Here is a 112633-nt window from a genome sequence, read left to right on the forward strand (position 1 = left end):
GAGCCTTCGGCCTGCCCAGTCACCATCCATTTTCGGATTAGGGGCTCTGGGTCGTGTTCGGTGACCCGGGGTCACAAAAGTTCGGGCAGTGTGAGAAGTGTGACAAAGGGGGGAGCTGAGACCTCAGATCACTGGCGCGCCGGGGCCGGAGCGGAACTCGCGGATGAGATGCTGCACGACCTCTCCGAGGTCGGAATCGGTCGCCTCGGCGACTGTCAGCTGACGCTCATAGCTCGCACCGCCGTCGAGGATCGTCCCGATTCCGGCGAATTCGGCTTCGCATCCCAGGTCCGCTGCGATCGGAGCGAGCGCGGACATCGTCTCCGCGAGGTGCTCGCGAACCTGCCGCTGCGTGCCGGCGGCGTCCACGATCAATCGGGCGTCCAATCCGTAGCGCGCCGCCCTCCACTTGTTCTCGCGGTGGAACCAGGAGGGCATCGTGGGCAGCGTCTCGCCGGCATCCAGCATCCGTGACAGATGCTCGACGAGCACCTGCACGAGCGCGGCGACCGAGGCGAGTTCAGCGAGCGTGGACAGTCCGTCGCAGGCGCGCACCTCGATCGTGCCCCATCGAGGAGCGGGACGGATGTCCCAGCGCACCTCCGTGGCGTCCGCCATCACACCGGTGCGGACCATGTCATCGAGATAGCCTTCGAACTCTTCCCAGGAGTGCAGCGCCCAGGGCAGTCCGGCAGTGGGAAGCTGCTGGAACACCAGAGCACGGTTGGATGCGTAGCCGGTTCGTTCGCCGGCCCAGAACGGACTCGACGCCGAGAGCGACTGAAGATGCGGCAGATACGCGGTCAGTGCGTTGATGATCGGGAAGACCTTGTCGCGGTCCTCGACGCCGATGTGGACATGGATGCCCCAGATCATCATGTTGCGGCCCCACCACTGGGTGCGCTCGATGAGGTCGTGGTACCGCGTCTTGTCGGTGACGCGCTGGTCGAACCACTGCGCGAAGGGATGGCTGCCGGCTGAGAGCAGTTCGATGCCCGCCGGATCCGTGGCCGCCCGCACCGCGGTGATCGCGTTGCCGATGTCGCCGATGGCATGGGCCACCGATTCGCCGATCCCGCTGGTGACCTCGATCGTGTTCGTGAGGAGTTCGCCGGTGACGGTGTGGCGCTCTGGCGCGCTTTCATCCTCCAGCGCGGCCAGCAGTTCGGGCGCACGGCCGACAAGGTCCCCGGTCTCAGGATCGGCGAGCATGATCTCCCACTCGAGACCGACCGTGGACCGCGGGGAATCGGTGAATTCTTGCGTCACGTGCACAGTCTGACACGCACCGTCCACGACACGGATGACCGCGTGTCGCGTCGTTTCGCTACTCGCCTCCGAATCTGGCAGAATAGAAGGTCGGACGACGTTCTCGACCCTCTATCCAGAATGCGTCCACTCATTTGAGCTTCCGCCGGGTGTGCACCCCACTCTCCAGGCGACCGGTTCGTTTCCTTCCACACAATTCAGGAGAATCGTGGCTGTCAAGATTCGTCTCAAGCGCATGGGCAAGATCCGCGCACCTTACTACCGCATCGTCGTCGCCGACTCGCGCACCAAGCGCGACGGTCGAGTGATCGAGGAGATCGGCAAGTACCACCCCACCGAGCAGCCCTCGTTCATCGAGGTCGACTCCGAGCGTGCACAGTACTGGCTGTCGGTCGGCGCACAGCCGTCCGAGCAGGTCACTGCGCTCCTCAAGCTCACAGGCGACTGGGGCAAGTTCAAGGGCGACAAGGACGCGGTCTCGACCGTTCAGGTCAAGGCCCCCAAGGTGCCGTTCGAGATCGACGGTGCCAAGAAGTCTGTCGTCAAGCCGAAGGCGGAGAAGAAGGCTGAGCCGGTTGCTGAGCCTGTCGAAGCACCCGCCGCTGCCGACGCGGAGGCCGCTGAGGCTCCCGCAGCAGACGCCGAATAATCGCCGTGCTCGCCGCCGCGCTCGAACACATCGTCAAGGGGATCGTCGATCACCCCGAAGATGTTCAGATCAACGCCTCCACGTCGCCGCGAGGCGACCTGCTCGAGGTGCGCGTGCACCCCGACGACCGGGGGCGCGTGATCGGGCGCGGCGGCCGCACCGCAAAGGCACTGCGCACGCTCATCACCGCTCTGGCGGACGGGCGTCGCGTTCGCGTCGATGTCGCGGACGACTGACGTGGTGTCGAAAGACCGGAACCAGGGCAAGAACCAGCTGCGCGTCGGGCGCCTCGTCAAGGCCCATGGTCTCAAGGGCGCCCTCAAGCTGGAGTTGTACACCGACAACCCCGAGCGTCGATTCGTCATGGGTGCCGAGTTCACGTTGCAGGTGCCAGAGGCATCTCCGTGGCACGGTAAGAGCGTCAAGGTACGCGAGTACCGGGTCATGAACGGCAACCCCGTCGTGTTCTTCGAAGACATCGAGGACCGCGAAGGTGCCGAAGGCCTCGTGCGGGCGATCCTGTGGATAGATCAGGATGCCGATGAGGACGAGGACGACGCCTGGTACGACCATCAGCTCGTCGGACTCGACGTCGTGCGCGACGAGACCGTCATCGGCAAGGTGGCTCGCGTCGAACACATGCCGGCGCAGGACCTGTTGATCGTCCGTCCCACCGGCGCCGGTGCGGACGGCGACGTGATGGTCCCGTTCGTGAAGGCCATCGTCCCTGCGGTCGACATCGCCGCAGGGCGCGTCATCGTCACGCCTCCCGCCGGACTGTTCGAAGAGCTTCCGGATGCAGCGACCGAAGCCGCGGATGAGTCGAAGCCGGACGCCGAGGACGACGCGGCCGTCGATTGATCGATCGCTACGATCAACGCATGCGCACTTCGACTCGCTCCGCTCGCTCAGCACACCGGATAGACGTCGTCTCCATTTTCCCGTCGTACTTCGACGGGCTGACGCTGTCGTTGCTGGGCAAGGCACGCGAGAGCGGCATCCTCGATCTGCGCATCCATGACCTGCGCGATTGGACCAGCGACCGTCATCGAACCGTCGATGACACCCCGTACGGCGGGGGAGCAGGAATGGTCATGAAGCCAGAGCCCTGGGCGCTGGCGCTCGACGACCTCGCTGCGGGCTCAGACCGTCCGACCATCATCTTCCCTTCGCCTGCGGGCGAAGTGTTCCATCAGAAGACCGCGAGAGAGTTCTCCGAGCGCGAGCACCTGATCATCGGCTGCGGGCGGTACGAAGGCATAGATGAGCGCGTCTTCGAGTACGCGGCCACGCTGGGCGAGGTGCGCCTCGTCAGCCTCGGCGACTACGTGCTCAATGGCGGTGAGGTCGCCGCGATGGCGATGATCGAGGCGGTCGGCCGCCTGATTCCAGGTGTCGTCGGGAACCCGGACAGCCTGGTCGAGGAATCGCATGAGGACGGGCTGCTGGAGTATCCCTCGTACACGAAGCCCTCGAGCTGGCGTGATCGTGCTGTGCCGGACATACTGCTCAGCGGAAATCATGCGGCGATCGCCGCATGGCGTCACGAGCAGCAGCTCGCACGCACAGAGAGTCGGCGTCCGGACCTGCTGAGCGACTGAGTCAGACGCGGGCGTCGACCTTGTCGAGCAGCTCGTCCTCGGCATCCGCGTCATGATCGCGGCGCCGAGGGTTCCTGGTCGGCGCGGGTCGCCCTTCGACCTCTTCGCGGTGTTTCTGGATCTCTGTGCGGATCATGTACCCGATGAAGATGAAACCCATCAGGGCGAACAGGATCCACTGGATCGCATACGACAGGTAAGGACCAGGATCTTCAGTGGGGGAGTCGAACGTCCCAGGCGCCGTGTCAGGTGACGGATCCTCACTCACCAGCAGACCGTATGCACTGGTGACGACGTCGCCAGTTGTCGTCGCCGCGATGCTCGGCAGGTGGATCGTCGGCACCTGTCCCTCGGGGGCGCCGCGACCCGATGCCGGCAACCGCTCGCCGGGCCGAAGCCGCACGATCACTTCCACCGTGCCGGTCGGAGGAGCGGGAACGACATCGGGGTTCGCCTCCTCACCGGGCGGCACCCAGCCGCGGTCGACGATGAACACGCGCCCGTCCACGTCCTGGAAGGGGACGAGCACCTCGAACGCGCTCGTCCCGCCGTGCGGACGATTGCGTACGAGGACCTGCTGATCGGCGAGATACTCGCCCTCGAGCTTCACGGGATGCCATTCGTCCTCGGCATCGAGAGAGCCGTCAGCGGCGATCGCCTCGGAGAGCGGGATCGGCGTGGCGTCGTAATTGCGCTCGACGAGAGCGAGCTGTGCAGACCTGCCCTCATTCCTCTCGAACTGCCAGTTCGAGAGGAAAGCGCAGGCCACAGCGAATGCGATCGCGATGAGGACATAGACGCCCCAGCGCACGAGACGATTGCTCATGCGGGCACTCCTTCCCGAACCGTCACCGGGAAGTCCCGCGCGACCAGGTAGTCACGCAGATACTCGACATGCTCATCGCACGCCAACCAGATCTTCTCGCGTTCGGCGGAGTGGATGCGCGGGTTGCGCCACACGACGTGGTGGGTCGCCGGTGCACGGCATGCCGCTCGTGAGCATTCGAACTCGTCCGTCACGCCTCGCCGCTCCCGTCGTCCTGGTTCTTGGTTCGGTTCGCCCGGTCGTCGTCGGGCTTCACGTCGTGGGTGCTCTCACCGCGTGGCGTCTCATGAATGGTGATCGTCCTCGCATCCGATGGCTCGGCGGGTGGGGTGCTCGCCGTCGTCGGCAGCTCCTGCGTCGCGGATTCAGGAGCCGGGCTCGCCGTGGGGCTGATCGCGTTCGCGAAGACGACGGCGATGTACGGCAGCACTGCCGTGGCGATCGCGAAGACCCAGGTGTACCAGCCGTACGGCGTCACGAAGATCGTCAGCGCGAAGCAGACCATCCGGATCACCATCGTGAGCACGTAGCGGCGCACGCGACCGGTGGCCTCGTCCTGCGGCGACTGCGGCAGCGAGGTCACGGCGGGTGCATGACGGGAGCGGTTCACGGTACCTCCAGCCTACGCCGCGCGGGGACATGCGTTCGTCGCCCGATAGGATTGCTCGGGCCTCGACAGAACGCCAATGGGAGTGAGAGATCATGAGTTCAGAACGCGTCGTCCTCGTCACCGGAGGCAACCGCGGTATCGGCCGCTCGATCGCCGAGCGCTTCATCCGCGACGGTCATCGTGTCGCGGTCACCGCCCGCAGCGGTGAAGGTCCGGAAGGCGCGCTCACTGTTCGCGCCGACGTGACGGATGCCGCATCCATCGATGCGGCATTCAGCGAGGTCGAGGAGAAGCTCGGCCCGGTCGCGGTGGTCGTGGCGAACGCGGGGATCACCAAGGACACACTGCTGATGCGCATGAGCGAGGACGATTTCGACAGCGTCGTCGCGACGAACCTCGGCGGCGCGTTCCGCGTCGTCAAGCGTGCGTCGAAGGGAATGCTGCGCGCACGATTCGGACGCGTCATCCTGATCTCCAGTGTCGTCGGTCTGTACGGTTCAGCCGGCCAGGTGAACTATTCCGCATCCAAGAGCGGCCTGGTCGGATTCGCCCGGTCGCTGACCCGCGAACTCGGGGCCCGCGGCATCACGGCGAACGTCGTCGCGCCCGGATTCATCGAAACCGACATGACCGCCGAGCTCCCCGAAGACACCCAGAAGCAGTACAAGGCGAGCATCCCGGCAGGCCGCTTCGCGACGCCTGACGAGGTGGCCGGCGTCGTGACCTGGCTCGCCGGTGATGACGCGGCCTACATCTCAGGCGCCGTGATCCCCGTCGACGGTGGACTGGGGATGGGTCACTGACTCGTTGATCAGCGACGCGAGTCGATCAGGCGTCGCGGCGGGTCGGTGGGCACCTGCGACTCGATCGGAACGCGCATCCGCAGCGTCCCACACCACGTTTCCTCCACCGCTGTGCCCGACGAGCACGACATGGTCGTCCACGGCGCTGAGAACGTCGAGACGTGGTCGGCGTCAACTGATCAGGGAAGCAGCGGGATGACCGCGCTGAGGTCGTGCGATCCGATCACCAAGCTTGCCGCGTCGCGGACGGCGGGTTTCGCGTTGAACGCGAGCCCGAGCCCGGCGACCGACATCATCTGCAGGTCGTTCGCTCCATCTCCGATGGCGATCGTGGCATGCATGGGAACTTCGAGCTCCTGCGCCCACTCGGTGAGCGCATGGGCCTTCGCCGCGGCATCCACGATCTCGCCGTCGACGAGTCCGGTCAGCATCCCGTCCGCGACGTCGAGACGATTGGCCCGCCAGCGATCGACGCCCAGTTCGGGAGCGATGTGGTCGAGGATCTCGTGGAATCCGCCGGACACGACACCGACCACGCCGCCGCGCCCGTGCACGGCAGCAGTCAGTTCGCGCACGCCCTGCGTCGGCTCGATGCGTGCCCGCACCCGTGCGAACGCCGCGGTGGGAACGCCCTTGAGCTCCATGACCCTGGAGCGCAGGCTCGCCGCGAAGTCGACTTCGCCGCGCATGGCCGCCTCGGTCGCTCGCTGCACCTCTTCGCGTCGGCCTGCTTCATCTGCGAGGAGTTCGATCACCTCATTGCGGATGAGAGTGGAATCGGCATCGAGGACGACGAGGAAACGCGCAGAGGTCACACGGTCGAGCGTAGCGCGCCGGTCAGCGTTCGATCTGCACGCCCTTGCCGACCACGGTGATGCCTGACTCGGTCACCGTGAAACCGCGTTCGATGTCACGCTCGCGGTCCACACCCACGGTGGCGCCGTCGAGCAGCACCACGTTCTTGTCGAGGACGGCCCGATGGATCCGGGCTCCCTGGCCCACGTGCACGTGATCGAACAGCACCGAATCCGTGATCGTCGAACCGCCACCGGCGAGGGTGCCCGGCCCGACGACGCTGCGCTCCAGATGCGTGCCGGAGAGTACGGACCCGAGCGACACGATGGAGTCGATCGCGTTGCCGATCCTGCCGACCGCATCCCGCACGAACTTGGCCGGCGGCGCGTTCACACTCTGCGTGCGGATGGGCCACAGCGTGTTGTACAGGTTGAACACCGGAAGCGTGGAGATCAGATCCATGTGCGCGTCGAAGAACGAATCGATCGTGCCGACATCACGCCAGTACGCACGATCGCGCGGAGACGAACCGGGCACGTCGTTCTGCTTCATGTCGTAATAGCCGGCCTCGCCGCGATCGACGAAGTAGGGGATGATGTCGCCACCCATGTCATGGGCAGACGTGGCGAGTTCGCCGTCCGACTCCACCGCTTCGACGAGTGCGTCGGTGTCGAAGATGTAGTTGCCCATCGAGGCGAGCACTTCGTGGGGAGAGTCGATGAGGCCTTCGGCATCCGTCGGCTTCTCCAGGAAGGCCCGAATGCGCCCTGAGCCGTCCGGGTCGGCGTCGATGACGCCGAACTGGTTCGCGAGTGCGAGGGGCTGCCGGATGCCGGCGACGGTGGCCTTCGCGCCGGACGCGATGTGCGCCTTGACCATCTGACGGAAGTCCATGCGGTACACGTGGTCGGCGCCGATCACCACCACGATGTCGGGCTTCTCGTCGTTGATGAGGTTGAGGCTCTGCAGGATCGCATCTGCGGAACCCGAGAACCAGCGCTTCCCGAGCCGCTGCTGTGCGGGCACCGAGGTGACGTACGAGTCGAGCAGCGCCGACATCCGCCACGTCTGCGAGATGTGGCGGTCGAGGCTGTGCGACTTGTACTGCGTCAGCACGACGACCTGTCTCAGCCCCGAATTGATCAGGTTCGAGATCGCGAAGTCGATGAGGCGGTACTGGCCGCCGAAGGGCACCGCCGGTTTCGCGCGGTCTGCCGTCAGGGGCATGAGACGCTTGCCTTCGCCGCCGGCGAGGATGATGCCGAAAACCTTCTTGGGGACCGCCATGGCTCCACCATAGATGCGGATCGCGTTGCTGTACTAGCGTTCAGACATGCGCGTCGACATGATCACGAAGGAATACCCGCCGGAGATCTACGGCGGGGCCGGTGTCCACGTCGCTGAACTCGTCTCCGCACTGCGTCAGAGCATCGATGTCGAAGTCCGCGCCTTCGGCGCGCCGCGTGACGAGCGGTCGACGACGGCGTACCGCAGTCCTGCCGAGCTGGCCGGCGCGAACCCCGCTGTGCAGACCCTCGGCACCGACCTGGCGATGGTCTGTGACATCGCCGGGGCCGACCTCGTGCACAGTCACACGTGGTACGCGAACTTCGCCGGACACATCGCGTCCCAGCTGCACGGGATCCCGCACGTGCTCACCGCACACAGCCTGGAACCGCTGCGACCGTGGAAGGCCGAGCAGCTCGGCGGCGGCTACGCCGTCTCAAGCGGTATCGAGAAGCTCGCGTACGAGAACGCCGCGGCCATCGTGGCCGTGTCCGGCGGAATGCGCGCCGACATCCTCCGCAGCTATCCCGCTGTCGATCCGGCGCGCGTCAGGGTCATCCACAACGGGATCGACGTCGAACGTTGGCGGCCGGTTCAGGATGCTGCGTTCCTCTCGAGCATCGGCATGGATCCTGACCGCCCGTCCGTCGTCTTCGTTGGACGCATCACCAGGCAGAAGGGACTGCCGTATCTGCTGCGCGCCGCGGCGGAACTGCCGCCTGAGGTGCAACTCGTGCTGTGTGCCGGAGCGCCCGACACCCCGGAGATCATGGTGGAGGTGCAGGAGGGTGTGCGCCTGCTGCAGCAGACACGCCAGGGCGTGATCTGGATCGAGCGGATGCTGCCACGAGACGAGCTCTCCGCGATCCTCACCGCGGCCACCACATTCGTCTGTCCGTCCGTGTACGAGCCGCTCGGGATCGTGAACCTCGAGGCGATGGCGTGCGGCGCCGCAGTGGTCGGCACGGCGACGGGCGGCATCCCCGAGGTCGTCGATGACGGCGTCACCGGCCGTCTCGTGCCGATCGAACAGGTGACTGACGGCACGGGGACGCCGGTGGACCCTGAGCGTTACGTCGACGATCTCGCGCGCACGCTCACCGAGGTCGCGATGGATCCGGCGCAGGCAGCCGCCTACGGAGAAGCCGGACGTGAGCGCGCCGCCCGCGAGTTCAGCTGGGGTGCGATTGCCGACACCACGCGGGCGCTCTACGCGGAGCTGACGGATTGAGCCGATAGGCTTGAAACATGCCGAGTGCTCTTGATTTCACCGATGTCGTCGTGCGCCGTGACGGGCGCAACATCGTCGATCATGTGACCTGGCAGGTCGCGGAGGATCAACGCTGGGTCGTGCTCGGACCGAACGGTGCGGGCAAGACGACTCTGCTCCAGCTGGCAGACACGCTGATGCATCCCACCGGTGGCACGGTGACGATCCTCGGGGAGACACTGGGCCGCACCGACGTCTTCGAGCTCCGTCCCAGGATCGGCTTCGCCTCATCGGCCATGGCGAGACGCCTGCCGAGCGACGAGACGGTTCTCAACGTCGTGCTCACCGCCGCGTACTCCGTCACCGGCCGCTGGAACGAGCAGTACGAGAACATCGACGAGCGGCGCGCCGTGCGAGTGCTGGGCGAGTGGAAGCTCGATCACCTCGCCGACCGTACCTTCGGAACCCTCAGCGACGGTGAGCAGAAACGGGTGCAGATCGCACGGGCGGTCATGACCGACCCTGAGCTCCTGCTGCTCGACGAGCCGACCGCGTCGCTCGACCTCGGCGCCCGAGAGGAGCTGCTAGGGCTGCTGAGCGGCTACGCATCGTCTCCGACGACTCCTGCCATGGTCATGGTCACCCATCACGTCGAAGAGATCCCGATCGGCTTCACGCACGTGCTGCTGATCCGCGACGGTGGCATCGTCGCGGCGGGTCCGATCGCTGAGACCTTGACGGCGGATGCTCTGACCGAGGCGTTCGGTATGCCGATCGTGCTCAGCGCTGAGGACGGCAGGTACGCGGCGCGCGCCACGTCCTGAACACAGATCTGCTAGACTCGACCCTTGGTGCGTATGCACCCTCTGACTCTCTTTCTATTTCGTATCCGCAAGCCAAGGAATCAGCAATGAAGACTGACATTCACCCCGTCTACAAGGCCGTCGTGTTCCGCGACCTCGGCTCGGGCGAGACGTTCCTCACCCGTTCCACCGTCTCCAGCGACAAGAAGATCGAGCTGGACGGCGTGGAGTACCCCGTCATCGACGTCGAGATCTCGTCGTCTTCGCACCCGTTCTACACGGGCAAGCAGCGCATCATGGACTCGGCCGGTCGCGTCGAGAAGTTCAACCAGCGCTTCAAGGGCTTCGGCGGCAGCAGCAAGTAACTCCTGCCCCACGAGAAAGGCCCCGCCTCGGCGGGGCCTTTCTCGTGCGCGGGGTTGTTCGCCAAGACCCCCGATTCGTGTCCAGACCCCGGGATATTCATGTCATTCAGATGGGGTGTCGCGAACAACACGGGGTCTCAGACGGACGTCGAGTCCGGCTGCCGCACTGGCCACGTGCCGTCGAGCGAATCCTCGGCGTCGAGTCGTCCGATCCGGATGAAGTACTCGGTCAGGCTCTCAGCCTGCGTGCGCGCCCAGCCGATCTGCTGCGTATGCAGCTCTTGTGCCGAGGCTGCGAGCGGGAAGGCGCGCGCGATCGCCTGAGCGACGCGGCCGGCGGCGATGGCATCTGCGGCTGCCTCATGTGCGCCGTCGAGGCGCACCGCGTAGTGCTCAGCGACGACCTCGAGGGTGCGCTTGCCCTTGCGATACCGATCGACGGCCTTGTCGATCACATGCGGGTCGATGATGGGGCCAGGTGATTCGAGGGGCGGGATGCCGTGCCGCAGGCACTCGTGCGTGAGCAGGGAGAAGTCATAGGACGCGTTGTAGGCGACCACCGGCATGCCCTGGGCGAAGAGCGCGCGCAGCGATGCGGTGACCTCGCTGACGACCTCTCGTGCGACTCGTCCGTCACGTCGCGCCTGCTCGGTGCTGATACCGTGCACGGCTGCCGCGCCCTCGGGGATGGGGATGCCGGGATCGGCGAGCCAGGAGCGCGCGGCGATCTCGCGCCCCTTCGCGTCGAGCACGCCGACGTGCGCCGTGACGATGCGATCGGCGGTCACGTCGACACCGGTGGTCTCAAGATCGAAGACGCCGATGCGCCTGAGCCAGCCGGGGAGTTCGAGATCGATTGCCATGACCCCACGCTAGGGAGGGCTTCGGACAATGCTGTGCAGGCTCGCCCGTAGACTGGATCCATGACCGTTGCCTCGCCGTACGCCGACCGGCTGAGCCGTCTGCCGGTCGAACGTCACGAAGTCGAGGTGGGGGGCGCGAAGACCGCCTATTGGGTGTACGGCCCTTCGACAGGCTCAGGGACCGAGGGGGGTTCAGGGACCGAGGGGGGTTCAGGGACCGAGGCGGGTTCAGGGACCGAGGCGGGTTCAGGGACAGAGGCAGGCTCAGGGACAGAGAGCGACCCGACCACGGTGATCGCGGTGCACGGTTTCCGCGGCGAGCATCACGGGCTGGAGCCCGTGCTCGCGTATTTCCCCGAGGTGCGGGTGATCGCGCCCGACCTGCCCGGTTTCGGTGAGACGCCGCCGCTGCCCGGTCGCACACACGATCTCACCGCATACGCCGAATGGCTTCGGAGCTTCTCCGCCGCGGTCGCGCCCGGCGCCGTCATCCTGGGCCATTCGTTCGGCTCGATCGTGGCATCCGCCGCGGTCGCCGGTGGGCTCGAGACACCGAGACTGATCCTGATCAACCCCATCGGTGCGCCGGCACTGGAAGGGCCCAAGGGTGTGATGACGCGTCTCGCCGTCTGGTACTACGACCTCGGAGCGATGCTGCCCTCGAAGGTCGGTACCGCGTTGCTGCGCAACCGGCTGATCGTGCGCGTCATGAGCATCACCATGGCGAAGACGAAGGATCCTGCCCTTCGACGCTTCATCCACGACCAACACGACACCTACTTCTCGGACTTCGCAGATCGCGATGTGCTGCGCGATGCCTTCGTCGCGAGTGTGTCTCACGACGTGAGAGCCTTCGCCCCGCAGATCGACGTGCCGACACTGCTGGTCGCCGCGCAGAAGGACGACATCACCCCCATCGAGGCCGAGCGTCATCTCGCGACGCTGTTCCCCGATGCAGAGCTCGTGGAGATCGCCGACGTCGGACACCTCATCCACTACGAGACCCCTGCCGACGCGGCCGGGGCGATCCGTCGCTTCCTCAGGGTTCCCGTCGCGCGAGGCCGATGAGTCCGGCGACGCGGAACGGTATCACCTCGCCCATCGCGAGCGACGTCTCGGTGCGTTCGACGCCCTCGATCGAGAGGATCCGCGCGTCCGTGTCGAAGAGGTGACGTGCGTCGCGGCAGGCGACTCGCGCCAGCAGATCGATCGCGCCGCTGAGGCCGTGCACCTGCAGCACCTCGGGGATGCGTGCGAGTTCGGCCGTGATGCGGGGCAGCTCGGTCTGCCGCAGCCCGATGCTGATGAACGCCTGCAGAGGGAAGCCGAGCACCTCCGGCGAGAACGATCGCTCATAGGACAGGAACACCCCGGTCTGCTCGAGCCTGGCCATCCGTGCCTGGATCGTGTTGCGGGACAGCCCGAGCGTCTCGGCGAGGGCCACGATCGTCGTGCGGGGATCTTCAGCGAGGACGGCGAGCAGTTCGAGATCGACGCGGTCAAGAGCGGGCATAGTGCCAAACATTAGCAGGGTCGACGTGCCTGTATTGGGCAACATGCTCAGGGCTGCTGTGAATGCTTGAGCGTGCTGATCAGCAGACGTACCCTCGAAGTAGCCGATGATGATGTCGGTGCACGCGTGCAACTCCTCACGAGGGAGACACACGACAGGAGGACGATGATGTCGATGCAGACCACACCGATCGCAGACACCACCCAGGATCTGGAGCTCTCCGAGCGGCTTCTCGCGCCAGACGGCACCCGTCAGAAGAACCCGGAGCTCGACCCGTTCGTCGCCGATGTCGACGCCGCACAGTTGCGCGCTCTGCATCGCGACATGGTGATTCTGCGCCGCATCGATGCGGAGGGCATCGCGCTGCAGCGCCAGGGGCAGTTGGGCCTGTGGGCGCCGTGCAACGGTCAGGAGGCAGCGCAGATCGGCACCGCGCGTGCGCTCGATCCGATCGACTTCGTCTTCCCGAGCTACCGCGAGACCGGCGTCATCTACGCACGCGGCGCGCAGCCGGGTGACTTCGTCCGCGTCTGGCGCGGTGAAGAGGGCGCCCCGTTCGACCCGGCCGAGATGCGGATCGCTCCGTTGCAGATCATCATCGGCGCGCAGACACTGCACGCGGTCGGCTACGCCATGGGCATCAAGCACGAGAAGGCCCCGGAAGTCGCGGTCACCTACTTCGGCGACGGCGCGACCAGCCAGGGCGACGTCAACGAGGCCATGGTGTTCGCGGCCTCGTATCAGGCACCGATCGTGTTCGTCTGCCAGAACAACCACTGGGCGATCTCCGAGCCCGTCGCGGTGCAGTCGCAGTATCCGATCGCCGGCCGTGCTCCTGGTTTCGGCATCCCGAGCCTGCGCGTCGACGGCAACGACGTGCTCGCCTGCATGGCAGCGATGCGCTGGGCGCTCGCGCATGCACGTGCGGGAAAGGGGCCGGCATTCATCGAAGCGGTGACGTACCGGATGGGACCGCACACCACCTCGGATGACCCCACCCGCTACCGTGACCCCGCCGAGCTCGAGGCCTGGCGTACGCGTGACCCGATCGCGCGGCTGGAGGCGCACCTTCGCACTGCCGGCGAACTCGACGACGAGCAGGTCGCCGCTGCACAGGCCGATGCCGATGTCATGGCACGTGAGATGCGAGCCGCATGCCTGGGCATGGTCACGCGCGAGCCACTCGCCGTCTTCGACAACGTCTACGCCGAGCCGCACTGCGGGATCGACCGTCAGCGCGACGAGTACGCCGCGTACATCTCTTCATTCGAGGGGGTCTGAGATGACGGAGATCACTCTGGGCAAGGCCCTGAACGCAGGGCTCCGCAAGGCCATGAGCGACGACGAGAAGGTCGTGCTGATGGGAGAGGACATCGGCAAGCTCGGCGGCGTGTTCCGCATCACCGACGGTCTGCAGCAGGAGTTCGGTGCCGCACGTGTGATCGACACTCCGCTCGCGGAATCCGGCATCGTCGGTACCGCCGTCGGCCTCGCCTTTCGCGGTTACCGTCCGGTCGTCGAGATCCAGTTCGACGGATTCGTCTATCCGGCGTTCGATCAGATCGTCTCCCAGGTCGCGAAACTGCACTACCGCACCCAGGGGCGGGTGAAGATGCCCATCACGATCCGCATCCCATGGGCGGGCGGAATCGGTGCCGCCGAGCACCACTCCGAGTCGCCGGAGGCGTACTTCGTCCACACGGCCGGGCTGCGCGTCATCACGGTCTCGAACCCGCAGGACGCCTATCGCTGTCTTCAGCAGGCCATCGCCTCGGATGATCCGGTCATCTTCTTCGAGCCGAAGCGCCTGTATCACCACAAGGGCGACGTCGATCTGGAGGCCTCTCTCGCCGACGCGCCTCCGGTGGGAGTCGCGCGTGTCCTCCGCGAGGGGACGGATGCCACGATCATCACTTACGGTGCGATGGTGTCGACTGCGCTGGATGCCGCGTCGGCCGCGGAGGACGATGGAGTGTCGCTGGAGGTCATCGACCTTCGCTCGATCTCTCCGATCGACTACGACACCGTGACCGCGTCGGTGCGCCGTACCGGACGAGTCGTCGTCGCGCACGAGGCATCGCGCGAGGCGGGCGTCGCCGCGGAGGTCATCGCGAGCATCACGGAGCAGTGCTTCGAGTACCTCGAAGAGCCGCCGTTGCGCGTCACCGGGCACGACATCCCGTATCCGCCGGCCAAGCTCGAGAAGTTCCACCTTCCGGATCTCGATCGGATACTCGACGCCGTCGATCGGGTGCTAGACCGGCCGAACAGCCTGACGGGAGCAGAGTCATGATCGAGGAGTTCCGCCTTCCGGACCTCGGTGAGGGACTCGCCGAGGCCGAGGTCGTGCAGTGGCTCGTGGCGCCGGGCGACACCGTCACTCTCAACCAGACGCTCGCCGAGGTGGAGACGGCCAAGGCGGTCGTCGAGTTGCCGTCGCCGTTCGACGGGATCGTATCGACCCTGCACGCCGAGGCGGGCGAGACCGTCGCCGTCGGTGCTCCGTTGATCGCCTTCGACGTGGCCGGTGCGGAGCCTTCGGCTTCCTCCGCCGGGGCTTCCTCGGCTGCAGAGGAGAAGACGCCGCCGAACCTGGTGGGATACGGGGCGGCGCCGGCGAAGGGCGGCCGTCCCACACGGCGCGTACGCAGAACCGGGCGTGTCGATGCGGCGTCCGACACCGCTGTGCTGGAGGCTGCGCCGCACGATGTGCTGCCGGCACCGGAAGCCGTGCCCGCAGAGGTCGGTGAGCGCCCGCGTTCGACACCACCCGTGCGCGCATACGCGAAGCGATCGGGAGTCGACATCGTGCTCGTGGCCGCCGACGTAGGAGACCGCGTGATCACGCGCGATGACATCGATGCGTACCTCGAGCGGGTGGGGGGGCATTCGGAGCCTGTCACGGCGCACGTTCCGGACACGGCGCTGGCGGCATCGGTCGGCGAACGGGAGACGCGGATCCCGATCAGAGGTGTCCGCAAGCACACGGCGGCGGCAATGGTGCAGAGCGCCTTCACCGCCCCGCACGTGACGACGTTCCATACGGTCGATGTCACCGCGACGATGGATCTGATCGCGCGTCTGCGCGATGACCGGGCACTGTCCGAGCACCGGATCGGACCGCTCGTGATCGTGGCCAAAGCGGTGTGCCTTGCGCTCACGCGCACGCCAGGGCTCAACTCGCGCTGGGATGACGCGGCCGGCGAGATCGTGCAGCCGCACTACGTGGATCTCGGCATCGCCGCGGCGACGGAGCGCGGACTCATCGTGCCGAACATCCGCGACGCCGATCAGATGACGCTGCCCCAGCTCGCTGACGCGCTGCGCGCTCTCACCGAGACCGCACGGTCGGGGAAGACCACACCGGCAGCACTGGCCGGCGGCACCTTCTCGATCACGAACATCGGCGTCTTCGGCATCGATGCGGGAACCCCGATCCTGCCCCCTGGACAATCCGGCATCCTCGCGGTCGGCGCCGTGCGGCGCATGCCGTGGGAGTACAAGGGCGAGATCGCACTTCGCCAGGTGATGACGCTGAGTCTGTCGTTCGATCACCGCGTGGTCGACGGTGCGGAGGGCGCCCGATTCGTGAAGGACGTCGCCGACATCCTCGAGGAGCCCGGCCGCGCGATGCTGATGCGCTGACTACCCTTCGACAGGCTCAGGGAACGATACTCGGCGCATGAGCCCGTTTCCCGGGCGTTGAGCCTGTTTCCCGGTCGCTGAGCCTGTTTCCCGGTCGCTGAGCCTGTCGAAGCGCCCGCAACTCAGGACGTCAGCGCGGCGCGCGCCATCGCAGTGAGAATGGTCGCCGTCGATCTGTTCGACCTCGCCGCGCTGCGCGTGCTGTGCGGGGTGGAGTTGATGAGACCGAAGCAGGCCTGAACACGCAGTCGCAGTTCATCAGCCGGTACGTCGTGCAGCGGCGCGAGAGCCGAGATCCACAGGTCGATGTAGATGCGCTGCAGTCGGCGCACCTCCGCGCGATCCACGTCGCTCAGATGCGCCAGATCCCGATCCTGCACACGGATGACGTCGGCATGCGTGAGTGCGAAGTCGACGTGGAAGCCGATGAGCGCCAGCATCCGCTCCTCATCGCCCGACGATGACTCGGCGACGCGGGACCCGCCGCTGACGAGATCTTCGCTGACCTTGACGAGGACGGCGCCGAGCAGCGCCTGCTTGCCCGCGAAATGGCGGTACACCGCGGGACCGGAGACCCCGACGGCTGATCCGATGTCCTCCAGGCTCACGCCGGAGTAGCCGCGCTCGGCGAAGAGGCGTGCGGCCTCGTGCAACAGGGAATCCGCGCGCTCTGCTTTCGCGCGATCGCGCGCGGTCGGGGGGCTTGTCATCTCAGTTAATGCTCGCTAACCTAAAATGGCTGGTTAGTGCACAGTAACCGAAAAGCGCTGTTCAACGCCACCGTGAGTCGAGGAGGACGCCCGGATGCCCGTCACCCAGGAGATGCTCGCAGCCGAGCTGCGCGAGCGGCGCGCCACCGCCGCGCTCGGCGGTCCCGAGCCCTCTCGCACCCGACACGTCGCTCGCGGCAAGCTGCTGCCGAGGGAGAGGATCACGAGACTGCTCGACGAGGGCAGTCCGTTTCTCGAGGTGTCGCCGCTCGCCGCGGACGGGATGTACGGGGGAGAGGTGCCGGGGGCGGGAGTGATCGCCGGCATCGGCCTCGTGCACGGAAGACACGTGATGATCGTCTGCAATGACGCGACGGTCAAGGGCGGAAGCTACCTGCCGCTCACCGTGAAGAAGCATCTTCGTGCGCAGGAGATCGCGCTTGAGAACAGGCTTCCCTGCCTCTACCTCGTCGACTCCGGCGGGGCGTTCCTGCCGAAGCAGGATGAGGTCTTCCCCGACCGTGAGCATTTCGGCCGCATCTTCTTCAACCAGGCGCGGATGAGTGCCGAGCGCATCCCGCAGCTGGCGGCAGTGCTCGGATCCTGTACCGCCGGCGGTGCGTATGTTCCCGCGATGAGCGACGAGACCGTGATCGTGCGGAACCAGGGCACTATCTTCCTCGGCGGGCCGCCCCTCGTCAAGGCCGCCATCGGTGAGATCGTCTCGGCGGAGGACCTCGGCGGCGGGGAGCTGCACGCCAGGCGATCCGGTGTGGTCGATCACCTGGCCGAGGACGACGAGCATGCCCTCGAGATCCTCCGCGACATCGTCGCCACGCTGCCCGCCTCGAGCACGCCGGCATGGGAGGTGGCGCCATCCCGCGAGCCCGCCGAGCAGTCCAGCCTGTACGACGTCGTCCCCGTCGACGTGAACGCCGCGTACGACGTGCACGAGGTGATCGACCGGCTCATCGACGCAGACACGTTCCGCGAGTTCAAGTCCGAGTACGCCGCGACGCTGGTCACTGGGTTCGCCAGGCTGCACGGGCATCGGATCGGCATCGTCGCGAACAACGGCGTGCTCTTCAGCGAGTCCGCGCTCAAGGGAGCGCACTTCATCGAACTGTGCGATCAGCGCGGCATCCCGCTGTTGTTCCTGCAGAACATCACGGGATTCATGGTCGGATCGGAGGCCGAAGCCGGTGGCATCGCCAAGGACGGCGCGAAGATGGTCACCGCGGTCGCGACGACTCGGGTGCCGAAGCTCACCGTCATCATCGGCGGATCCTTCGGCGCTGGCAACTACTCGATGTGCGGTCGTGCCTACTCGCCGCGGTTCCTGTGGACCTGGCCGGCCAGCCGCATCTCGGTGATGGGCGGGAATCAGGCGGCGTCGGTGCTGGCGACCGTGAAGGACGACCAGTTGACTGCACGGGGAGAGAGCTGGAGCGCCGAGGAGCGCAGCGCGTTCGAAGAGCCGATCCGCGAGCAGTACGAGACGCAGGGCGAGCCCTACTACGCCACCGCACGGCTGTGGGACGACGGGATCGTCGACCCGGACGAGACCCGCGACCTGCTGGGGCTCGCGCTCGACGTCGTCGCCCGCAGCCCGCTGCCAGAGCCGCGCTTCGGCGTCTTCAGGATGTGATGAGGATGAAAGACATGAACACAGTGCTGGTCGCCAATCGCGGTGAGATCGCCCGCCGCATCATCCGCACTCTGCGGGAGCAGGGACTGCGCAGCGTCGCGGTCTACAGCGAGGCGGATGCCACGGCACCCCACGTCCGTGACGCGGACGACGCCGTCCTGATCGGGCCCGCGCCTGCGTCGGAGTCGTATCTCGATGTCGAAGCAGTGATCGGTGCGGCGAAACGGGTCGGTGCGGAGGCGATCCACCCCGGCTACGGGTTCCTCTCCGAGAGCGTTGCCCTCGCTGAGGCATGCGCGCGAGCGGGCATCATCTTCATCGGACCTTCGACGGAAGCCCTCAAGATCATGGGCGACAAGGCGAAGGCGCGAGACCACGTGGGCGCACGCGGAGTCCCGGTGGTGCCCGGCTTCACAGCAGTGGGACTGACGGATGCCGAGATCACCGCTCATGCGGACGAGATCGGATACCCGCTGCTCGTCAAGCCCAGCGCAGGCGGCGGCGGCAAGGGCATGGAGGCGGTCTCGGATGCCGGCGGACTCGCCGCAGCGCTCGCATCCGCCCGCCGCATCGCCAAGGCGGCGTTCGGAGACGATGCACTCGTGCTGGAGCGGCTCATCCGCCGCCCTCGACACATCGAGGTGCAGGTCTTCGGCGACACCCACGGCACGGTCATCGCCCTGGGTGAGCGCGAGTGCACCTTGCAGCGCCGGCACCAGAAGGTCATCGAGGAAGCACCGTCTGCCGGCCTTCCGGACGGCCTCACCGAGCGACTGTTCGAGGCCGCGGTGCGAGCCGCTGAGAGCGTGTCGTACGTCGGCGCCGGCACGGTCGAGTTCCTCATCGATGCGGACTCGCCGGATGAATTCTTCTTCATCGAGATGAACACGCGGCTGCAGGTCGAGCATCCGGTGACGGAAGCGGTCACTGGCCTCGACCTGGTGGCTCTGCAGCTCGATGTCGCAGCCGGTGGCGTGCTTGCGCCGCCGCCGGTGCTGAGCGGCCATGCTGTCGAGGCCCGTATCTATGCGGAGTCGCCCGAGCACGACTTCCTGCCGTCGACCGGCTCCGTGCTGCGCTTCACCGCGCCGCGCGGCGTGCGGGTGGATGCCGCGATCGAGACCGGCAGCGAGGTCACGGGGTTCTACGACCCGATGATCGCGAAGGTGATCGCCTTCGGCCCCGATCGCGAGACCGCGCTCGCCCGCCTCGACCAGGCACTTGCGGAGACGGTCGTTCTCGGCGTCGAGACGAATATCGCCTTCCTGCGGCAGCTTCTCACGAACGAGCGGGTCGTCGGCGGCGACCTCGACACCGGTCTGATCGAGACACTGCTGCCTGTGCGGCCGGCCGAGCCTTCCGCCGCCATGGTCGCTGCGGCGAAACAGGAGCTGCAGCACGAGACCGAGCGCGCAGAGGGACGTCTCGCGCCGGAGACTCGGTCTCGGCGTTCGGGCGGGGCGTGGGCCGCCCTCACTGATCGCGACGCGCGCGTTGTCGCATTCCTCACGGATGCGGACGAAGTCATCGAAGGGACAGGAACGGGTGCGGACGCGAGGGAAGCCGTCGCGGCGACGGACGCCGACGGTGCGATCTGGGTGAGTGAGAACGGCCGCTCCGCGCGTCTTCGCCCCGTCGATCGCCGTCAGCGGATGCTGCTCCGCCTCGCTGCGCAGCATCCGGTCAGCACGGCGACGCACCCCGAAGCCCGCGCACCGATGCCTGGGAGCATCGTCGCCGTGCACATCGAGGACGGCGCGACCGTGACAGCAGGCCAGCCTCTCGTCTCGATCGAGGCGATGAAGATGGAGCACCCGGTGCCGGCCCCGCACGACGGCGTCGTGCGTCTGCTGATGGCGGTCGGAGACCAGGCGAAGCGCGGCCAGGCCGTCGCAGTGGTGACACCCACCGACGCGACGGCGTCGAACGACAGCCCAGAAGGAGCAATCGCATGACCGAAGATCTCACTGCCGAAGAGGTCGAACTCGCCGCGATGGTGCGCGAGTTCGCCGACACCGTCGTCGCCCCGCAGTCGTATGAGGCCGATCGCACCCATACGCTGCCGATGGATGTCGTCCGCCAGATGGGGGAGCTGGGCCTGTTCGGGCTTCCTTTCCCCGAGGAGCTCGGCGGCCAGGGCGGCGACTACATGGCCCTCGGCCTCGCGATCGAGGCACTCGCCAGGGTCGATCAGTCGATCGCGATCACGCTGGAAGCCGGCGTCAGCCTCGGTGCCATGCCGATCTTCCGTTTCGGCGACGATGCGCAGAAGACCGAGTACCTGCCAGACCTGCTCGCCGGACGGGCTCTTGCGGGCTTCGGTCTCACCGAGCCGGAAGCCGGCAGCGATGCCGGAGCGACGCGCACGACGGCTCGGCGCGAGGGCGATGAGTGGGTCATCGACGGCACCAAGCAGTTCATCACGAACTCCGGCACACCGATCACCCGTTTCGTCACGGTCACGGCGGTCACCGGCATCCGCGAGGGCCGCAAGGAGATCTCCACCATCATCGTGCCGAACGGCACCCAGGGCTTCACAGTGGAGGCGCCGTACGACAAGGTCGGCTGGCGCGCATCCGACACGCATCCGCTGACGTTCGACGGCGCCAGGGTCCCGACGGAGAACCTGCTCGGTGTCGAGGGTCGCGGATTCCGCAACTTCCTCAGCATCCTCGACGAAGGCCGCATTGCGATCGCGGCGCTGTCCACCGGTGCTGCGGAAGGGTGCCTGGAAGCTGCGGTCGAGTATGCGAAGAGCCGCGCCGTGTTCGGCAGCGCTCTGAGCACGAGGCAGAACGCGCAGTTCACCCTGGCGCGGATGCGCGTGCGAGTGCACACGGCTCGTCTCGCGTGGCATCACGCCGCGCGGCTCCGCGATGCGGGCGAGCCCTTCGCCGAGGCATCAGCGATCGCCAAACTCGTCGCCGGAGACGCCGCGATGGACAACGCCAGGGACGCGACGCAGATCTTCGGCGGCAACGGGTTCATGAACGAGTTCCCGGTCGCCCGTCACTACCGCGACTCGAAGATCCTCGAGATCGGCGAGGGGACCACCGAGGTGCAGCTGCTCGTGATCGCGCGGGCGCTGGGTCTCGCCGGGTAGCGTTTCAGCATGACCGACATCCTCCAGCGCGGACTGTACTTCGAGGAGTTCGAGGTCGGCGCCCGGTACCTGCACAGACCGGGTCGCACGGCGACCGAGGCCGACAACGTGCTCTTCACCACGCTGACCATGAACACGCAGGCGCTGCACCTGGACGCCGCCTTCGCTGCCGAGCAGGAGTTCGGGCAGCGCCTGATGAACTCGATGTGGACGCTGTCGACGATGGTCGGCGCGTCGGTCGCCCAATTGACGCAGGGAACGCTCGTCGCGCAGCTCGGGCTGGGTGAGATCGCGTTCCCGCACCCCCTGTTCGCGGGAGACACCCTCTACACCGAGAGCGTCGTGACCGAGAAGAGGCTGTCGTCATCGCGCAAGGGGCAGGGCATCTGCACGATCGCGCACACCGGCCGCAATCAGGACGATGTCGTCGTCGCAAAGGCGGAACGCACAGTGCTCGTGCACTGCATGCCGGAAGGCGAGTCCTATGGTGTTTGAGCTCGGTCCCGCTCTGCTGTTCTGCCCCGCGGATCGGCCCGAGCGCTTCGAGAAGGCCCTCGAACGTGCCGATGCCGTGATCCTCGATCTCGAGGACGCCGTGGCTCCCGCAGACAAGGACGCGGCCCGGCGCAACGTGATCGACGCCGCGGTGGGAGCAGAGCGTGTGATCGTGCGCGTCAATGCTCCTGGCACGAGTGACTTCGCACGAGACCTCGCGGCGCTGGCGGACACGGATTTCCGTACCGTCATGGTTGCGAAGGCGGAGGACCCCGCGGCGTTGGACGCCTTCGATGAACGGTTCTCCCTCATCGCCCTGTGCGAGACCGCAGGCGGCGTCGCCGCAGCCGACCGGCTCGCCGCGCACGATCGGGTCGTGGCGCTCATGTGGGGCGCAGAGGATCTGGTGGCGTCCCTCGGCGGAACGTCGAGCAGATATGCCGGCGGCCGTTATCGTGACGTCGCACGGTACGCGCGTTCGAGGGTCCTCGTGGAAGCCGGCGCGCAGGGCAAGGCGGCGATCGACGCGGTGCACATCGACATCGAAGACGCGGAGGGCCTGGAGCAGGAAGCAGCGGATGCCGTGGCATCCGGATTCCACGCCACGGCGTGCATCCACCCTGGTCAGGTTCCGATCATCCGTCGGGCGTACCTTCCGGATGCCGAGACCTCTGCCTGGGCGGAGGCCGTCATCGCTGCGGCAGAGGGGGAGCGGGGCGTGTTCCGGTTCCGTGGCCAGATGGTCGACGAACCGGTGCTGCGGCACGCACGAGCCGTGATCGCACGCTCCCGTCGCTGACTCCTGGTGATCCGCTCGTCCGCGGCGACGCGGGGTTCAGACGGTGACCGTCTCCAGAAGCCGGAGAATCCCTGGTGCGGCCTCGAACCGGTGCACGGATCCGTTCGCGAGCGGGGCGCCGGCCGGCGGCATCGTTCCGCCCGAGGCGTGGTCGAGCAGTGCGCGGATGACGCCTCCGTGCGCGACCACGATGACGGATTCCGCGGTCGGCGCCGAACGCCGGCGAGATGCCAGGGAGATCACGTCCAGGGCGGCGAGCGCACGCTCGGCGACCTGATCGAAGCTCTCCGCCTTCGGGACATCGGCGTGCCAGTCGCCGTAACGGTCGATGTAGTCCCCGACGAGCATCCCCTCGGCCTCGCCGAACTCCCGTTCGCGAAGGTCGGAGACCAGTTCGGGCTGAGCGAGGCCGATCGCGCCGGCGATGATCTGCGCCGTCTCACGGGCTCGTACGAGCGGACTCGCGTAGATCGCGTGATGCGTGGTGCCTGCGAGCAGCGCCGCTGCGGCGCGCGCGTGACCGCGACCGGTCTCGTTGAGCGGGATGTCCGTCGAGCCCTGGATGCGGCGATCCAGGTTCCAGTCGGTCTGACCATGGCGGACGAGGGTGATGAAGGTCACGTGAGAAGCTCCTGGAATGCGGGGAGGACGTCGCTCGTGCCGCCGGCGAGAGTCACGTCCGCCCACGGGTCGGCACGGGTGGGCTCGCGATTGACGATGATGAGCGGGATGTTGCGGCGACGGGCGCGCTCGATGAGCCGCACGCCCGAATTCACGACGAGCGAGGAGCCGGCGACGATCAGCGCGTCGCTGGCGCGCAGAAGCGACTCGGCCGCACGGAAGCGGTCCGCGGGCACGTACTCGCCGAAGAAGACCACGTCGGGTTTCAGCATCCCGCCGCACACCGTGCACGTCGGTACGACGAAGTCCTCCGTGCTCTCCGGTGCGACGTCGCCGTCGGGGTTGAGCACGATGTTCTCCGGCACGGTGATCCAGGGATTGAGTTCTTCGATCTGCGTGGCGATGTCGCGGCGATCGAAGACCTGACCGCACCGCAGGCAGACGACGCGGCGCATTGTGCCGTGCACCTCGATCACTCGGCTGCTTCCTGCCCGCAGATGGAGTCCGTCGACGTTCTGGGTGATGACGCCTGTGGAGAGACCGTCGCGCTCCATCTCGGCGAGCGCGATGTGCCCGGCGTTCGGCTCGGCCTGTGCGAATGCGCGCCAGCCGAGGTGACCACCCACCCAATAACGTCGACGCGCGGCCTCATCCGAGAGATAGCGCTGACCGGTCATCGGGTCGGCCCTGGTCCGTGCACCCTCGCCGCGGTACGCGGGAATGCCGGAGTCCGTGGATATCCCGGCACCCGTGAGGACGGCGATCCTGCGTCCCCTCAGAAGGTCGACGGCTCTCGCTATGCCGGCAGACAGCTCGGCACTGGTCGTCATGCTCACGAATCCTCCCCGAGGGAGTCTACGGCGTGGCCGACGCATGGTGGACGTCCTTGCTCGGGCCCCTGACGATGGCAGAGTGTTCAACATGCCACTGGAGTACATCGCCGACGGTGCCGATCCTCGCCTTGCCGACTACCGGAACCTCACAGACACCGCGCTTCGGCGTGTCTCGGAACCGCGGGACGGGCTCTACATCGCCGAGTCGGTGAAGGTGATCCGGCGCGCAGTCGACGCGGGTCACATTCCGCGCTCGGTCCTGACGCAGCGCAGGTGGATCGGCCAGGTCGAAGAGGCGCTCGGTGACCGTGACACGGCGATCTACGTCGTACCGGACGAAGTCGCCGAGCAGGTCACCGGCTACGCGGTGCATCGAGGCGCGCTGGCGTCGATGCACCGACCCGCCCTGCCGACGGTGGCGGAGGTGCTCGAAGGCGCAAGGCTCATCCTGGTGCTGGAGGATCTCATCGAGCACACCAACGTCGGCGCCGCGTTCCGCGCAGCCGCCGGACTCGGCGCCGATGCGGTGCTCGTCTCGCCGCGCTGCGCTGATCCGCTCTATCGACGCAGCGTCAAGGTGAGCATGGGCACGGTGTTCCAGGTGCCGTGGGCCCGGATCGGAGACTGGACGTCTGCCGTCGCCGATCTGCATGCGGCCGGGTTCGAGGTGGCAGCGCTCGCGCTCAGCGATGACGCGGTTCCCCTGCGCGAGTACGCGGCAGACCGCCCTGACAGGGTGGCGCTCGTCATGGGCACGGAGGGCGACGGCCTGTCGCGGGACGCTCTGGACGCAGCGGATGCCGTGGTCACGATCCCGATGCGCGCGGGCGTGGACTCGCTGAATGTCGCGTCCGCCGCAGCTGTCGCGCTGTGGGCGCTCGCGGACTGATTACTAGCTGTGCGGGCGGCTACTCGTTCCCGCGCTTCGAGTTGTCCGAGAACAGGATCGGCCCGGGCTCCGGCCGCTTCGCGGTGATGAGGTCGCCGGACGACTGGTGCCGCAGCCTCCGCAGCACCCAGGGCACGAGGTGCTCCCGCGCCCAGCCGAGGTCTTCAGCCCGTGCCGCCCGCCACGTCCGTGCCGGGCGGGGCTCTGGTTGCATCGGCTGCAGGTCGTTCGGCACGTTCAGAGAGCGCAGCACCATGCGGGCCACCTCGTGGTGCCCGAGCGCGTTGAAGTGCAATCGGTCATCGTCGAAGAACCGGGAATCCTGCACGGTCTTCAGTGCCCACTGATCCGCGACGATGCAGTCGTGCCGCTCGGCGATCGCGCGGATGTTCTCGTTGTAGATCGCCACCTTGCCGCGGAAGCGCCGGAAGACAGGTGTGAACCCGGTGTCGATTCCGGTGAAGACGACGATCGCGGCGCCGGTCGATGCAAGCCGGGCGACGGCGTCCTCGAGCTGATCCGCGATGGCATCCGGGTCCGTGCCGGGACGGATGACGTCGTTGCCGCCGGCGCAGATCGAGATGAGGTCGGGGCGCAGGGCGACGGCGGGTTCGATCTGGTCGGCGACGATCTGCGCGATGAGCTTTCCGCGCACGGCGAGGTTCGCATAGGCGAAGCCGTCGACTTGGCGCCCGAGCTCTTCCGCCACGCGGTCCGCCCAGCCGCGGTGCCCGTCGGGGACAGCGGGATCCGGGTCGCCGATGCCCTCTGTGAACGAATCGCCGATCGCGACGAATCGCCGCCAGGGGTGCGAAACCTCGTTCGCGACGTACGGCGTTCTGGGCGATTCCTCGTCGATCATCGATGCTCCTTCACTGCCTCGCGACCGGAACTGCGACCGCGCAGTGATCGAGCCTACTCGGCGATGACCGAACAGGGGAGGGCAGCGCGACAGTCATGATCCCGGCGCGGGGCGAAGTGTCGGCGGCACCGATTATCCTGGAACCGATGCTCTCTCCGTCCTTCCCCCAGCGCGCCCCGTGGGGAACGGCAGACAAGCTCCGTGCATGGCAGCGCGAGGCGCTGGACATCTACTTCCAGCGCGATCAGCGCGATTTCCTCGTCGCCGCGACACCGGGCGCAGGAAAGACGACCTTCGCGCTGACGCTCGCCGTCGAGCTGCTCCGCATGGGCGAGGTGAACCGCATCATCGTTGTGGCACCGACCGAGCACCTCAAGACCCAGTGGGCGGACGCGGCGTCGAAGGTGCACATCCGCCTCGACCCACGTTTCCGGAACAGTCACTGGGCGCCGTCGCGTCAGTATCACGGGGTCGTCGTCACGTACGCACAGGTCGCCGCGAAGTCGTCGGTGCACCGGCACCTCACTGAGGACGCGAAGACCCTTGTGATCCTCGACGAGGTGCATCACGGCGGCGATGCGCTCAGCTGGGGTGACGCGATCCGCGACGCCTACGGTCCGGCGAAGCGCCGTCTCTCGCTCTCCGGCACGCCATTTCGCAGCGACACGGCACCGATCCCGTTCGTGACGTACGCGCCGGACGAGTCCGGCGGCCGAGTGTCGTCGACCGACTACGCCTACGGCTACGGTCGCGCCCTTGCGGACGGCGTCGTGCGTCCGGTGCTGTTCCACATGTACTCGGGCAAGATGCGCTGGCGCACGAGCACCGGCGACGAGCTCGAGGCGCATCTCGGGCAGGACAACACCAAGGACGTCAACTCCCAGGCGTGGCGCACAGCGCTCGACCCGGAGGGCGAGTGGATGCCTGCGGTGCTCTCGGCCGCCGACCGCCGGCTCACCGAGATCCGCCATCATGTGCCGGATGCCGGCGGCCTGGTGATCGCGACCGATCAGACGGTCGCCCGTGCGTACGCCAAGATCCTGCACAGCCTGACGGGTCAGCGACCGACCGTCGTGCTCTCCGACGAGGCAGCCGCTTCAGAGCGCATCGAGAAGTTCAGCGCCGACAACAGTCGCTGGATGGTGGCGGTGCGCATGGTCTCGGAGGGCGTGGACGTACCGCGCCTCGCCGTCGGTGTCTATGCGACGTCGTCATCGACGCCGCTGTTCTTCGCGCAGGCCATCGGGCGCTTCGTGCGAGCAAGACGTCGCGGCGAGGCGGCGAGCGTCTTCCTGCCGAATGTGCCGGTGCTGATGGGGCTCGCGAACGAGCTCGAGAAGCAGCGCGATCATGCCCTGGATCGCCAGACCAAGGATGAGGACGGTCTCGACGACTCGCTGCTGGAGAGCGCGAACCGCGAAGAAGAGGCTTCCGACGCGCTGACGCAGGAGTTCAGCTACCAGGCGATCTCGTCGCTCGCGCACTTCGACCGGGTCGTGTTCGAGGGGCAGGAGTTCGGTCAGCTCGCCGAACCTGGAACGCCGGAGGAGGAGGAGTTCATCGGCATCCCCGGTCTCCTCGAGCCCGAGCACGTGCACGAGCTGCTCATGCAACGTCAGACCCGTCAGTCGAAGCTGCGTGAGGCGCGAGAGGCGGAGGCCGGCCCTGAGACGGTCACGACGCTGCCGGCGCCGCTGCACCGGACGATGCGCGAACAGCGTCAGCTCCTGAACAGTCTCGTCGGGCTGTATGCCAGGCAGGCGGGCGAGCCGCATGGCGCGGTGCACGCCGAGCTGCGCCGCATCTGCGGAGGCCCGGCCGTCGCGCAGGCGACCGTGACGCAGTTGCAGGCCCGCATCGAGGTGCTGCGCAAGCGCGTGCGCAAATAGCCCGCTGCTCCCTGAGCCCGTCGAAGGGTTAGGAACCCCGAAATGCTGGCAATACGGGGATTCCGGCGGTGTCGGCTCTGCCCGCTGGATACCGTTGAGGCTGCCCCGATCACTCACTGGAGGATTCATGACAGCGCCCGCTGCCGCCGAGCCGACCGCGGCCGATCGTCGCCGCTGGGCGAGGCACCTCGTCGAGGAGCGCTCCGAGGGGATGGTCTATCAGAAGCTCGCCGCACGCAAGACGGGCGAGGAACGCGACATCCTGCAGAGCCTGGCCGATGCGGAGCGTCGCCATGAACAGCACTGGCTGGACCTGCTCGGCGGAGAACCGGGCAGGCTGCCCAAGGCCGGCATCCGCTCTCGACTGCTGGCCTGGATGGCCGGGCGGTTCGGCTCCATCTTCGTTCTCGTCCTCGCGCAGAGCGCTGAAGCGCGTTCGCCGTACGACACAGAGCAATACGCGACCGCGGCCATGCGTGCGGACGAGAAGATCCACCACGAGGTCGTCCGCGGCCTTGCGGCGCGCGGGCGGCGACGTCTCTCCGGTTCATTCCGTGCCGCCGTGTTCGGGGCCAACGACGGGCTGGTCAGCAACCTCGCGCTCGTCCTGGGTATCGGTGCGACGGGCGTCGGTTCGAGTTTCGTCCTGTTCAGCGGTGTCGCAGGCCTTCTCGCCGGCGCCTTGTCCATGGGCGCGGGGGAGTTCGTGTCGGTGCGGTCGCAGCGTGAACTGCTCGCCTCGACTGAGGCGAATGACGATGCGGCGCACTCCGCCGGAGACCTCGACATCGATGAGAACGAGCTCGCCCTGGTCTATCGCGCCCGCGGCATGGATCACACCGAGGCCCTCGCGCGGTCTCGTCGCATCATCGCGGCGGCCCAGGAGGGCGTGCGCCGCACCGCGACCGCACCGGTTCGTACGCAAGGCGCAGGCAGCGGTCACGACATCGTCGGAAGCGACTGGACGGCGGCGATCTCCAGCTTCCTCCTCTTCGCCTCCGGAGCGATCATTCCGGTGCTGCCGTGGATCTTCGGCCTCCAGGGCATGATAGCCATCATCGTGGCGCTCGTCCTCGTCGGTATCGCACTCCTCGTGACAGGGGCGATGGTCGGGATCCTTTCCGGCGGTCCGCCGCTGCGCCGAGCGCTGCGCCAGCTGGCGATCGGGTTCGGCACCGCTGCGATCACCTATCTGCTCGGCCTGGTCTTCGGAGTCGGCGCCGTCTGACCGTTTCAGCGGCATCCGTGATCGTGAGACGGGCGTATGCAAAAAGCTCCGGAAGGCTCCTGGCCGAACCAGGATTCTTCCGGAGCTGTTCTGTGCGCGGAGGGGGACTTGAACCCCCACGCCCTTACGGGCACTACGACCTCAACGTAGCGCGTCTACCATTCCGCCACCCGCGCAGGTGGTGAAGAAGTCGTTGCCGACCGAAGAGAAACATTACCAGATGACGCAGGTGCGTTCGAACCGAGGACCGCCCCGGGCGTGCCGTGAGCATCAGCCCGGTTCGGTAGCCTGAGGGCATGTCTGACGCCGAACTGCCCGAGGTCGTTCGCATCGCGCGTGACCTGATCAGGATCGACACCTCGAACTTCGGCGGCGGAAGAGCCGAGGGCGAGCGCGAGGCCGCCGAGTACGTGGGCGGTTATCTGGAGCGTCTCGGCCTCACGCCCGAGTACTACGAGCCCATCCCGCGGCGCACCAACGTCATGGCCCGCGTGAAGGGTCGCGATTCGAGCAGACCGGCACTCGTCGTGCACGGTCACCTCGACGTCGTTCCGGCGATGGCTGAGGACTGGAGCGTGGATCCGTTCGCCGGTGAGGTGCGTGACGGGATGCTGTGGGGCCGCGGTGCGGTCGACATGAAGAACATGGACGCGATGATCCTCACCTCCGTCGCTGACATATTGCGCGCAGGGGAGCAGCCGGCGCGCGATCTCGTGCTGGTGTTCTTCGCCGATGAGGAGAACGGCGGCGTCGAGGGCTCTGCACTCGTCGTGAAGGACCGGCCAGAATGGTTCGCCGGGGCGACTGAGGCGATCAGCGAGGTCGGCGGGTACTCGATCACGGTCGACGAACGTCGTGCCTACCTGCTGCAGGTGGGGGAGAAGGCCCTCATCTGGATCCGCCTCGTCGCGAAGGGGCGTGCGGGGCACGGCAGCCGGCTTCACGAGGACAACGCCGTGGTGAAGCTCTCTGAGGCCGTCGCGGCGATCGGGCGCACACGATGGCCGATCCGGCTCACCGACACGACTCGAGCGCTTCTGCACGGCCTGAGCGATCTCACCGGTCGCTCCGTCGACGACCCTGACGCTCTCGCCGCGGCATCCGGTCCCGCTGAGGCGTTCCTGAGCTCGACGTTCCGTACGACGACCAACCCGACGGTGCTCACCGCGGGATACAAGCACAACGTGATCCCGGAGCGTGCCGAGGCGCTGATCGATGTGCGCGTGCTTCCGGGCACCGAGGACGAGGTGCTCGCCGAGCTGCAGCAGATCGTCGGAGACGACATCGTCATCGAGACGGTCGTGCGCGACATCGGCATGGAGACGCCGTTCGAAGGTGAGCTGGTGGAGGCGATGGTGCAGAGCCTCGCGCGCCACGACCCCGGCGTGCCGGTGATCCCGTATCTGCTCGGCGCGGGAACGGACAACAAGGCGCTCTCGACACTCGGGATCACCGGATACGGGTTCGCGCCGCTCCGCCTGCCTGCGGATCTCGACTTCACCGGGATGTTCCACGGTGTCGACGAACGCGTGCCCGTAGAATCGCTTGTCTTCGGTCAGCAGGTTCTGACCGATCTGCTGCGCTCGTACTGACGCGCTTCCCTGAATCAGAAGGCCCTCCATGCACCTGCTCGAAGCGCTGCTCCTCGGCGTCATCCAGGGACTCACCGAGTTCCTCCCGATCTCGTCCAGCGCCCATCTGCGCATCGTCGGCACCTTCACCGGTTCTGGCGAAGATCCGGGCGCCGCATTCACCGCGATCACCCAGATCGGAACAGAGGCCGCCGTGGTGGTGTTCTTCTGGCGTGACATCACTCGCATCATCGGCCACTGGTTCCGCTCGTTGACCGGGTCCCTCCCTCGCAACGATCCGGACGCCAGGATGGGCTGGTTGATCATCATCGGCAGCATCCCGATCGTCGTGTTGGGACTGCTGTTCCAGGATGAGATAGAGACCGTGCTGCGCTCGATGTGGATCGTTGCGATCATGCTGATCGTGTTCGGCATCCTGCTCGGCATCGCCGACCACGTCGGCGCGAAGCGCCGGAAGCTCGACCAGATCACCTATCCGCACGGCATCCTGTTCGGGTTCGCACAGGCTCTCGCTTTGATCCCCGGTGTCTCGCGCTCGGGCGGGACGATCACGATGGGGCTGTTCCTCGGATATGAGCGCGCCGCTGCTGCACGCTACGCGTTCCTGCTCGCCATCCCCGCTGTCTTCGGAAGCGGTTTCTTCCAGCTGTTCAAGAACTGGGACGCACCTGATCAGTACTTCTCACTCGGCGAGACCGTCGCAGCGACGGGCATCGCGTTCGTCGTCGCACTCGGCGTCATCGCGTTCTTCATGAACTGGATCTCCAAGCGCAGCTTCCTGCCGTTCGTGATCTACCGCATCCTGCTCGGCACGACGCTGCTCATACTGCTGGGCACGGGCGTGATCTCGGGTTAGCGTTTGTGATCGCCGGGGCCGTCGCCCCGGCGGCGCAGGTAGCGTTCGAACGCCTGCGCGATCGCATCTCCTGATGCCTCGGGGGAGTCCCAGGTGTCGCGAGTGCGCTCGAGCTGGTGGATGTACTCCGTCATCTCCTCATCGTCCGCCGCCGCAGCGTCGATCGACGCCTCCCAGGTGGCGGCATCCGTGCGCAGACGATCGCGAGGCATGTCGACGCCGGTCATCTCCTCCAGGCGATCGAGCAGCGCCAGAGTCGCTTTGGGCGACGGCGCTGCCGATGCGACGTAATGCGGCACGCTCGCCCAGAGATTGGCCGTCGGGATGCCTGCACGCTCGGCGAAATGCTCGATCACGCTGAGGATCCCGACAGGGCCCTCGTAGAGCGAACGTTCCAGACCGAGGGAATCGCGCACCTGCTCGTTCGCGCTCGACGCGAAGATCGAGATCGGCCTGGTATGCGGCACATCTGAGAGCATCGCGCCGAGGGTGATGAACCCGGTGACGTCGTCGCGCAGCGCGATGTCGATGAACTCGTTGGCGAAAGCCTGCCAGGTACGAGCGGGCTCAACGCCGGTCAGAAGCCAGAACTCGGGCGCGCCGTCGGCAGACGGTGCGGCAGGACGCCAGAGCGCCGCTTCCGGCCAGCGCAGATCCCGGCGACCGGTGGCGTCCATCCTGGTCGACGGACGTGTGTACTGGTAGTCGAAGTACAGCTCGGGGTCGACCGTGTGCACGAGCTCGTAGTCCGTGCTGTCGCGCAGCATCTCGATCGCGCCGCTCGCTGCTTCGCCGGCGTCGTTCCAGCCATCGAACGCGACGACGACGATGCGGTTTCCCAGTGCATCCATCGAGTTCTCCTCCCATCGCGAACGCAGGTATCCCTCCAGGCTAGCTTCTGGGCGGCGGTATGGGACACCGGCCGGGCTAGCATGGAGAAGTGAGTCAAAAGCCCCGCGCGGTCCTCTGGGACATGGATGGAACACTGGTCGACACCGAGCCTTATTGGATGGCAGCGGAGACCGCGATGGTGCAATCCTTCGGCGGCACCTGGTCGCACGAGCAGGCGCTGCAGCTCGTGGGAAAGGGGCTGCTCGACAGCGCGATGCTGCTCAGGGCCGCCGGCGTCGACATGGAGCCCGAAGCGATCGTCGACCGGCTCACGGACGACGTGCGCACGGCCCTGGCGACGCAGGGTGTGCCCTTCCGCCCCGGCGCGAGAGAACTGCTCCGCGATCTTCATGCCCACGGCATCCGCACCGCTCTCGTGACGATGTCGCTGCGGCGGATGGCGCTCAGCGTCGTCGAGCTCATCGAGTTCGACGCGTTCGAGGAGGTCGTGGCCGGCGACGACGTCGAACAGCCGAAACCGCATCCGGAACCGTACCTGAAGGCGGCCGGCCTGCTCGACATCGACATCGCGGACGCAGTGGTGATCGAGGATTCCCCGACGGGCCTGCGCGCCGGTCTCGCATCGGGCGCCGTGACACTCGGCGTGCCGCACATGGTGCCTCTCGACGAGGTGGGCGCGCACGCGCTCTGGCCCACGCTCGAGGATCGCACGGCTCAGGACATCATCGAACTGTACGCCTCGTCGAAGGCCTCGCAGACAGCGGGAGCGCTGCGATGACGCTCTCATCCTCGCGTCAGAGCGGACCGTTCCGCGACGGCGACCGTGTGCAGCTCACCGGACCCAAGAACCGGCTCCACACTGTCACGCTCAGCGAAGGCGGCGAGCTGCACACTCATCACGGCGTGCTCAGGCACCGCGACCTGATCGGACTGCCAGACGGCTCGGTGGTCGCCAACAGCTCAGGGCACGAGTACCTCGCGCTTCGTCCTCTGCTGCGCGACTTCGCGATGTCGATGCCGCGCGGAGCCGCGATCGTGTACCCGAAGGATGCTGCGCAGATCGTGATGCAGGCCGACATCTTCCCCGGTGCGACCGTCGTCGAAGCGGGTGTCGGATCGGGCGCGCTTTCGCTCTCGCTGCTGCGCGCGGTGGGGCCGGCCGGCACTCTCGTCTCATTCGAGCGACGTGAGGACTTCGCAGAGGTCGCGAAGGCGAACGTCGAGACCTTCTTCGGAGAATCGCCCGACACCTGGCGCGTCGTGGTCGGTGATCTGCTCGAGGCTCTTCCGGTCGAGCTTCCCGCCGGCACCGTCGATCGAGTGGTTCTCGACATGCTCGCACCGTGGGAGGTCATGGACGTCGTCGCCGACGCACTGACCCCTGGCGGAGTAGTGCTCTGTTACGTGGCGACGGCCACCCAGCTCTCGCGCGTCGCGGAGTTCATCCGCGGCACCGGACTGTTCACCGACCCCGATGCCTCCGAGACGATGGTGCGGGGCTGGCACGTGGAGGGCCTCGCCGTGCGTCCCGATCATCGGATGGTCGCGCACACCGGATTCCTGCTCACCGCCCGTCGACTCGCACCCGGAACGATCGCCCCTGAGATCAAGCGGCGCGCGTCGAAGTCCAGCTACGGCGATCACGACGTCGAGCAATGGACGCCTGGGGCGGTCGGAGACCGTGAGATCACGGACAAGAATCTGCGAAAGCGGGTACGCGAGGCCACCAAGGCCGCAGACGGAGCGCGCCGTGCGTCGGCGTCGCGCGATTCCGAAGAGCGTTCGCAATAGACTGGAGAGCGTGCGTAAAACGTCTGCCGCTCTGGCCACACTCAGTCTCGCCCTCGTCGCCCTGACGGGGTGCGCCACTGCGCCCGCATTCAGCGGCGCCGCATGCGATCGTGATGCAGCGACGAGCGGGATCGACGACATCGCGACGATCACCGGGGATGTGGGCGAAACTCCGGATGTCGAGCTGTTCACTCCGGTCGGAGCGCAGAAGAGCTCGTTCAGTGACGTCGTCGTCGGCGACGGCCTGGCGCTCACGAGCCCGACGCAGAGTGCTGTGATCGAGTTCGCGCTCTACTCCGGCAAGACCGGTGAGTCAGTCGCTGGCACCGCATTCGACGAGGAGCAGGCTCAGCTCGTGAGCATCGACTACTGGGCTCAGCGGGTTCCCGCCTTCGGCAAGGCGCTGGAATGCGCGACCGAAGGCAGCCGCGTGCTGTCGGTCATCTCTCCCGAGGACTTCGGTGCCCAGAACCTGGCCGGATTCGGACTGGGCGAGGACGATCCGGTCGTCGCGGTGTTCGACGTCGTCAAGGTATTCCCGTCGAAGGCCCAGGGCGCCCCGCAGTACAACGACGCGTCCGGCATGCCGACCGTCGTTCGCGCGGCAGACGGACGCCCAGGGATCATCGTTCCCGGCAGCGCCGCACCCACCGATCTCGTCGTGCAGACCCTCATCAAGGGCGACGGTGAGAAGGTCGCAGACGACGACACCGTGCTCGTGAACTACACCGGCGTGACATGGGCTGACAAGGCAGTGTTCGACTCGTCGTGGGACGGCGGCGCGACGCCATTCGACCTCACCGCGCTGATCCCCGGCATGACGCAGGGCCTGGCAGGGCAGACCGTCGGGTCGCAGGTGCTCATCGTCGTTCCCCCTGAGCTCGGCTATGGCGAGGCGGGCAGCGGCGCCGTTCCCGCGAACTCCACGCTCGTCTTCGTCGTCGACATCCTCGGCACCGATCCGCCAGCGGCCCCCGCACAGTGATGGCCGCCCGGATCCCGCCCGAAGAGCGTCAGACGAATCTCGTCGTGGCGTTGATGGCCACGGAGATCGGGCTCACCAAGCAGCAGATCCTCGACAACATCTCGGGGTACCGGCAGCGGGCTGATGCCGGCACGCGCGCGGATGCGCTGGAGAAGATGTTCGAGAGGGACAAGGACGAGCTGCGCACGCTCGGTGTCCCGATCGAGACGATCGGCGACCCCGGCGATCCCAACGACCTCCGTGAGGCGAGGTATCGCATTCCGAAGGCCGAGTACGACCTGCCGGCGGACATCGAGTTCAGCGCGGCAGAGCTCGCGGTCCTCACCCTGGCGGGCAGCGTCTGGAGTGCGGAGTCCTCCTCGGCGGATGCGCAGGCAGGAGTGCGGAAGATCCGCGCTCTGGGTATCGACGGCGACGAGCCGATCATCGGCTTCGCGCCTCGCATCACGGTGCGCGACGCGAGCTTCGCGCCGCTGCAGAGTGCGATCGAGGACTGCCGCGTCGTGACCTTCGACTACCTCAAGCCGGGGGAGGAGGCGCCGCGTCGCAGGCGCGTCGAACCGCTCGCGCTGCTCGACTACGAGGCGCGCTGGCACGTCTACGGCATCGACCTCGATGCGGACGACGAGCGCACCTTCCTGCTCAGCCGGATCGTGGGCGATGTCACCGCGACGAAGCAGTCATTCGACGCCGGACTGCGGGAGGGCGCAGGCGAACGCGCGCTGGCGGGCCTCGAGGCCGTCGCAGCCCGCAACTCCGCACTGCTCGAGATCACTCCGGGGACCGAGGCCGCTCTGCGGCTCGGCCGGCGCGCGACCGCGCAGGTGCAGGGCTTCAGCGTGCCGTTCGTCGATGTGCACATCTTCGCCGATGAGCTCGCCTCGTACGGCCCGGAGGTGCGAGTGGTGGAGCCCGCCGTATTGAGAGACGCCGTGATCGCTCGCCTGGAAGCGACGATCGCTGCGCACACCGATGCCGTCGGCGTCGATGCGGTTCGTGCGGAACGAGGGGTGCGCTGATGGCGGACAAACCGAAACCCCTGCTCGCATCCGACCGTGTGCGCGCCTATCTCACGCTGGTGCCGTATCTGCTCGAGCGGGGCCAGGTCTCGCTCGCCGAGGCCTCCGACGAGTTCGGTGTCACGGTCGACGAGATGCGCAGCATGGTGGAGAAGCTCACAGTGATCGGGTTGCCTGGCGACGCGGGGTACTGGCAGCAACCGCATGAGATGTTCGACATCAACTGGGACCTCCTCGACGAAGAGGGCGTCATCGAGATCACGAACGACGTCGGACTCCGCCGAGTGCCGCGATTCACCGCCCGAGAGGCCGCCGCGCTGCTTGCCGGCCTTCAGGTCGTCGCCGCCGTGCCTGCCGTCTCGGATTCGGGTCTGGTCGCCGGGCTCCTCGCGAAGCTCTCACGGGCTTCGGCGAACACACCGGCGGAGGTCGTCATCGCTCCGGACACGGTCGACGCTGTGCGTGACGCCGTGTCGAGCGCGCTGAGTCGCGGAGTCGCGGTGTCGTTCCGCTATCAAGCGCCGGATGCTGCGGCCACGACCCGCACTGTCGACCCTGTGCAGGTGCTCATCACCGGCGGACAGTGGTATCTGCAGGGCTGGTGCCATCTTCGCCAGGCGATGCGCACCTTCCACCTGGATCGCGTCAGCGAGCCTGAACTCACCGACATCCCGATCACGCACGCGGACGAACTCCTCCCCGAAGCCTTCACCGAGATCGGCGACGACGATGAGGTCACGGTGCGACTTCCAGAGCGCCTGGTGCCTCTGCTCGGAGACTACGTGCGCGCAGACAATTCAGAAGTCCACGCCGGTGTCGTCACCGTGCGGATACCGATCGCGGATCCACGGAGCATCAAACGTGTCGCTGGTCGTTTCCAAGGGCGTCTCGAAGTCCAGCATCCCGACTTCGCTCGTGCGGCGACGAGGGACTGGGCAGCGGACGCGCTCGCGCTGTACCGTCACCCATAACGCTTCATCCGCAGGTAGACTGCTCGAAGACTTCGATCCCTGGAGGGAATCATGGCTGGATTGACCGGTTGGCATCTGCTCGTACTCGTGCTCGTCATCCTGTTGTTGTTCGGGGCAGCGAAGCTCCCGGCACTGGCGAAGAGCATGGGACAGTCGGCGCGACTGTTCAAAGGCGAGATGAAGGCGATGAAGGACGACGACGGCAAGACGGATCAGACCTCGGTCGACGTTGCGAAGTCGTCGCCGGCGGTGGATCAGAGCACAGCAGCGCCCCGCTCTGACAGCGGCACCACCACCTGACGATTGTGACCGCGATCGACAAGCAGTCGGCCGCGAGTGACAAGCCACGCAATGAACGCCGAATGTCGCTCGGCGGCCACCTCGTGGAGCTGCGCCGACGGTTGATGATCTCTGCGGCGGCGCTTCTCGTCGCCATGATCCTGGGGTTCTTCCTCTCCGACCCCGTGATCGCATTCATCACCGAGCCCGTGCGGAAGATCGCGGAGGCCAGGGGAGACGACCTCGTCGGTCTCACGTTCTCGTCCGTGACGTCGCCGTTCGATCTTCGGATGCGCATCGCCTTCTCGTTAGGCATCTTCGTCGCCGCCCCCGTGTGGCTGTGGCAGATCTGGGCGTTCATCATGCCCGGCCTCACCCGCAAGGAGGTCAAGTACACGATCGGATTCGTGGCATCCGCCGTGCCGCTCTTCTTCATCGGATGCTATGTCGGCGCGCTCGTGGTGCCGCATGTGATCGAGTTGATGGCGACATTCACCCCGGAAGGCGCGAACAACCTCTTCGAGGCGAAGCAGTTCTACGATTTCAGCCTCAAGCTGATGCTCGTGGTCGGGGTCTCGTTCGTGCTCCCGGTCTTCCTGGTCGCGCTGAACGTGGCCGGCGTCATGTCGGGGCGCGCGATCCTCAAAGGCTGGCGCGTCGCCATCCTCATCGCGACCGTCTTCGCCGCGCTCGCAACACCCGCCGCTGACGTCGTCAGCATGCTGATGCTCGCCGGCATCCTCGTCGTGCTCTTCTTCGCCGCCGCGGGTCTGTCCATGCTGTTCGATCGCCGTAAGAACAAACGGCAGAAGGCTGAAGGACTGCTCCCGGACGTCGGGGTATGACCTCGCCCGCCGAGCGGTACGCGGCCGCCCGCGATGCGGCATCCCACCCGGAGACTGCGGCCTTCGCGCTCAGGCAGAGCTTCGATCTCGATCCCTTCCAGATCGAGGGCTGTCATGCGCTCGAGCGGGGCCACAGCGTGCTCGTCGCGGCGCCGACGGGCGCGGGAAAGACCATCGTCGGAGAGTTCGCGATCCATCTCGCGATGCAGACGCCGAAGGACAAGGCCTTCTACACGACGCCGATGAAGGCGCTGTCGAATCAGAAGTTCCGCGAACTGGTCGAGGTGTACGGCGCCGACCAGGTGGGTCTGCTCACCGGCGACACGAACATCAACGGCAACGCCAGGATCGTCGTGATGACGACCGAGGTGCTGCGGAACATGATCTACGCGGACTCGGCCGCGCTGGCCGACCTGCGCTACGTGATCATGGACGAGGTGCACTACCTGGCCGATCGCTTCCGCGGTGCGGTCTGGGAAGAGGTAATCATCCATCTGCCCTCACAGGTGCGGCTGGTGTCGCTCAGTGCGACGGTCTCCAATGCCGAAGAGTTCGGCGACTGGCTCGACACGGTGCGCGGCGACACCGAGGTGATCGTCTCGGAGATCCGCCCGGTGCCCCTCGAGCAGCACGTGCTGGTGCGCGATGACCTGCTGCCGCTGTTCGACGATCGCGCCGGGGTCGCCACGGCGACCGTTAACCAGGAGCTCATGCGCATCCGCTCGTTCACCGGATCCCGCTACGACAGCAACAAACGGGCGCAGTCTTACAGCAGCGGCACGCACGCGGGCCGTCAGAGTCCCCGCCCGCAGCGAGGCGGACGTCGCCCGGTACGCGCGTCGAACGCGCAGCGGATCGAGCGGATGGATCGGCCGGAGGTGATCCGGCTGCTCGAGCGCACGAATCTGCTCCCCGCGATCTTCTTCATCTTCAGCCGCGTCGGCTGCGATGCCGCGGTCCAGCAGGTTCGCCGATCCGGGCTTCGTCTGACGACCGTCGAAGAGCGCGCCGAGATACGCGAACTCGTCGAGGAGCGCACGCGATCCCTGCAGGACGAGGATCTCGGTGTGCTCGGCTACTTCGAATGGGTCGAGAACCTCGAGCGGGGAATCGCCTCGCACCACGCCGGCCTGCTGCCCGCCTTCAAGGAGGTCGTGGAGGAGCTCTACCGCCGCAAGCTCGTCAAGGTCGTCTTCGCCACAGAGACGCTCGCGCTGGGCATCAACATGCCGGCCAGGACAGTCGTGCTCGAGAAGATGGAGAAGTTCAACGGCGAGGCGCGGGTCGCGATCACATCGGGGGAGTACACGCAGCTCACCGGTCGTGCGGGTCGTCGCGGGATCGACGTCGAAGGCCACGCTGTGGTGCAGTGGACCGAGGGGATGGATCCCCAGGCCGTCGCCGCTCTCGCGTCTCGGCGCACCTATCCGCTCAACTCCAGCTTCCGGCCCACCTACAACATGGCGGTCAACCTGATCGACATGTTCGGGCGTCCCCGTGCCCGCCAGATCCTCGAGTCGTCGTTCGCCCAGTTCCAGGCGGACCGCGCGGTCGTGGGTCTCGCCCGCCAGGTGCGTGAGGCGGAGGAATCGCTCGCCGGCTACGTCACCGCGATGCAGTGCGAACACGGCGACTTCCTCGAGTACGCCGGAATCCGTCGTGAGCTCAGCGACCTGGAGAAGAAGAACCGCCAGGACTCGCACGCACCGCGAGCAGCGCGCGACAAGCGCATGAAGCGCATCCAGTCCCTGCGCACGAAGATGCAGCGACACGGCTGCCACGGATGCCCCGACCGCGAAGCCCATGCCCGCTGGTCGGAGCGCTACTGGAAGCTCAAGCGTCAGACAGACCGCACCCGCGCGCAGATCGAGACCCGCACCGGCACGGTCGCACGTGTCTTCGACCGCGTCGTCGAGGTTCTCGCGAGCCTGGATTACGTCACTGGCACTGGCGACGAGACCGTCCTCACCGAGGCCGGTCGCACGATGCGCCGCATCTACGGCGAACGCGACCTGTTGGTCGCCGAATCGCTGCGCCAGGGGCTCTGGAAGGGCCTGGACGCGCCCTCGCTCGCCGCCATGGCGTGCTGCCTGGTGTACGAGCCACGAAGGGACGAGGCGAACTCGGGGGAGCGCGGGCTGCCGCGAGGGGCATTCCGAGGCGCCTTCGAGAAGACGTCGGCGCTGTGGTCGGAGCTCGACGACCTCGAGCAGGATCATCATCTGCCGGGCTCGGAGCCCCTCGCAGCCGGACTCTCCGGCGCCATGCACGCGTGGGCGCGCGGCGCTCTGCTCGATCGCGTGCTGGTGGACGCCGACATGGCCGCCGGCGATTTCGTGCGCTGGGCGAAGCAGACGATCGATCTGCTCGATCAGCTTTCGATCGTCGCCGAGGACGCCGACGTCGCCCGTACAGCCCGTCAGGCACTGGACGGCGTGCGGCGCGGCATCGTCTCCTACTCGTCGATGTGAGTACGCGCCGGATGCCAACGCCCTCAGCCGAACGAACACGTCGGCCCCGCCCCGTCCTGCAGCGCCCTCTGCTGCCGCTGTGGCTCGCGGTGCTGGCCGCCGCGGCGTCAGGGTTCCTCATGAATCTGGCGTACCCGGGGGCGAGCGTCTGGCCGTTCGCCTTCGTCGGGGTCGCCCTGCTGCTGCTCGCGCTCATCGGCCGCCGGGCAGGGGGAGCACTGCTGGTCGGGCTGATCTACGGCGCCGTGTTCTTCTTCCTCCTCGTGTCGTGGACGTCGCGATACCTGGGCGTCATCCCGTGGGCGGCACTCGCGTCGCTGGAGGCAGTCATCACCGCCGTCGCAGTGATCCCGATCGCGCTGGCCTACAGGTGGCTTCCCCGCGCCTTTCCCGGGCCAGTGGGGCGCCTCGTGGGCCTTCCCGCGGCCATCGGAGCACTGTGGGTGGGTCGCGAGCTCCTGTTGGGCTCCTGGCCGTATACCGGCTTTCCATGGGCGCGGCTCGGGATGACACAGTCGGAGAGCCCACTGGCGACCCTGTCCTCATGGGTCGGCGTCAGCGGTCTGAGCTTCCTGATCGTGTTCGCAGTGGCGATGCTGGTGGAATCCGTGCGCATGCGTCTGTGGCGTTGCCCCGTCGCACTCCTCGTGCCGGCCGCTCTCGTGCTGGTGATGATCATCACCCCTGCGTTCCCGACGACCGCAGTCGGCACGATGCGAATCGGAGCGGTGCAGGGCAACGGGCCCACCGGGTACTTCGATGAACGCGAGCCGTACTCGGTGATCCAGGCGCAGACAGCGGCCACCGAACCGCTGTTCGGCGAGGAGATGGACCTGCTGGTGTGGCCGGAGGGCGGACTGGACTACGACCCGTTCCAGGATCCTGGGTTGGCACGTCGGATGACGCTGATCGCCAACCGCGTCGAGGCGCCGCTGCTGGCGAACGCGGCGACCGGCCGGGGGGACGAGAACTTCAACACGTCGATGCTCTGGACCCAGGACGGCACCGCCGAGCAGACGCATGACAAGCGCTTCCCCGTGCCGTTCGGCGAGTACGTGCCCGACCGGGACTTCTACTACGCGATCGTGCCCGATCTCATCGGCCTGATCGGTCGCGAATACACGCATGGCACCAACCCGCCGCTCGTCGATGTCGACGGCACACCGGTGGGGCTGGCGATCTGCTTCGATGTGATCTACGACGAAGTCATCCGCGAAGGCATCCAAGGCGGGGCCCAGGTGCTGGTGTTCCAGACGAACAATGCGGACTTCCGCGGCACTGACGAGAACCTCCAGCAACTCGCCTTCGCACGTATGCGCGCCATCGAGACCGGTCGCAGTGTCGTGAACATCTCCACGGTCGGACGCAGCCAGATGATCAGCCCAAGCGGGACGACCACGGCGTCCCTGGACGCAGATGAGGCCGGCGCGCTGCTCGAGGATGTCGAGCTTCGCACCGGCCTCACAGCTGGTGTCGTCCTCGGCCCCTGGGTGCAGCAGTTGCTGCTGTGGGGCGGACTGGGTGCGCTCCTGTTCGGGTGGTGGCGCGCGCGTCGTCGGCTCTAGGCGCCGATCTTCTCGCGGGTCGGGTCCTCACCTGCGCCACGGCGGGCACGGATGAATGCGAGGCGCTCCTCGAGGAGCTCTTCGAGCTCGGCGCGCGAGCGGCGCTCGAGCAGCATGTCCCAGTGGGTGCGCGCGACCTTCTCGTCGGTGGCGTCAGGGGTGATGGTCTTGCCATCGACGCGAAGCACGGCCTCGGCGCCGCAGGAGCGGCATTCCCAGGTCTGGGGCGGCTCGGCGTCGGCCGAGAACATCAGCGTGGTCACGTGATCACACGTGTCGCACTTGTACGTGGTTTCGCGGCGTTCCATGAAAACGACGCCCTCTTCGCTCTGTAGGCTCTGGGCGCCGAGTCGGATGCCGCGCAGGCTGCGATCTGCCATTTTGTGGTCCTCTCGTCGTTGTCAGGTATAGCGCTCCAGCCTGTGCGCCTGCTCAACGCAGGCGTGTTCTCCGTCGGATTCACAGCCGAGTCCCAGCCCGTCGTGCAGATGCATCCGGGAGGTCGCGCAGGCGCTTCAGGACCGGTCGTGCGCATTCATCAGGAAAGGGCGCGCAGCGCCACCTCGGCGCGGTCCGTGACGACCGCGTCCACGCCCTGACCGATCAGTCGGCGCATGTCCTCGGAGTCGTTCACCGTCCACACGTGCACTTCGACTCCGTGGCGGTGCGCCGCTCGAAGGAGCGAGCGCGTGACCACGCGGATCGGGCCGTATCGCTCGGGGACCTGGAGTGCATCCATGTCGCGCAGCGCGCGCGCACAGGGAAGGCGCAGCGCACTGAGCAGCCTCACCTTCATCATGCTCGCTCTGCCCGCCGACGTCGCAGGGCGCATCTCCGCGCCTGCGGCCAGGACGGCATCGACGGCACGCCGGCGGCGGGCGTCTGAAAAGCTCGTCAGAAGAACCCGATGGGCGTGAGGTGCGATCAGCGCACCCAGGGGAGTGGTCGCGGCATCCGTCTTCACGTCGATGTTGAAGCGCGTCTCCGGGAACATCTCGAGCATCTCCCCGACTGTGAGCAGGCCGCCGTGCGGTGCGAGCAACTCTGCGAGTTCGCCAGTTCGCACCTGTGCGACGGAGCGGTCATCCGACAGCAATCGGGTCAACGTCTCGTCGTGGAACAGCACGACGTCACCGTCGGCCGTGACCCGGCAGTCGGTCTCGATGTACTCCGCACCGGCGGCGTGCGCGGCGGCGAATGCGGCGGCGGTGTTCTCCCACACGGCGTTCGACGGCGAGGCGCCGACCGGCGCGTTCTCGCCCGTTGCAGGCAGGAGACCACGGTGGGCGAGGACTCGGGGATGCCGTGCCTTGAGGAAGTACGGGTGCGTCACGCGCCGGGAGTGCCCGCAGGCGGCTGACCGGTGCTGGGGCGCGGAGTGAACGCGCTGCCGATGCCCTTAAGCGCCTCGGTGAGCTCGCTCGGGATGAGCCAGAGCTTGCTGGACTCGCTGTCTGCGATCTTCGGCAGCATCTGCAGGTACTGGTACGCGAGGAGCTTGTCATCCGGCGCGCCCTGATGGATGGAGGCGAAGACGTTCTGGATCGCCTCGGCTTCACCCTGTGCGCGCAGGACAGCAGCCTGCTTGTCACCCTCGGCGCGAAGGATCTCTGCCTGACGAGCACCCTCGGCCTCGAGGATCGCCGACTGCTTGGTGCCCTCCGCCGTCAGGATCGCGGCGCGGCGGTCGCGCTCGGCGCGCATCTGCTTCTCCATCGAGTCCTGGATCGACAGGGGCGGGTCGATGGCCTTGAGCTCGACGCGTCCGACGCGGATACCCCACTTGCCGGTGGCCTCATCGAGCACCACGCGCAACTGGCCGTTGATGTTGTCACGGCTGGTGAGCGCCTCTTCGAGATTGAGCCCGCCGACCACGTTGCGCAGAGTCGTGGTGGTGAGCTGTTCGACGGCACCGAGGTAGTTCGCGATCTCGTAGGTCGCGGCGCGGGCGTCGGTGACCTGGAAGTACACGACCGTGTCGATCGAGACCACGAGGTTGTCTTCGGTGATCACCGGCTGCGGCGGGAAGGACACGACCTGCTCGCGCATGTCGATGAGCGGCCGGAGGCGGTCGATGAACGGCACCAGGATGTTGAGGCCCGGCATGAGGGTCTTGTGATAGCGGCCGAGGCGCTCGACCACGCCGGCCGTGGCCTGCGGGATGATGCGGATGGAGCGCGCGACTGTCACCACCACGAAGATGATCACGGCGATCGCGAGGATCCAGCCGATCGCTGTGGGGATGAACGAGGAGTCGTTCACGGTTTCTCCTAGTCGTTGACGGGACGGACGATGGCGGTCGCGCCGTTGATCGCGGTGATCGCGACCGGTGCTCCCTGAGGAATGGGGACGGCGGTTTCGGCGCGAGCAGTCCAGGTGTCGCCGTTGCTGACCTTGACCTGTCCTGAGACCCGCGTGATGTCGGCCAGCGCTGTTCCGCGCAGCCCGATCAGCGCATCGACGTTGGACTTCGTCGGATCCTCACCGCGGTGCAGGCGCCTGAGCAGAGGCGGACGGATGACGAGGATGAACAGCGCTGCCGCGACCGCGGCGACGATGAGCTGCGCCCATACCGGCAGCCCGAACAATCCGGTGACGAGACCGACCGCGCTGCCGAGCGCGAGCATCAGGAAGGTGAAATCGAGGGTCAGCATCTCGATCACGAGGAACACGGCGATCAGCACGAGCCAGCCGATCCACGCCCATTCGGTGACCAGTTCGATGAAGACGGATACGTCGTCCATTGGCCCTCCTTTGCCGTCAACCTACCACGGCGCGACGACATGATTCGGGCGCGGAAAGGGCATTGGTAGGGTGAAGGAGCCGCGCGGTTCGCGGCGTTCCCCGCATCATTAGGAGTCATCGTGACCGACGTTCTGCCCGCAGGTTCTCTCGCCGGAAAGGTCGCCCTGGTCACCGGCTCGTCGCGCGGCATCGGTGCCGACACCGTCCGATACTTCGCCGAGGCCGGCGCGGACGTCGTGGTCAACTTCCGCAACAAGGCTCCGCGCGCCGAGAAGCTTGCGACGCAACTGCGTGAGCTCGGAGGTCGGGCTCTCGTCGTCGGGGCCGACCTCACCGATCCGGCATCCGTCGCCGAGATGTTCGACCAGGTGCGCGCGGAGTACGGGCGGCTCGACGTGCTCGTACTCAACGCCTCCGGCGGCATGGAGTCCGGGATGGCCGAGGACTACGCGCTCACGCTGAATCGCGATGCGCAGCTGAGCGTGCTCCACGCAGCGCTGCCGCTGCTCGGCGAGGGATCGCGCGTCGTCTTCGTGACGAGCCACCAGGCGCACTTCATCCGCACCACGCCGACCATGCCCGAATACGAGCCGGTCGCCAGGTCGAAGCGGGCGGGTGAGGATGCTCTGCGCGAGTTGATCCCGATGCTCGAGGAGAAGGGGATCGGATTCACGGTCGTCTCCGGCGACATGATCGAAGGCACGATCACTGCGACTCTGCTCGAGCGTGCGAATCCTGGCGCGATCGCAGAGCGCCGCGGCTCAGCGGGCAAGCTCTACAACGTCTCGGAGTTCGCCGCCGAGGTGGCACTCGCCGCCGTCGAGCCGGTCCCTGACGACAACACCCGTCTGGTCGGCGACACGAGCGGGTTCGGCGACCAATAGCATCCGCACAATGTGAACGGCCCCGTCCTGCATCGCGCAGGACGGGGCCGTTTCGACGTCCGGCGGCTCTACTCGGCCGGAGCCGCATTCGCCGTGAACTCCGCAGTGGCCGCCTTCTCATCACGCCCGAGCGTGATGGCCCGGACGATCTGGATGATGCCGAGCACGACGAGCGTGATGCCGAGGATCCACCAGAGCGCGACAACGGCGAGCAGCGGGGAGAAGATCACGATGATGCCGGCGATGATGCTGAGGATCGCGTAGATGATCGTCCAGACCCTCGAGCCGTCCTTGTTGAGCAGCGTGAGCGAGACGATGCCGTCGACGATCCAGCTGATGCCGATGAAGATCACGGTGATGAACGCCAACGTGGCCGTGACGGCCGCGAGGTTCGTGAACGCGATGATGCCTGCAGCGATGTAGAGCACACCGAGCACGATGTGACCGACTCGCGCCCAGCCGCCCTTCTGGCCTGAGAAGATCCCGAGTCCGACGTAGACGATGCCGGCGAGGATCAGGTATGCCGCGATGATCCCGGTCACCAGCACAGCCGTCTTCAACGGCCAGACGAGGAGGACGATTCCGGCGATCAGTGCGATGGCTCCGAAGACGGCGAGGGTGATGCGGATCGACTTGAACAGCGACTTCGCTTCGGAGAGCGTTCCAGACATGGGGGACAGCCTTTCTGAGAAGGTCCTGTGAGGATTCGCCCAGCGTAGCGCGCACGGCGATTGAAATGTCGCCGGTCCGTGGGAGTATGAAATGTGGTGACACAGACTGTCGATCAAGATCGATTGCGCGAACTGGTGGCCATGCGCCATGTTCGCGATCGCATCGATCGTGAATATGCGAGTCCTCTCGATGTCGAGGCACTCGCGCGTGGCGTGCACATGTCGGCGGGGCACTTGAGCAGACAGTTCAAGGCGACCTACGGCGAAGCGCCGTACTCGTATCTGATGACTCGAAGGGTGGAACGCGCGATGGCGCTTCTACGGCGCGGCGATCTCAGCGTGACGGAGGTGTGCTTCGAGGTCGGATCGTCATCGCTCGGCACGTTCAGTACACGTTTCACCGAACTCGTCGGTGTGCCGCCGAGTGTGTATCGCGAACGCGCGGCCGATGTCTCCGGCATCCCGAACTTCCAGATCAAGCACGTCACGAGACCGATCAGGAATCAAGAAGCGCCGCGCACCGACGCCAACCTAACCTGGGCATCATGAACATCACCATCCACTACGCGTTCCTTCCTCATACAGATGCCGACGCGGCCCTCGGCTTCTATCGCGATGCGCTCGGATTCGAACTGCGCAAAGACGTCGGCTACGACGGCATGCGCTGGCTGACCGTCGGTCCTGTCGGCCAGCCGCAGACGTCGATCGTCCTGCATCCGCCCGCAACCGATCCGGGTCTCAGCGACGACGAGCGACGCACGATCCTGGAACTCATCGCGAAAGGCAGCTACGGGGCGCTCACGTTGGCGAGCGATGACCTCGACGCACTGTTCGACCAACTCGTCTCCCGCCGCGCCGACATCGTGCAGGAGCCGATGGATCAGCCGTACGGTGAGCGCGACTGCGCCGTGCGCGACCCCGCCGGCAACCTGCTCCGTATCAACCAGGCCGCCTGACGCGTCGCTCACCCGCAGTCCTGACCCACTCGCAGAAAGAACACGATGGCCGACGTTTCGCACACAGCCGACTCCCACGACCTGATCCGCGTACAGGGCGCACGAGAGAACAATCTCAAAGACATCAGCGTCGATATCCCGAAGCGGCGGCTCACGGTATTCACCGGGGTGTCCGGTTCCGGCAAGAGTTCGCTGGTGTTCGACACCATCGCCGCAGAGTCAAGACGCATGATCGATGAGACCTACAGCGCTTTCGTGCAGGGATTCATGCCCTCGGTTCCGCGACCGGATGTCGATGTACTCGAGGGCCTCACGACCTCGATCATCGTCGATCAGGAGCGCCTCGGAGCGAACCCGCGGTCCACAGTCGGCACCGTCACCGATGCGAACGCGATGCTGCGCATCCTGTTCAGCAAGCTCGGGCAGCCGTACATCGGCGGGCCGACGGCGTTCTCTTTCAACATCCCCACCCAGAAGGCCAGTGGCGTGATGACCGGGCCGGGCGGTGAGAAGAAGATCGTGAAGGATGCCATCTACCTCGGTGGCATGTGCCCGAGGTGTGAGGGCAGGGGAGCGGTCTCCGACCTCGATCTCGCGCAGATCGTGGACGAGTCGAAGTCGCTGGATGAGGGCGCCATCATGGTGCCCGGGTACACCGCCGACGGGTGGATGGTGAAGGGGTTCTCGCAATCGGGTTTGTACCCTGCGGACAAACCGATCGCGGACTTCACCGAGAAGCAGCGTCATCTCTTCCTCTACGGCGAGGTCACCAAGGTGAAGATCTCGGGCATCAACATGACCTACGAGGGCCTCATCCCGAAGATCACCAAGGCGATGCTCTCGAAGGACATCGAGGCACTGCAGCCGCACATCCGTGCGTTCGTCGAGCGGGTCGCGACCTTCGCGACGTGTCCCGAGTGCGACGGCACGCGCCTCACCGAGGGTGCACGGTCATCGAAGATAGCCGGAGTGAGCATCGCGGATGCGTGCCGGATGCAGGTCACCGACCTCGCCGGATGGGTGCGCGGACTTGATCTGCCGGAGGCCGGGCCGCTGTTGACGGCGCTCAGCGCGAATCTCGAGGCGTTCGTCACTCTCGGTCTCGGATATCTGAGCCTTGATCGTCCGTCCGGCACGCTGTCCGGGGGAGAGGCGCAGCGCATCAAGATGCTGCGTCACCTCGGCTCATCACTCACCGATGTCACGTACGTGTTCGACGAGCCGACGATCGGTCTTCACCCGCACGACATCCAGCGCATGAACACGCTGCTGCTGCAGTTGCGCGACAAGGGCAACACCGTGCTGGTCGTCGAGCACAAGCCGGAGACGATCGCGATCGCCGACCGTGTCGTCGATCTCGGACCGGGCGCCGGCTCCGCCGGGGGAGAGGTCTGCTTCGAAGGAACTCTCGACGGTCTGCGTGCGAGTGGCACGCTCACCGGGGCTCACCTCGACGACCGTGCGTCCCTGAAGTCGAGCGTGCGCGCGAAGAACGGCGCGATCGAAGTGCGCGGCGCCGACGAGAACAATCTGCAGGACGTGGATGTCGACATCCCGACCGGCGTGCTGACGGTGATCACGGGTGTGGCCGGTTCCGGCAAGAGCTCACTGATCCACGGGTCCGTGTCTGGTCGCGAGGGTGTGGTGGTGATCGATCAGGGCGCGATCAAGGGATCTCGCCGCAGTAATCCTGCGACTTACACCGGAATGCTCGAACCGATCCGCAAGGCGTTCGCGAAGGCGAACGGTGTGAAGCCGGCTCTGTTCAGCGCGAACTCCGAGGGTGCGTGCCCGTCGTGCAAGGGCTCAGGCGTCATCGTCACCCAACTCGGTTTCATGGACACCATTGAGACGCCGTGCGAGGACTGCGGAGGCAAGCGCTTCCAGGCCGGCGTGCTCGAGTACAAGTTGGCCGGCAAGGACATCACCGAGGTGCTGGATCTGCCGGTCTCCGAAGCGCGGCAGTTCTTCTCTGATGGTGAAGCGAAGATTCCTGCGGTCGGTGCGATCCTCGGACGGCTCGAGGATGTCGGACTCGGGTACCTGTCGCTCGGTCAGCCGCTGTCGACGCTGTCGGGTGGAGAACGCCAGCGTGTGAAATTGGCGATCCAGATGGGGGAGAAAGGCGATGTCTACGTGCTCGACGAGCCGACCACGGGCCTGCACCTCGCCGACGTCGACAAGATCCTCGGGCTGCTCGATCGCCTTGTGGATGCCGGCAAGACGGTCATCGTGATCGAACATCATCAGGCTGTGATGACACACGCCGACTGGATCATCGACATCGGCCCCGGCGCCGGTCACGACGGCGGACGCGTGGTGTTCGAGGGCGTGCCTTCCGATCTCGTCGCCGCGAAGTCGACGCTGACAGGGGAGCACCTCGCGCAGTACGTCTGGGCGTGAACTGGGAACAACTGGGTGAGTGCGATGACGCGGTCACGCTCGGCTGAGAGATCCTGGCGTCGGGGGTCGGCGAGGAAGCCGTCGAGTGCACTCTCACTGGGGAAGCGGTAAAGCTGTACTTCGTGCGCGTGTCCATCGGACCCGTCGCTCACGACGCGCTGGATGATCTCGGCCTCGTGAGCGACGAGCAGTGAAATGACGTGGAATGTGGCTATACTGGAGATTATTAAGCGCCACAAATACGGGAGCGGCCATGAACGTCGGAGTCAGAGAACTGAGGGATGGCCTCAGTCGCTATCTCGCTGACGTGCGTGGCGGCGACGAGATCACCGTTACCGATCACGGCAGGCCCGTCGCGCGGCTCGTACCCATTGATCAGGGGAGCCCGCTGGAGCGGTTGATCGCCGAGGGGCGGGTAACACCCCCGACGAACACGTCGGGACGCAGAAAGCTACCAGAGCCGATCAAGTTGCGTCCGGGCGTCACGATCAGCGATCTGGTCATCGAGCAACGTCGGTGATCTTGTATGTCGATGCATCGGCAGTCGTCCCGCTCGTTTTCGACGAACCGACATCCACTCGATGTCGTCACCTGTGGGACAGCGCCAGTGCGTTTGTTTCAGCCCGAGCGACGTATGTCGAGGTCGCGGCGGCGATAGCCTCGGCGGTTCGTGCGTCACGGATAGATCAGACCGAAGCCGACGAGGCACGAGTCTTGCTCGACATCCTGTGGAGCGATGTCAGTGTTGTGGAGTTGGACGAACTGTTGATGCTCAGCGCTGCGGATTGTGCGCGAGAGTTCCGACTTCGTGGGTACGACGCCGTACATTGCGCCAGTGCGATCAGTGCTGCTGGCGTTGACGCCGTATCGGCCAGCGGCGATCGCGCCTTGCTGCGAGCTTGGCTGGAGGCGGGTCTCACTGTGGCGGATGTTGCTGAATGAGCTCGAATCGGAAACGCCGATAATGCACATTATGTCAGCTCGAAGCTGACATGTTCGCATTGGATGCACTCTCCCGCTCTGATCTGCGCGGTCCACCGACACGATCGTTTCCGGCGCGCGAGCGCGCAGTGGCTCTGATCGGCTGCCGGAGTAGTGGTTTCGCGGTGCCTGGACGCATGCGAGGACTCGAATGCCGTCGTCATCATGCAGGCCGACACAGCCGGCGCGAGTACATGCGCACGAGGAATCGAGCTGCTTGCGCTTCACCGGTCCGGGCACTTTCGAATCTGCCGCGAGTCAGCGAACGAGGCGGGCGATCGCCTGAGACGCTTCCCGGACCTTCTCTTCGGCGATGTCGCTGCTGGCGCGAGCTGCATCTGCCACACAGTGGCGCAGGTGGTCTTCGAGGAGCCCGACGGCTACGCTCTGCAAGGCGCTGGTCAGTGCGGAGATCTGAGTGAGGATGTCAATGCAGTACTTCTCGTCCTCGACCATGCGGTGGATGCCGCGTGATTGTCCTTCGATGCGTTTGAGGCGAGCAAGGTAGCGGGCTTTGTCCGTGATGTACTCGTGCTCTGCGTGGTTGCAGGATGTTGTGGGGACGGTGGTATCAGTCATCTGGATCTCCGGCGGTTGTGGTCAGCGGTTCAGGATGACGCGGGTCGTGGTGTCGGGGCGGAGGTCGAGTCGGCGCAGCAGTTGGGCGTTGAGGGCGACGACGATGGTGGATAGTGACATGAGGATCGCTCCGATCGACATCGGGAGCACGAATCCGATGGGGGCGAGGACGCCGGCGGCGAGGGGGACGGAGATGATGTTGTATCCGGCAGCCCACCAGAGATTCTGCTTCATCTTCCGGTACGAAGCCCGTGACAGTTCGATCACGGAGAGTACCGAGCGGGGGTCGTCGCTTGCGAGGATGACACCAGCCGACGCGATCGCAACGTCCGTGCCCGCACCGATCGCCAGCCCAACGTCGGCCTGCGCGAGGGCAGGGGCGTCGTTGACGCCGTCGCCGACCATTGCGACCTTACGTCCCTCGTTCTGGAGTTGTTGGACCTTTGCGGCCTTGTCCTCCGGGCGTACTCCGGCGAAGACGCGGTCGATGCCGAGGTCTTGTGCGACGGCCTGCGCCACGGCTTCCGCGTCGCCGGTGATCATTACGACCTGCACGCCGAGCGCGTGAAGGGCGTCGACGGCTTCCCGGGATTCCGAACGCACCTCGTCGGCGAGCTTCAGGGCTCCGACGACGCGCCCGTCCTGGATGACATGGAGGATGATCGCGCCATCCGCGCGCCAATGATCGGCGACCGGAAGCTCATCGGCGTTCTCCTCGGACAGCAGATGAGGTCCCCCGACTCGGATGATCTTCCCCTCAACGGTCGCTGTGACGCCCACAGCAGGTGACGAGGTGAACTCGACGCTTCGGGGGACGGTGAGCTTCCTGTCGGCGGCCGCGCGGACGATGGCCTTCGCGAGCGGGTGCTCGCTGTCGGCCTCTGCGGCGGCCGCCAGCGCGAGCACCCGGTCAGGGTCGGCGCCATCGGCAACGGAGACCTCTGAGACGACGGGCTCGCCCTTGGTGAGGGTGCCGGTCTTGTCGAACAGCACTGTATCGATGGTGCGCATGCTTTCGAGCGCGAGCCGGTCCTTGACGAGCACGCCGCCCCGGGCGGCGCGCTCGGTGGCGATGGAGACGACCAGCGGGATGGCCAGGCCCAGCGCGTGCGGGCAGGCGATGACGAGGACGGTGATGGTGCGGATGACAGCCGCGTCAGGCAAGCCGACCAACGTCCAGACGATCGCGGTGATCGCCGCAGCACCCAGGGCGAACCAGAACAACCATCCGGCAGCCGTGTCAGCGAGGCGCTGAGCACGAGAAGACGAGCTTTGCGCCTCAGTGACGAGACGTTGGATGCCGGCAAGAGTGGTTTCATCGCCGATCGCGGTGATCTCGACACGAAGCCCGGAGTCGGTGGCAACGGTACCCGCGATGACGGAGTCGCCACTGCTGCGCTCCACGGTGCGGGATTCGCCCGTGACCATGGACTCGTCCATTGATGCGCGTCCCTCGACGATGCGCCCGTCCGCGGGGACGCTGCCACCCGGGCGTACGATGACGACGTCACCGACGACGAGGTCGGACGGTGCGACAACCACGACTTGATCATTCTCGACACGTTCCGCTTCGTCGGGGAGTAGCGCGGCGAGCGAGTCCAGTGCGGAAGTCGTCTGGGCGAGGGAGCGCATCTCGATCCAGTGCCCGAGAAGCATGATGACGATGAGGAGGGCGAGTTCCCACCAGAAGACGAGCTGACGAAGTGCATCCGCACGAACCTGGACTGCGCCGACCTCTGCGAAACCACCGGACGCATTCTGTCCAGGCACACCGGGTACGACGCCAACCTCACCCGCGCAACCCTCGAAGCGTGCCGCACGGCATGCGCGAGCTGCGCCGACGAGTGCGAGAAGCACACGATGCACGAACACTGCACGGTGTGTGCTGCGGCCTGCCGGCGATGCGAAGTCGCCTGCGCCGCGCTCCTCGCAACCCTCTGAATAGCAACCTCGACGGCGTCGTGCAGTTCTTCGCTACCCGCATCAATCCAGTGATGCCCGTTGACCAAGCCGAAGCAGACTAGCGAGCGCTCTTGCCCCGCACGTCGTCATCAAGCCCTACCGCGCAACGAGCCGAGACGAACAGGTGAGGCATATGTCGAAGGACGCGCACGAAACAAATGGACGACAAGCGGGGGCGAAAAAGCACGGATCGCTGACGATGTACTTGCGATTCGCGGCGATGATTCTCACCGGCATGGTCGTGATGTATTGGACGATGTTCGCTGGAGTGTGGGAATGGGGGCACATACGCTTCAGCGAAAGCCGCGTCTTCATGGCGCTCACTATGGGCGGCGCGATGGGGCTGGTCATGCTGGCCTGGATGCTCAACATGTACAAGCACAGGAAAGCGAACATTGCGGTCATCATCGTCAGCGTTCTTCTCCTCGGAGGAGGCATCGCCCTCGACCGCAGCCAGATCACCGTCGACGACACCGCGTACATGCGCGCAATGATTCCGCATCACTCGCTCGCGATCACCCGGTCCGAGCGAGCACAGCTGCAGGATGTCCGCGTCTGCGAACTTGCGGTTGAAATCAGCGAAGCGCAGCGCCGAGAGATCCTCGAAATGGACTGGCTCATCGCCGACATCGAAAGCAACGGACTCGCGCTGACGGCCGAGGACGCGCAAGACCGATCCGTTCCAGACTTCGAACGGGCAGCCGACCGCCAGTGCTCGGACGACGGATGACGATTGGTAGCGATAGTCGGTCGATCATGGCTTGTGATCCGAGAGCCTGCCGGAAACGATCGTTTGTGGTGGCCACGCCGATGATGACCGTCAACACGCGACACGCCGAAGTGTGACCCGCCGAAACTTATCCGCACCGAAACTCGTGTGGTAGGTATCCGGCGGAGCGCCGGACGGGCGTTCTCGACAGCGAATACGCCGGTCACGATCACGCCGGGTCACCAGTAGTAAACGAATTGCCCTCAGAAGTCACGCTCTCCCAGAGCGACCACCGCGGCGCTGCGCCCCGCGTTGGAATCCCGCGACGTTCCGGGCACGATCTATGTCGATAAGGTCATCACGGTGCGTGTGACGATGAGCCCTCTCACGTCTCCGAGCTGGTCGACCAGGGCGGCGAAGGGCGGGATCTCGTTCGTCTTCTCTCCGATGGATTCCTGCCCGATGACTGTCCCCGTGTCGTGATCCAGCGCTGCCATCAGGAACACCGGCGATCCGGTGCCGTTCTTCGCGCCGCGCACTTCTTTCCCATCGATCGCGACAGCCCTCGATGCGATGCGCTCTCCCACCCACGAGGTCACGGCAGCATCGAGGGCTTCCCCATCGATGGTCGTGCAGACCCGGTGGATCGTGGCGAGTGTGGGAACGCTTTGCGATCCGGTCACTGGGCGATATCGGGCCGCGTCCGCCGCCCACTCCACGATCGCCGTGAATGTGCGCGATCCCGCCACGACCGCGCACACCACGAGCGCGAGCACTTCCCACAACGGATACCGTCGGCCCCCGCTTCGGACCCGATGCGGAAATTTCATCTCGGAAAGGGGTCTCCGAACCCGACGTGTGGACGACAACCAGGCGACCAGCCAGACGAAGGGTCAGACCTCGGTGCGCCCGTTCCTCTGATACTCGTGACGGTGCACAACAGCGAGGGACGGGTCAGCTCTGCTGGTAGGCGATGGCAGTCATCATCCCAGCCTCCCCGTGGTAGACGTTGTGGCAGTGGCTGAGCCAGCGGCCGGGGTTGTCGGCGTCGAACTCGGCGCGGAGGGTCTTGCCGGGCAGGACGATCGAGGTGTCCTTGCGGGGCCCGCCGCCGAGGTGCTGGTAGGTGTGCCCATGCAGGTGCATGGGATGCCACATCTCGGTCGAGTTCTTGAACTCCAGCTTCACCCGCTCCCCGGCGATGATGCCGAGGGCGTCGCGCATCGGCTGCTCCATGTCCATGCGCCTGCCGTTGATGGCCCAGTCGTACTTGCTCATGCTCCCGGTCAGCTCGAGCACGATGGTGCGGTCGACGGCGCGCTTGGGCAGGGCGACCGCGCCGGTCGCCTTGAGGTCGGCCGCGGTGGCGGGGGTCGTCGTCTGCGGCAGCTTGACGTCTTTGGCGGGGACGCTGCCGGATCCGGTACGCAGTACGGCGAGGGCCTGGTCCTGCTTGCCGAGGGCTTCGGCGACGACGGCGAACGCGCCGTCGCCGGCGGTGATGACCGCGTCGTAGCGCTCGCCCATGCCGAGCACGACGCTCTCGGCCTCGTACGGCTCCACGGGGAAGCCGTCGGTGTGGGTGATGGTGAGCGGATGGTCGGCGACGCCGAACCGGAAGGCGGTGTCGCCGCCGGCGTTGATGATCCGGAGCCGGATCCGCTCCCCGGGCTTGGCGGTGAAGGTCTGCGGGTCGTTCGCGGGCTTGCCGTTGATGAGGAAGAGGGGGTAGTAAACGTCGCCGGCGTCGCCGCCGAGCAGCGGCGAGGTCGCGCCCATCAGGGTGTTGCCCATCCGCATCGGCCCCGTGCCCATGCCGCCGTGGTCCATCATGCCCTGGCTGAGCTCATTGAGGACTTGGTCAGGCGTCGCGGTGACGCCGTCGAGCCAGTCGTCCAGGACGACGATCCATTCCTTGTCGTAGTCGGCCTTCTCGTTGGGGTCGTCGATGATCAGCGGCGCATACAGGCCGCGGTCCTGCTGCACGCCGACGTGCGGGTGGAACCAGTAGGTGCCGGCATGTGGCAGGACGAACTCGTAGGTGAACGTGTCGCCCGACTGGACCGGCTTCTGCGTGAGGTTCGGCACGCCGTCCATGTCGTTGCGTAGGGCGAGGCCGTGCCAGTGCACGGTGGTCGGGTCGGGGAGGCCGTTGGTGAGGGCGACCTTCAAAGTCTCGCCGACGTTGCCGCGCAGCGGGTCGGCGGCAGAGGCCCCGCGGTAGGCCCAGGTCTCGGCGCTCTTCCCGCCGAGGTCGAGCGTGACCGGCTCGGCGGTCAGAGCGCGCTGCAAGACCGTTCCGGTGCGGCGGCGCTTCGCCTCTGCCGCTGCGACAGCGGGGCTGTCTGGGCCGACGTACGAGCTTGGCCTGTTGGTAGCGTCGCATGCGGAGAGGCCGACGGCGGTGAGGGTCAGTGCGCCGAAAGCGAGGAACTGGCGGCGGTTCAGGTCGGTGTGCATGGTTGAACGATGTCCTTCTGTGTCGATGGTGAGCGGTGCCACGACATCGGCCGGTGCGTTCGACGATCACGGCTGATCGGACGCGCAGGTCTCGTGCGCCCTCAGAAGAGGGTCAGCGCCATGAGGGCGCGATGTCGTAGCAGATGCGGGGCAGGGTCAGACCTGCCCCGAGGGGCAGGAGCGCCGCCGTGGCGCTCCCTACGCCTCACGTTCGAGAGATCGACAGCTCCAGGTGGGACAGCGCGAGCCGGCGAGCGGTCTCGAGCGGCGGCCCCGGCTCTGCCGCGGGGCCGAGATCGGGCAGGACAGCGGCGAGAGGGACCGGGAGGACGGGGATGCTCTTGTCGGTTGGCCCGGGGGTGCAGGTGGAGCCGACGCCGCTGCCCATGGCGGCCGCACACCCGCCGGAGCGGTGGACCATGCCGTGCGGTCCGGTCGCCGTCGATGTGGGGGTGGTGGCCGCATCGTCTGACGTGCCAGGCGTCGTTTGGGATGCGTGCCCCATCGTGGCCATGGGGGCGATCGTTGCCGTCGCTGCGGCTCCGTTGATCAGTGCGTGCATTGCGAGGAGGCCGGCGATGAGCAGTATCGCGAGGACTGTCAGCTGCAGCCAGTGCGGGCGGCGGCAGGGCTCGTCGGTCACGGTCTCCACATTCAAGAGCATACCCCGGTAGAGTATCCCGCCTCCAACGGTGAGTCCGTCGGCGACGCACCCGCCGCGTCGAGGTCAGCGCGCGGACCGGCAGGCTCGTCGTCACCGCCGAGGGAGACATCGATGAAGCGAAGGTCCTGGCCGCTGTCGAGGAGGCCGGCTACTCGGCAGTGCGGGCCCGATGAAGGCCCCGGCGAGGCTCGCGCTCTACGGCGCTGGGCTAGTGGGCTAGCGGTGGCGTTCGGCGGGGCCTTCGGGCTCGCCGGCGGCGCCGTCCCCGACAGCGCCGCGCAGGCTTGGATGAAAGGAACGACCGAGATGGACACGCACGACCAGAGCCCTGCACTTGATCGTGGTGCGCAGCAACGGGGCGCAGTTCCGCCACGCGCACCCCGTCTTGGATGTGTGTGATCGACTGTTTGTAGGCCGGTTGAGCAGGGTTTCCGGCCGACGTAGTGGCTGGTTTCCTGCTGAAAAGCGCGAGATTCCGGCCATGGCGCGTCGCGTGTGAGTGGTGCCTGACGAGGTGCCGGGCGTGACGTGTTTTCGTTCACATCGGCGACGGTTTTTCAATGAGTCAACGTGCGTTGACGACTCGAGCGGAGTGCACCATGCTCAGTGATACCTCCAGGTGGCCCCATGCTCGTGGCAACGAGGTGGTTCCATCCGCTGGCAAGCGGCAACCGTCCTGACGGACCGCCAACGCTCAGCGGACATAAATAGTGATCGCGACGACAACGTCGACCAGCAGAACGGTTGCCGCGGTCGCGAGCGTGATCACTCGACCGTACCGAGTCTTGCTGGACTCGGCACGAAGTGGCAGCAGCAACTGGCGGCCCAGGACGTAGGCCGCTAACGCTCCTATGAAAATGGTGCCGGGGAACTCCGAGAGCCCAGCGATGACCAGCACGCCCAGCGCCGTACCGCCGATGATTGCTGCCAGCGCGGATTCCAGCAATTGCGTGGGGATTCGGCGCACACCTAGTCTCCGGTCCGACGACCACAGACCCCAACGCGATGCAGTCGGCCGGCCAACGCAGCATCCGCTGAGCAAACACCCGAATCGACCGATCGTCATCCCGAACATCAGCGCCGGCGCGGTGATGTCCAGCAGCGAGCCCAAGTCGATGCCAGCCACCAGGGCCCCGACGATCAACCCGACAGCGGCCCCCAGCACGAAACCTTGGATGCACATCCCACCCCCGGACAGTGCCCGTCGTCGGGCAGCCGGATACACCGCCAGGTAGTACAATTTCGCCCCTACCAGCCCGATCAGGCTTGCCACCAGCGACACCAACCCGACCCCGACCACAGACAGGCCGAGAAGAGCAGCCAGCACCCCTTGGACGCCCAGCGCAACCGCCGCGCCCAGAGCGACGAGAGCCGCCCAGGAGCCGAGCAGCACGCCGGGGGCCTTCTGGGCGATCACCGCAGCCCAACCGGTGGAACCCTCGGCGGAGGCTCCGGGCAGACGGGGCAGCACGGCTAGGGCATCGCGGGAGGACTCGCGATCGACTCCGATGTGGTGCGCGGAAGGTCGTGCCACAACCCGCCACGAGCCCGCTTTCACGTTCGGGACTCGAGTGGTGACCGCAATTCGACCACTACCCGGCAGCACTCGCTCCACCGTCGTCGCAACCTTGAAGAGATCCCCAGTGCCGGGTGTGTGCTTCACTCCCATGCGGCGACCCTCGAACTCGATCGCTACCGAATACGGATCGCCGTCAGACGCCGCGCGGAATTCGTACGTCAACCCCAATGCATGCGGCTCCACCTCGGCCAACGCGCTGCAATTGAATGCGGTAACCCGCAGCGGGCCAGCCTGCTCGGCGGCCCTACCGGGGTCGGGTTTCGTCCGCGGTGCCACCTGACCGGCTACCCCACTCTTTGTCGCAGAGGGTGTCGGGGCTGTTGTCGCAGAGGGTGTCGGGGCCTTTTTCGCAGAGGGTGTATGCGCTGTTGGCGCAGAGGGTGTCGGCGCGCGAAAAAATGATGCCCCGGGACGCGATTTAGACCGCTTGTCATCACTGGACACGATCTTCCTTCCTAATTCAGTAATGCGGGTTTGGCCCGCGGGTCGCAAACTCGTCGATGTCGATGCGTCCAGTCACGTAGACCTCTCCGTCGGCACGAACGGCGGCGGTGATGTGCAGAACGTACGCACTTCGAGTCCGGCGGGTCGGACGATCCTGGCCACGCACTGGTTCTCACCCCAACTGCACGGCGTGGGAGCCGCTGCGGTTGCCGGTGGGGGACTACGGCTGATTCATCTCCGAAGCACGCACAGCGCGAGCAAATCCACGGACATCGCACGAGGCAGTTGGCGGAAAGATGCCGTGTCGGGTGCGTTCGCAGGCGCAACGCGCATCCGCATCAATGGAGCGCGGCCACGAATGCGCCAGATGCCGGCGAACACGAATATCGCACAGGCCAAGACCGCCATCCCTACGTCGGTGAGATCGCGCGCTCCGGGGTAAACGTACACCGAGCAGTCGGAATCGGCGGGGCCGTTGGCCTGATCCGAAACCTGTGGCGCGGCCACCGAAACGGCCGACATCTGCGGCTGCGCCTCAGCTCCTTGTTGACTGAGGGCGTGCATCCCGACCAGACCGAAGATCAACAACAGCGCAAACCCGACGATCGCTACGCTACCGGTCGGCCGAGAACGCATGCCGGGCCAATTCACGGTCCAGCCCATAGTCTCCCGCCGTCTCCTTCAGCCGCCTCGACGTGCTGCAACACTACACCCGCCGCACTCCGCGGCAAAGTCCTCGTGCGCGAGCGCACCCAACCGAGCATTGACACGTTCGTGCGACGACAACGACCGCAGTTCCAGGAGTGAACTCGGCACGATTCGAGCACCGACCGTTCTGTTGACGCGACGCCAAAGGCCGCTCTTCGGGCGTCCGCCCGGATCGCGCGCACATGCAGAGCGAGCGAGCAAGCGGCGTGACCCTCCCGTACCGACCGGTGGGGACAAGCTGTCCACTTGTCCGCGAGCGAATGATCGCGTCGAGAAGTTTTGACGGCCGCAGACTACCGCGGCACTCGTCGTGGATTGCCGAGGACCGCAAGTGCCAGTGCTTCAGTCCACAACGCGAGCCAGATGGCGGCACGCTCCGGAAAGGCTCGAGTCGTTCGACGGTGCATTGTGCTCGTCAGGGAATGCTGTGAGAAGACGCCGACGTTGCGCATGAGCTCGCGTGTCGTCGATGAGGTGCTTGACCGCTGCGGAGCCCGCTCCCCTCCCCTGCGCTTCAGGGACGATGAACCACCCTGCTTCGAACACGTCTTGATCGCGCCACGTCGTCTTCCAGCAGTAGATGGCACCCAGTGACTCCGAGCCGTCGGTGACTGGACTTCACTCATGCGACGACGATTGCACGGGTCACCGACATCCGAAGATCGCGATCGACGATCTCAGTCCGACGCTTCCAGGATGCCGCGCATCGCAGCCGCATCGATCCGCGAGGTCTCACCCTCATACTCTTCTTCCACGCGGAAGCTCAGGCCGTTGCGTTCGCAGAACGCCGCGGTCTTCTCCAGCCGCGGAGCGACCTCGACGTGGTCGTTGCCGAAGAGCTCGGCGGCGTACACATTCCTGCCGGCGCTCACGGCCGAACTCAGTTCCACAGTGGAACGCCCGGTGATGCCGTACAACTCCTTGAGCAGAGGCGGAGGCAGTTGGGGACTGCCCTCGATGAAGATCGCGATGGAGGGGGATTCAGCCATGATCCATTTCACCACGCGCCGAGTCCAGTTCGACGCGGCACCCCGCGCGTAAACTGAGGCACGTGCGCACCGCTTCCTCCTCCCCTGGTTCGACGATCGGATGGAGAGCATGGCTGATCTGGTCGGTCGGCGTCGCGGCGTACATGCTGGCCATCACTAACCGCACATCGCTCGGGGCCGTGGGTGTGGATGCGGCGGAGCGATTCCAGGCGGATGCTTCGACCCTGTCGTTGTTCGCGGTGGTGCAGCTCGCGGTGTACGGCGGCATGCAGATTCCGATCGGGGTGCTCCTCGACAAGTACGGCGCACGACCGATCATCACGATCGGCATGATCCTGATGGCCTTCGGGCAGTTGACGATCGCGATCTCCCCCAGCATCGGCATCGCGATCGTCGCCCGCATCCTGCTCGGCGCAGGTGATGCGGCAGTGTTCCCCGCCGTGCTCAGACTCATCGCGATCTGGTTCCCGGCGCAGCGGGGCCCCGTGATGGTGCAGCTCACCGGCGTCCTCGGGCAGGCCGGTCAGCTCGTCGCGCTGATCCCGCTCGCCGCTCTGCTGCACGCCACGAGCTGGACGATCACCTTCGGCAGCATCGCCGGTCTCGGCATCCTCTTCGCCATCCTCGTCTGGCTCGTGATCCGCAATCGACCACCAGAGCTCGACGCCGACATCACCGTCAACACCGATACCGGCGTCGTTCGCGTCGTGACATCAGCGATCGACACCGGCGTGGGCATCCGCGCGGCGTGGGCGCACCCCGGAACCAGGTTGGCGTTCTGGTCGCACTTCACCACTCCGTTCGCTGGAACCGCATTCGTCCTGCTTTGGGGAATGCCGTTCCTCACGGCAGGCGAGGGCGTCACGACGGGACAAGCAGCCACGATCATCTCGACATATGTCGTTGCCGGAATGTTTCTCGGCCCGATCATCGGAAACCTCTCCGGACGCATGCCGAACCGGCGATCACTCGCACTCGTGCTCCCTGCAGTCGGGATCCAGATGATCGCGTGGATCGTCATCCTGCTGCTCCCCGGACCCGCCCCGCTCTGGCTCCTCTACGTTCTTGCGGTCGCGCTGGCCACCGGCGGTCCCGCGTCGATGATCGCCTTCGACCACGCGAGGACGCACAACCCCGCACATCGGCTGAGCACCGCCACGGGGCTCACGAACGGCGGTGGATTCATCTCCGCCCTCATCGCGATCTTCCTCATCGGTCTCGCGCTCGATCTGCAGGGCGCCGGCACGCCGGAGACGTATTCACTCGAGGCGTTCCGCATCGCGTTCCTCGCCCAGGTACCGATCTGGCTGGTGGGATCCGCATTCATCTTGATAGAGCGCAAGCGCACCCGCATCCGTATCGGGCTGGACCCGGAACGAAGGACGAGAAGATAACCGGCCGCGCCTGAGGACTCGCGCGGCTACAGCACGGTGTCGTCTGTCGGCGCATCCCGGCGACGACGAGAAGCAAGCAGGATGAGCCCGAGGACGAACACGACGGCGCCGGCCCCCATCAGGATGTAGCCGATCAGGTCGAGGTTGGCCCATTCGACCTCGACGTTCACCGCGAACGTGAGAATGGCGCCGATGACGAACAATACGATTCCTGTGCCGATGCTCATGCGAGGTCCTTTCCTGGTACCCGTGGCGACACCTGCGTCGACGAGCAAACCACTGCTGTTCGTTCTGACGATGCCAGCAATCTCCACCCGAGGCAAGAGGTTCGTCAGCGCTTTCGCGGCGTCCAGCCGGCCAGCAGCGCATCATCCGACGCCGCACGTTCGAGATCGACGGCCGATGACCACCCCTGTGCGGCATCAACGGCATCGAAACCGCCGCGCGCCACACGCATCCCGACATCCTCATGATGCATGCGCGGCGCTCCGCCTCGCCTCACGGAGGCACGTACGTTCCATGCGTCGTCCGCGTATCCCCCGCCGCGGAACACCCGGTACTCGTCGTAGCGGGCAGGGTCCAGCAGATCCCAGCACCACTCCCATACGTTGCCCAAGGTATCGAACAGCCCGTTCAGATTCGGCATCTTTCCGCCGACATCCTGCGGCGTCGGCATACCGTCTGCCGCAGTCCACGCGACGTCGGCCAGCAGACCGTAATGCGGACCCGTCGAACCCGCGCGGCACGCATGCTCCCACTCCGCCTCGGTGGGAAGCCGGTATCCGTCGCTGTCGACATGCCAGGTGATGTCCTCACCGTCGAACGTGTACGCCGGATCAAGACCTTCCCACTCAGAAGCCGCGTTGCAGAACCGCACCGCGCGCAGCCAGCTCAGGTCCGTCGCCGGACGGCGAGGATGCTGTGCGGCGATTCCGAGGATCTCGGACATCTGCTCCTCGGTGACGGCGAACACGCCCAGCTCGAACGAATCGAGTGTCACAGAGCGCACGAGGTCGCGGCGCGCGTCGTGCAGCGTTACGACACCGCCCGGCACCCGCGCCATCTCCAGATCGCTCACGTGGTGGCACGCTCCTGAACCGGGATCGCGAACAGCCGCATGAAGTACTGGCACAGCGGCCCGACGAGCAGCGCGAATGCGACAGTGCCGAGCCCCACGTTGCCACCGAGCGCCCAGCCGACTGCGACGACGACGATCTCGATGCCGGTTCGCACGATCCAGATCCGCCAGCCGGTCTGCTTGTGCAGACCGGTCATCAGGCCGTCTCGCGGTCCGGGACCGAAATGAGCGCCGATGTACAGCCCGGTCGCAGCGGAGAGGATGAGCAGCCCGACCACGAAGAAGCAGATGCGGAGCCACAACGGCTGATCCGCCGGGATCAACCAGAGACCGACATCGGCGGCCGGCCCGACGAGCAGGGCGTTCAGCACCGTGCCGATCCCGAGCCTCTGCCGCAGCGGGATCCACAGCAGCAGCACGACGACGCTGATCAGGATCGTCACCACTCCGAAGCTCAGCGGCACGTGACGTGTGATGCCCTGCGACAGCACATCCCACGCGGCCGCGCCGATCTGCCCGCGCACCATGAACGCGATCCCGATGCCGTACAGGAACAGCCCGACCAGCAGCTGCACCCAACGGCGCGGGAGCCTGCGGCCGCGCAGTGCGTTCACTGCGGCGCTCGTTCGACCCACGCGCCGTACTTGGCGGCGCGGCCATCACCCGAGGATGTGCGCGTCAGCCGTCGCTTGACCCACGGCCCGACGTGCTCCCGGTAGTAGGCGAGCCCGACCGCTCCCCCGGCCCGCAACTCGCTGGGCGCCCACCACTCTGCCGGCGGTTCATACCCGAGTGCGTCCAGGACCCTGGCCGCGACGCGGTGATGACCTGCCGAATTCATGTGCAGACGATCTTCCGACCAGTAGGCACTGCGGGCGAGTTCACGATCGGGCCAGTTCAGCGCGCGGACGACGTCGGCACGGTTCGCGATGCGGCGCATCACAGCCGCGGAGAGCTCGTCTCCGCGGCGCTGGATCATGGAACCCATCGGCAGTTGTCCTGCAGGGTTCGCGCCGGACAGCACGATGAGAGTCACGCCCTGGTCATCGCATCGACGAAGAACGCGTGAGAACGCGTCGGCGATGTGCTCCAGATCGGTCCGCGGGCGCAGCATGTCGTTGCCTCCCCCGTTGAAGGACAGATGCGTGGGGTTCAGCGCCAGGGCGGGTTCGAGCTGCTCCTCGACGATCGGCCACGCGAGCTTGCCGCGGACCGCCAGGTTCGCGTAATGGATCGGATGACCGGCAGCATCGGCCCACCCCTGCGCCGCGATATCGGCCCAGCCGCGCACACGGCCGTCGGGCAACTCGTCGCCGACGCCCTCGGTGAACGAGTCGCCGATGGCCACGAACCTCACATCACTCACCGAACCAGCCTATGCCCGGCCGCGAGCACGACGGCTCACCGATCGTCGAGTGCCTGGCCTCTTCGATCGACGAGTCCCCAGGTCACGATCGCGGCGAGGACGAAGAAGCCGGCGAAGACGGCGAACAGCACCGGCACTCCGCCGGTCGCCAAGAGCACCGGAACGATCAGTGGTGCGACGATGGACGCGATCCTGCCGACCCCGGCCGCCCACCCCGCACCCGTGCCGCGCAGCGAGGTCGGATAGATCTCCGGGGTCACGGCGTACAGCGCGCCCCACGCGCCGAGATTGAAGAACGACAGCGCCATTCCCGTCGCGATGATCGCCCCGACGCCCGTCGCGGTCCCGAACAGCACAGCCGAGACCGCGGATCCGGCGAGGAACACCGACAGCGTCGTTCGGCGCCCCCACACCTCGATGAGCCACGCGGCCACGGCGTATCCCGGCAGCTGAGCGAGTGTGATGAGCAGCGTGAACCCGAAGGAACGGACGAGATCGTAGCCGGCATCGACGAGGATGCTGGGGATCCAGATGAACGCGCCGTAATAGGCGAAGTTCACGCAGAACCAGATCAGCCAGATGCACAGGGTGCGCAGCCTGAACTCGGGATACCAGAGCGTACCGAGGCGTGTCGCGGCGTCGTCGGCGATGGCGCGAGAGGTCGCCGCTTTGTGGACGAGCGGGCCGCCCGTGATCCCGGCATCCGCCTCGAACGCCGACACGATCCTCTCCGCCTGCGAGATCCTCCCCCGTGACGCCAGCCATCGGGGCGACTCGGGAAGGCCCCAACGCACGATGATCGCGTATGCGGCGGGCACCGCGCCGAGGGCGAACGCCCAGCGCCAGCCCGATTCGGATGTGGGGATCACGAAGTAGCCGATCAGGGCAGCGGCCGTCCAGCCGACGGCCCAGAACGCCTCGAGGATGACGATGAGGCGCCCCCTGATGCGGCGCGGCGCGAACTCGCTGACGTAGGTCGACGCGACCGGAAGCTCCGCACCGAGACCGAGACCGACGAAGAACCGCAGCACGAGCAGCATCGCCAGTCCGCCGACGAGCGCGCTGGCACCGGTGGCGACCCCGTAGATCAGCAGTGTGATCGCGAACACCTGGCGCCGGCCGAGGCGATCCGCCAGCAGACCACCGAGCGTCGCGCCGATCGCCATGCCGATGAACCCGACGGAGGCGATCCACCCGGTCTCCGCCTTCGACAGGTCCCACTGCTGAGCGAGAGCGGCGATGACGAACGAGATGAGGCCGACATCCATCGCGTCCAGCGCCCAGCCAACGCCCGATCCTGACAGGACTCTGAAGTGCCGCCGCGTGAACGGCAGCGCGTCGAGACGCTCTGCCAACGAGGTGCGACTCGAGATGCCGGGGTCGCTCATTTCAGCAGATCTCTGACACGGGGGATCACCTCGGTGCCGTACAGCTCGATGCTGCGCATCATCTGCTCATGTCCCAGCGTGCCGGTGGCGTACTTGAGGTCGAATCTGCCGATCCCCAGTGTGCGCACGGTATCGGCGATCTTCTGGGCGACGCGTTCGGGAGAGCCGGAATAGATCGCCCCGGCGGGCCCCACGTCGTTCTGGAAGCGCGCCCGGCTGTACTCGGGCCAGCCGCGCTCCTTGCCGATCGTGTTGTTCATGGCCTCGAACCCCGAGTACGCGCCGTCCCAGGCCTCATCGTCGGTATCGGCGATGTGCCCGGGCGAGTGGACGGCGATCGGATGCTCCGTCGTGCCGAACGCGGCGATCGAGCGATGGTACAGCTCGACGAACGGCGCGAAACGCCCTGCTGGGCCGCCGATGATCGCGAGCATGAGTCCCACGCCGTGCCTGGCGACGCGCACGACCGATTCCGGACTCCCGCCGACGCCCACCCACGTGCGAAGCCCGTTCTCGGTCTTCGGGAACACATCGGCGTCGGTGAGCGCCGGGCGCATGGTGCCCGACCAGGTGACCGGCTTCTCCTCGGCGAGTTCGACGAAGAGCTCGAGCTTCTCCTCGAACAGGGCTTCGTAGTCGCGCAGGTCGAAGCCGAAGAGCGGAAACGACTCGGTGAACGAACCACGACCGAGCACGACCTCGGCGCGGCCGCTGGAGAGCGCGTCCAACGTCGCGAATCGTTCGTAGACTCTGACCGGGTCATCGGATGACAGCACCGTCACCGCGGTGCCGAGTCTGATCCGCTCGGTACGTGCGGCGATCGCGGCGAGCACCATCTCCGGCGCGGAGACGGCGAACTCCTTGCGGTGATGCTCGCCCACTCCGAAGAAATCGACGCCCACCCGGTCGGCGAGTTCAGCCTGTTCGACGATGTTGCGGATCGTCTGGGCCGCCGTCAACAACTCTCCGTCGGGATCGCGGGTGATGTCGCCGAACGTGTCCAGGCCGAACTCGAGAACCATCTGCTGCCTACCTGTTCACGAGGGCCGTGCGAAGCGTGTCGAGCCCGACACCGCCGAGGTCGAGAGCGCGCTTGTGGAACTGCTTGATGTCGAACGCGTCGCCCTGCTGCACGCGGTAAGCGTCTCGCACCTGCTCCCAGATGCGCTGTCCCACCTTGTACGACGGAGCCTGTCCGGGCCAGCCGAGATACCGGTTGACCTCGAACTGCACGAACTCGTCCGACATGTTGACGTTGCGCCGCATGAAGTCGAGTGCGTAGTCGGCATCCCATGTGCCGGTGCCATCAAGACGAGGCTTTCCCAGGTGCACGCCGATGTCGAGGACGACCCGGGCTGCGCGCATGCGCTGCCCGTCGAGCATGCCCAGCCGGTCGGCAGGATCGTCGAGGTAGCCCAACTGCTGCATGAGCCGTTCGGCGTAGAGCGCCCAGCCCTCTGCGTGTCCTGACGTACCGGCGAGCAGCCGGCGCCAGGAGTTCAGTTCTGCCCTGTTGTAGACCGCCTGCCCGATCTGGAGATGGTGGCCGGGAATGCCCTCGTGGTAGACGGTGGTGAGCTCGCGCCAGGTGTCGAACTCCGTGACGCCCTCCGGCACCGACCACCACATGCGCCCTGGACGGGAGAAATCGTCCGTCGGGCCGGTGTAGTAGATGCCGCCCTCTTGCGTGGGCGCGATCATGCACTCCAGCGTGCGGATCTGCTCGGGGATGTCGAAATGGGTCGCGCCGAGCTCGGCGACCGCGCGGTCGCTGGTCTCCTGCATCCAGCGCTGCAGCGCTTCGGTGCCGTGCAGCTTGCGCGAGGGGTCGGCCTCCAGGTGCGCCACGGCCTCTTCTACGGTCGAGCCGGGGAGGATCTCGTTCGCGATCGCGGTCTGCTCGGCCACCATGCGGGCGAGTTCTTCCCGACCCCACTCATAGGTCTCATCGAGGTCGATCTCGGCGCCGAGGAACCGGCGGGAGTTGAGCGCGTACAGCTCGCGACCCACAGCATCCACCTCACTCGCGGCTGGCGCGAGGGTGCCGTTGAGGAAGCTCCTCAGCTCGTCGTAGGCGACCCGTGCCGCCGATGCGCTGTCGGCGAGTTCGCGGGCGAGGGATGCCGGAAGCTCGCCCTCGTCCGGCGTCGCACCGGCCACGAACGCGGCGAAGAAACCGTCGTCTGCGGTGTACCGCACGATCTGGTCTGCGACCTCGACCACTTGCCGCCGAGCGGGCACGACGCCTTCTGCGATGCCCTCGCGCAGTGTCGCGGTGTAGCCGCGCAGCGCGTGCGGGACTGCGGCCAGACGCTTCACGATGATCGACCAGTCATCGGCCGTCGACGTGGGCATGAGGTCGTAGACCTGGCGGATGTCCTGAGCCGCCGAAGCGATCACATTCAGATCGCGAAGATGCCACCGTGCATCGTGGAATTCGAGATCGAGCTTCAGCTCGCTGCTGAGGTCGGCCTTCGTGACCTCGTCGACGGCATCGGCCGGGACCAGCTCCTCGAGCGCGCTGAGCGTCTTGCGCGCCTCGCTCGCGTATTGCTGCTGCCCGTCAGGGCTGAGGTCGCCGTAGCGGTCGTTGGCGTCGTTGCGCCCGATGTACGTGCCGACGGTTGGTACGAGCTCTACGGTGGTGTCGACCCATTCTTCTGCGACCTTGTCGATCGCTGAGGGTGTGCGAGGGGTAGTCGTCATTGCTTCAGCGTAGCGGCGCCGATCACCGCATCGTTTGCGGATTGGTTCAGTGCGCTGCCTCGTTCCAATCGTGCCCTCGGCCGACCTGCACCTCGAGCGGGACGGAGAGATCGGCGGCATCGGCCATGCGGGCGCGCACGATCTTCTCTGTCGCGTCCCACTCCCCCGGCGCCACCTCCACCACGAGTTCGTCGTGGATCTGCAGGAGCACCCGAGAGCGCAGGTCGGCGGCATGCAGGTCTGCGTGGATCTCGTACAGCGCGATCTTCATGATGTCGGCCGCGCTGCCCTGAATGGGGGCGTTCAGCGCGGCACGCTCGGCGTTCTCGCGCAGCACCCGGTTGGGGCTCGTGAGGTCGGGGAACGGCCGCCGACGGCCGAAGATCGTCTCGGTGTACCCGACCTCCTTCGCCTTCACGACCGACGCACGCAGGTAATCGCGCACGGCGCCGAACCGGGCGAAGTACTCGAGCATCAGCTGCTTCGCCTCGGACTGCTCGATGCGCAACTGCTTCGACAGGCCGAAGGCCGAGAGACCGTAGACGAGGCCGTAGGACATGGCCTTGACCTTCGTGCGCATCGCCGAGGTGACCTCTGAGGGGTCGACGCCGAAGACGCGGGCGCCGACGAACCGGTGCAGATCCTCGCCGCTGTTGAACGCCTCGATCAGGCCCGCATCACCGGAGAGGTGCGCCATGATGCGCATCTCGATCTGCGAGTAGTCGGCGGTCAGCAGAGTCTCGTACCCCTCGCCCACCTGGAAGGCGCTGCGGATACGGCGCGACTCCTCCGTGCGCACCGGGATGTTCTGCAGGTTCGGGTCGGTGCTGGAGAGCCGCCCGGTCTGACTGCCGGTCTGCACGTACGTCGTGTGCACGCGATGATCATCGCGAATGGCGGTGTCCAACGACTCGATGATCTGGCGGAGCTTGGTTGCCTCGCGGTGCTGCAGGAGCAGGTCGAGGAAAGGGTGCGGGTTGCTCTCCTGCAGGTCGGCGAGCACGGCGGCATCCGTCGAGTATCCGGTCTTCGTCTTTCGCGTCTTCGGCAGCTGCAGGTCTTCGAACAGAACCTCCTGAAGCTGCTTCGGCGACCCGAGATTGAACTCTCGTCCGACCAACGCGAAGGCGTCGGTGGCCAGGCCGTCGGTGCGTACTGCCAGCTCACCGGAGAACGTCGAGAGCACGTCATGCGACACCGCGACTCCGGAGATCTCCATGTCGGCGAGAGCGAGCAGCGTCGGCAGTTCGATCTCGGTCAGCACCCGGGCGACCGGCTCGGGAAGGTCATCACGCAGTGCGGCCGCGGCGCGCAGGGTGAACCACGCCTCCTGCGAGGGAGTCGCGCCGTCGGTCTCGGGCACGAGCTGTGTCGGGTCGGCCTCGGGCAGCTTCTCATCGAGGTAGCGGTCGACGAGGTGCGCGAGCGTCTTGTCGGGGAAGCTCGGACGCAGCAGCCAGCCAGCCAGGAGGGTGTCGTAGGTCAGTCCGCCGAGGCGGATCCCCGCGCGGTGCAGCGCCTTGACCTGAGGCTTCGCGTCGTTGAGCACCTTGTCGGCGTCGGACTCGAGCCAGTCCCGAAGCGCATCGGCCGTCGCGTCGCTCCAGTCGGTCTCGCGGAGTTCGGTCAGGCTGGCGACACCGATGCGAGATATGCTGCCGGCTGCGGTCACGAGCGTCACCGCCAACTCGGCGTTCTGCTCGGCGATCCACGTGGCGAGATCGGTGACGGACGCCTCGACAGGGGCGGGCATCGGCACAGCCGGCTCGTCGTGCACGGATTCGTCGCCCGCGCCGACCGCGTCGAAGACTCGCGGCAGCAGGGTGCGGAATTCGAGCCGCGCGAAGATGTCGCGCACGGCCTGCGCATCGATCGGCGCGACGGCGAGCTCTGCAGGGGTGACAGGGAGCTCGACGTCGGTGAGCAGACGGTTCAGCCGGCGGTTGCGCCTGACGGCGTCCATGTGCTCGCGCAGGTTCCCGCCGACCACGCCTTTGATCTCCTCGGCGCGCTCGAGCAGCTCGTCGAGGCCGCCGAACTGGGTCAGCCACTTGACCGCGGTCTTCTCCCCCACCTTCGGCACTCCGGGCAGGTTGTCACTCGTCTCGCCGACGAGTGCGGCGATGTCGGGGTACTGCTCCGGCCGCACGCCGTAGCGCTCCTGCACGGTGGCGGGGTCGTAGCGCTTGAGCTGCGAGACGCCCTGGACGGAGGGATACAGCAGGGTGACCTTGTCATTGACGAGCTGGATCGTGTCACGGTCGCCGGAGACGAGGAGCACGTCGTAGCCCTGCTCTGCACCCTGCACGGACAGGGTGGCGAGGATGTCGTCCGCCTCGATGCCCTCTTTCGTGAGCACGGGGATCGACATGGCGGCCAGAACGTCCTGGAGAAGCGGCACCTGGCCGCGGAACTCCTGCGGGGACTCGGATCTGGTCGCCTTGTACTCGGGGTACTGATCAGTGCGGAACGAATGCCTCGAGGTGTCGAACGCGATCGCCATGTGCGTCGGCTGCTCGGCCTTGATCAGATTCACGAGCATCGAGAGGAACCCGTAGATCGCGTTCGTGTGCTGATTGTCCTTCGTCGTGAAATTCTCGACCGGAAGGGCGAAGAAGGCACGGTAGGCGAGCGAATGGCCGTCGACGACCATGAGGGTAGGCTTTGCGGAGTCCGTCACCCTGTCAGCCTAACGAGGACGACGGACACGCGCTGAGGAGGACACGTGAGCGACACCGCCGAGACGACCGGCCTGGAGTGGGTGACCGCCCGAGGCATGGGAGCGCTTGCCGAGAAGATGGGCATCGAGTTCACCGAGTTCACGATCGAGCGCAGCGTCGCCACGATGCCTGTCGAAGGCAACACTCAGCCGGTCGGTCTGCTGCACGGGGGTGCCTATGTGGTTCTCGGCGAGTCGCTCGGCTCGATGTCGGCGAACCTGCACGCAGGTCCTGGGCGACTGGCGGTCGGAGTCGACATCAACGCCACGCACACGCGTTCCGCCACATCCGGCGTCGTGACCGGTGTGTGCACCCCGATCCACTTAGGACGCAGCGTTGCGGTTCATGAGATCGTCGTGGCGGACGAGCAGGGCCGTCGCTGCTCGACGATCCGCATCACGAACATGATCAAGGACCTGCCCGCTCGCTGACCTGCACTCTCAGTCGTCTCGAGCGGTGGGCTCGCCTGCAGACGGTGCAGACCGGGTTCGTCACCAGTGGGCGAGATGCGCGCGGTTCGCGTCGTACGCGGTGACGTACGCCTCGGCGTCGCCGGACTCGACCAGGCGAAGGCGGATGCCGTCGCCGAGGTCGAGGGTCACTTCTTGGGTGCGAGCTGCTCGATGATCGCCTTGGCGACGTCCTGCATCGTCAGACGACGATCCATCGACGCCTTCTGGATCCAGCGGAACGCCTCGGGCTCGCTCAGGCCCATCTTCTCGTTGAGCAGGCCCTTGGCACGGTCGACGAGCTTACGGGTCTCGAAGCGCTCGACCATGTCGGCGACCTCGGCCTCGAGCGTGATGATCTGCTCGTGGCGGGCGAGTGCGATCTCGATCGCAGGAAGGAGGTCGTTGGGGGTGAAGGGCTTGACCACGTACGCCAGGGCGCCGGCCTCGCTCGCACGCTCGACGAGTTCCTTCTGGCTGAAGGCGGTGAGAAGCACGACGGGGGCGATATTGCCCTTGTGCAGCTTCTCGGCCGCGCTGATGCCGTCGAGCTGCGGCATCTTGACATCCATGATGACCAGATCCGGACGCAGCTCGGTGGCCAGAGCCACGGCGGTCTCTCCGTCACCTGCCTCACCGACGACGTCGAATCCGTTGTCGCGGAGGATCTCGACGATGTCGAGACGGATCAGCGATTCGTCTTCGGCGACGACGACGCGTCGCGGGGCGGATGCCGTGGGCTGCTCAGCCGGTTCTGCCTGTTCTTGCTCGGTCACGATTCCATTCTAGTGGAGAGGAGACCGAGACCTGTCCCAGGAACCCGCCGAACGCACCGGAGTGGTGTTCGTCCTGCGCTAAAGTCGTAGACGCACCACGCGCCGGCGTGGCGGAATGGTAGACGCGGAGCACTCAAAATGCTTTGTTCGAAAGGACGTGCGGGTTCGAGTCCCGCCGCCGGCACGATTGTGACGAAGGCATTCTTCACGTCCGCCTGCCGACACGGATGAAGGAGCCGCCCACATGGATCCTCGCTCGTCTTCGGTATGGCGGCGCTGGGATCTCCTGGCCGCGGTGGCACTGGTCGGCCTCGCATTCGTTCCCGGCGTGGAACGTCAGGGTGTCGACCTCGCTGAGCTTCCGGACAAGGCGATGGATGCGCTGGGCTGGACGCTTCTCGTCGCTCAAGGCGCTCCTGTGGCTTTCCTGCGTCGCCGGCCGGTCATCGCTCTGTCGGTGATCGGCGCCGCATTCAGCGCCTACCAGCTGCTCGGCTACCCGACCACGTTCGCGGCACTGGGTCTTCTGGTCGCGATCGTGGGTGCAGGGGCGCTCGTACGCCGCCGCAGGCGAACAGTCGCCGCCGCAGCGTCAGCCGGCTACATGCTCCTGTGCGTCGCCCTCGGATGGGTCGGTTCACCGACGCGGGTGCTCGATCACATCGTGTTCGGATTGCTACTGGCATCGCTCTGGGTGGTGGGAGCATGGCTCAGCAGCCGTGGGCACGCGCAGCAGCAGCGCAACGCAGAGGCCGAACTGGCCGCGGTCGCCGCCGAGCGCGGACGCATCGCGCGAGAACTGCATGATGTGATCACGCACCACGTGACGGCGATGGTCGTGCAGGCCGAAGCCGCCCAGTAAAGCACAGACGACCGGGTGCGGACCGCGAACTCTCTCACGACGATCGGAGAGACGGGCAGGGCGGCTCTCACCGACCTGCGCGGTCTCCTCGGCGCGCTGGACGCAGCCACAGACGATGCCGGGAGGACGCCGGCCATAACCGCCGTCGAGGAGCTCGTGGAGCGAGCGAGAAGGAGATCGACGTGACGGTCACGACCCGGACTGCGACGGCGCCCGGAATCGGAGTCGGCGCCGGAAAGGGCCTCATCGGCCTGCGCGAGCGCGTAGCGCTCGTCGGCGGGTGGTTCGACGCCGGCCCCTCAGCCGACGGTTTCGTCGTACGTGCTCGGATCCCCGCATGAGCGTGGACTCCCGCCGGGCGGACGGCGGAGACAGAGCGCCGATCCGGGTCGTGGTGTGCGACGACCAGGATCTCGTGCGCTCCGGGTTCGTCACGATCCTCGATGCGCAGTCTGATCTGGAGGTTGTCGGCGAGGCGTTCGACGGCCAGACGGCGATCCGTCGCGTCGAGCAGGAGAAGCCCGATGTGGTGGTCATGGACATCCGGATGCCGCGCATGGACGGCATCGAGGCCACGCGCCGGATCGCCGGACCAGGCGTCGACGATCCGGCCAGAGTGCTGATCGTGACGACGTTCAACCTCGACGCGCTCGTCTTCGACGCACTCCGCGCCGGTGCCAGCGGCTTCCTGCTGAAGGACGCCAGACCGGCCGAACTCCTCGACACGGTCCGCACAGTGGCGTCCGGCGAGTCGCTGCTCTCCCCAGCCGTGACGCGCGCACTCATTGGCCGGTATGCCGAGCGGGTCCGACCGGTGCACAGTGGCGCACCGGCTGGGCATCGTCGGAGATCGTTGAGCCATCCCTCTGCAGAGCTAGCCGAAGTGCCCTCTCGCGCGTGATGCCCCGCCTGGGGCCGTCCGTAGCGTGTTTCTCGACCCCATACGACTATCGAGGAGCACGAACCCCATGACGAACACCCAGAGAGTCCAGAGCACACCGCAGACCGGCATCCTGTCCAGAACATGGGTGCGGGCCACAGCACTGGTGGTCGGCTTCGCGATCGTGATGATCGTGTCGAACTCGATCGCCTCAGCACTCGAGAACCCGCTCGCAGCACTGCTGGTCGGTCCCCTGCTTGCCGTACTGGTGCTGTGGCTGTACGGATTCGCCGTGCGCCGCATCGAACGCCGAACGGTCACTGAACTTGCGCCGAGAAGGGCGACGCGCCTGGTCCTGATCGGCCTGGCGGGCGGCATCGTGCTGTCGGCGGCCACCGTCGGCATCCTCGCGCTGTTCGGCGGCTACCGGATCACCGGCTGGGGCTCCGTCAGCGGTGCTCTCAGTGTCGTCGGAATGATGTGCGCGATCGCCGTCGCCGAGGAGGTGCTCTTCCGCGGCGTGATCTTCGGACTCGTCCAGCGGCGTTGGGGAACGTGGCTCGCCCTCGCCGTCTCTGCCGTTCTCTTCGGCCTCGTGCACCTCGTGAATCCCGGCGCCACCGTATGGGGAGCGATCGCCATCGCCGTCGAGGCCGGGCTGATGCTCGCTGCCGCGTACGTTGCCACAGGGTCACTGTGGCTGTCGATCGGCCTGCATCTCGGGTGGAACATCGCCACTGTCGCGATCTTCGGCACGGTGACATCCGGCAGCGAATCCAGGGGCGCCATCGTCACGGCGACCACCTCCGGGCCCGACTGGCTGACCGGCGGAGCGTTCGGGCCCGAGGCGAGCGTCATCGCTGTGATCGTATGCTCCGCAGCCACGGCGGTCCTGATCCGCATCGCCCGTCGCCGGGGACGCATCGTCTCTCGCGCCTGAAAGCCACCGCGGAGGACCCGAGAGGGGCGGAGCCGAAGCTCCGCCCCTCTCGGACGTGGTGGCACATCGGACGTGGTGGCACATCGGACGTGGTGTCAGACGCCGTCCTTGTAGATCGGCGCCGCGCCGTTGACGGCATCGCCGACCTTGTGCACGCGGATGTCGTTCGTTGAACCGATGATTCCGGGAGGGGAACCGGAGATCACGACGACCTTGTCCCCTTCTTTCGCCAGATTGTTCTTCAGCAGGTAGTCATCGACCTGCAGGAACATCAGGTCGGTGTGCTGCACGGCTTCGACCAGCGTGGAGCGGATGCCCCAGGTCAGCGCCATACGGCGGCGGATGCCGGGCTCCGGTGTGAACGCGATCATCGGGATGCGCGAGCGCAGACGCGACAGGCGACGAGCGGAGTCACCGGACTGCGTGAACACGCACAGGAACTTCGCGTCGACGAAATCGGCGACCTCGAGGGCGGCGAGGGTGATCGCACCACCCTGCGTGCGCGGCTTGGCCGTGAGCGGCGCGATGCGCTCCAGGCCGTGCTCCTCGGTGGACTCGACGATGCGGGCCATGGTCTCGACGACCACGATCGGGTACTCCCCCACGCTGGTCTCACCGGACAGCATGACCGCGTCGGCGCCGTCGAGAACGGCGTTCGCGACATCGGACGTCTCCGCACGGGTCGGCACGGGACTGGAGATCATCGACTCCAGCATCTGCGTGGCGACGATGACGGGCTTCGCCATGCGCCTGGCGATCTCGACCGCACGCTTCTGCACGATCGGCACTGCTTCCAGCGGAAGCTCGACGCCGAGGTCACCGCGGGCGACCATGATGCCGTCGAAGGCATCGACGATCTCCTCGAGAGCATCCACGGCCTGCGGCTTCTCGATCTTGGCGATGACGGGCACCCTGATGCCCTCTTCGGCCATGATCTCGTGCACACGCTCGACATCGGAGGCGTTGCGCACGAACGACAGCGCGATGAGGTCGGCGCCGATCTTCAGGCCCCAGCGGAGGTCTGCTTCGTCCTTCTCGCTCAGCGCGGGGACGTTCACGGCGACGCCGGGCAGGTTGATGCCCTTGTTGTTCGACACTGCGCCGGCGACGATCACGCGGGTGGTGACGACGGTGCCGTCGGTCTCGACGACCTCGACACGCACCTTGCCGTCGTCGATCAGCAGGAAGTCGCCGGGCTTGACGTCCTGCGGCAGTCCCTTGAAGGTGGTGCCGCAGATCTCGCGGTTGCCGATGATGTCTTCCGTGGTGATCTTGAAGATGTCGCCGGCTGCGAGCTCGTACGGACCGTCCTCGAACTTGCCGAGGCGGATCTTCGGGCCCTGAAGATCGACGAGGATGGCGACGGCCTTGCCGGCGTCGTCCGCAGCGCGGCGCACGTTGGCGTAGTTGGCGTCATGGACGGAATAGTCACCGTGGCTGAGGTTCAGTCGGGCGACGTCGACCCCCGCTTCGATGATTGCTCGAACGTTCTCGTAACTCGAGGTGGCCGGGCCCAGCGTGGCGACGATTTTCGCGCGTCTCAACAGATTCTCCAGGGTGAGAGTGGGGGAAACAGAACTGGCGACGATGCCTCCGCCAGCCTACGCGGGCTGGAGGCCGATCGCGACATCGGTGGGACGCACGGGTGAAGGCAGGACGGTCTCCCCCATCAGGAAGCGATCCACGCCTGCAGCTGCTGCGCGGCCCTCTGCGATCGCCCAGACGATGAGCGACTGCCCGCGCCCGGCATCGCCGGCGACGAAGACGCCGGGAACGGTGGTCTCGTACGAGTCGTCGCGCCGGAAGGCGCCGCGGTCGGTGGCCTGCGGACGCAGGTCATCCGTGAAGCCGTCCTGCTCAGGACCGGTGAAGCCCATCGCGATCAGCACGAGGTCGGCCGGGATCTCGCGCTCGGTGCCGCTCTTGGGAACCCGGCGGCCGTCGACGTACTCGGTCTCGGCCACGCGCAGAGCGCGCACCTCGCCGGCCTCGTTCGAGAGGAACTCGACGGTGGAGGCCAGGTAGTGGCGCTCTCCGCCCTCCTCGTGCGCGGAGGAGACCTCGAAGATCGTGGGCATCATCGGCCAGGGCTGGTGCTCCGGTCGATCCGCGCCCGGCTGCGTTCCGATCGCGAGGTTCGTCACGCTCAGTGCACCCTGCCGGTGCGCCGTGCCGATGCAGTCAGCCCCGGTGTCGCCGCCGCCGATGACGATGACGTGCTTGCCCTCAGCGGTGATCTGGTTGTGCACGACATCGCCGGCGACCGCATGGTTCGACTCGACGAGGTACTCCATGGCGAAGTGCACGCCGTCCAGGTCGCGACCGGGAATCGTCAGGTCGCGCGGCACCGTCGAGCCGGTGCAGATCACGACCGCGTCGTAGCGCGCCCTGAGATCGGCCCAGCTGATGTCCTTGCCGATCTCGACGCCGGCGCGGAAGCGGGTGCCCTCTTCCTGCATCTGACGCAGCCGCGACTCGAGGTGCGTCTTCTCCATCTTGAAGTCAGGGATGCCGTAGCGCAGCAGTCCGCCGATGCGGTCGTCGCGCTCGAAGACCGCGACGGTGTGCCCCGCGCGCGTCAGCTGCTGCGCGGCGGCGAGTCCGGCTGGACCGGATCCCACGACCGCGACGGTCTTGCCCGTGAGACGCTCCGGCGGCTCTGGTTCGACCCAGCCCTTGGCGAAGGCCTCGTCGATGATCGACACCTCGACCTGCTTGATCGTCACCGCCGGCTGGTTGATGCCGAGCACGCACGAGCTCTCACAGGGCGCCGGGCACAGTCGTCCGGTGAACTCGGGGAAGTTGTTCGTGGCGTGCAGACGCTCGATCGCCGAGCGGTCCTCGCCGCGCCAGGTGAGGTCGTTCCACTCCGGGATGAGGTTGCCCAGCGGGCAGCCCTGATGGCAGAACGGCACGCCGCAGTCCATGCAGCGTCCGGCCTGGCGGCGCAGCACGGCCTTGTCGCCCGGCTCATAGACCTCTTTCCAGTCCATGATGCGCACTGGTACGGGACGGCGAGCAGGAAGCTCGCGCTCCGTCACCTTCAAGAACCCCTTGGGATCAGCCACCGGTCACCTCCAGGATGCGGGTCCAGACGACGTCGCCATCCGGGTCGAGCCCGTCTGCCTCCGCCTCTTGACGCATGGTCTGCACTGCGGCGAAGTCGCGCGGCAGCACCTTCACGAATTCGGCCGCGACGGTGTCGAAATCTTCGAGCATGGTCGTCGCGAGCGGAGAGGCAGTGCGCTCCACGTGCTCGATGAGCAGGCTGCGCAGCACCTCGAGGTCCGCACGATCCAGTGCCTCCAAACGCAGTTCGCCGCTCTCGCGGGACTGCAGGTTGACCTTCTCGGTCGAGAGCGCGTGCACATATGCGATGCCGCCGGACATGCCTGCACCGAGGTTGCGGCCGGTCGATCCGAGGATCACCGCGAGACCGCCCGTCATGTACTCGAGCGCGTGGTCGCCGACTCCCTCGACGACGGCGGTCGCGCCGGAGTTGCGCACCAGGAATCGCTCGCCGACGACGCCGGAGATGAACATGGTGCCAGAGGTGGCGCCGTAGCCGATCACGTTGCCGGCGATGACGTTCTCATGCGGCGCGATGATCGAGCCGCGCGACGGCCGGATGGTGATGTCACCACCGGAGAGGCCCTTGCCGACGTAGTCGTTCGCATCTCCTTCGAGCCGCAGCACGATTCCGGACGGGAGGAAAGCACCGAGCGACTGGCCGGCGGTGCCGTGCAGCGTGACGTCGATCGTCTCCCGAGCAAGCCCTGCCTCGCCGAAACGTGCCGTCACCTCGTGTCCGAGCATCGTACCGACCGCACGCTCGGTGTTGCGGATGGGCAGCTCGACGATGGTCGGTGCCATGTCGTTGAGCGTCTTCTGCGCCATCTCGATCAGGGGCACGTCGAAGTGCTTGTCGAGCTCGTGCTCCTGCTCGCGGCCGCTGCGACGCGGCTCGGATGCCGGGAACACGGGGCCCTCGAGCACGGGCGAGAGGTCGAGACCATCCGTCTTCCAGTGCTCGATCGCGGCATTCGCCTCGATGAGGTCGGCGCGGCCGATGATCTCGTCCAGCGACCGGAAACCGAGCTCCGCGAGGATCTCCCGTACCTCTTCCGCGATGAACTCCATGAAGTTGACCACGAACTCCGGCTTGCCGGTGAACCGCTCGCGCAGCACGGGGTTCTGAGTCGCGACGCCGACCGGGCAGGTGTCCAGGTGGCAGACGCGCATCATGATGCAGCCGCTGACGACGAGCGGGGCCGTCGCGAAGCCGAACTCCTCGGCACCGAGGAGCGCGCCGATGATGACGTCGCGTCCGGTCTTGAGCTGGCCGTCGACCTGCACCACCACGCGGTCGCGCATGCCGTTGAGCATGAGGGTCTGCTGCGTCTCGGCGAGGCCGAGCTCCCACGGAGTTCCCGCGTGCTTGAGCGAGTTCAACGGGCTCGCGCCGGTGCCGCCGTCGTGTCCGGAGACCAGGATGACATCGCTGAGCGCCTTCGCGACGCCTGCGGAGACCGCGCCGATGCCGGACTGGCTGACGAGCTTCGTGTGGATGCGAGCGGACGGGTTCGCGCGCTTCAGGTCGAAGATGAGCTGCTTGAGATCTTCGATCGAGTAGATGTCGTGGTGCGGCGGCGGCGAGATCAGCCCGACACCGGCCGTCGCATGGCGGGTGCGCGCCACCCACGGGTACACCTTGGTCGGCGGCAGCTGGCCGCCCTCCCCCGGCTTGGCACCCTGGGCGAGCTTGATCTGGATGTCGTCCGACTCGGTGAGGTAGAGACTCGTGACCCCGAAGCGGCCGGAGGCGACCTGCTTGATCGCGCTGCGGCGCTCGGGGTCGAGCAGACGGTCGACGTCTTCGCCGCCCTCGCCCGTGTTCGACTTCGCGCCGATGCTGTTCATCGCGATCGCGAGTGTCTCGTGCGCCTCGCGGGAGATGGACCCGTAGCTCATGGCGCCGGTGGAGAATCGCTTGACGATCGCGCTCACCGGCTCGACCTCGTCGAGTGGCACTGCCGGGCGCGCGCCGGTGCGCAGATTGAAGAGCCCTCGGAGAGTCTTCAGCTCGGCCGCCTGATCGTCGACGAGCTTCGTGTACTCGCGGAAGATGTCGTAGCGACGGTTGCGTGTCGAGTGCTGCAGCCGGAAGACCGTCTCAGGGTTGAACAGGTGCGGGGAGCCATCGCGTCGCCACTGGTACTCGCCGCCCGTCCACAGGCGTTCGTGCGCACGCGCCGCCGCATCTTCCGGGTAGGCGTAATCGTGACGCGCCTGGTTCTCGGCGAAGACGTCTTCGATGTCGATGCCGCCGAGCTTCGTCTCCGTGCCGGTGAAGTACGCGTCGATCAGCTTCTGGCTGAGTCCGACGGCCTCGAACACCTGCGCGCCCGCATACGACGACACGGTCGAGATGCCCATCTTGGACATGATCTTCAGTACGCCCTTGCCGAGCGCGTAGATCAGGTTCTTGACGGCCTTCTCCGGTGCGATGCCGGTGATGAAGCCGGTGCGCACGAGGTGTTCGACGCTCTCCATCGCGAGGTACGGGTTCACAGCCGAGGCGCCGTAGCCGATCAGTGTGGCGACGTGATGCACCTCGCGGACGTCGCCGGCCTCGACGATCAGACCGACCTTCATGCGGTTCTCGCGCCGGATCAGGTGGTGGTGGATCGCCGAGACCATGAGCAGCGAGGGGATCGGAACGAGATCCTTGTTGGAGTCCCGGTCGGAGAGGATGATGAACTCGGCGCCGTCGGCGATGGCCTCGTCGACCTCTGCGCACATCTCCTCGAGGCGCTCCTGCATCGTGTGCGCGCCGGCGTCGAAGTGGTACAGGCCGCGGATCGTCACCGATGAGCGCCCCTCCAGCGCCTTGTCGATGTGACGGATCTTCGCGAGCTCGTCGTTGTCGATCACCGGGAAGTCGAGCGTCACGGTGCGCGTGTGCTCCGGACCCCAACTGAGCAGGTTCCGCTCCGGTCCGAGGCCGGACTTCAGGCTCGTGACGACCTCTTCGCGGATCGAGTCCAGCGGCGGGTTGGTCACCTGCGCGAACTGCTGCGTGAAGTAGTCGAACAGCAGACGTGGGCGCTCGCTGAGCACGGCGATCGGGGTGTCGGATCCCATGGCGCCGAGCGGCTCGACGCCGTTCTGCCCCATCGGGGTGAGCAGGATGCGCACTTCCTCCTCGGTGTAGCCGAAGGTGCGCTGACGACGTGTGATGGATGCCGGCGGGTGCACGATGTGCTCGCGCTCGGGCAACTCTGCGAGGCGCACGGCCCCTGCGTCGAGCCATTCCTGCCACGGGTGCAGTGTCGCGAGGTCGTGCTTGATCTCGTCGTCCTCGACGATGCGGCCGGCAGAAGTGTCGACGAGGAACATCTTGCCCGGCTGCAGGCGGCCACGGCGCTTGATGCGCTCGGGTGCGAACTCCAGTACGCCGGTCTCGGACCCGATGACGACGAGACCGTCGGTGGTCTCGGTCCAGCGTCCGGGACGAAGACCGTTGCGGTCCAGCGTCGCGCCCACGAGCGTGCCGTCGGTGAAGATGAGGGCGGCCGGGCCGTCCCACGGCTCCATCTGGTTGGAGTGGTAGTCGTAGAACGCGCGAAGCTCCGGCGTGATGTCCGACTGCTTCTCGTACGCCTCGGGAACCATCATCATGATGGCGTGCGGCAGACTGCGGCCGGTCAGCGTGAGCAGTTCGAGAACTTCGTCGAAAGATGCCGAGTCGCTGGCGCCCGGCGTGCAGATCGGCAGCAGCGGGCGCACATCGCCGAGCAGCTCTGACTCGAGCTGCGACTGGCGGGCACGCATCCAGTTGCGGTTTCCGCCGACGGTGTTGATCTCGCCGTTGTGGGCGAGCATGCGCAGCGGCTGTGCGAGCGGCCACGAGGGGAACGTGTTGGTCGAGTACCGCGAGTGCACGACCGCGAGCTCTGACGTGAAGCGCTCATCCTGAAGGTCGGGGTAGAACGGCTCGAGCTGCAAGGTGGTGACCATGCCCTTGTAGCCGAGCGTGCGGCTGGACAGCGAGACGAAGTATGCGCCGATCTCGTGACCAGCACGCTTGCGAAGCCGGTAGGCGACGCGGTCCAGCGCGATGCCGGAGAGTGCTTCACGACCCCGGGCCGAGGCCACGAAGAGCTGCTCGAACGCGGGGCGTGCCTCGTCGGCGAGCTTGCCGAGGTTCTCGTTGGCTGTGGGGACGACGCGCCAGCCGAGGACGGTGAGTCCTTCTTCACGGGCGATCTTCTCGACGCCCGCCTTCTGCGTGCGGCGCTCAGCGGCCTGCAGCGGGAGGAATGCGAGCCCGGCGGCGTAATGGCCGGCATCGGGCAGTTCGAATGCGGTGACTTCACGCAGGAACTCGTCCGGCATCTGGGTGAGGATGCCCGCACCGTCTCCGGTGCCGGCGTCGGAGCCGATCGCACCGCGGTGCTCCAGGTTTCGCAGGGCTTCGAGCGCCAGCTGGATGATGTCGTGTCCGGCTGTGCCCCGCAGGGTCGCGACCATGGCCAGGCCGCAGGCATCCTTCTCGAATGCCGGGTTGTACATGCCCTGTTTCGGGGGGTAGGCCCCGGAGGCGCCGTACGGAGGCTGGAAGTACATCGGTTACCGTCCTCAGGTAATCAAGTGACACCGGGGACGACGTCGGCCCGCTTGTTCAATGCAGTGGTTTCCTCATCAGACGAGGATGCTTATCGGGAGCTGCCCTCGCTCGCGGGAGCGGTGCTTGTGGCGGTGGCTCCGGCAGTGTCTTCGACCGGAGGCTCGCTCACGTCGACGAAGTCATCGATGCTGTCCTGTGATACTACATCAGCATCAGCATCCTTCCGCGTGCGCCCTGGCGCGTACGGTCCCGCCTCGCGACCCGTGTGCCTGCGCGTCTGCACGAACAGGATCACGATGCCGACGATCACGCCGATGATCGATGCCCACACGTTGCTCCGCAGGCCCAGGATGATCTCGCTCGGATCGATGCGGATCGACTCCCAGAGCACGCGGCCGGCGCTGTACCAGATCAGGTATACGGCGAAGAGCTTGCCCCACTGCAGCTGCAGACGACGACCGATCCAGAGCAGGAACAACACGCCGAGGCTGTTCCAGATGACCTCGTAGAGGAACGTCGGGTGGAACAGGGTTCCCTCCGCGAGCCCAGGGGGGAACGCGACGTTGTCGGATTCGATCTCCAGCCCCCAGGGCAGGTCGGTCGGCAGACCGAAGAGCTCCTGGTTGAACCAGTTGCCGAAACGGCCCATCGCCTGAGCCAGCAGCAGGCCGGGCGCCAGTGCGTCGGCGAAGCTCCAGAACCTGATGCCGGTCCATCTGCAGCCGAGATACGCGCCGACGGCGCCGCCGAGAAGCGCACCGAAGATCGCGATGCCGCCCTCCCAGATCGCCCAGACGGAGCCCGGTTCGAACGGGTTCCAGGTGTTCTTGCCCTCGCCGAAGTAGAAGTTCGGGTGCGTCAGCACGTGGAAGATGCGCGCGCCGATGATCGCCAGCGGTATCGCGAGGATGGCGATGTCGATGACGACCCACGGCTCTGCGCCGCGCTTGGTCAGACGGTGATTCGTCAGCAGCGTGGCCGCGATGATGCCCGCGATGATGCAGAGCGCGTAGAAGTGGATCCGCAGCGGCCCGAGATCGATGTAGCTGACCGGAGGGCTCGGGATGCTGGTGAGCACGCCGCTGATGGCGGTGTGAAGCGCGAGGGACATGAGTGCGATTCTAGTTCTCGTGTGAGGTGGCTGCCGACGGCGTGCCCGCGGCAAGGGACTTTGTGACAGCGGCGAGGGCGTCGAGGCCCCCGTCGCGGAGGGCACGCACCAGCGCGGTGCCGACGATGGCGCCGTCGGCGTACTCGGTGATGCCGGCGATCTGCTCGGCGGTGGATATGCCGATTCCGACGCACGCGCGCACCGCACCGCGTTCGCGCAGACGCGACACCAGGGTGCGCGCGGCGTTGTCGAGCTCGGTGCGCTCCCCCGTTATGCCCATGGTGGACACCGTGTAGACGAACCCGGTCGACGATGCGACGACGAGGTCGAGGCGTTCATCGGTCGAGGTGGGAGCCGCGAGGAAGATCCGATCGAGACCGGTGCGCTTGCTGGCTTCGATCCAGTCCTCGGCGGCATCAGGCGTGATGTCGGGTGTGATGAGACCCGCGCCGCCTGCGGCGAGCAGGTCGTCCGCATAGCGGTCGACGCCGTACTGCATCACGGGGTTCCAGTACGTCATGACGACGACGGGAACGTCGCTCGCCGCGGTGATCTCCCGTACGGCGGTGAACAGGTCGCGCATCTTGAAGCCGTTGGCCAACGCGGCCTGGGTGGCTTCCTGGATGACCAGGCCGTCCATCACCGGGTCGCTGTAGGGCGGGCCGAGCTCGATGACGTCGACGCCGTTCTCGGCGAGGGTGATCGCCGCCTGGATGCTGGTCTGCAGATCAGGGAATCCGACGGGCAGGTAGCCGATGAAAGCGCCCCGGCCCTCGTCGTGGGCCTTCTGGATCGCGGCTTCGACGCGGCTCATCGCGCGACCGCCGCATCCGCTGCGGCCCGCGTCACGGTGTCCTTGTCGGCGGCATCGCGTTCAGCCGCTTCGCGGTCGTAGAGATCGAAGTATCGTGCGGCTGTGTCCATGTCCTTGTCTCCGCGTCCGGAGAGGCACACCGCGAGGACGGCATCCGGACCCATGTCCCGGCCGATGCGCAACGCGCCGGCCAGCGCATGCGCCGACTCTATGGCGGGGATGATCCCCTCGGTGCGGCTCAGCAGGCGCAGTGCCTGCATCGCCTCGTCATCGGTGGCGGGGATGTACTGCGCCCGCCCGATGTCGGCGAGCCAGGAATGCTCAGGGCCGACGCCGGGGTAGTCGAGTCCCGCCGAGATCGAATGCGACTCGATCGTCTGTCCGTCCTCGTCCTGGAGGACGTAGGTCTTGGCACCGTGCAGAACGCCCGGGCGGCCGCGCTCGATGGATGCGGCGTGCTGCTCGGTGTCCACTCCGTCACCGGCGGCCTCGACTCCGTAGAGCTTCACGTCCGCATCGTCGAGGAACGCGTCGAACATGCCGATCGCGTTGGATCCTCCGCCGACGCACGCGATGACGGCGTCCGGGAGTCTGCCGGTCTCGTCGAGCAGCTGCTGACGGGCCTCTTCACCGATGATCTTCTGGAAATCGCGCACCATGGCAGGGAAAGGGTGCGGGCCCGCGGCCGTTCCGAAGATGTAGTTGGTGGTCTCTACCGTCGCGACCCAGTCGCGGTAGGCGTCGTTGATCGCATCCTTCAGTGTGCGCGATCCAGTGGTGACCGGCACGACCTCGGCACCGAGCAGACGCATGCGGGCGACGTTGAGAGCCTGACGCTCGGTGTCGACCTCGCCCATGTATATGGTGCAGTCCAGACCGAACAGTGCTGCCGCCGTCGCGGTGGCGACGCCGTGCTGCCCCGCGCCGGTCTCTGCGATGACCCGCGTCTTGCCCAGACGCTTGGTGAGCAGCGCCTGCCCGAGCACGTTGTTGATCTTGTGGCTGCCGGTGTGGTTGAGGTCCTCGCGCTTGAGGAAGACCCGCGCTCCCCCGGCGTGCTCGGCGAATCGCTGCACCTCGGTGAGCGCGGACGGACGCCCGGCGTAGGAGCTGAGGAGCCCTGCCAGTTCGGCGCGGAACCCGGAGTCGGCGATCGCCTGTTCATAGGCGACCGTGAGCTCGTCGATCGCCGCGATCAGCGACTCCGGCATGTAACGTCCGCCGAACTCGCCGAAGAACGGTCCCGGCTGATCTCGCAGACTCACTTCGACTCCCTCCGGTCGCTCAGTGCATCGGATGCCTCGACGTCAAGGAAGCTCTTGAGCGTCGCGACCGGATCGCCGGTGACCAGCGCTTCGCCGATCAGCACGGCGTCGGCACCCGCCGAGCGGTAGTGCGCGACATCGGCAGGACTCAGCACTGCGGATTCGGCGATCTTCACGGCATCCGCGGGAATGCGATCGACGAGCCGACTGAACAGATCGCGATCGAGCTCGAGGGTCTTCAGATTGCGGGCGTTCACTCCGATCAGCGGTGCACCGAGATCGATCGCGGCGTCAAGCTCGTCCGCGGAGTGGGTCTCGACGAGCGGCGTCATGCCGAGCTCATTGATGAGGGCGAACAGCTCCTGCAGCACCTTCGTCTCGAGGCCGGCGACGATGAGCAGCGCGAGGTCGGCTCCTGCTGCGCGTGCCTCCAGCACCTGGTACGGCGTCGCGATGAAGTCTTTGCGCAGCACGGGAAGCGACACCCGCGCGGTGACGGCCTCGAGATCGGCGAGGCTGCCGCCGAACCGACGTTGCTCGGTGAGGACACTGATCGCCGATGCCCCGCCCGTCTCGTAGAGACCTGCCTGGTGCGCCGGATCCGGGATGTCGGCGAGTGCGCCGCGGGAAGGGCTCGCACGTTTGACCTCGGCGATGATCTTGACCCGTTCCGCGGGTGCGAGAGCGACGAGCGCATCCTTGGCGGCAGGACGCGCGAGAGCGACCCGCTCCACCTCGACCAGCGGGCGCGTCAGCGCCCTGCGTTCGGCGTCTTCGACTGCGCCGGCCGTCAGGTCGGCGAGAACCACTAGTGCCCCTTCGGCGAGTATTTGGGGCCCTTCACGCCGTAACCCGCCTTGGCCAGGATCCATCCGAGAAGCAGACCGACGACGATGATGCCGACACCCACCCAGACGATGGGGGTCCAGATCGGGCTGAACGCCGCCAGGCAGAAGGCCACGGTGCCCAGCGTGAAGCCGAACAGCATGACGATCACAGCGGTCCACGCCGCCGGTGAGTGTCCGTGGCCGGGGTCAGCGATCGGGTTGGTCATGGTCTCCTCCGAAGCGGTCGTTGATATGCGCGATCAGTCTATCGGGGTCATCGTGTCGGATCGGTCCCCCGCGACAGTTCATCCCAGGAATCGATCGCGTCCACTGGGCCTTCAGCCTCGCTGTGAGCTGCCGCGTCGGTGCGGAATCGTCTGCCGCCGCTCTTCCATCGATTCGCCGTAAGGAGCGTGAACACGGACCCCGCGGTCAGCAGCACCCACCCGACCAGCGCCAGCACCGGCCAGAACGTCGGGGTGATGGAGGCGACCACATCCGACACCGCAGTGCCGCCGGCGAGCCCCGTGGTCTCGGTCACGATTGCCTCGACTGCCGAGACGGGTGCGGTGAACACGATTTCCGCCGTCCACCAGGTCAACAGCGCTCCCGCCAGCAGTGCCAGCGTCCCGAACACGTAGCGGAGTGCCCTTCCGACGAGGGTCAGAGCGGTCCCGAGCGCGAGGACGGTGAGACTCAGCGGAGCGAGCAGCGCCAGAGCATCCGCACCAGGTACGAGGATCGACTCTCCCGCATCCGCGCGGTCGACGCTCAACCACGTCTGTGTGGACGAGATGATGCCGATTGCGCCCGCGAGCAGGATCGCGACGACGGCTGTGCTGCGCCCGCGGCGGAGGAGTCTCATTCGGCACCTGCCCCTGGCGCGGCCAGCCCGTCGACGGCCTCGAGATCGGCCGCGTCGAAGCAGGTGCGGGTGCCGGTGTGGCAGGCAGGGCCGGTCTGATCGACCAGCAGCAGGATCGCGTCACCGTCGCAGTCCAGCCGCGCCTCGTGGATGCGCTGGATGTTGCCGGAGGTGTCGCCTTTGCGCCAGTACTCCTGGCGTGAGCGCGACCAGTAGGTTGCGCGGCCGGTCGTGAGTGTGCGGCGCAGCGCCTCGGCATCCAGCCACGCGAGCATCAGCACCTCGCGCGTGTCCCACTGCTGCACGATCGCGGGCGCGAGTCCGTCGGAGTTCCAGGCGACCTGCGCGATCCGCTCTTCCAAATCAGTCATCGCACCAGGATTCCTTCCGCACTCATCGCATCCTTGACCTCGCCCACGGTCAGCGCACCGGAGTGGAAGACGCTCGCGGCGAGCACGGCATCGGCTCCGGCCTTTATCGCCGGCGCGAAATCAGTCACGGCCCCGGCGCCGCCGGAGGCGATCACCGGCACCGAGGAGACGTCGCGCATCAGACGGACGAGTTCCAGATCGAAACCGTCGTGCGTGCCGTCGGCGTCGATCGAGTTGACCAGCAGCTCGCCGGCGCCGCGTTCAATGGCCTCTCGTGCCCACTCCAGGGCATCCAACGACGTCTGCGTGCGCCCGCCGTGGGTGGTGACCACGAAACCGGATGCCGTCGTCGCGGCGCGTTTGACATCGAGCGAGAGCACCAGCACCTGGGCGCCGAATCGGTCGGCGATCTCGCCGATGAGCTCGGGCCTGGCGATGGCTGCGGAGTTGACGCCCACCTTGTCTGCGCCGACGCCCTGCAGGCGTGCGACGTCCTCGACGCTGCGCACTCCTCCGCCGACCGTCAGCGGCACGAACACGTGCTCGGCTGTGCGCTGCACGACCTCATAAGTGGTTGCGCGGGCATCGACCGTGGCAGTGACGTCGAGGAAAGTGATCTCGTCGGCACCCTGGGCGGCGTAGTGCGCGGCCAGTTCGACAGGGTCGCCCATGTCACGGAGGTTCTCGAAATTGACACCCTTGACGACACGCCCTGCGGCGACGTCGAGGCACGGGATGACGCGACTGGTGAGAGTCATCTGAGTCCCCCGATCACAATCTCGCGGCGTGGATCGCGGTCACCAGCAGCGCGCGTGCACCGATCGCGTAGAGGTCGTCCATCACCTGGTTTATACCAGTGCGGGGCAGCATGACGCGGACGGCGACCCACTTCGGATCCTGAAGCGGCGAGATGGTCGGCGATTCGCGACCGGATGCGATGGCCGTGGCCTTCTCGATCAACTCGCCGGGGAGGTCGTAGTCGAGCAGCACGTACTGGCGTGCCACGATGACGCCGCGGAGGCGGCGCAGAAGCCGTTCGGTGCCGTCCGCGTCACCTGGACGGCTGATCAGCACGGCCTCGGACTCGATGATGACGGGTCCGAAGATCTCGAGGCCGGCCTGACGAAGGGTGGTGCCGGTCTCGACGACGTCGGCGATGGCATCGGCGACGCCGAGCTGCACGGCGGATTCCACTGCGCCGTCGAGCGGCACGAGCGTCGCCTCGACGCCGTGCTCACGCAGGAACGCGTCGACGAGGCCAGGGTACGAGGATGCGACCCGCACCCCGGCGAGATCCTCGATCGTGCTGTAACGGCCGGCGGGCGCCGCGAAACGGAAGGTCGAGCGGGCGAAGCCGAGGGCCTGCACCTCGCGCGCCTGCTCCGGGGCGTCGCGCAGCAGATCGCGGCCGGTGATCCCGACGTCGAGAGCGCCGGAGGCGACGTAGATCGCGATGTCGCGCGGACGGAGGAAGAAGAACTCGACGTCGTTGCCGGCGTCGATCACGTGCAGGGTCTTGGAGTCTCGGCGTCCGGCGTAGCCGGCTTCGGCGAGCATCTCGGCGGCGGTCTCGGCGAGCGAGCCCTTGTTCGGAACAGCAATGCGCAGCATGGGGAGCTTTCAGATCAGAGGAAGGGGACGGTGCGCATCAGAGATGTCGGTACACGTCCTCGAGGCTGAGCCCCTTCGCGATCATCATCACCTGCACGTGGTACAGCAGCTGGGAGATCTCCTCCGCAGCCTCGGCGTCGGATTCGTATTCGGAGGCCATCCACACCTCTGCGGCCTCTTCCACGATCTTCTTCCCGATCGTGTGCACGCCGCCGTCGAGTTCAGCGACAGTGCCGGAGCCTGCAGGGCGGGTCTCGGCCTTGGCACTGAGCTCAGCGAACAGCTCGTCGAAAGTCTTCACGATCCAAGGTTAGCGGCTCGCGCGCGCTCTCGAAGCCCGGCGATGGCCGCTTCGATGTCGGTCGCACCGTACACGGCGGATCCGGCGACGAAGGTGTCAGCACCGGCCGCGGCGGCCTGGGCGATCGTGTCGTCGGCGATGCCGCCGTCGACCTGGAACCACACGTCGGATCCGCGACGTCGTGCCTCATCCGCGAGCGCGCGCAGCTTCGGCATCGTCTCGGCCATGAAGCCCTGTCCGCCGAAACCCGGTTCGACGGTCATCACGAGGATCTGATCGAACTCGTCGAAGAGTTCGTAGAGGCTCTCCCCATCGGTGCCGGGCTTGAGCGCGATCCCGGCGCGGGCACCGATCGAACGCAGCCTGCGGGCGAGGGCGACCGGGTCGGTTGCGGCCTCGAGATGGAACGTGACGCTCGCGGCGCCGAGCTCGGCGTACTCGGGCGCCCAGCGATCCGGGTCGGTGATCATCAGATGCACGTCGAGCGGGATCGGACTCGTCGCCTGGATGCGTTCGACCATCTGGGTCCCGAAGGTGAGATTCGGCACGAAGTGGTTGTCCATCACATCGACGTGCGCGTAGTCGGCTGCCGCGATGCGGGCGAGATCCGCCTGCATGTTGACGAAATCGGCTGCGAGGATGCTGGGGTTGATGCGGGGAGCTGCAGGAAGACTCATCTGATCATTCTCCCGGATGCATCGCTGCGCTGGAGCAGCGCGAGGAACATCGCATCGGTGCCGTGTCGATGCGGCCACAGCTGTACGCGGCCGCTTCCGTCGGATGCGAGGTCGAGCGGGCTCTGCACCACGCCGGAGAGCACGCCGGCGGCATCCAGTTCGATGACGTCCTCACGCGTGCGCAGCACCTCGCTCACCACGCCGGAGGTCTCTGCGAGATGCGGTGAGCACGTGACGTAGGCGACGATGCCGCCCGGTGCGAGGGCGTCGAGGGCTCCGGCGAGCAGCTGCTCCTGCAGCGGGACGAGTTCGGCGACGTCGGCGGGGCTCTTGCGCCAGCGCGCCTCCGGTCGTCTGCGCAGCGCGCCGAGGCCGGTGCACGGCGCGTCGACGAGGATGCGGTCGTAGTGTCCGCGGCTCGCGGCGGTGAGGCCTCGTCCGTCCTCCTCGTGGACGGTGACCTCACCCGGTACGGCCTTCAGGGCGTTGCGCACCAGCCGTGCACGTGTCGGCACGACCTCGTTCGCCTCAAGAGTCACGTCGTGCTGCCGGGCGATCGCGGCGAGAAGCGCCGTCTTGCCGCCGGGACCGGCGCAGAGATCGAGCCACTGCTCCCCCGCCCTGATCGGTGCGGCGCCGGCGAGTGCGAGTGCGACCAGTTGCGAGCCCTCGTCCTGCACGCGCACCGTGCCGCCGGATGCGGCGATGATCGTGTGCGGGTCTCCACCGGGAGATCCGAACGCGGTGGGCGCATAAGGCCTGGCGGGGGTGCCGCGCTCGGCCAGCCCGGGTAGCGCGACCAGGGTGACCTCCGGCGAGACGTTGTCGGCCTCGAGCAGCGCCTCGAGCTCTTCTTCGCGGCTCTCGGCGGCGAGGGCGCGGCGCAGCGCGCGGATGATCCAGACCGGATGCGCCGTGCGCAGACCGAGACGTTCATCGTCAGAGCGTGCTTCGCTCTCGATGCGCTCCTGCCATTGACCGGGTGTGTCGCGTGAGATGCGACGGAGCACGGCGTTCGCGAAGCCGGAGGCGCCTCTGCCCGATTCGGCCGTCACGAGATTCACGGATTCGTTGACGGCTGCATGCGATGCGACCCGGGTCGCGAGCAGCTGATGCGTCGCGAGTCGCAGCGCGTCGAGGACGGCCTCGTCGATGTCATCGATCGAGCGGCCGGCCGCCGCGGCGATGATGGCGTCATAGGTGCCGCGCCGGCGGAGGGTGCCGTAGGTCAGCTCGGTGGCGAGGGCGGCGTCCTGAGGGCTCAGCGCGGCGTCCGCGATGGCGGACGGCAGCAGCAGGTTCGCGTACGCATCGGATCCGCTGACAGCGCGCAGCACGTCGTACGCGACACGGCGTGCCGGCTGCACGGTGCGGGAACTCCTCGGTGACCGCTGGGGCTCGGAGGACTGGCGCCGCGAGACACCTCGATCCTTCGCGCCCGGCAGCCGGCTCTCTCGCCTCTTCGCAGCGCTCATGCGCCGGCCCGGATCGTGTCGTCGCCTGTCGGGACAGAGCCGGCCCGTGCCGGGGCACGGAAGCCGCGCCACCAGTCCGTCGCGTTCATCGGCGCCTTCCCGGCCGGCTGCACGCGCCGGACCTCCAACGGTGTGGTCGCAGTGCCGATGAGCAGCGCCTGCTTGGTCGCGGCGATCTCGCCGGGTGACAGCGGTTCGGCGTCGTCGGCGGGGTGGGCCTCGATCAGTTTGAGACGCACGCCGGCGACGGTCGTGTGCGCACCGGGCTCCGGCGTGACACCGCGGAACCGTGCGTAGACGGCCTCCACGGGCTGCACCCAATCCAGCAGGCCGTCCTCGAGCGTGAGTTTCGGCGCCGACGAGGCTTCGCCCTCCTGCGGCAGGGGGACGGCGGTCCCGTCGGCGATGCCGGCCACGACCTCGGCCGTGAGGCCGGCACCGTCGTCAGCGAGCACCTCGAGCGCGATGTCGGCGTTGGCGTCGGACTGCAGCGGCACAGGTCGCGAGGCGAACAGGTCACCGGCATCCAGCGCGGGAACGAGCCGGAACACGCTCACGCCCAACTCCGGGTCCCCGGCGATGAGCGCACGCTGAACGGGCGCCGCACCGCGCCAGGCGGGCAGCAGCGAGAAGTGCAGGTTGATCCAGCCGTGCTCCGGAGTCGACAGCAGCGGCTCGCGGACGAGTCCGCCGTATGCCACGATCACGCCGAGCTCGGGTCGAAGTGCCGCGATGCGGCCGGTCGCCTCGTCATCCAGACGTGCGGCCTTGATGACCGGCAGCCCCAGCTGCTCCGCAGCCTGCGCGACGGGCGACGGCGTCAGCACCCGCTTGCGCCCGAGCGGCGCATCGGGGCGCGTCACGACGGCCAGGATCTCGTGCTCAAGCGCGAGCGTGCGCAGAGTGGGAATGGCGGCGGCAGGAGTGCCGGCGAAGACGAGTCTCATCAAGGTTCTCCGGAAGGGATGGGTGTCACAGCTCAGGATCGAGGATATCGAGCCGAAGCGAGAGTGGGCTGCGGTTGCTCTGGCCCCGTCCGCGGCGACGCTTCACCGCCTCTGCCACCACCGCGGCACGAAGAGTGGCGGCCACGGTGGCTCCGGCGGCGTATCCGAAGCGCACCAGCGCGCGCACTCGTCCCTCGTCGGTCGCGATCGGAACCGGGCCAAGGATCGCGTCCGACGGAAGCGGCAGCTCGTCAAGCGCGGCCAGCGCACGATCGACGGAGTCGGGCAGCCCCTCGACGAGCGCGACGCGAGCGGCCGGCGGCATGTGCAGCGGGGCACGCTCGGCGAGCTCGGAACGCGCGTAACCGGCCTGATTCCAGGTCGCCAATGCCCTCCCCACCGGGCCATCGACGCCCACGAGGTGGATCGGAGCACCGGGGGCTGCGAGGGCCGCGGCGTTCGACCACCACCGCAGGCAGGACTCGCCGACACGCAGATCGGGTGCCTGCAGCATCCGAGAGCCGTCCAGCAGCACGACAGCACGATAGCCGCCGTCGGCGACGGGTTCCGCGCCGCGCGTCGCGACGACCAGCGCGGGCTTGTCGGACACCGTCTCGACAGGATGGGCGCCGTCGGCGATGATGACCCGCACGCCGGGGAACGCGCGTCCGAGCTCGTCTGCAGTGCGCTCACTGCCCGAGGAAGCGAGTCGCAGCTTCGTCGACGAGCACGAAGGGCAGGTCCATGCACGTGCGGAGCGCCCGCACCACCCGCATACCGGCACTGCCCCGCGATGCCGCGCACCGAGCGGGCCTCCGCAGGGCACGCAGCGCGCCGGAGCACGGCAGTCGGCGCACACCAGACTCGGTGAGAACCCCGGGCGGGAGACCTGCACCAGCACCGGGCCCTCCTCGGTGGCCCTGCGCGCGCTGGCGAAGGCACTGGAATGCACACGCTGCGTCGGCTGCTCCATCTCCTGCGGCGTGCTCAGCACGACTTTGGGCAGCACGCGCCGAGTGGCGTGGATGTCGTTCATCCAACCGCGGGCGACCAGGCGTTCGGCGTCCGTCGTACGGGTGTGCCCCGCCAGCAGCAGTGCAGAGCCCTCCTGCTCCTGGCGCAGCAGCGCGGCATCGCGTGCGTGCACGTACGGGGCGAGCTGCTCGCCGAGCAGCGGATCGCCGTCATCCCAGATCGCCACGAGCCCCGCCTGCACCGGTGCGTAGACGGCCGAGCGATTGCCGACGACGACGCAAGGGGCGTCCTCCAGTGTGCGGAGGAAACCGCGATAGCGGTCGGGGTTGGACTGGCGGGAGTCGTATCGCACGATCGCCTCAGCGGGAAGCAGGGTGTCCAGCGCACTGAGGAGCCTGTCCAGGTCGCGGTGGTCGGGCACGACGAGGATCGTCGAGCGCCCGGATGCCAGCATCCGCGTCGCGGTCGCCGCGAGCAGTTCCGTCCAGCGCAGCACACCGTCACGGATGCCGGGGATCGCCTCGACGGCGCCGCGATGCCCGGCCCCGAGCAGCTCATCGAGATCGGTGTACTCCGCCAGTACGGCATCCGCGCGCTCGATCGCGTCCGCGGTCACCGATGGAGCCTCTGCGTCGGCCTTCCACGCCTTCTCGACGCGCACCTGACGTTTCGGGATGACCAGGCGGAGGATGTCGCTGGCGGATCCGGCCGCACGATCGGCTGTTCTGCGGGCCAGGCGATAGAGCCGCTCCGGCAGCACGGCGGCTGTGGAGACCACGGCTTCGACGGTCGAAAGCGGACGCTCGGCGTCGTCCTCCTCCGCGACCTCGACCACATAGGCGTCGACCATGCGGCCGGCGGTGCGCAGCGGTACGCGCACACGCACACCGATCGGCACGTCGCCGAGCTCTTCCGGCAGCGTGTAGTCGAAGAGTCGATCCAGCTGCGGCAGCGGGGAATCAAGGAGAACCCGCGCGATGCGCCGACTCAACTGCGCGCTCCGTGCGTGGGCATCCGCGCCCCGCGCCCGGACATCAGAGTCCGGCTGCGCGGCGGAGCTCGTCGGCGCGGTCCGTGCGCTCCCAGGTGAAGTCCGCGAGCTCACGGCCGAAGTGACCGTACGCCGCGGTCTGGCGGTAGATCGGGCGCAGCAGATCGAGCTCTTCGATGATCGCCTGCGGCCGCAGGTCGAACACCTGACGGATGGCGTCGGTGATGACCTCGTCCGAGACCTTGCCGGTGCCGAATGTCTCGACGTAGAGCCCCACAGGACGCGCGACGCCGATCGCGTAAGCGACCTGCACCTCGAGCCGCTCGGCGAGGCCTGCGGCGACGGCGTTCTTCGCGACCCAGCGCATGGCGTAGGCGCCGGAACGATCGACCTTCGACGGGTCCTTGCCGCTGAACGCGCCACCGCCGTGGCGCGCCGCGCCTCCGTACGTGTCGATGATGATCTTGCGACCGGTCAGTCCGGCGTCGCCCTTGGGCCCACCCGTGACGAAGGGACCGGCGGGGTTGATGAAATACCGCTCATCAGAAGGCATCTCGAGGCCGGTGCCCTCGAGCACAGGATCGATGACGAGCCGTCGCACCTGCTCCTTGAGCTCGTCCTGCGAGATGTCGGGGTGGTGCTGCGTCGAGAGCACGACGGCGTCGATGGTCTTGGGCGTGAAGCCTTCGTAGCCGAGCGTGACCTGCGTCTTGCCGTCGGGGCGCAGGTAGGCGAGTTCGCCGGAGCGACGCACCGCGGTGAGACGCTCGGCGATGCGGTGCGCCGTGTGGCCGGCCATCGGCATGAGCTCGGGCGTCTCGATCGTCGCGAAGCCGAACATGATGCCCTGATCGCCCGCGCCCAACCCGTCGAGCGCGTCGACCGAACTGCCGTCGCGCTGCTCCTGCGCCTGATCCACCCCGTGTGCGATGTCGCTGGACTGCTCCCCCACCGAGACGCTGACGCCGCACGAGTCGCCGTCGAAGCCGGTCTCGCTCGAGGTGTAGCCGATCCCGTTGACCACCTGACGGACGATCGTGGGGATGTCGACGTACGCCTCGGTGCGGATCTCGCCCGCGACATGCACCAGGCCCGTCGTGACGAGGGTCTCCACAGCGACGCGAGAGCCGGTGTCCTGGGCGATCAGACCATCGAGGATGCTGTCCGAGATCTGGTCGCAGATCTTGTCGGGGTGCCCCTCGGTGACGGACTCAGAGGTGAAAAGGCGCAGCGCGCTCATCGAGGAAGCCGCCTTCACTCAGCGTGGCGAAGGCGAAGCTTGTCCTCGTTGATCTCGTGGAGTGCGATGGTGAGCGGCTTGTCCTCGACCGACGAGTCCACCAGCGGTCCGACGTTGTCGAACAGGTTGCCCTCGTGGAGGTCGGCGTAGTAGTCGTTGATCTGACGCGCGCGCTTGGACGCGTAGATGACCAGCTCGTACTTCGACTCGACGCGGTCGAGCAGGTTGTCGATCGGCGGGTCGATGATGCCCTTGGTGTGGTGTCCGGCCATGGTGGGACCTCCAGATCAGGCGACGGGTTCGTCGCGAAGTCGAATCGGCGGGCGCGCGACCCTTCGACAAGCTCAGGGCCCTTCGACAGGCTCGCGACCCTTCGACAGGCTCAGGGATCGCTCAGCGCGCAGTCGCCTCAGACAATTCTACGACCTCGCGAGCGGCAGTGGCGACGTCCTCGTTCACAATCCGGTAATCGAACTCGCTCTGAGCAGCCAATTCGACCTTGGCGGTGCGCAGTCTGCGGGCGCGTTCCTCGTCGTCCTCGGTGCCTCGGCCGACCAGCCGATCCACCAGTTCGTCCCACGACGGAGGCAGCAGGAAGATGAGCGTCGCAGACGGTTCTGCGGCATGCACCTGGCGCGCTCCCTGCAGATCGATCTCGAGAAGCACGGTCTTGCCTTCGGAGAGAGCCTTGTCGATCGGCGCGCGCGGCGTGCCGTAGCGAGAGCGATTGTGGACGACCGCGTACTCGAGCAGCGCCCCCTCGGCGATCAGCCGATCGAACTCGGCGTCGTCGACGAAGAAGTAGTGCACTCCGTCGATCTCGCCCGGGCGCGGCGGCCTGGTGGTCGCGGACACCGAGAGGTGGATCTCCGGGTGGTTCTCGCGGATGTGCGCTGCGACCGTGCCCTTGCCGACCGCCGTGGGACCGGCGAGCACCAGCAGCCGACTCCGCCCGGACCGTGGCGTCTGCGCGGGAAAGCGTTCATCGAGCCAGCGCTGAAGTGTCACGCGCTGGCGCACTCCGAGCCCGCCGAGCCGCTTCACCGGCGAGATGTCGAGTTCGGCGAGGATGCGATCGCGCTTGCCGACGCCGATGGCAGGCAGCGCGAGCAGGAAATCGGTGATGCGCATGGATCCGGCGACGGATTCCGCGTCGTCGAACGCCTGCGCCGTAATGCTCTGCGGGGCGACGACGCGCATGGTCAGATCGCGTTTGAGGGCGGCTCTGGCGCGGCGCCGTTCGACGGCTCGACGTGCCGCGGCGGCGCGATCGACCTCGGGAACCTTGCGGTCAGACATTCAGTGCCTCCCGGTACTCGGCGGTGCGTGCATCGATCGTCGAGGCGATCGCGTCCGGACCGGCGGAGAGGATGCTGCGACTCTCCGATGCGATGACCATCCAGGCGTGCGCGCCGAATCGTGCACGAAGATCTGCGGGACCCGCGCCCTGCGCGCCGAAGCCGGGGCTGAGGATGGGGGTGGCGGGGGTGAACTCGGCGAGGCCGGCATCCGCCCAGTCCACCGTCGCGCCGATCACGAAACCGAGGCTCGCCCATTCGCCTTCCGGTGTCGACCGGGCGTTGCGTGCGCTGACATCGGCGATGATCGCGGCCGAGACGCTCCGGTCGTCCGCCGCACGTGCACGCTGCACGGTCGCAGCCTCGGGGTTGCTCGTCGCGGCGAGCACGAAGACGCCCTTGCCGGCTTCTTCGGCGAGAGCGAAGGTGCTCGCCAGTGAGCCGACACCGAGGAACGGGTTCACCGTGAGCGCATCCGCCTCGAGCGGCGAACCGGGGGTGAACCACGCCGCGGCATATGCGTCCATCGTCGTGTCGATGTCACCGCGCTTCGCGTCGGCGATCACGACGAGACCCGCGTCGCGCGCTGCGGTGAGCACGTCTTCGAGCGCGGCGAACCCCGCGGAACCGAAGCGTTCGAAGAACGACACCTGCGGCTTCACGAATCCCACTCGTTCTGCCGCAGCATCCACTGTTCGCAGACCTAGTTCGCGCACGCCGGCGGCAGAATCCGCCAGTCCCCAGGACATCAGCAATGCCTGGTGCGGGTCGATGCCGACGCAGAGCGGACCATGGGCGCCAAGTGCAGCCCTGACGCGCTCACCGAAGCGCTCGGTCATAGGGCTGCCTCTCGCTCGGTCGCGTATTCCTGGAGGCTCTTCACATCGAAGCCCTCGTCGGCGGCGTCCATTCCGCTGACGGCGGCACCGAGAACTGCCATCGTAGTGAACAGCGCCTTGTCCGCGGCGACAGCTGCGGCGCGGATCTCGTATCCGTCCGCCCGTGCGGCACCACCGGAGGGCGTGTTGACGATGATGTCGATCTCGCCGTCGTTGATGAGGTCGACGATGTTCTGCTCGCCGCTGTCGAGCGTCTCGCTGTACTTCGACACCACGGTGACCGCGATGCCGTTGCGCGAGAGGATCTCGGCGGTTCCCTCGGTGGCGACCAGGCGGAAGCCGAGCTGCTGCAGACGGTGCGCGGGGAGGATCACGGCACGCTTGTCGGCATCGGCGACCGAGATGAAGACGGTGCCCGAAGTCGGCATGCCCCCATAGGCCGCGGCCTGGCTCTTCGCGAACGCGGTCGGGAAGTCCTTGTCGATGCCCATGACCTCACCGGTCGAGCGCATCTCGGGGCCGAGGACCGAATCGACGATCTTGCCGTCCCTGGTACGGAACCGCTTGAACGGCAGCACGGCCTCCTTGACGGCGACCGGCGCACCGAGCGGTACGCGCGATCCGTCGGAGACAGGCAGCAGCCCCTCGGTCTTCAGCTCGTCGATCGTCGCGCCGACCATGATGCGACTAGCGGCCTTCGCGAGAGGGATGCCGAGCGCCTTCGACACGAACGGAACAGTGCGGCTCGCCCGCGGGTTCGCCTCGATGACGTAGAGCACGCCGGCGCTGATCGCGAACTGCACGTTCAGCAGGCCGCGCACGCCCACGCCCTCGGCGATCGCGAGGGTGGCGATGCGGATGCGGTCGATGTCGCTGCGTCCGAGCGAGATGGGCGGCAGGGTGCAGCTGGAGTCGCCGGAGTGGATGCCGGCCTCTTCGAGGTGCTCCATGACGCCGCCGATGTACAGCTCGTTGCCGTCGTAGAGTGCGTCGACGTCGAGCTCGATCGCGTCGTCGAGGAAGCGGTCGACGAGCAGAGGGGTGCCTGGGCCGACGATGACCTCGCCTGCCGTGCGCACGAAGTAGTCGCGCAGGCTCGCGGTGTCGTACACGATCTCCATGCCGCGGCCGCCGAGCACGAAGCTCGGGCGCACCAGCACCGGGTAGCCGATGTCCTCCGCGATGACGACGGCGCCGTCCGCATCGATGGCCGTGCCGTGCCGCGGGGCGATGAGCCCTGCCGAGTTCAGCAGCTGCGAGAACAGCTCGCGCTCCTCGGCGATGTCGATCGCCTCGGGGCTCGTGCCGAGCACCGTGTAGCCCGCTGCCTCGATGCCCTTGGCGAGCCCGAGCGGGGTCTGTCCGCCGAGCTGGCAGACGACGCCGAGGATGGTGCCGCTGGCGGCTTCGGCGTCGAGCACCTCGAGAACGTCCTCCAGTGTGAGCGGCTCGAAGTACAGCCGGTCGGAGGTGTCGTAGTCGGTGGAGACCGTCTCGGGGTTGCAGTTGACCATGACGGTCTCGTATCCGGCATCCGACAGTGCGAACGACGCGTGCACGCACGAGTAGTCGAACTCGACGCCCTGGCCGATGCGGTTCGGCCCGGATCCGATGATGACGACCTTGGTGCGCTCCGATGGTGCGACCTCGGTCTCGAAGTCGTAGCTCGAGTAGTGATACGGCGTCAGCGCGGGGAACTCCCCCGCGCACGTGTCGACCGTCTTGTACACCGGGCGGATGCCGAAGCCGTGACGGACTCCGCGCGCCTCCGCCTCGCTGATGCCGCGGATCTCGGCCAGCTGCACGTCGGAGAAGCCGTGCTCCTTCGCGTAGCGGAGCGTGGCGGCATCGAGCTCGCCCGCGGTGCGGACGGTCTCTGCGACCTCGTTGATCAGCACGATCTGGTCGAGGAACCACGGGTCGATGGCCGTGGCATCGAATGCCTGCTCGATCGTCGCGCCCTTGCGCAGCGCCTGCTGCAGCACGACGATGCGGCCATCGGTCGGCGTCTTCGAGATCTCGAGCAGCTCGTCGACGCTGCGCGTCTCTTCACCCCAGTGGAAGCTGGAGCCGCGCTTCTCGAGCGAGCGGAGCGCCTTCTGCAGGGCGGTGGCGTAGTTGCGGCCGATCGCCATGGCCTCGCCCACCGACTTCATGGTCGTGGTCAGCGTCGGGTCGGCGGCCGGGAACTTCTCGAACGCGAAGCGCGGCACCTTGACGACCACGTAGTCCAGCGTGGGCTCGAAGCTCGCAGGCGTCACACCGGTGATGTCGTTCGGGATCTCGTCGAGGCGGTAGCCGAGAGCGAGTTTCGCCGCGAGCTTCGCGATCGGGAATCCGGTGGCCTTCGAGGCGAGGGCGCTGGAGCGCGAGACGCGGGGGTTCATCTCGATCACGATGATGCGGCCGTCGGCCGGGTCGATCGCGAACTGGATGTTGCAGCCGCCGGTGTCCACGCCGACGGCGCGGATGATGTCGATGCCGATGTCGCGGAGCTTCTGATACTCGCGGTCGGTCAGCGTCAGTGCCGGGGCGACCGTGATGGAGTCGCCGGTGTGCACGCCGACGGGGTCGACGTTCTCGATGGAGCAGACGACGACCGTGTTGTCGGCGGTGTCGCGCATGAGCTCGAGCTCGTACTCCTTCCAGCCGAGGATCGATTCCTCGAGGAGCACTTCGTTCGTCGGCGAGTCGTGGAGTCCGGCGCCGGCCATCCGGCGCAGGTCCTTCTCGTCGTAGGCGAAGCCGGAGCCGAGGCCGCCCATCGTGAAGCTCGGGCGCACGACGAGCGGGTAGCCGAGCTCGTCGGCCGCGGCGAGCACCTCGTCCATTGTGTGAGCGATGCGACTGGCCGCGACGTCTGCACCGGAGTCGAGCACCAGCTGCTTGAAGATCTGGCGGTCCTCGCCCTTGTTGATGGCCTCGAAGCTCGCGCCGATCAGCTCGACGTCGTATTTCTCGAGGATGCCGTGGTTGTGCAGCTCGATCGCGGCGTTCAGGGCCGTCTGGCCGCCCAGCGTCGGAAGGATCGCATCCGGCTTCTCCTTCGCGATGATCGTCTCGATGACCTGCCAGGTGATCGGCTCGATGTAGGTCGCATCGGCGAAGTCGGGGTCGGTCATGATCGTGGCCGGGTTGGAGTTTACGAGGATGACGCGCACGCCCTCCTCGCGCAGCACGCGACACGCCTGGGTTCCGGAGTAGTCGAACTCGCAGGCCTGACCGATCACGATCGGGCCGGATCCGATGACGAGGACGGAATTGATGTCGTCGCGCTTTGGCATTACTTGGCGTCCTTCTGGGTGGCAACGACCAGGTCACGGAACCGATCGAAGAGGTAGTTGGCGTCGTGGGGGCCGGCCGCAGCCTCGGGGTGGTACTGCACCGAGAAAGCCGGGATGTCGAGAGCGCGAAGACCCTCGACGACGTTGTCGTTGAGGCCGACGTGGCTGACCTCGACCTTTCCGTAGCCGTTCGGGCTGTCGAACGCGCCCTCGAGCGGCGCCTCGACCGCGAAACCGTGGTTGTGTGCGGTGATCTCGACCTTGCCGGTGCTCTTGTCGAGCACAGGCTGGTTGATGCCGCGATGCCCGAAGGGCAGCTTGTAGGTGCCGAGACCCAGTGCGCGACCGAGCAGCTGGTTGCCGAAGCAGATGCCGAAGAACGGCAGGCCGTCATCGAGCACGTTCCGCAGCAGCGCCACGTGCTCGCCCGATGCCGCCGGGTCACCCGGACCGTTGGAGTAGAACACCGCGACCGGATCGACCGCGCGGATGTCCTCGATGGTCGAGGACTGCGGCAGCACGTGCACCTCGAAGCCGCGTGCGGCGAGGTTGTCGATCGTGGCCTGCTTCACGCCGAGGTCGAGCACTGCGAGGTTGCCGATGCGCTCCCCCAGCGCCGTCGTGACCTCGGCGACATCGACCGAGACCTGCGCCGACAGGTTCTGGCCGCTCATCTCGGGGGCCTCCTGCACGCGGCGCAGCTGCTCATCAGCATCCAGCGCGGCGTCCGCGCCGGAGAAGATGCCGCCTCGCATGGAACCGGCGGAGCGGATGTGCCGCGTGATCGACCGAGTGTCGATGCCGCTGATGCCGACGATGCCGTCGCGGACGAGGATCTCGTCCAGAGAGGCGTTCGCGCGCCAGTTCGACACGACACGGGAGGGGTCGCGCACGATGTAGCCGGCGACCCAGATGCGTCGCGACTCGGTGTCTTCGTCATTCATCCCGGTGTTGCCGATGTGGGGCGCGGTCTGCAGCACGATCTGGCCGGCGTAGGACGGATCGGTCAGCGTCTCCTGGTACCCGCTCATGCCGGTCGAGAAGACGACCTCGCCGAGCGTGGTCCCCTGCGCGCCGTATGCGCGCCCGACGTGACGGGTGCCGTCTTCGAGGACGAGGACGGCGGGGTCTGGGAGTGTCATGATTCGGCTCCTGTGTCGTTCGCGGGGATGAGCCGCTGGAGTTCTGAGATGAGGTTCTGGGGATCGCCGGTCGTGACGCGCAGGTACGAGTCGACGATCGTGTCGTCGGACACGTTCCATGCGAGTCGCACGAGACCGTTCGGCTCGACGACACGGTCGATCGTGACCGTCGCACGGTCGACCTGAACGAGTTTCGCGGATGCGAGGAAGACCGTCGGCGCGCCGTCGAGGCAGAGCGCGGCGCCACGATCGGTCACCGCGATCTCACCGCGGGCACGGTATACCAGCGGCGTGATCGCCAGACGTTCGAGCGGCTGGTCGTGGCGTGTCGTCGAGACGTACAGCACCTCGTGCCTGGCCAGGACCTCCGCGTGCTCCGGGACACCCACCGGCGCGACGTGCACGCCGTCGCGTCGCAGGCGTCGTCGCCATGCCAGATACATGGACACCAGGACGAGCACCGCCAGGACGATGGTGATGGCGACAGCGATGTCCCGCATGCTCACTTCCCCTCCCTGCGGTCGCTCGGTGCATCGCATGAGTGGAGTTCTTCGACGACGGCGCCGGATTCGACCGTTACGACGCCGTGGTGGATCGTCCACTCGACGCGGCCGGGAAGGTCGCGCCCGAGATACGGCGAGTTCCGGCTGCGACCGTGCAGATCGGCAGCGGTGAAGGTGCCCTCCCGCGAGGCGTCGTACAGCGTGATCTGCGCAGGCTGACCGGCTTCGAGCGGAGTGCCGTGACCGTCGAGAAGTCCGATGCGTGCGGGCGCCTGACTCATGACGCGGGCGACGTCGGCCCATCCGATCAGGCCGGTCTGCACCATCGACTGATGCACGACGCGCAGCGCGCTCTCGAGGCCGACCATGCCGTTCGCTGCGGCCTGCCATTCGCAGGCCTTGTTCTCGCTGGGATGCGGGGCGTGGTCGGTGGCGACGATGTCGATCGTGCCGTCGGCCAGTCCCTCGCGCACGGCGAGTACGTCCTCTTCGCGACGAAGCGGCGGGTTCACCTTGTACTTCGCGTCATAGCCGCGGACCAGTTCGTCCGTGAGCAGCAGGTGGTGCGGAGTGACCTCTGCAGTGACATCGATACCGCGCTTCTTGGCCCAGCGGATGATGTCGACGGAACCAGCGGTGGACAGGTGGCAGACGTGCAGGCGTGAGCCGACGTGCTCGGCGAGGAGCACATCGCGCGCGATGATCGACTCCTCGGCGACGGCCGGCCATCCTGCGAGTCCCAGCTCTGCGGAGACGACGCCCTCGTTCATCTGGGCGCCCTCGGTCAGCCGGGGATCCTGTGCATGCTGGGCGATGACACCGCCGAAGGACTTCACGTACTCGAGTGCGCGGCGCATGATCAGCGGATCGAAGACGCAGAATCCGTCGTCGCTGAAGACGCGCACCTTGGCGCGCGAGGTGGCCATGGCGCCGAGCTCAGCGAGGCGTTCGCCCTTCTGCCCGACGGTGACGGCGCCGATCGGCTGCACGGTGGCGTAGCCCGCCGCCTCTCCGAGGGCGAGTTCCTGCTCGACGACGCCGGCGGAGTCGGCGACCGGTGACGTGTTCGGCATCGCGAAGACCGCGGTGAACCCGCCGGATGCTGCCGCCCTGGTGCCGGTGAGGATCGTCTCGGACGCCTCATAACCAGGCTCGCGCAGGTGCGTGTGCAGGTCGACGAGGCCCGGCAGTGCGACGAGGCCCTGCGCGTCGATGACTCGGGCGCCGGCCCGGCTGAGCCCGCTGCCGATCTCGGCGATGACGCCGTTCTCCACCACGATGTCGGCGCTGTCCGCGCCGAGAAGCTGTGCCCCGGTGATCACGAGGGTGTCCATCAGCTGCCTTCTCCTCGTTCGTCGTCTCGTTCTCCTGCCAGCAGCAGGTAGAGCACCGCCATGCGCACTGACACCCCGTTGGTGACCTGTTCCAGCACCGTCGAGCGCGGCGAGTCCGCAGCTTCGGCGGAGATCTCCAGGCCGCGATTCATGGGTCCGGGGTGCATCACAATGCTATCGTCCGCAAGCGTGGCCGCACGCACGGCGTCCAGCCCCCAGCGCCGGGAATACTCCCGCTCACTCGGGAAATACGCGGCGTTCATGCGTTCCAGCTGAATGCGCAGCATCATCACCGCATCCGGACCGTCGGCGAGAGCCTCGTCGAGGTCGTAGACCACGCGCACCGGCCACTGCGACACGTTTTGCGGCACCAGCGTCGGCGGCGAGACGAGCGTGACCTCGGCGCCGAGTGTCGTGAGGAGCCAGACGTTCGAGCGCGCGACGCGCGAGTGCAGCACATCCCCCACGATCACGACGCGGATGCCGGAGAGGTCTTGGCCGCGGCTATCGGCCCCGAATCGGCGCTTGCGGATCGTGAAGGCGTCGAGCAGCGCCTGGGTCGGATGCTCATGCGTGCCGTCGCCGGCGTTGATGACGCCCGCGGTGATCCAGCCGCTGGTCGCGAGTGTGCGCGGGGCGCCGGAGGCGTGGTGGCGGATGACGACGGCATCCGCGCCCATGGCCTGCAGAGTCTGCGCGGTGTCCTTGAGACTCTCGCCTTTCGAGACGCTCGACCCCTTGGCGGCGAAGTTGATGACGTCGGCGGAGAGGCGCTTCGCGGCGGCTTCGAACGATATGCGCGTGCGTGTGGAGTCCTCGAAGAACAGGTTGACCACGGTCTTGCCGCGCAGCGTCGGCAGTTTCCTGTTCTCGCGGGTCTGGGTGTCGGACATGTCCTCTGCGACGTCGAGGATGCGCAGTGCGCTCTCGCGATCGAGGGTGCGGGTGTCGAGGAGGTTCCTCATTCTCCGATCGTCACCTCCTCTGCGCCATCGTTCTCGAACAGGCGCACGTTCACGCGCTCCTGGCGGGAGGACGGAATGTTCTTGCCGACGAAGTCGGGACGGATGGGGAGCTCGCGGTGACCACGATCGACGAGGATCGCCAGACGCACGGTCGACGGGCGGCCGATCGACTGGATCGCGTCGAGGGCGGCGCGGATGCTGCGCCCGGAGAACAGCACGTCGTCGACGAGCACGACCGTCTTGCCGTCGATGCCGCCGGCGGGGATGTCGGTGGGCTGCGGCGACCTGGTGGGCTGTTTCGCTAGATCGTCGCGGAACAGGGTCACATCCAGGGAGCCGGTCGCGACCGAGGTCTGGGAGATGCTGCTGACCAGCGCGCCGAGGCGATGTGCGAGAGTGACGCCGCGGGTCGGGATGCCCAGCAGGACGAGGTTCTCGGCTCCTCGATTGGATTCGAGGATCTCATGCGCGATACGGGTCAGAGCCCGCGAGATATCGGCTTCATGCAGCACAGTTCGTGCGCTCATTCACCGCTCCCTTCTCCGCCTCTCCGGACGGTGTTAAAGGTTGCTTGCTCGTATCAGTCTAGGGGTCGGTTCAGGCGCCGACGACCTCGACGCCGCGCTCGCGCGCGACATCCGCGAGGCGACGATCGAACGTGGCGAGCGTAGCGCCGTTGGATTCTGCACCCGCGAGGACACAGCAATCCGGCATCTTCAGACCGGTTTCGGCGCGTAGAAGCGCGAGGCGCCGGGGCTCGTCAATGGGTGCTTGCAACCGCTCGACGCCAAGAGTACCGATTGCTCGTTCTGCGACATCGATCACATTCCGCTTCGCCGGTCCGACCAGGCTCTCCGCGATCGAGATCTGATGCATCGCCAGTTCCTCTTCTGTGTCGAGAAGCTCCATCGTTGCTGTTGCATGTGCATCGCCTTCAAGAAGGTGCGCAATCATCACACTTGCGTCCAGGACGATCATTCCGGCCAGTCCTTTCGGAGATCATCGAGATATCCCGGCGGGTAGACGTCAGGGCCGAAGATGCCCCGAGTCTCGTCGAGCGCTCTGCGTCGCGCGACACGACGGGCTGCGCGAACGGCCGCGAGCGACTGTCCCCCTTCGACAGCGAGCCTCGCCACCAGTTCGGAACGCGGGACTCCGGGCCATTCTTCGGCGGCGAGTTCGAGCGCATCGCGCAACGCGGGCGTCTGCGTGACTTGGATGCGGGTCAATGTCGTGGGCATGACGCCACTGTACCACCGACATCATCAGTGGTACAGGAGCATGCGAACGCCTTGCGCGGCGGAGACGAGCGCTGCACGCTGCGCACATGAGCGACACTCAGAGAACCGCGACGGAGACCACAGGTTCACGTCGCCGTGCGGAATCGTACGACCGCGCCGACTCGGCGAGGTACTCGGGGCGCTTGTGACGCCGGCTGTGATCCTCGCGTCGATTCCGGTCGCCCTGCTGGTCGATGCGAACATCGCGAAGCTGACCTGGGCCGCACTCATGGTACTCAACCCCGTGGTCGCTGTGCTGCTCGCACGGCGACCGGTCCCCTCGACGTGAGGCTCAGGCGCCCAGGCGCAACGCCGCGTCGGTGACTTCGTCGACCTTCGTGGCGCGGATCGGATGACCGGTGGTGGTCAGGCACTTGCCGGTCTTCAGGTCCCACTTCCAGTCGTGCATGCTGCAGGTGAGCACGCCCTCGTCATCGACCTTGCCGGTCTTGGTGAGGTCGGCTCGAAGGTGCGGGCAGCGGCGCTGGACGACCCAGTCGCCGACTTCAGCATCCTCGGTCTGATCTGTCTGCTCGGAGTACCAGTTCTCGACGTACTCGATGCGATCCACTGACAGGCACTTGAGGAACGTCGTGAGGAACTCGTTGAACTTGCCGCTGCGGCCGACATGGAACTGCATCGACAGGAAGATCGAGTTCGACCAGTCGATCTCGTGATCGCGGATGTTGGTGGAGACCAGATCGGCGGGGATCGTGTACCAGTAGATGCACTCCTCCCCCGCGTACTCGCGGACCTTGGCCCGCGGGAAGTCGACCACCATGTCCAGATCGCCGATGCGGAACCGCACGCAGCCGCCGACGCCGAGGCGGATGGTGCGCGACTTCTTCAGCAGCGGTTCCCACCACGCCTTGAGGGTCGCGAGCATCTCGTCCGGCGCGATGACGCCCGCACGGGAGGCCTCCTCGTCGCGGATCTCCTGCTGGCGGCTCGCGCGCTGCGACTCGAGGTACTCCCACTTCTCATCGAACACGTGGGCGATCTCGGCATCCGTGTACAACGTCTGCGTGATCGTCATGTCGGCGTGATCGAGTTCGACGACCGTCCCGGGCACGAAGAGCTGCCCGTCGTACTGCGGCGCCTGCTCCTTCAGATGCGCGATGAACTGCTTCTGGTCCGTGAAGATCGAGTCGTCATCGAGTCCGAAGCCGTTGTACTTGAACAGCTCGTCGCGCAGGAACATCGGCGGACCGGCCATCGGGAACACATGAGGCGCATCGACCTTCTCGATGTAGAACATCGCCCGCTTGTTCTGCGCATCGCGCTTGAGGCGCGCGAAGTTCTGCTTCGCGTCCTGCGGCAGGTCGTAGACCATGGGCCACCAGATCGCTCCTGAGGTCTGCGTGAAGTACGCATCGGGCTTGCCGAAGCTGAGGAGCTTCTCGAGGTCGAGCGGGTGCGAATCGTTCTGGTTGAGCACGGATGCCGTGCCGTCGTCGACGCTGAGCGACGAGTCGCCGATCGGGCCGTCGCTGGGGGCACGCAGCGGCGTGATCATGATCTTCAGCTCACCGCGTTCGATGACCTCACCTGCCGGCGCATAGGTGATGTTCTCGTACCCGAGCGCGCGGATGTCCTTCTCGAGATCGTCGATCGGATAGTCAGGCAGCAGCACCTCGATGTCCTTGCGGATGTACCGCTCGAGAAGCGCGGGATCGAAGTGATCGCGATGGCGATGCGAGATGTACAGGAAGTCCGCCTCGCGTCCCAGCTTCTCCCAGTCGAGACCGCGGTTGTCGGGGAACGGGAACCAGGAGCCGTAGAACGAAGGGCCCATCACCGGGTCGCAGATGATGTTTCCGCCGACCGTCTCGATGAACATTCCGGCGTGGCCGAGCCCCGTGATCCGCATTGCGCTCCTTCTGAGATTGACCTCACGATTGTACCCGGGGGCCACTGAGCGCGCAGTGCGACCGGGCAGGGCGGGACGATCTCGCTGGTGGGCTCAGCGGACCGCGGCCGCACGCACCTGCACGATCGCCGTCTTGAACTCCGGCATCGCCGAGACGGGGTCGGTGGCATCGCTCGTCAGCAGGTTCGCACTGTGGGCGCCGGCGAAGTGGAACGGCAGGAACACTGTATCCGGCCGGATGGAGACACTCGTCGCGACCTTCGCCGTCACGGTACCGCGGCTGTTCTCGAGCGTGGCCCGGTCTCCGTCGCCGAGTCCGCGGTCAGCCGCGGTGGATGGATGCATCGTCACTTCGAGAGCATCGCGCGCGGCCATCAGCTCCGGCACCCGCCGCGTCTGCGCACCGGACTGGTAGTGCTCGAGCAGACGTCCGGTGATGAGCGTGAGTTCTGATCCGGTCGCCGCACTCTCGAGGCGGACGCCGACTGACACCGGCACGATCCGGGCTCGGCCGTCGGGATGCCGGTACCCGCCGAGCAGCGGGCGCGGTGTGCCCTCGCTTCCGCTCGGGTACGGCCAGTACGCCTCGGTGTCATCGTCGAGAAGTTCATGGCTGAGCCCGGAATAGTCGGCGACACCACCCGCGGAGGCGCGCGCCAGCTCGTCGAACACCAGGGCCGGATCGACGTCGAAGCGACCCGGCGCATCCAGCCGACGGGCGAGCTCGGCGAAGATCCACAGCTCGCTGCGCACGCCGCCGGGCGGATCGACCGCACGCCTGCGACGGATCACCCGGCCCTCGAGGTTCGTCATCGTGCCCTCCTCCTCCGCCCACTGCGTGACCGGCAGGACGATGTCCGCCATCGCCGCGGTCTCGGAGAGGAAGAAGTCGCAGACCACGAGAAGATCCAGGCGTGCGAGCCGATCGCGCACGGCGCCCGCATCGGGTGCGGAGATGACGGGATTGGACCCGTGCACCAGCAGTGCGCGGATCCCATCCGGCTCGTCGATCGAGGCCAGCAGCTGCACGGCAGGCAGACCAGGACCGGGCAGGTCCTCTGCCTGTACTCCCCATATCGCAGCGACATGGGCTCGTGCGACCGGATCCGTGATCTTGCGGTACCCGGGCAGTTGATCGCACTTCTGACCGTGCTCGCGGCCGCCCTGCCCGTTGCCCTGCCCGGTGAGCGTGCCGTAGCCGCTGCCCTGTCGCGTGGGAAGTCCGAGGATCAACGCCAGGTTGATGGCGGCGGTCGCTGTATCGGTGCCGTTCGAATGCTGCTCGACACCGCGCCCAGTGAGGATGAAGGTCTCCTCCCCTTCCGACAGGCGCCGCGCCACATCTCTCAGCACGGCGACAGGCACGCCGGTCACCTGCTGCACGCGGGCCGGCCACCATGCGGCGACGCTGCGGCGCAGGTCATCGAATCCCAGGGTGTGCTCCTCGATCGCTGTGGCGTCGTACAGCCGTTCCACGATCACGATGTGGGTGAGGCCGAGCAGCAGCTCGAGGTCGCTCCCCGGCGCAGGCGCCAGGTGTGTCCCCTGCCCTTCTTCGGTCAGTCTCGCCGTCGCACTGCGACGCGGATCGACCACGATGAGGCCGCCGGCCTCACGGACGCCGGCGAGGTGCGAAAGGAAAGGCGGCATGGTCTCTGCGACGTTCGAACCGAGCAGCAGCACGGTCTTCGCCGCGTCCAGGTCGGTGAGCGGGAACGGCAGTCCGCGGTCGATGCCGAACGCGCGGTTCGCGGCTGCGGCGGCGGACGACATGCAGAAGCGTCCGTTGTAGTCGATGCGCGATGTACCGAGCGCGATACGCGCGAACTTGCCCAGCTGATAGGCCTTCTCGTTCGTGAGACCGCCTCCCCCGAACACGCCGACGCTGTCCCGTCCGTGCTGGCCCTGCAGTGCACGAATGCGCCGAGCGAGAATGTCGAGCGCCACTGACCACTCCGTCGGCACGAGCTCACCGTGCGCGTCACGGACAAGAGGTGTGCGGATGCGGTCGTCCGAGTCGAGCAGCGTCGAAGAGGTCCAGCCCTTCCTGCACAGACCGCCGCGGTTGGTCGGGAAGGAACGGCCGGTGACCGTCAGGGAAGGCTCATCGATCGCGGCGTCCAGGGCTCTGGGCGTGAGCGTCATCGCGCACTGCAGAGCGCAGTACGGACAATGCGTGTGCGTATCGACACTCATGCCGGTGCGACCTGCGCGGAAGAGGTGAATCGCTCGATGAGTTCGACCAGGCGTGGCTTGCATCCGCCGCAACCGGTGCCCGCACGAGTGTCGCGTCCCAGGCAGGCCACGGTGTCATTGCCCCTGGCCACAGAGTCCCCGATCGCCTCCACGTTCACGCCGTTGCACAGGCACACCGTCGTCTCGGGAGCGAACGCGTCTGAACGTGCGATTGCGCTGTCGTCCGCACCGTCCATCCGCAGCAGCAGCGAACGATCGGCCGGCAGTTCCCCTCGTCGGTCGTACAGCAGCGTCAGCTCGGCCGCTGTGCGGGGCATCCCGACGCTCGCGAAGGCTTGGAGAACACCGCCGCTGGTGACCAGCTTGAGATAGCGGCCGTGCTGAGGATCGGCCCACTGCGCGACGTGACGCAGTGGCGCAGAGTCGTCGGGCGGCGATGCATCCCAGATGTCGACGTCGACGTCACCCACTGCCGCGACATCCACCCTGTCCGCCTTCAACATGACGACGCAATCCCGCTCCGCCGGTGGCGCCGCGGGAAGAGCAGCACAGGCGGATTCAGCCACGAGGCGACGGGCGAGCCACTCGGCCTGCCGCCATCCGGGACCGATCAGTCCGGAAGGCGCACCGGGCAGGCGCGTCAGTGCATTCGTCTCAACCGTGCGCTCCACGACGTGCGCGCAGTCGCCGATCGCGAAGACATCGTCGTCGCTCCAGGAACGCAGCTGTTCGTCGACCACGATCCCTGCCGCCGTGCGGATACCCGCTGCGGTCGCGAGCTCAGCTCGGGCTCCGACTCCGCACGACAGCACCAGCAGGTCGCCGCGAACGTAGTTGCCGTCTGCCGTGACCAGCGCGTCGAATGCCGGCTCCCCGTCGTCGCCCGTGCGGAAGCCGACAGATTCGGCACGGCTGTGCGCGTACACCTCGACGCCCGCCTCCCGCAGTGCGCGCGAGAGCACGATGCCAGCGCCTCGGTCGAGACTG

At 66.8% G+C, this 112633-nt stretch carries 113 protein-coding genes, 2 tRNA genes and 1 pseudogene (1 of these 116 cut by a window edge); 47 read left to right on the forward strand and 69 right to left on the reverse strand.

All coding sequences use genetic code 11. The features are described from left to right. Positions 1-123: 123 nt before the first annotated feature. Positions 124-1269: a glutamate--cysteine ligase gene (locus JF52_RS0112645; RefSeq protein WP_033107294.1), complete on the reverse strand. Its 1146-nt coding sequence runs from the start codon at positions 1267-1269 to the stop codon at positions 124-126. 208 nt (positions 1270-1477) lie between these two features. Here JF52_RS0112645 and rpsP point away from each other — a divergent pair, with 208 nt between their 5' ends. From rpsP to trmD, 4 genes are read left to right on the forward strand one after another with little or no spacing between them, the layout of a single operon-like run. Next, the gene (rpsP, locus tag JF52_RS0112650; RefSeq protein WP_033106991.1) at positions 1478-1918 is read left to right on the forward strand and encodes a 30S ribosomal protein S16; all 441 of its coding nucleotides are present in this window, start codon (positions 1478-1480) and stop codon (positions 1916-1918) included. A gap of 5 nt (positions 1919-1923) precedes the next feature. Next, positions 1924-2154: an RNA-binding protein gene (locus tag JF52_RS0112655; protein ID WP_033106992.1), complete on the forward strand. Its 231-nt coding sequence runs from the start codon at positions 1924-1926 to the stop codon at positions 2152-2154. Further along, the gene (rimM, locus tag JF52_RS0112660; RefSeq protein WP_052167029.1) at positions 2138-2779 is read left to right on the forward strand and encodes a ribosome maturation factor RimM; all 642 of its coding nucleotides are present in this window, start codon (positions 2138-2140) and stop codon (positions 2777-2779) included. Before JF52_RS0112655 ends, rimM begins: the two co-directional genes overlap by 17 nt. Before the next feature lie 20 nt (positions 2780-2799). Next, on the forward strand, positions 2800-3519 hold the full coding sequence (gene trmD, locus JF52_RS0112665; RefSeq protein WP_052167070.1) for a tRNA (guanosine(37)-N1)-methyltransferase TrmD: 720 nt from the start codon (positions 2800-2802) through the stop codon (positions 3517-3519). 1 nt (position 3520) lies between these two features. Here the strand turns inward: trmD and JF52_RS0112670 are convergent, their stop codons facing one another. The 3 genes from JF52_RS0112670 to JF52_RS17020 are packed head-to-tail and all read right to left on the reverse strand — an operon-like array spanning position 3521 to position 4955. Beyond that, a complete protein-coding gene (locus JF52_RS0112670; RefSeq protein ID WP_033106994.1) occupies positions 3521-4345 on the reverse strand; it encodes an SURF1 family cytochrome oxidase biogenesis protein in 825 nt (274 codons plus the stop codon). After that, entirely contained in the window at positions 4342-4539 is a 198-nt protein-coding gene (locus JF52_RS0112675; RefSeq protein WP_033106995.1) for a hypothetical protein, read from the reverse strand. Before JF52_RS0112675 ends, JF52_RS0112670 begins: the two co-directional genes overlap by 4 nt. Next, positions 4536-4955 (reverse strand): DUF3099 domain-containing protein, encoded by a 420-nt coding sequence (locus JF52_RS17020; RefSeq protein ID WP_084595850.1) that lies wholly within the window; start codon positions 4953-4955, stop codon positions 4536-4538. Before JF52_RS17020 ends, JF52_RS0112675 begins: the two co-directional genes overlap by 4 nt. Before the next feature lie 92 nt (positions 4956-5047). On the opposite strand from JF52_RS17020, the gene JF52_RS0112685 reads away from it, so the two are divergent. Further along, positions 5048-5758, forward strand: a complete 711-nt coding sequence (locus tag JF52_RS0112685) for a beta-ketoacyl-ACP reductase (RefSeq protein ID WP_033106996.1) — start codon at positions 5048-5050, stop codon at positions 5756-5758. A gap of 179 nt (positions 5759-5937) precedes the next feature. Here the strand turns inward: JF52_RS0112685 and serB are convergent, their stop codons facing one another. Beyond that, positions 5938-6573, reverse strand: coding sequence for a phosphoserine phosphatase SerB (serB, locus tag JF52_RS0112690; RefSeq protein WP_033106997.1), 636 nt, complete (start codon positions 6571-6573; stop codon positions 5938-5940). A gap of 22 nt (positions 6574-6595) precedes the next feature. Then, positions 6596-7840 carry a glucose-1-phosphate adenylyltransferase gene (locus JF52_RS0112695; RefSeq protein WP_033106998.1) on the reverse strand — a complete coding sequence of 415 codons (1245 nt, stop codon included), beginning with the start codon at positions 7838-7840 and terminating at the stop codon, positions 6596-6598. A 46-nt stretch (positions 7841-7886) separates the two neighbouring features. Here JF52_RS0112695 and glgA point away from each other — a divergent pair, with 46 nt between their 5' ends. From glgA to JF52_RS0112710, 3 genes are all read left to right on the forward strand, one after another. Then, positions 7887-9071: a glycogen synthase gene (glgA, locus tag JF52_RS0112700; protein ID WP_033106999.1), complete on the forward strand. Its 1185-nt coding sequence runs from the start codon at positions 7887-7889 to the stop codon at positions 9069-9071. A 17-nt stretch (positions 9072-9088) separates the two neighbouring features. Continuing rightward, a complete protein-coding gene (locus JF52_RS0112705) occupies positions 9089-9874 on the forward strand; it encodes an ABC transporter ATP-binding protein (protein ID WP_033107000.1) in 786 nt (261 codons plus the stop codon). 86 nt (positions 9875-9960) lie between these two features. Further along, positions 9961-10218 (forward strand): type B 50S ribosomal protein L31, encoded by a 258-nt coding sequence (locus JF52_RS0112710; RefSeq protein WP_033107001.1) that lies wholly within the window; start codon positions 9961-9963, stop codon positions 10216-10218. Positions 10219-10355: 137 nt separating this feature from the next. On the opposite strand, the gene JF52_RS0112715 is transcribed toward JF52_RS0112710, so the two are convergent. Beyond that, complete coding sequence (locus JF52_RS0112715) at positions 10356-11081, reverse strand: exonuclease domain-containing protein (RefSeq protein WP_033107002.1); 726 nt, start codon at positions 11079-11081, stop codon at positions 10356-10358. Positions 11082-11141: 60 nt separating this feature from the next. Between JF52_RS0112715 and JF52_RS0112720 the strand changes: the two genes are divergently transcribed. Then, positions 11142-12149, forward strand: a complete 1008-nt coding sequence (locus JF52_RS0112720) for an alpha/beta fold hydrolase (RefSeq protein WP_033107003.1) — start codon at positions 11142-11144, stop codon at positions 12147-12149. Here JF52_RS0112720 and JF52_RS0112725 read toward each other — a convergent pair. Continuing rightward, complete coding sequence (locus tag JF52_RS0112725) at positions 12121-12594, reverse strand: Lrp/AsnC family transcriptional regulator (RefSeq protein ID WP_033107004.1); 474 nt, start codon at positions 12592-12594, stop codon at positions 12121-12123. The two genes, JF52_RS0112720 and JF52_RS0112725, sit on opposite strands and share 29 nt — an antisense overlap. A gap of 168 nt (positions 12595-12762) precedes the next feature. On the opposite strand from JF52_RS0112725, the gene pdhA reads away from it, so the two are divergent. Genes pdhA through JF52_RS0112740 form a run of 3 tightly spaced genes read left to right on the forward strand, consistent with a single transcriptional unit; the run spans position 12763 to position 16239 of the window. After that, a complete protein-coding gene (pdhA, locus tag JF52_RS0112730) occupies positions 12763-13875 on the forward strand; it encodes a pyruvate dehydrogenase (acetyl-transferring) E1 component subunit alpha (RefSeq protein WP_033107297.1) in 1113 nt (370 codons plus the stop codon). A 1-nt stretch (position 13876) separates the two neighbouring features. Next, positions 13877-14887, forward strand: a complete 1011-nt coding sequence (locus JF52_RS0112735) for an alpha-ketoacid dehydrogenase subunit beta (protein ID WP_033107005.1) — start codon at positions 13877-13879, stop codon at positions 14885-14887. After that, on the forward strand, positions 14884-16239 hold the full coding sequence (locus JF52_RS0112740) for a dihydrolipoamide acetyltransferase family protein (protein ID WP_033107006.1): 1356 nt from the start codon (positions 14884-14886) through the stop codon (positions 16237-16239). Before JF52_RS0112735 ends, JF52_RS0112740 begins: the two co-directional genes overlap by 4 nt. A 122-nt stretch (positions 16240-16361) precedes the next feature. On the opposite strand, the gene JF52_RS0112745 is transcribed toward JF52_RS0112740, so the two are convergent. After that, positions 16362-16949, reverse strand: coding sequence for a TetR/AcrR family transcriptional regulator (locus JF52_RS0112745; protein ID WP_033107007.1), 588 nt, complete (start codon positions 16947-16949; stop codon positions 16362-16364). Between the two features lie 94 nt (positions 16950-17043). Between JF52_RS0112745 and JF52_RS0112750 the strand changes: the two genes are divergently transcribed. The 5 genes from JF52_RS0112750 to JF52_RS0112770 are packed head-to-tail and all read left to right on the forward strand — an operon-like array spanning position 17044 to position 22994. Beyond that, positions 17044-18597: a carboxyl transferase domain-containing protein gene (locus JF52_RS0112750; protein ID WP_052167030.1), complete on the forward strand. Its 1554-nt coding sequence runs from the start codon at positions 17044-17046 to the stop codon at positions 18595-18597. A gap of 5 nt (positions 18598-18602) precedes the next feature. Then, positions 18603-20552, forward strand: a complete 1950-nt coding sequence (locus tag JF52_RS0112755) for an ATP-binding protein (protein ID WP_033107299.1) — start codon at positions 18603-18605, stop codon at positions 20550-20552. Continuing rightward, the gene (locus JF52_RS0112760; RefSeq protein ID WP_033107008.1) at positions 20549-21700 is read left to right on the forward strand and encodes an acyl-CoA dehydrogenase family protein; all 1152 of its coding nucleotides are present in this window, start codon (positions 20549-20551) and stop codon (positions 21698-21700) included. The genes JF52_RS0112755 and JF52_RS0112760 overlap by 4 nt, the downstream gene beginning before the upstream one ends. Positions 21701-21709: 9 nt before the next feature. Further along, the gene (locus tag JF52_RS0112765; protein ID WP_033107009.1) at positions 21710-22195 is read left to right on the forward strand and encodes a MaoC family dehydratase; all 486 of its coding nucleotides are present in this window, start codon (positions 21710-21712) and stop codon (positions 22193-22195) included. Next, a complete protein-coding gene (locus JF52_RS0112770) occupies positions 22185-22994 on the forward strand; it encodes an HpcH/HpaI aldolase/citrate lyase family protein (RefSeq protein ID WP_033107010.1) in 810 nt (269 codons plus the stop codon). Before JF52_RS0112765 ends, JF52_RS0112770 begins: the two co-directional genes overlap by 11 nt. 36 nt (positions 22995-23030) lie before the next feature. On the opposite strand, the gene JF52_RS0112775 is transcribed toward JF52_RS0112770, so the two are convergent. After that, positions 23031-23615 carry a histidine phosphatase family protein gene (locus JF52_RS0112775; protein ID WP_033107011.1) on the reverse strand — a complete coding sequence of 195 codons (585 nt, stop codon included), beginning with the start codon at positions 23613-23615 and terminating at the stop codon, positions 23031-23033. Beyond that, positions 23612-24445: a Sir2 family NAD-dependent protein deacetylase gene (locus JF52_RS0112780; RefSeq protein ID WP_033107012.1), complete on the reverse strand. Its 834-nt coding sequence runs from the start codon at positions 24443-24445 to the stop codon at positions 23612-23614. The genes JF52_RS0112775 and JF52_RS0112780 overlap by 4 nt, the downstream gene beginning before the upstream one ends. Before the next feature lie 91 nt (positions 24446-24536). Here JF52_RS0112780 and JF52_RS0112785 point away from each other — a divergent pair, with 91 nt between their 5' ends. Then, positions 24537-25337, forward strand: a complete 801-nt coding sequence (locus tag JF52_RS0112785; RefSeq protein ID WP_033107300.1) for a TrmH family RNA methyltransferase — start codon at positions 24537-24539, stop codon at positions 25335-25337. Positions 25338-25356: 19 nt separating this feature from the next. On the opposite strand, the gene JF52_RS0112790 is transcribed toward JF52_RS0112785, so the two are convergent. Next, a complete protein-coding gene (locus JF52_RS0112790) occupies positions 25357-26199 on the reverse strand; it encodes an SGNH/GDSL hydrolase family protein (protein WP_033107013.1) in 843 nt (280 codons plus the stop codon). Positions 26200-26345: 146 nt separating this feature from the next. Here JF52_RS0112790 and JF52_RS0112795 point away from each other — a divergent pair, with 146 nt between their 5' ends. Both JF52_RS0112795 and JF52_RS0112800 read left to right on the forward strand, forming a co-directional pair. After that, positions 26346-28088, forward strand: coding sequence for a DEAD/DEAH box helicase (locus JF52_RS0112795; protein WP_033107014.1), 1743 nt, complete (start codon positions 26346-26348; stop codon positions 28086-28088). Between the two features lie 127 nt (positions 28089-28215). Then, a complete protein-coding gene (locus tag JF52_RS0112800; protein WP_033107015.1) occupies positions 28216-29316 on the forward strand; it encodes a VIT1/CCC1 transporter family protein in 1101 nt (366 codons plus the stop codon). Between the two features lie 93 nt (positions 29317-29409). Here JF52_RS0112800 and JF52_RS0112805 read toward each other — a convergent pair. Beyond that, positions 29410-29492, reverse strand: a tRNA-Leu gene (locus tag JF52_RS0112805). Between the two features lie 120 nt (positions 29493-29612). On the opposite strand from JF52_RS0112805, the gene JF52_RS0112810 reads away from it, so the two are divergent. Together JF52_RS0112810 and JF52_RS0112815 are read left to right on the forward strand one after the other, a co-directional pair. Further along, positions 29613-30908 (forward strand): M20/M25/M40 family metallo-hydrolase, encoded by a 1296-nt coding sequence (locus JF52_RS0112810; RefSeq protein WP_033107016.1) that lies wholly within the window; start codon positions 29613-29615, stop codon positions 30906-30908. A gap of 28 nt (positions 30909-30936) precedes the next feature. Beyond that, complete coding sequence (locus JF52_RS0112815) at positions 30937-31764, forward strand: undecaprenyl-diphosphate phosphatase (RefSeq protein WP_033107017.1); 828 nt, start codon at positions 30937-30939, stop codon at positions 31762-31764. On the opposite strand, the gene JF52_RS0112820 is transcribed toward JF52_RS0112815, so the two are convergent. After that, complete coding sequence (locus JF52_RS0112820; protein WP_033107018.1) at positions 31761-32615, reverse strand: PAC2 family protein; 855 nt, start codon at positions 32613-32615, stop codon at positions 31761-31763. The two genes, JF52_RS0112815 and JF52_RS0112820, sit on opposite strands and share 4 nt — an antisense overlap. An 89-nt stretch (positions 32616-32704) precedes the next feature. Between JF52_RS0112820 and JF52_RS0112825 the strand changes: the two genes are divergently transcribed. The 9 genes from JF52_RS0112825 (at position 32705) to lnt (ending at position 42542) form a co-directional block, all read left to right on the forward strand. Continuing rightward, positions 32705-33394 (forward strand): HAD family hydrolase, encoded by a 690-nt coding sequence (locus JF52_RS0112825; RefSeq protein WP_268746250.1) that lies wholly within the window; start codon positions 32705-32707, stop codon positions 33392-33394. Beyond that, entirely contained in the window at positions 33391-34407 is a 1017-nt protein-coding gene (locus tag JF52_RS0112830; protein WP_033107020.1) for a tRNA (adenine-N1)-methyltransferase, read from the forward strand. The genes JF52_RS0112825 and JF52_RS0112830 overlap by 4 nt, the downstream gene beginning before the upstream one ends. A 10-nt stretch (positions 34408-34417) precedes the next feature. Beyond that, on the forward strand, positions 34418-35392 hold the full coding sequence (locus tag JF52_RS0112835; RefSeq protein WP_033107021.1) for an FKBP-type peptidyl-prolyl cis-trans isomerase: 975 nt from the start codon (positions 34418-34420) through the stop codon (positions 35390-35392). After that, positions 35392-36411 carry a helix-turn-helix transcriptional regulator gene (locus tag JF52_RS0112840; RefSeq protein WP_052167032.1) on the forward strand — a complete coding sequence of 340 codons (1020 nt, stop codon included), beginning with the start codon at positions 35392-35394 and terminating at the stop codon, positions 36409-36411. Before JF52_RS0112835 ends, JF52_RS0112840 begins: the two co-directional genes overlap by 1 nt. Then, a complete protein-coding gene (locus JF52_RS0112845) occupies positions 36411-37382 on the forward strand; it encodes a helix-turn-helix transcriptional regulator (protein WP_033107022.1) in 972 nt (323 codons plus the stop codon). Before JF52_RS0112840 ends, JF52_RS0112845 begins: the two co-directional genes overlap by 1 nt. 48 nt (positions 37383-37430) lie before the next feature. Then, the gene (gene tatA, locus JF52_RS0112850) at positions 37431-37682 is read left to right on the forward strand and encodes a Sec-independent protein translocase subunit TatA (protein WP_033107023.1); all 252 of its coding nucleotides are present in this window, start codon (positions 37431-37433) and stop codon (positions 37680-37682) included. A gap of 62 nt (positions 37683-37744) precedes the next feature. Further along, positions 37745-38506: a twin-arginine translocase subunit TatC gene (gene tatC, locus JF52_RS0112855; protein WP_052167071.1), complete on the forward strand. Its 762-nt coding sequence runs from the start codon at positions 37745-37747 to the stop codon at positions 38504-38506. Then, positions 38503-40977, forward strand: coding sequence for a DEAD/DEAH box helicase (locus JF52_RS0112860; protein WP_033107025.1), 2475 nt, complete (start codon positions 38503-38505; stop codon positions 40975-40977). The genes tatC and JF52_RS0112860 overlap by 4 nt, the downstream gene beginning before the upstream one ends. 11 nt (positions 40978-40988) lie before the next feature. Further along, entirely contained in the window at positions 40989-42542 is a 1554-nt protein-coding gene (lnt, locus tag JF52_RS0112865; RefSeq protein WP_052167033.1) for an apolipoprotein N-acyltransferase, read from the forward strand. Here lnt and JF52_RS0112870 read toward each other — a convergent pair. From JF52_RS0112870 to JF52_RS0112885, 4 genes are all read right to left on the reverse strand, one after another. Further along, positions 42539-42922, reverse strand: coding sequence for an RNA polymerase-binding protein RbpA (locus tag JF52_RS0112870; RefSeq protein WP_033107026.1), 384 nt, complete (start codon positions 42920-42922; stop codon positions 42539-42541). The genes lnt and JF52_RS0112870 overlap by 4 nt on opposite strands. A 158-nt stretch (positions 42923-43080) precedes the next feature. Continuing rightward, positions 43081-43875: a glycerophosphodiester phosphodiesterase family protein gene (locus JF52_RS0112875; RefSeq protein WP_033107027.1), complete on the reverse strand. Its 795-nt coding sequence runs from the start codon at positions 43873-43875 to the stop codon at positions 43081-43083. Further along, a complete protein-coding gene (locus tag JF52_RS0112880; protein ID WP_033107028.1) occupies positions 43872-44804 on the reverse strand; it encodes an SPFH domain-containing protein in 933 nt (310 codons plus the stop codon). Before JF52_RS0112880 ends, JF52_RS0112875 begins: the two co-directional genes overlap by 4 nt. Positions 44805-44812: 8 nt before the next feature. Further along, positions 44813-45286 carry an NfeD family protein gene (locus JF52_RS0112885; protein ID WP_033107029.1) on the reverse strand — a complete coding sequence of 158 codons (474 nt, stop codon included), beginning with the start codon at positions 45284-45286 and terminating at the stop codon, positions 44813-44815. A 120-nt stretch (positions 45287-45406) separates the two neighbouring features. Between JF52_RS0112885 and JF52_RS0112890 the strand changes: the two genes are divergently transcribed. After that, positions 45407-46171, forward strand: a complete 765-nt coding sequence (locus JF52_RS0112890) for an SDR family oxidoreductase (protein ID WP_033107030.1) — start codon at positions 45407-45409, stop codon at positions 46169-46171. 68 nt (positions 46172-46239) lie between these two features. Here JF52_RS0112890 and JF52_RS0112895 read toward each other — a convergent pair whose 3' ends face one another. Then, a complete protein-coding gene (locus JF52_RS0112895) occupies positions 46240-46842 on the reverse strand; it encodes an HdeD family acid-resistance protein (protein WP_052167034.1) in 603 nt (200 codons plus the stop codon). 141 nt (positions 46843-46983) lie between these two features. Between JF52_RS0112895 and JF52_RS0112900 the strand changes: the two genes are divergently transcribed. From JF52_RS0112900 to JF52_RS17025, 5 genes are all read left to right on the forward strand, one after another. Next, complete coding sequence (locus JF52_RS0112900) at positions 46984-47391, forward strand: helix-turn-helix transcriptional regulator (protein WP_084595881.1); 408 nt, start codon at positions 46984-46986, stop codon at positions 47389-47391. Further along, positions 47388-47798, forward strand: a complete 411-nt coding sequence (locus JF52_RS0112905) for a VOC family protein (RefSeq protein WP_033107032.1) — start codon at positions 47388-47390, stop codon at positions 47796-47798. Before JF52_RS0112900 ends, JF52_RS0112905 begins: the two co-directional genes overlap by 4 nt. 45 nt (positions 47799-47843) lie before the next feature. After that, positions 47844-50201, forward strand: a complete 2358-nt coding sequence (locus JF52_RS0112910; protein ID WP_033107033.1) for an ATP-binding cassette domain-containing protein — start codon at positions 47844-47846, stop codon at positions 50199-50201. Between the two features lie 253 nt (positions 50202-50454). Next, positions 50455-50721 carry a type II toxin-antitoxin system Phd/YefM family antitoxin gene (locus JF52_RS0112915; protein ID WP_033107034.1) on the forward strand — a complete coding sequence of 89 codons (267 nt, stop codon included), beginning with the start codon at positions 50455-50457 and terminating at the stop codon, positions 50719-50721. Next, on the forward strand, positions 50718-51143 hold the full coding sequence (locus tag JF52_RS17025) for a type II toxin-antitoxin system VapC family toxin (RefSeq protein ID WP_084595851.1): 426 nt from the start codon (positions 50718-50720) through the stop codon (positions 51141-51143). Before JF52_RS0112915 ends, JF52_RS17025 begins: the two co-directional genes overlap by 4 nt. Positions 51144-51440: 297 nt before the next feature. Here the strand turns inward: JF52_RS17025 and JF52_RS0112925 are convergent, their stop codons facing one another. Then, complete coding sequence (locus tag JF52_RS0112925; RefSeq protein WP_033107036.1) at positions 51441-51761, reverse strand: metal-sensitive transcriptional regulator; 321 nt, start codon at positions 51759-51761, stop codon at positions 51441-51443. A gap of 21 nt (positions 51762-51782) precedes the next feature. Then, entirely contained in the window at positions 51783-53531 is a 1749-nt protein-coding gene (locus JF52_RS0112930) for a heavy metal translocating P-type ATPase (RefSeq protein WP_235272438.1), read from the reverse strand. Here JF52_RS0112930 and JF52_RS17840 point away from each other — a divergent pair. Both JF52_RS17840 and JF52_RS0112935 read left to right on the forward strand, forming a co-directional pair. Continuing rightward, positions 53454-53702: pseudogene (locus tag JF52_RS17840) on the forward strand (four-helix bundle copper-binding protein); the annotation flags it as partial. The gene JF52_RS0112930 and the pseudogene JF52_RS17840 sit on opposite strands and share 78 nt — an antisense overlap. Positions 53703-53856: 154 nt before the next feature. Further along, on the forward strand, positions 53857-54453 hold the full coding sequence (locus tag JF52_RS0112935; RefSeq protein WP_084595852.1) for a DUF305 domain-containing protein: 597 nt from the start codon (positions 53857-53859) through the stop codon (positions 54451-54453). 320 nt (positions 54454-54773) lie between these two features. Here the strand turns inward: JF52_RS0112935 and JF52_RS0112940 are convergent, their stop codons facing one another. The 7 genes from JF52_RS0112940 to JF52_RS0112965 form a co-directional block, all read right to left on the reverse strand. Continuing rightward, positions 54774-55262, reverse strand: coding sequence for an ISAs1 family transposase (locus tag JF52_RS0112940; protein ID WP_084595853.1), 489 nt, complete (start codon positions 55260-55262; stop codon positions 54774-54776). 124 nt (positions 55263-55386) lie between these two features. Then, the gene (locus JF52_RS0112945; RefSeq protein ID WP_033107306.1) at positions 55387-56892 is read right to left on the reverse strand and encodes a multicopper oxidase family protein; all 1506 of its coding nucleotides are present in this window, start codon (positions 56890-56892) and stop codon (positions 55387-55389) included. Positions 56893-57097: 205 nt separating this feature from the next. Further along, positions 57098-57556 (reverse strand): DUF6153 family protein, encoded by a 459-nt coding sequence (locus JF52_RS0112950; RefSeq protein WP_033107038.1) that lies wholly within the window; start codon positions 57554-57556, stop codon positions 57098-57100. Positions 57557-58250: 694 nt separating this feature from the next. Next, a complete protein-coding gene (locus tag JF52_RS0112955; RefSeq protein ID WP_235272459.1) occupies positions 58251-59318 on the reverse strand; it encodes a prolipoprotein diacylglyceryl transferase in 1068 nt (355 codons plus the stop codon). A 492-nt stretch (positions 59319-59810) separates the two neighbouring features. Beyond that, positions 59811-60242, reverse strand: coding sequence for a DUF6153 family protein (locus tag JF52_RS0112960; RefSeq protein ID WP_033107039.1), 432 nt, complete (start codon positions 60240-60242; stop codon positions 59811-59813). A 387-nt stretch (positions 60243-60629) separates the two neighbouring features. Then, a complete protein-coding gene (locus JF52_RS18030; RefSeq protein ID WP_084595854.1) occupies positions 60630-60878 on the reverse strand; it encodes a GNAT family N-acetyltransferase in 249 nt (82 codons plus the stop codon). An 86-nt stretch (positions 60879-60964) separates the two neighbouring features. Beyond that, positions 60965-61276, reverse strand: coding sequence for a hypothetical protein (locus tag JF52_RS0112965; RefSeq protein ID WP_033107040.1), 312 nt, complete (start codon positions 61274-61276; stop codon positions 60965-60967). A 143-nt stretch (positions 61277-61419) separates the two neighbouring features. On the opposite strand from JF52_RS0112965, the gene JF52_RS0112970 reads away from it, so the two are divergent. Continuing rightward, positions 61420-62670 (forward strand): MFS transporter, encoded by a 1251-nt coding sequence (locus JF52_RS0112970; protein WP_084595882.1) that lies wholly within the window; start codon positions 61420-61422, stop codon positions 62668-62670. 26 nt (positions 62671-62696) lie between these two features. Here the strand turns inward: JF52_RS0112970 and JF52_RS0112975 are convergent, their stop codons facing one another. The 8 genes from JF52_RS0112975 to polA form a co-directional block, all read right to left on the reverse strand. Continuing rightward, a complete protein-coding gene (locus tag JF52_RS0112975) occupies positions 62697-62897 on the reverse strand; it encodes a DUF6458 family protein (RefSeq protein ID WP_033107041.1) in 201 nt (66 codons plus the stop codon). A gap of 104 nt (positions 62898-63001) precedes the next feature. Further along, a complete protein-coding gene (locus JF52_RS0112980; RefSeq protein WP_033107042.1) occupies positions 63002-63748 on the reverse strand; it encodes a formylglycine-generating enzyme family protein in 747 nt (248 codons plus the stop codon). Continuing rightward, positions 63745-64362: a membrane protein YczE gene (gene yczE, locus JF52_RS0112985; protein ID WP_234000220.1), complete on the reverse strand. Its 618-nt coding sequence runs from the start codon at positions 64360-64362 to the stop codon at positions 63745-63747. Before yczE ends, JF52_RS0112980 begins: the two co-directional genes overlap by 4 nt. Next, positions 64359-65114, reverse strand: a complete 756-nt coding sequence (locus JF52_RS0112990) for an SGNH/GDSL hydrolase family protein (RefSeq protein WP_234000221.1) — start codon at positions 65112-65114, stop codon at positions 64359-64361. The genes yczE and JF52_RS0112990 overlap by 4 nt, the downstream gene beginning before the upstream one ends. 35 nt (positions 65115-65149) lie before the next feature. Further along, positions 65150-66502, reverse strand: coding sequence for an MFS transporter (locus tag JF52_RS0112995; RefSeq protein WP_033107044.1), 1353 nt, complete (start codon positions 66500-66502; stop codon positions 65150-65152). Continuing rightward, positions 66499-67524: an LLM class flavin-dependent oxidoreductase gene (locus JF52_RS0113000; protein ID WP_033107045.1), complete on the reverse strand. Its 1026-nt coding sequence runs from the start codon at positions 67522-67524 to the stop codon at positions 66499-66501. The genes JF52_RS0112995 and JF52_RS0113000 overlap by 4 nt, the downstream gene beginning before the upstream one ends. 7 nt (positions 67525-67531) lie before the next feature. Next, the gene (locus JF52_RS0113005) at positions 67532-69208 is read right to left on the reverse strand and encodes a DUF885 domain-containing protein (RefSeq protein ID WP_033107046.1); all 1677 of its coding nucleotides are present in this window, start codon (positions 69206-69208) and stop codon (positions 67532-67534) included. A 46-nt stretch (positions 69209-69254) separates the two neighbouring features. Further along, positions 69255-71888 carry a DNA polymerase I gene (gene polA, locus JF52_RS0113010; RefSeq protein WP_033107047.1) on the reverse strand — a complete coding sequence of 878 codons (2634 nt, stop codon included), beginning with the start codon at positions 71886-71888 and terminating at the stop codon, positions 69255-69257. Positions 71889-71984: 96 nt separating this feature from the next. Between polA and JF52_RS0113015 the strand changes: the two genes are divergently transcribed. Further along, positions 71985-72359, forward strand: a complete 375-nt coding sequence (locus tag JF52_RS0113015) for a hotdog fold thioesterase (RefSeq protein WP_052167073.1) — start codon at positions 71985-71987, stop codon at positions 72357-72359. 167 nt (positions 72360-72526) lie between these two features. Here JF52_RS0113015 and JF52_RS0113020 read toward each other — a convergent pair whose 3' ends face one another. Beyond that, positions 72527-73153, reverse strand: coding sequence for an ANTAR domain-containing response regulator (locus JF52_RS0113020; RefSeq protein WP_033107049.1), 627 nt, complete (start codon positions 73151-73153; stop codon positions 72527-72529). Positions 73154-73254: 101 nt separating this feature from the next. Here JF52_RS0113020 and JF52_RS0113025 point away from each other — a divergent pair. The 5 genes from JF52_RS0113025 to JF52_RS0113040 all read left to right on the forward strand — a co-directional run bounded on the left by JF52_RS0113025 (position 73255) and on the right by JF52_RS0113040 (position 75835). Next, positions 73255-73337: transfer RNA gene (locus tag JF52_RS0113025), tRNA-Leu, on the forward strand. A 60-nt stretch (positions 73338-73397) separates the two neighbouring features. Continuing rightward, complete coding sequence (locus JF52_RS16325) at positions 73398-74015, forward strand: histidine kinase dimerization/phosphoacceptor domain-containing protein (RefSeq protein ID WP_052167038.1); 618 nt, start codon at positions 73398-73400, stop codon at positions 74013-74015. A gap of 182 nt (positions 74016-74197) precedes the next feature. After that, positions 74198-74356 carry a hypothetical protein gene (locus tag JF52_RS17495; RefSeq protein WP_160175065.1) on the forward strand — a complete coding sequence of 53 codons (159 nt, stop codon included), beginning with the start codon at positions 74198-74200 and terminating at the stop codon, positions 74354-74356. Further along, the gene (locus tag JF52_RS0113035) at positions 74353-74916 is read left to right on the forward strand and encodes a response regulator (RefSeq protein ID WP_084595856.1); all 564 of its coding nucleotides are present in this window, start codon (positions 74353-74355) and stop codon (positions 74914-74916) included. Before JF52_RS17495 ends, JF52_RS0113035 begins: the two co-directional genes overlap by 4 nt. Positions 74917-74983: 67 nt before the next feature. After that, positions 74984-75835 carry a CPBP family intramembrane glutamic endopeptidase gene (locus tag JF52_RS0113040; RefSeq protein ID WP_200881024.1) on the forward strand — a complete coding sequence of 284 codons (852 nt, stop codon included), beginning with the start codon at positions 74984-74986 and terminating at the stop codon, positions 75833-75835. Between the two features lie 95 nt (positions 75836-75930). Here JF52_RS0113040 and pyk read toward each other — a convergent pair whose 3' ends face one another. The 29 genes from pyk to JF52_RS0113185 form a co-directional block, all read right to left on the reverse strand. Beyond that, a complete protein-coding gene (pyk, locus tag JF52_RS0113045; RefSeq protein ID WP_033107050.1) occupies positions 75931-77379 on the reverse strand; it encodes a pyruvate kinase in 1449 nt (482 codons plus the stop codon). A gap of 57 nt (positions 77380-77436) precedes the next feature. Continuing rightward, positions 77437-78903: a glutamate synthase subunit beta gene (locus JF52_RS0113050; RefSeq protein WP_033107051.1), complete on the reverse strand. Its 1467-nt coding sequence runs from the start codon at positions 78901-78903 to the stop codon at positions 77437-77439. Continuing rightward, the gene (gene gltB / locus JF52_RS0113055) at positions 78896-83464 is read right to left on the reverse strand and encodes a glutamate synthase large subunit (protein ID WP_033107052.1); all 4569 of its coding nucleotides are present in this window, start codon (positions 83462-83464) and stop codon (positions 78896-78898) included. Before gltB ends, JF52_RS0113050 begins: the two co-directional genes overlap by 8 nt. Positions 83465-83553: 89 nt before the next feature. Further along, positions 83554-84576 carry a prolipoprotein diacylglyceryl transferase gene (gene lgt / locus JF52_RS0113060; RefSeq protein WP_033107053.1) on the reverse strand — a complete coding sequence of 341 codons (1023 nt, stop codon included), beginning with the start codon at positions 84574-84576 and terminating at the stop codon, positions 83554-83556. A 10-nt stretch (positions 84577-84586) separates the two neighbouring features. After that, entirely contained in the window at positions 84587-85390 is an 804-nt protein-coding gene (gene trpA, locus JF52_RS0113065) for a tryptophan synthase subunit alpha (protein ID WP_033107054.1), read from the reverse strand. Continuing rightward, on the reverse strand, positions 85387-86655 hold the full coding sequence (trpB, locus tag JF52_RS0113070) for a tryptophan synthase subunit beta (RefSeq protein WP_052167039.1): 1269 nt from the start codon (positions 86653-86655) through the stop codon (positions 85387-85389). The genes trpA and trpB overlap by 4 nt, the downstream gene beginning before the upstream one ends. Then, complete coding sequence (gene trpC / locus JF52_RS0113075; protein WP_033107055.1) at positions 86652-87464, reverse strand: indole-3-glycerol phosphate synthase TrpC; 813 nt, start codon at positions 87462-87464, stop codon at positions 86652-86654. Before trpC ends, trpB begins: the two co-directional genes overlap by 4 nt. Further along, the gene (locus tag JF52_RS0113080; protein WP_033107056.1) at positions 87464-87709 is read right to left on the reverse strand and encodes an HGxxPAAW family protein; all 246 of its coding nucleotides are present in this window, start codon (positions 87707-87709) and stop codon (positions 87464-87466) included. Before JF52_RS0113080 ends, trpC begins: the two co-directional genes overlap by 1 nt. Positions 87710-87756: 47 nt before the next feature. Further along, the gene (locus JF52_RS0113085; RefSeq protein ID WP_033107057.1) at positions 87757-88347 is read right to left on the reverse strand and encodes a Trp biosynthesis-associated membrane protein; all 591 of its coding nucleotides are present in this window, start codon (positions 88345-88347) and stop codon (positions 87757-87759) included. Then, positions 88344-88718, reverse strand: coding sequence for a phosphoribosyl-AMP cyclohydrolase (gene hisI, locus JF52_RS0113090; RefSeq protein WP_033107058.1), 375 nt, complete (start codon positions 88716-88718; stop codon positions 88344-88346). The genes JF52_RS0113085 and hisI overlap by 4 nt, the downstream gene beginning before the upstream one ends. Continuing rightward, complete coding sequence (gene hisF, locus JF52_RS0113095; RefSeq protein ID WP_033107059.1) at positions 88715-89476, reverse strand: imidazole glycerol phosphate synthase subunit HisF; 762 nt, start codon at positions 89474-89476, stop codon at positions 88715-88717. Before hisF ends, hisI begins: the two co-directional genes overlap by 4 nt. Positions 89477-89489: 13 nt before the next feature. Beyond that, entirely contained in the window at positions 89490-90329 is an 840-nt protein-coding gene (hisG, locus tag JF52_RS0113100) for an ATP phosphoribosyltransferase (protein WP_033107060.1), read from the reverse strand. Between the two features lie 37 nt (positions 90330-90366). After that, the gene (locus JF52_RS0113105; RefSeq protein WP_033107061.1) at positions 90367-90630 is read right to left on the reverse strand and encodes a phosphoribosyl-ATP diphosphatase; all 264 of its coding nucleotides are present in this window, start codon (positions 90628-90630) and stop codon (positions 90367-90369) included. Then, complete coding sequence (rpe, locus tag JF52_RS0113110) at positions 90627-91307, reverse strand: ribulose-phosphate 3-epimerase (protein WP_033107062.1); 681 nt, start codon at positions 91305-91307, stop codon at positions 90627-90629. Before rpe ends, JF52_RS0113105 begins: the two co-directional genes overlap by 4 nt. Continuing rightward, positions 91304-92782, reverse strand: coding sequence for an RsmB/NOP family class I SAM-dependent RNA methyltransferase (locus tag JF52_RS0113115; protein WP_084595858.1), 1479 nt, complete (start codon positions 92780-92782; stop codon positions 91304-91306). The genes rpe and JF52_RS0113115 overlap by 4 nt, the downstream gene beginning before the upstream one ends. Continuing rightward, positions 92779-93729: a methionyl-tRNA formyltransferase gene (gene fmt, locus JF52_RS0113120; RefSeq protein ID WP_033107064.1), complete on the reverse strand. Its 951-nt coding sequence runs from the start codon at positions 93727-93729 to the stop codon at positions 92779-92781. Before fmt ends, JF52_RS0113115 begins: the two co-directional genes overlap by 4 nt. A gap of 25 nt (positions 93730-93754) precedes the next feature. Beyond that, positions 93755-95695: a primosomal protein N' family DNA-binding protein gene (locus JF52_RS0113125; RefSeq protein WP_160175066.1), complete on the reverse strand. Its 1941-nt coding sequence runs from the start codon at positions 95693-95695 to the stop codon at positions 93755-93757. Positions 95696-95738: 43 nt separating this feature from the next. After that, entirely contained in the window at positions 95739-96935 is a 1197-nt protein-coding gene (gene metK / locus JF52_RS0113130; protein ID WP_033107314.1) for a methionine adenosyltransferase, read from the reverse strand. A 14-nt stretch (positions 96936-96949) separates the two neighbouring features. Continuing rightward, positions 96950-97207 carry a DNA-directed RNA polymerase subunit omega gene (gene rpoZ / locus JF52_RS0113135; RefSeq protein ID WP_033107065.1) on the reverse strand — a complete coding sequence of 86 codons (258 nt, stop codon included), beginning with the start codon at positions 97205-97207 and terminating at the stop codon, positions 96950-96952. A 121-nt stretch (positions 97208-97328) separates the two neighbouring features. Further along, entirely contained in the window at positions 97329-98234 is a 906-nt protein-coding gene (gmk, locus tag JF52_RS0113140) for a guanylate kinase (protein ID WP_033107066.1), read from the reverse strand. After that, positions 98227-99072, reverse strand: a complete 846-nt coding sequence (gene pyrF / locus JF52_RS0113145) for an orotidine-5'-phosphate decarboxylase (RefSeq protein ID WP_033107067.1) — start codon at positions 99070-99072, stop codon at positions 98227-98229. The genes gmk and pyrF overlap by 8 nt, the downstream gene beginning before the upstream one ends. Next, positions 99069-102356 carry a carbamoyl-phosphate synthase large subunit gene (carB, locus tag JF52_RS0113150; protein ID WP_033107068.1) on the reverse strand — a complete coding sequence of 1096 codons (3288 nt, stop codon included), beginning with the start codon at positions 102354-102356 and terminating at the stop codon, positions 99069-99071. The genes pyrF and carB overlap by 4 nt, the downstream gene beginning before the upstream one ends. Further along, positions 102356-103498, reverse strand: coding sequence for a glutamine-hydrolyzing carbamoyl-phosphate synthase small subunit (carA, locus tag JF52_RS0113155; RefSeq protein ID WP_033107069.1), 1143 nt, complete (start codon positions 103496-103498; stop codon positions 102356-102358). The genes carB and carA overlap by 1 nt, the downstream gene beginning before the upstream one ends. After that, positions 103495-103998 (reverse strand): PH-like domain-containing protein, encoded by a 504-nt coding sequence (locus JF52_RS0113160; protein WP_235272461.1) that lies wholly within the window; start codon positions 103996-103998, stop codon positions 103495-103497. Before JF52_RS0113160 ends, carA begins: the two co-directional genes overlap by 4 nt. 2 nt (positions 103999-104000) lie before the next feature. Beyond that, positions 104001-105335, reverse strand: a complete 1335-nt coding sequence (locus JF52_RS0113165) for a dihydroorotase (RefSeq protein ID WP_200881025.1) — start codon at positions 105333-105335, stop codon at positions 104001-104003. Next, positions 105335-106300, reverse strand: coding sequence for an aspartate carbamoyltransferase catalytic subunit (locus tag JF52_RS0113170; RefSeq protein ID WP_033107071.1), 966 nt, complete (start codon positions 106298-106300; stop codon positions 105335-105337). Before JF52_RS0113170 ends, JF52_RS0113165 begins: the two co-directional genes overlap by 1 nt. After that, positions 106297-106827 carry a bifunctional pyr operon transcriptional regulator/uracil phosphoribosyltransferase PyrR gene (gene pyrR, locus JF52_RS0113175; RefSeq protein WP_033107072.1) on the reverse strand — a complete coding sequence of 177 codons (531 nt, stop codon included), beginning with the start codon at positions 106825-106827 and terminating at the stop codon, positions 106297-106299. Before pyrR ends, JF52_RS0113170 begins: the two co-directional genes overlap by 4 nt. Before the next feature lie 70 nt (positions 106828-106897). Continuing rightward, complete coding sequence (locus tag JF52_RS0113180) at positions 106898-107278, reverse strand: type II toxin-antitoxin system VapC family toxin (protein WP_033107073.1); 381 nt, start codon at positions 107276-107278, stop codon at positions 106898-106900. Continuing rightward, positions 107275-107541: a hypothetical protein gene (locus JF52_RS0113185; RefSeq protein ID WP_033107074.1), complete on the reverse strand. Its 267-nt coding sequence runs from the start codon at positions 107539-107541 to the stop codon at positions 107275-107277. Before JF52_RS0113185 ends, JF52_RS0113180 begins: the two co-directional genes overlap by 4 nt. A 184-nt stretch (positions 107542-107725) precedes the next feature. Between JF52_RS0113185 and JF52_RS17500 the strand changes: the two genes are divergently transcribed. Then, positions 107726-107869 (forward strand): hypothetical protein, encoded by a 144-nt coding sequence (locus tag JF52_RS17500; protein WP_160175067.1) that lies wholly within the window; start codon positions 107726-107728, stop codon positions 107867-107869. Between the two features lie 3 nt (positions 107870-107872). Here JF52_RS17500 and JF52_RS0113190 read toward each other — a convergent pair whose 3' ends face one another. The 3 genes from JF52_RS0113190 to JF52_RS0113200 all read right to left on the reverse strand — a co-directional run. Next, a complete protein-coding gene (locus tag JF52_RS0113190) occupies positions 107873-109450 on the reverse strand; it encodes a Rieske 2Fe-2S domain-containing protein (RefSeq protein WP_033107075.1) in 1578 nt (525 codons plus the stop codon). 93 nt (positions 109451-109543) lie between these two features. After that, positions 109544-111646: a molybdopterin oxidoreductase family protein gene (locus JF52_RS0113195; RefSeq protein ID WP_052167041.1), complete on the reverse strand. Its 2103-nt coding sequence runs from the start codon at positions 111644-111646 to the stop codon at positions 109544-109546. Beyond that, positions 111643-112633, reverse strand: partial view of an FAD-dependent oxidoreductase gene (locus JF52_RS0113200; RefSeq protein WP_033107076.1) — the 3' portion only. 632 nt of this gene lie beyond the right edge of the window; only the last 991 of its 1623 coding nucleotides appear in the window; the start codon falls outside the window, past its right edge — the gene reads right to left on this strand; its stop codon occupies positions 111643-111645. The genes JF52_RS0113195 and JF52_RS0113200 overlap by 4 nt, the downstream gene beginning before the upstream one ends.

The organism is Microbacterium profundi, from assembly GCF_000763375.1.
Classification (GTDB): domain Bacteria; phylum Actinomycetota; class Actinomycetes; order Actinomycetales; family Microbacteriaceae; genus Microbacterium; species Microbacterium profundi.

What these genes read in the sequence shown, in the direction of transcription:
- JF52_RS0112845 (WP_033107022.1), top strand. Translation starts at nt 36,411, where the DNA reads ATGGCGGACAAACCGAAACCCCTGCTCGCATCCGACCGTGTGCGCGCC.
- JF52_RS0112885 (WP_033107029.1), bottom strand. Translation starts at nt 45,286, where the DNA reads ATGGACGACGTATCCGTCTTCATCGAACTGGTCACCGAATGGGCGTGG.
- JF52_RS0112945 (WP_033107306.1), bottom strand. Translation starts at nt 56,892, where the DNA reads ATGCACACCGACCTGAACCGCCGCCAGTTCCTCGCTTTCGGCGCACTG.
- JF52_RS0112995 (WP_033107044.1), bottom strand. Translation starts at nt 66,502, where the DNA reads ATGAGCGACCCCGGCATCTCGAGTCGCACCTCGTTGGCAGAGCGTCTC.
- JF52_RS0113035 (WP_084595856.1), top strand. Translation starts at nt 74,353, where the DNA reads ATGAGCGTGGACTCCCGCCGGGCGGACGGCGGAGACAGAGCGCCGATC.
- carA (WP_033107069.1), bottom strand. Translation starts at nt 103,498, where the DNA reads ATGACACTCCCAGACCCCGCCGTCCTCGTCCTCGAAGACGGCACCCGT.
- hisI (WP_033107058.1), bottom strand. Translation starts at nt 88,718, where the DNA reads ATGACTGATTTGGAAGAGCGGATCGCGCAGGTCGCCTGGAACTCCGAC.
- JF52_RS0112965 (WP_033107040.1), bottom strand. Translation starts at nt 61,276, where the DNA reads ATGGCTGAATCCCCCTCCATCGCGATCTTCATCGAGGGCAGTCCCCAA.
- JF52_RS0112710 (WP_033107001.1), top strand. Translation starts at nt 9,961, where the DNA reads ATGAAGACTGACATTCACCCCGTCTACAAGGCCGTCGTGTTCCGCGAC.
- JF52_RS0112760 (WP_033107008.1), top strand. Translation starts at nt 20,549, where the DNA reads ATGACCGAAGATCTCACTGCCGAAGAGGTCGAACTCGCCGCGATGGTG.
- JF52_RS0112940 (WP_084595853.1), bottom strand. Translation starts at nt 55,262, where the DNA reads ATGAAATTTCCGCATCGGGTCCGAAGCGGGGGCCGACGGTATCCGTTG.
- JF52_RS0112935 (WP_084595852.1), top strand. Translation starts at nt 53,857, where the DNA reads ATGTCGAAGGACGCGCACGAAACAAATGGACGACAAGCGGGGGCGAAA.
- carB (WP_033107068.1), bottom strand. Translation starts at nt 102,356, where the DNA reads ATGCCAAAGCGCGACGACATCAATTCCGTCCTCGTCATCGGATCCGGC.
- JF52_RS0112910 (WP_033107033.1), top strand. Translation starts at nt 47,844, where the DNA reads ATGGCCGACGTTTCGCACACAGCCGACTCCCACGACCTGATCCGCGTA.
- JF52_RS0112970 (WP_084595882.1), top strand. Translation starts at nt 61,420, where the DNA reads ATGCTGGCCATCACTAACCGCACATCGCTCGGGGCCGTGGGTGTGGAT.
- JF52_RS0113195 (WP_052167041.1), bottom strand. Translation starts at nt 111,646, where the DNA reads ATGAGTGTCGATACGCACACGCATTGTCCGTACTGCGCTCTGCAGTGC.
- pyrF (WP_033107067.1), bottom strand. Translation starts at nt 99,072, where the DNA reads ATGACCGAGCGCTTCGGTGAGCGCGTCAGGGCTGCACTTGGCGCCCAT.
- JF52_RS0112840 (WP_052167032.1), top strand. Translation starts at nt 35,392, where the DNA reads ATGGCCGCCCGGATCCCGCCCGAAGAGCGTCAGACGAATCTCGTCGTG.
- JF52_RS0112735 (WP_033107005.1), top strand. Translation starts at nt 13,877, where the DNA reads ATGACGGAGATCACTCTGGGCAAGGCCCTGAACGCAGGGCTCCGCAAG.
- JF52_RS0112815 (WP_033107017.1), top strand. Translation starts at nt 30,937, where the DNA reads ATGCACCTGCTCGAAGCGCTGCTCCTCGGCGTCATCCAGGGACTCACC.
- JF52_RS0112975 (WP_033107041.1), bottom strand. Translation starts at nt 62,897, where the DNA reads ATGAGCATCGGCACAGGAATCGTATTGTTCGTCATCGGCGCCATTCTC.
- JF52_RS0113080 (WP_033107056.1), bottom strand. Translation starts at nt 87,709, where the DNA reads ATGACCAACCCGATCGCTGACCCCGGCCACGGACACTCACCGGCGGCG.
- JF52_RS0112785 (WP_033107300.1), top strand. Translation starts at nt 24,537, where the DNA reads ATGCCACTGGAGTACATCGCCGACGGTGCCGATCCTCGCCTTGCCGAC.
- JF52_RS0112900 (WP_084595881.1), top strand. Translation starts at nt 46,984, where the DNA reads ATGCGCCATGTTCGCGATCGCATCGATCGTGAATATGCGAGTCCTCTC.
- JF52_RS0112720 (WP_033107003.1), top strand. Translation starts at nt 11,142, where the DNA reads ATGACCGTTGCCTCGCCGTACGCCGACCGGCTGAGCCGTCTGCCGGTC.
- tatC (WP_052167071.1), top strand. Translation starts at nt 37,745, where the DNA reads ATGTCGCTCGGCGGCCACCTCGTGGAGCTGCGCCGACGGTTGATGATC.
- JF52_RS0113005 (WP_033107046.1), bottom strand. Translation starts at nt 69,208, where the DNA reads ATGACGACTACCCCTCGCACACCCTCAGCGATCGACAAGGTCGCAGAA.
- JF52_RS0112770 (WP_033107010.1), top strand. Translation starts at nt 22,185, where the DNA reads ATGGTGTTTGAGCTCGGTCCCGCTCTGCTGTTCTGCCCCGCGGATCGG.
- JF52_RS0112925 (WP_033107036.1), bottom strand. Translation starts at nt 51,761, where the DNA reads ATGACTGATACCACCGTCCCCACAACATCCTGCAACCACGCAGAGCAC.
- hisF (WP_033107059.1), bottom strand. Translation starts at nt 89,476, where the DNA reads ATGACTCTCACCAGTCGCGTCATCCCGTGCCTCGACGTCGCCGCAGGG.
- JF52_RS0113040 (WP_200881024.1), top strand. Translation starts at nt 74,984, where the DNA reads ATGACGAACACCCAGAGAGTCCAGAGCACACCGCAGACCGGCATCCTG.
- JF52_RS0112795 (WP_033107014.1), top strand. Translation starts at nt 26,346, where the DNA reads ATGCTCTCTCCGTCCTTCCCCCAGCGCGCCCCGTGGGGAACGGCAGAC.
- lnt (WP_052167033.1), top strand. Translation starts at nt 40,989, where the DNA reads ATGCCAACGCCCTCAGCCGAACGAACACGTCGGCCCCGCCCCGTCCTG.
- gmk (WP_033107066.1), bottom strand. Translation starts at nt 98,234, where the DNA reads ATGTCTGACCGCAAGGTTCCCGAGGTCGATCGCGCCGCCGCGGCACGT.
- JF52_RS0113165 (WP_200881025.1), bottom strand. Translation starts at nt 105,335, where the DNA reads ATGGACACCCTCGTGATCACCGGGGCACAGCTTCTCGGCGCGGACAGC.
- hisG (WP_033107060.1), bottom strand. Translation starts at nt 90,329, where the DNA reads ATGCTGCGCATTGCTGTTCCGAACAAGGGCTCGCTCGCCGAGACCGCC.
- metK (WP_033107314.1), bottom strand. Translation starts at nt 96,935, where the DNA reads ATGAGCGCGCTGCGCCTTTTCACCTCTGAGTCCGTCACCGAGGGGCAC.
- JF52_RS0112755 (WP_033107299.1), top strand. Translation starts at nt 18,603, where the DNA reads ATGAAAGACATGAACACAGTGCTGGTCGCCAATCGCGGTGAGATCGCC.
- gltB (WP_033107052.1), bottom strand. Translation starts at nt 83,464, where the DNA reads ATGTACTTCCAGCCTCCGTACGGCGCCTCCGGGGCCTACCCCCCGAAA.
- JF52_RS0113170 (WP_033107071.1), bottom strand. Translation starts at nt 106,300, where the DNA reads ATGAGGAACCTCCTCGACACCCGCACCCTCGATCGCGAGAGCGCACTG.
- JF52_RS0112740 (WP_033107006.1), top strand. Translation starts at nt 14,884, where the DNA reads ATGATCGAGGAGTTCCGCCTTCCGGACCTCGGTGAGGGACTCGCCGAG.
- glgA (WP_033106999.1), top strand. Translation starts at nt 7,887, where the DNA reads ATGCGCGTCGACATGATCACGAAGGAATACCCGCCGGAGATCTACGGC.
- JF52_RS0112915 (WP_033107034.1), top strand. Translation starts at nt 50,455, where the DNA reads ATGAACGTCGGAGTCAGAGAACTGAGGGATGGCCTCAGTCGCTATCTC.
- JF52_RS0112830 (WP_033107020.1), top strand. Translation starts at nt 33,391, where the DNA reads ATGACGCTCTCATCCTCGCGTCAGAGCGGACCGTTCCGCGACGGCGAC.
- JF52_RS0112715 (WP_033107002.1), bottom strand. Translation starts at nt 11,081, where the DNA reads ATGGCAATCGATCTCGAACTCCCCGGCTGGCTCAGGCGCATCGGCGTC.
- JF52_RS0113185 (WP_033107074.1), bottom strand. Translation starts at nt 107,541, where the DNA reads ATGCCCACGACATTGACCCGCATCCAAGTCACGCAGACGCCCGCGTTG.
- JF52_RS0113180 (WP_033107073.1), bottom strand. Translation starts at nt 107,278, where the DNA reads ATGATCGTCCTGGACGCAAGTGTGATGATTGCGCACCTTCTTGAAGGC.
- rimM (WP_052167029.1), top strand. Translation starts at nt 2,138, where the DNA reads ATGTCGCGGACGACTGACGTGGTGTCGAAAGACCGGAACCAGGGCAAG.
- JF52_RS0113015 (WP_052167073.1), top strand. Translation starts at nt 71,985, where the DNA reads ATGGGAGCGCTTGCCGAGAAGATGGGCATCGAGTTCACCGAGTTCACG.
- JF52_RS0112895 (WP_052167034.1), bottom strand. Translation starts at nt 46,842, where the DNA reads ATGTCTGGAACGCTCTCCGAAGCGAAGTCGCTGTTCAAGTCGATCCGC.
- JF52_RS0112960 (WP_033107039.1), bottom strand. Translation starts at nt 60,242, where the DNA reads ATGGGCTGGACCGTGAATTGGCCCGGCATGCGTTCTCGGCCGACCGGT.
- rpe (WP_033107062.1), bottom strand. Translation starts at nt 91,307, where the DNA reads ATGAGTCTTCCTGCAGCTCCCCGCATCAACCCCAGCATCCTCGCAGCC.
- rpoZ (WP_033107065.1), bottom strand. Translation starts at nt 97,207, where the DNA reads ATGGCCGGACACCACACCAAGGGCATCATCGACCCGCCGATCGACAAC.
- JF52_RS0112860 (WP_033107025.1), top strand. Translation starts at nt 38,503, where the DNA reads ATGACCTCGCCCGCCGAGCGGTACGCGGCCGCCCGCGATGCGGCATCC.
- trmD (WP_052167070.1), top strand. Translation starts at nt 2,800, where the DNA reads ATGCGCACTTCGACTCGCTCCGCTCGCTCAGCACACCGGATAGACGTC.
- JF52_RS0112670 (WP_033106994.1), bottom strand. Translation starts at nt 4,345, where the DNA reads ATGAGCAATCGTCTCGTGCGCTGGGGCGTCTATGTCCTCATCGCGATC.
- JF52_RS0113190 (WP_033107075.1), bottom strand. Translation starts at nt 109,450, where the DNA reads ATGCGGATCACGGGGCTCGGCCACGCCGGAATGTTCATCGAGACGGTC.
- pyrR (WP_033107072.1), bottom strand. Translation starts at nt 106,827, where the DNA reads ATGAGCGCACGAACTGTGCTGCATGAAGCCGATATCTCGCGGGCTCTG.
- JF52_RS0112870 (WP_033107026.1), bottom strand. Translation starts at nt 42,922, where the DNA reads ATGGCAGATCGCAGCCTGCGCGGCATCCGACTCGGCGCCCAGAGCCTA.
- JF52_RS0112745 (WP_033107007.1), bottom strand. Translation starts at nt 16,949, where the DNA reads ATGACAAGCCCCCCGACCGCGCGCGATCGCGCGAAAGCAGAGCGCGCG.
- JF52_RS0113085 (WP_033107057.1), bottom strand. Translation starts at nt 88,347, where the DNA reads ATGAGACTCCTCCGCCGCGGGCGCAGCACAGCCGTCGTCGCGATCCTG.
- JF52_RS0112780 (WP_033107012.1), bottom strand. Translation starts at nt 24,445, where the DNA reads ATGACGACCAGTGCCGAGCTGTCTGCCGGCATAGCGAGAGCCGTCGAC.
- fmt (WP_033107064.1), bottom strand. Translation starts at nt 93,729, where the DNA reads ATGAGACTCGTCTTCGCCGGCACTCCTGCCGCCGCCATTCCCACTCTG.
- pdhA (WP_033107297.1), top strand. Translation starts at nt 12,763, where the DNA reads ATGTCGATGCAGACCACACCGATCGCAGACACCACCCAGGATCTGGAG.
- JF52_RS0113000 (WP_033107045.1), bottom strand. Translation starts at nt 67,524, where the DNA reads ATGGTTCTCGAGTTCGGCCTGGACACGTTCGGCGACATCACCCGCGAT.
- JF52_RS0112685 (WP_033106996.1), top strand. Translation starts at nt 5,048, where the DNA reads ATGAGTTCAGAACGCGTCGTCCTCGTCACCGGAGGCAACCGCGGTATC.
- JF52_RS0112695 (WP_033106998.1), bottom strand. Translation starts at nt 7,840, where the DNA reads ATGGCGGTCCCCAAGAAGGTTTTCGGCATCATCCTCGCCGGCGGCGAA.
- JF52_RS0112950 (WP_033107038.1), bottom strand. Translation starts at nt 57,556, where the DNA reads ATGCTCTTGAATGTGGAGACCGTGACCGACGAGCCCTGCCGCCGCCCG.
- JF52_RS16325 (WP_052167038.1), top strand. Translation starts at nt 73,398, where the DNA reads ATGGATCCTCGCTCGTCTTCGGTATGGCGGCGCTGGGATCTCCTGGCC.
- trpA (WP_033107054.1), bottom strand. Translation starts at nt 85,390, where the DNA reads ATGAGCCGCGTCGAAGCCGCGATCCAGAAGGCCCACGACGAGGGCCGG.
- lgt (WP_033107053.1), bottom strand. Translation starts at nt 84,576, where the DNA reads ATGTCCCTCGCGCTTCACACCGCCATCAGCGGCGTGCTCACCAGCATC.
- JF52_RS0112905 (WP_033107032.1), top strand. Translation starts at nt 47,388, where the DNA reads ATGAACATCACCATCCACTACGCGTTCCTTCCTCATACAGATGCCGAC.
- JF52_RS0113115 (WP_084595858.1), bottom strand. Translation starts at nt 92,782, where the DNA reads ATGAGCGCTGCGAAGAGGCGAGAGAGCCGGCTGCCGGGCGCGAAGGAT.
- JF52_RS0112810 (WP_033107016.1), top strand. Translation starts at nt 29,613, where the DNA reads ATGTCTGACGCCGAACTGCCCGAGGTCGTTCGCATCGCGCGTGACCTG.
- JF52_RS0113160 (WP_235272461.1), bottom strand. Translation starts at nt 103,998, where the DNA reads ATGCGGGACATCGCTGTCGCCATCACCATCGTCCTGGCGGTGCTCGTC.
- JF52_RS0112705 (WP_033107000.1), top strand. Translation starts at nt 9,089, where the DNA reads ATGCCGAGTGCTCTTGATTTCACCGATGTCGTCGTGCGCCGTGACGGG.
- JF52_RS0112790 (WP_033107013.1), bottom strand. Translation starts at nt 26,199, where the DNA reads ATGATCGACGAGGAATCGCCCAGAACGCCGTACGTCGCGAACGAGGTT.
- JF52_RS0112725 (WP_033107004.1), bottom strand. Translation starts at nt 12,594, where the DNA reads ATGCCCGCTCTTGACCGCGTCGATCTCGAACTGCTCGCCGTCCTCGCT.
- JF52_RS0112765 (WP_033107009.1), top strand. Translation starts at nt 21,710, where the DNA reads ATGACCGACATCCTCCAGCGCGGACTGTACTTCGAGGAGTTCGAGGTC.
- JF52_RS0112820 (WP_033107018.1), bottom strand. Translation starts at nt 32,615, where the DNA reads ATGGATGCACTGGGAAACCGCATCGTCGTCGTCGCGTTCGATGGCTGG.
- JF52_RS0112750 (WP_052167030.1), top strand. Translation starts at nt 17,044, where the DNA reads ATGCCCGTCACCCAGGAGATGCTCGCAGCCGAGCTGCGCGAGCGGCGC.
- JF52_RS0112800 (WP_033107015.1), top strand. Translation starts at nt 28,216, where the DNA reads ATGACAGCGCCCGCTGCCGCCGAGCCGACCGCGGCCGATCGTCGCCGC.